The organism is Actinomadura atramentaria DSM 43919, assembly GCF_000381885.1.
Lineage (GTDB): Bacteria > Actinomycetota > Actinomycetes > Streptosporangiales > Streptosporangiaceae > Spirillospora > Spirillospora atramentaria.
The window spans coordinates 6840-120862 of record NZ_KB907218.1 but is presented as its reverse complement, the minus strand read 5'-3'; the positions used below and the strand labels follow the sequence as shown (position 1 = coordinate 120862).

Below are 114023 nucleotides of genomic sequence, written 5' to 3'. Positions count from 1 at the left end.
AGCGCAGCGTCCGGACGGGGACGCCCGCGGCCGCGGACAGCTCGTCGAGGCGGTACTCGGGGCCGTCCGGGGCGTCGGGCTCGGGCGCGTCGTCGCTCACGCACGTCAGCATAGTTCCGGGCTCGTCCCGATCCGCCCGGTGCTCGCCGGGATACAGTCGGGCGGTTCCCCCTGATCCGCGCCCCCGGAGGCCACCGATGCGGAAACCCGTCCTCGCCCTGCTCATCCCCGCCGTCCTCGTGACGGGTCTCGGCCTCACCGGGTGCTCCAGCCGCAGTCGCTGGTGCGAGTACGACGCGACGGACAAGCGCGTCAGCGACAAATTTTGCAAAAACCATGTGCCGGGCTCGAGTGGGAGTACAGCAGCAGCCACTCGCACAGCCACGTGAAGAAGCACTCGACGGTCAAGCACTACAAGACCAAGACGAAGACGCGAAAGTCCCGGCACTGACGGCCGCGCGTCGGGCCCGTGCTCGTCAGGCCCGTGGTTGTCAGGCCCGCGCGCGGGCGGTCGCGCGCAGCGCCGCGCGGCACGCCCCGATCGCGGGATGGCCGCCGCCGCCCCGGCGCGACGCCGTGTAGAGGCGGCGGGTGCGGCGGCCCGCCGGGAGCCGCACGAGCGGGACCGGCCGCGTGCCCGTCGTCCACACCAGGTCGGGGATCAACGCGGCCGCGTGGCCCTCTTCGACGAGCCGCAGGTGGAGCAGCAGGTCGGAGGACTCGAACCGGACGTCCGGCTCGAAGCCCGCGCCGCGGCAGAGCGTGAGCGCCCACGCGCGCGCCGCCGTCCCGGACGGCTCCAGGACCCACGGCCCGTCCGCCGCGGCGCGCAGCCCGTCGCCGGGCTCGCGGCCGGGCGGCAGCGCGAGCCGGATCTCGTCGCGGCACAGCTCCTCGTACTCGATCGCGGACGGGCGCGGCGGCGGCGTCCCCGGATACGCCTCGGTGATCGCCAGATCGAAGTCGCGGGCGAGCAGCGCGGGCAGCGCCGCCTCCGGCTCGACCTGCCGGACCTGGACGCGCAGCGCGGGGTGCCGGCCGCGCAGCCGGGTCAGCGCGCCCGGCAGCAGCGCGAGCGCGGCCGTCTGGAACACGGCGATCCGCAGCACGCCGGTGATCTCGTCCAGGGACGCGGCCAGGTCCGCCTCGGCACGTTCCAAGCGCTCCAGAACGGCCTCGGCTCGGCCTGCGGCGTCAGCCGGACGCGCCGCCCGACCGGTTCGAGCAGGCGGACGCCCGCCTCCCGTTCCAGCACCGAGAGCTGCTGGGAGATGGACGACGGGCTGTACGCCAGCGCCTCGGCGACGGCCGCGAGCGTGCCCCGGTGCTTCAGCTCCCGGAGCAGCCGGAGCCGGTGAAGATCCAGCATGACCTGCGCGAACCTCGATTCATCGGCGGAGCCGACGATTATCGCTCAAAAACATTCGCTGGACCGATGATGACGCGCTGCGGCAGCCTGGAGGCATGCCCGCTCCCGTCACCGCAGTCTCCGCGCCGTACTTCCGCCCCGCCGCCCGCGCCTGGCGGTGCGCGCCGCCCGCCGACGTCGCCGCCTTCCACGCCACGCTGCCCGGCTACGCGCCGACGCCGCTGGTCGAACTCCCGCGTCTGGCCGCCGAGCTGGGCGTCGGGCGGCTGTTCGTGAAGGACGAGTCGGCGCGGCTCGGGCTCCCCGCGTTCAAGATGCTCGGCGCGTCGTGGGGCGTCGAGCGGGCGCTGCGCGACGAGAAGCGGCTCGTCGCGGCGACGGACGGGAACCACGGGCGGGCGGTCGCGGCGGTCGCGCGGCTGCGCGGGCTCGCCGCGACGATCTTCGTGCCGGCCGACATCCACCCCGCGTCGATCGCGGCGATCCGCGCGGAGGGCGCGGAGGTCGTCACGGTCGACGGCATCTACGACCTGGCGGTCGAGCGCGCCGCGAAGGAGGCCGCGGAGCCGGGGTCGCTGCTCGTCCAGGACACGGCGTGGCCGGGTTACGAGGAGATCCCGCGCTGGATCGTCGAGGGTTACGCGACGCTGTTCACCGAGGTCGACGCGCAGCTTGCGGCGGCCGGGGCCGCGCCCGCCGGGCTCGTCGGCGTCCCGGTCGGCGTCGGGTCGCTCGCGCAGGCGGCCGTCGCGCACTACCGGGGCCGCGCGGCCGGACCGGACGCGCCGTCGCTGCTGTCGGTCGAGCCGGAGTCGGCGGCGTGCGCGCTGGCCAGCCTGCACGCGGGCGAGCGCGTCACGCTGGAGCCGGGCCGGACGATCATGCACGGGCTGAACTGCGCGACGCTGTCCACGCTCGCCTGGCCGTACCTGCGCGACGGACTCGACGCGGCCGTCGCGATCGGCGACGCCGACACCGTCCGCGCCGCCCGCGACCTGGCCGCGCTCGGCGTCCCGGCCGGGCCGTGCGGCGCGGCGGCGCTCGCGGGGGCCCGCGCCGTGCTCGGCGGGGACGGCAACCGCGTCCTGCTGTCGCCGCGCCACGCCGGGACGGTCGTCCTGCTCAGCACCGAGAGCGCGACCGCGAACCCGTCGCTCGGCTGACGCTGGCTCACCAGCGGGCGGCGCGCGCCTCCACCAGCGTCTCCCGAACGAACGCGCGGCGCGTGACGCCGAACTCGCGCAGCGCCGGGCCGTGGTCGAGCGCGACGACCGCCGCCGTCACGGCGAGCGCCGCGAGCCACGCGCGGCGGACGGGCGCGGGCAGTCCGCGCAGCCGCGCGCAGTGGAAGGGGACGTGCCGCCGCTCGTCGTCCAGGATGCGGCGGGCGGTCGCGGCGACGAGCGGGTCGCGCGCGCCGTCGCGCATCGCCCGGTAGTACCGGAGCGCGACGACTTCGGCGAGCATCAGCGTGAGCAGTTCCGCGCGGAGCCCGAACGGCCGCCGGAGCCGGACGAACACCGTGTCCGTCCAGTGCCGCGCGAGCGGCCGGACCCCGGCGGCGTGCAGGACCTCGCCGAGCAGCCGCGCGTGCTCGGACTCTTCGGCGACGAACAGCCGGACGGCGGCGGCGTAGTCGGGATCGCCCGCGCGGACCGCCTTCGCGATGAGGCCCGCGCCGTCGCCGCTCTCCCCGAGCTGGAAGCGCCGCACGCTGCGGGCGACCGCCGGGGACAGCCGCGCGCCGCTCCGCCGGTCGGCGTCGGGGCCGCGCCGCGCGGCGGCGTCCTCGAACGCCGCGCGCCACGCCGCGAAGGTGGACGGGGTTTCTTCCAGGGAGGCGGCCATGCTCTGTGGGACGGTCCCCGGCCGCGTTCGGTTGCCCGGAATGTCCGGGACGGGTCAGGGCTTGCGGCCGACGCCGCCGAACTCGTCGATCGGGACCGGCTCCCCGATGTCGCTCGGCTCCGGCCGCCACAGCGGGCACGACACCAGCCCCGGCTCGACCATCTCCAGGCCGTCGAAGAACCGCGCGAGCTGGTCGGGGGAGCGCAGCACGTACGGCGGCTTGGCGTTGGCGTTCCAGATGCCGATGGCCTCGGCGACCTGCGGGGCCATGATGACGTTCGTCGCGTCGTACAGCGCGAGGAAGCTCCCGGACGGCAGCGCCGCGACGAGCCGCCGGACGATGTCCACGGCCTCGTCGTCGTCGGTCATGTGGCCGAGGATGCCCATCAGCATGAGCGCGATCGGCCGGTCGAAGTCGAGGGTGTCGGCCGCGCCGCGCAGGATGTCCTCGGGTTCGCGCAGGTCCGCGTGGAGGTACGCGGTCGCGCCCTCGGGGGAGCTGGTGAGCAGCGCCTGCGCGTGCAGGAGGACGAGCGGGTCGTTGTCGACGTAGACGATGCGGGAGTCCGGCGCGACGCTCTGCGCCACCTCGTGCGTGTTGTTGACCGTGGGCAGCCCGGTGCCGATGTCGAGGAACTGGCGGATGCCCTCCTCGGCCGCGAGGTGACTGACGGCCCGCACGAGGAACTGGCGGGTGGCGCGCGCCATGTCCGCCATGTTCGGGATGACCTTGAGGATGTCCTCGCCGACCTGGCGGTCGACCTCGGAGTTGTCCTTTCCGCCCAGCCAGTAGTTCCAGATCCGCGCGGTCTGCGGGACGGAGTAGTCGATTTCGGGCTTCGGAGCGGAATCGTTCGGCACGGCGAAGGCTCCTCATCTGGGTGTGGCCGGTCGGTCATCGAGCACCGGTCGCCATGCTCGCACAAAGATCGTCGGAGGGGAGGGTGATCCGCCGGAAACCGTGACGAGCCAGGGCTTGTAGGGATCAGGGGGCGTTAGCGGACTTTCGGCTGGGCGGGTCCAAACGGTATCGGCGCGCGGGTGGCGTCGCCGCGCGCCCTGCTCGCCGGCGACGGTCCCTGACCGCCGAAGACCACCTGCGTCTCCGGCGACCGTTTGCAACGCGTTCGGTGGACGACTGATCGGCCGGGTTTGTCTCTTTCCGTGGCACGATGCACGCTGTGGACGAACTTGAGGCGACGCAGCGTGCCTTTGACGAGCTGGCGTCGCCGATGGGCGTGAGGCCGCCCCGGTTCAAGAAAGGCCGCGTCCCCCGGCGCTGCGACGGAATGGGATTTCGAGTGTTCCGCGGAGTCGTGGTGGTCGACGCCAGGTTCGCCGCGCTCGCGCCCGAAGAGCAGTGGGTCACGGCCGCCTACACGCTCGCCGCCGCGGGCGTACGCCGGACCGTGTGGTGGATGCTGGTGGCCGCCCAGACCGTGGCGATCTTCGTGTTGGGATACGTCGTGGACGAAGTGTGCGTCGCGTCCGGGCTCGCGTACGGCGATCCGATGATCACTCTCATCCGCCTCCCGGTGTTCGCGGCTTTCATCTTCGGCGAGGTCGCCGCGATGATTCGCGTGACATCACGGTTCGCCGACCGCAGGGTCGTGGAAACCTTCGGGTTGCGTCCCTTCGAGGTCTCGGTGGAGATGGAACGGCGCAGGGAGCACCGTTCGTGGGTCCACCGGCTCACGCCCGGCCCGGAGCGCCGCCGGGAGTGGCTGCGGCTCAGCGTTCCGACCGCGTTCACCGACCCGGGCGCGCTTCCGTCCGGCGAGCACGACGTCCTCGACTTCCGCGAGGCGCATTGAAGGCGGATGGGTTATCCACAGCCTGTGGACGAGCGGCGTGCGAGGGCCAGTGCGGCGGTGACCGTCGCGGGCAGCGTCTCGCAGACCGGTGCGCCGTGGTGGCGGGCGACCCAGATCAGGTAGCGGTTGCGCTGCGGGTCCGGGCAGTCGGGCGGGCATCCGAGTACGGCGCGGCCGGTGCCGATGTCCAGGCCGAACTCGACGTTCGTCGTGAAGCCCGGCATCGTCCGCAGGTCGCGCGGAATCCAGAAGAGGATCGCGTCGGCGCGGGCGCGGGCGGCGGTCTCCCAGCCGATCTGGCCGTCGTAGGACTCGGCGCGGCGGCCGTCGGCCGACTCGGGGACGAGCGCGGCGAGCGGACCGGGGCCGTCCCACTGCGCGGCCAGCTCGCGCAGGGCGGCGGGACGCCAGGACGGCACGTCCGGCGAGCGCGGTGTCGGCCCGGCGAGGAAGACCGCGGGGCCGCTCGCCGGTAGCGGGTCGCCCGCCCAAACGGTGTGGATCACGTCGGTCACCGGTGGCCTCCCTCGGAACGGCAACGCCAGCAGAGCACCGCCCTTCCATCTTCGGCGAATAGCGGACATCAACTAGTAGAGATCGGACAGTTCACGTCAACTAAGGAGGAAGAGCGGCCCAGCGGCGTCCGCTCTGCTCGCCGACGACCGGCCGGGCCGCGACCTCGTCCGGCGCACCACCTCCGGCGACCTCGTCGTGCATGTCGGTGAACGAACCGCGCAGCCGCCGGGAGCGCCCGGCCAAACCCGCACTGACCAGGAAGGGGATCGTCGTGACCGCAGTGAAGGTCCTGCTGGCCGAGGGCGGCGTTCCGGCGGCCCGCGCCGGATGGGCCGTGGACGTCCTGCTCCTGCTGGCGACCGCGACCGCCGCCGAGCAGTCCGCCCGGGACCGCACGGACAAGGCGGACGAAGAGGCGCTCGTCGCCGCAGTCGCCGAGGCCCTGCACCCGCACCTGGCGTGGGTCGGCGACGAGCTGTTCTCGGGGACCGGCCCGCAGCGGCTCGGCTGGACCTTCCGCGCCCTGCTCAGTGGAACGCTCCACACACCTCGGCCCTGACCGGGGAAGGACACCACCGGGGGGAACGACATGACCAAGCACCAGCCGATCATCATCGCGGGCGCCGGCCTCGGCGGCCTCGTGCTCGCCCGCGTCCTGCACGTCCACGGCGTCGAGGCGGCGCTGTACGACCTCGACGCGTCGCGCGCCGCCCGCCCGCAGGGCGGCATGCTCGACCTGCACGAGGAGTCGGGGCAGGCCGCGCTGCGCGCCGCCGGGCTCCACGAGGGCTTCGAGGAGATCATCTTCCCGGGCGGCGACGCGATGCGCGTCCTCGGCAAGGACGCCGCCGTCCGGCTGGCCGACGACGGCGGCGGCGAGCGGCCCGAGGTCAAGCGCGGCGACCTGCGCGATCTGCTGCTGGACGCCCTGCCGGACGGCGCGGTCCGCTGGAACTCCAAGATCGTCGAGGCGCGCCCGCTGGACGGCGGCCGCCATGAGGTGACGCTCGCGGACGGCGAGACGCTGACCACGGACCTGCTCGTCGGCGCGGATGGCGCCTGGTCGCGCGTGCGCCGGCTCGTCTCGGACGCGGTGCCCGCCTACGCCGGAATCTCGTTCGTGGAGCTGAACCTGTACGACGCCGACGTCCGCCACCCGCGCGCGGCGGCCGTCATCGGGAGCGGCCTGATGTTCGCGCTCGCGGAGGAGAAGGGCTTCCTCGCGCACCGCGAGCCGGACGGGAACCTGCACGTCTACGCGGCGCTGCGCGCCCCCGCCGAGTGGACCGCCGCCGTGGACTTCGCCGACACCGCGTCCGCGAAGGCCGAGCTGCTGACCCGTTTCGCGGGCTGGCACGACGACCTTCGCGGCCTGATCGCCGACGCGGACGGCCCGCTGGTCCCGCGCCAGATCCACGCGCTCCCGGTCGGGCACCGCTGGGAACCGGCCCCCGGCGTGACGCTGCTCGGCGACGCCGCGCACCTGATGTCCCCGTTCGCCGGGGACGGCGCGAACCTCGCGATGCTGGACGGCGCTGAGCTGGCGGCGGCGATCGTGGCGCGTCCCGGCGGCACCGAGGCGGCCGTCGCCGCGTACGAGGCGGCGATGTTCGAGCGGTCCGAGGCGGCGGCGGCCGAGTCCGCCGCGAACCTGGAGGTCTGCTTCGCCCCGGACGCCCCTGACGGCCTGGTGGCGCTGATGGAGGGTTACACCGCTTGATCTTCAGCCAGGCTTATCAGTTATGTTTGGCATATGACGGATGAGTCGGATATTCCGCAGCTCACCGAGGCGCTGGTGGACGGCATCCGGTTGCTCGTGCGCCGGATGCGCCAGGTCCAGGTCGAAGGCGAGCTGAAACCCTCGGAGAGTTCGGCGCTCGCGCGTCTGGACCGCGTCGGCCCCACGACGTCGAGCGCGCTCGCCCGCATCGAGCGGATCAGCGCGCAGTCGATGGGCGCGACCCTCGCGGGACTCCAGGCGCGCGGCCTGATCGAGCGGCGGCCCGACCCCGAGGACGGCCGCCGCGTCGTCCTCACCCTCACCGACGCGGGGCGCGCGGTCCTGCGCACGCGCAAGAGCACGCAGACCGAGAAGCTGACCGCCGCGCTCGCCGACGAGTTCACGCCGGACGAGCGCGAGCGGCTGCGCGAGGCGGTCGGGCTCGTCGAACGGCTGGCGCGCCGCCTGTGAGCGGCCCGGCCGACGAGCGGTACCGCTGGGCCGCGCTCGCCAACACGACCGCCGCCGTGTTCATGTCCGCGCTCGACGGCTCGATCGTCCTCATCGCGCTGCCCGCGATCTTCCGCGGGATCGAGCTGAACCCGCTCGCACCGGGCAACGTCGGCTACCTGCTGTGGATGATCATGGGGTACCGGCTGGTCCAGGCGGTGCTCGTCGTGCCGCTCGGCCGCCTCGGGGACATGTTCGGCCGCGTCCGGATCTACAACGCCGGGTTCGCGGTGTTCACCGCCGCGTCGGTCCTGCTGTCGTTCGACCCGTTCCACGGCGGCGGGGGAGCGGTCTGGCTGATCGCCTGGCGGCTGCTCCAGGCGGTCGGCGGGTCGATGCTCACGGCCAACTCGGCGGCGATCCTCACCGACGCGTTCCCCGCGGACCAGCGCGGATTCGCGCTCGGCACCAACCAGGTCGCGGGGCTGGCGGGCCAGTTCGTCGGGCTCGTCGCGGGGGGCCTGCTCGTGCTGTGGGACTGGCGGGCCGTTTTCTGGGTCAATGTTCCTGTTGGGATATTCGGCACCGTCTGGGCGTATCGGAAGCTGCGGGAGGAGGACGAGCACGCGCCGCGCCGCGCCGTCCGCATCGACTGGTGGGGCAACCTGACGTTCACCGCCGGGCTCAGCCTGCTGCTCATCGGCATCACCGAGGGCATCCACCCCTACGGCGGCCACCCGATGGGCTGGACGAACCCGGCCGTCGTCGCGCTGCTCGCGGTCGGCGCCGTGCTGCTCGCCGTGTTCGCGGCGGTCGAGACGCGCGTCGCCGAGCCGATGTTCCGCCTCGGCCTGCTGCGCATCCGCGCGTTCACCGCCGGGAACCTGGCGGGCTTCGTCGCGCGCCTCGCGCAGGGCGGCCTCCAGTTCATGCTGATCATCTGGTTGCAGGGCATCTGGCTGCCGCTGCACGGCTACGACTACGAGTCCACGCCGGTCTGGGCGGGCATCTTCCTGCTCCCGCTGACGTTCGGGTTCCTCGTGACGGGCCCGATCGCGGGCCGGCTGTCGGACCGGTTCGGCTCGCGCGGCCTCGCGACGGGCGGGATGCTGCTGTTCGGCGCGAGCTTCGTCGGCCTGCTGCTGCTCCCGATCGACTTCCCCTACTGGGCGTTCGCGCTGCTCATCGGGTTGAACGGCGTCGGCATCGGAACGTTCAGCTCGCCGAACTCGTCGTCGATCATGGGCAGCGTGCCCGCCGACCAGCGCGGCGTCGCGTCCGGGATGCGCTCGACGTTCCAGAACTCCGGGACATCCCTGTCGATCGGCGTGTTCTTCTCGCTGATGATCGCCGGGCTGGCCGGGAGCCTCCCGCACACGCTGACGTCCGGGCTGGAGCAGCAGGGCGTCCGGCCGGACGTCGCCGCGCACGTCGGATCGCTGCCGCCGGTGTCGTCGCTGTTCGCGGCGATCCTCGGCGTCAACCCGATCGGGAGCCTGCTCGCCCCGACCGGCGCGCTGGAGTCGCTTCCCCCGCAGAACCGGGCGACGCTGACCGGGCGGGAGTTCTTCCCGCACCTCATCTCCGGGCCGTTCCACCACGGGCTGGTGATCGTGTTCGCGCTGTCGGCCGTCCTCGCGGTGCTCGCGGCGGTCGCGTCCGCGCTGCGCGGCGGGCGGGAGAAAGGGTGCGGCGCCCACCAGGCCGCAAGGGAAAGGTTCTGAGCACGATCCCGGCCGGGTGGACGCCGCACGTTCACGGGGACGCCGCCGCGCGCGACCCCCTACCCCGGCGCGCCCGCCGGTGAATCACGCGCGGCGCGGCCGTCAGGCGGCGACGGCCTTCCGGTAGCGGTCCGCCACGTCCGTCCAGTTGACGAGCGACCACAGCTTCTCGACGTAGTCCGGGCGCACGTTGCGGTACTGCAGGTAGTACGCGTGCTCCCAGGCGTCGAAGACCAGCAGCGGCGTCGTGTTCATCCCGACGTTGCCGTGGTGGTCGTAGACCTGCTCGACCACGAGGCGGCGGCCGAGCGGCTCCCACGCCAGGACGCCCCAGCCCGAGCCCTGCACCAGCGACGTCGCGGACGTGAGCTGCTTCTGGAACGCCTCGAACGACCCGAAGTGCTCGGTGATGGCGTCGCCCAGGTCCCCGTCGGGCCGGTCGCCGCCGTCCGGCGACAGGTTCTGCCAGAAGATCGAGTGCAGCACGTGCCCGGACAGGTTGAACGCGTACGTCTTCTCCAGCCCGACGATGCCGCCGAACTCCCGCTTGTCCCGCGCCTCGGCCAGCTTCTCCAACGTGTCGTTGGCGCCCTTGACGTAGGCGGCGTGGTGCTTGTCGTGGTGCAGTTCGAGGATCTCCCCGGTGATGGCGGGCTCCAGCGCCCCGTAGTCGTAGGGGAGGTCGGGCAGCGTGTAGGTCGACATGCGCCCACTATTGCAAATGAGTTGCAGGTGCGTCCAATAGGCAGACAGGTTCGCCTGGCGTGTCGTGGTGGTCCAATAGGTCCGGATTGCTACGAGAGGGGACGGACATGGGACGCGCACTGGTGCTGGGCGGCGGCGGAGTCGCCGGGATCGCGTGGGAGGCGGGCCTGGTCGAGGGCTTCCGCCGGGCCGGGGCCGACCTCGGCGCGGCCGACCTGTTCGTGGGGACGTCGGCGGGCTCGGTCGTCGGCGCGTTCCTCGCGCACGGCGCCGACCTGGCCGGGGCCATCGAGGAGATCGCCGAGGCGGATCGCGAGACCGCCGCGCCCGACCTGGACCCGGGTCTGCTGATGAAGGTGTTCGAGGTGCTGACCGACACGACCGTCAGCGGCGCGGAGCGGCGGCGGCGCGCGGGCGTGCTAGCGCTGGAGACCGACACCAGCGCGTCCGACGGCCGACTGGACGAGATCACCGAGCGGCTGCCGTCGCACGACTGGCCGGAGCGGCGGCTGCTGGCGACCGCCGTGGACGTCGAGTCCGGGGCGCTCACGGTCTGGCAGAAGGGCGGCGCGGCGACGCTCCCGCAGGCCGTCATCTCCTCGTGCTCGGTGCCGGGGATCTTCCCGCCCGTCGAGATCGCGGGCCGCCGCTACATGGACGGCGGCGTCTACTCCGCGACCAACGCCGACCTCGCGGTCGGAAACGACCGGGTGGTCGTACTGGAGCCGATGGCGCACCTGACGCCGCGCGCCGTGCTGGAGAAGGAACTGGCCGCGCTGCACCCGGCGGACGTCGCGGTCGTCGGGCCGGACGACGAGACGATCGAGCTGTTCGCCCTGGACCTCCTCGACCCGAAGCTCTGGACGGCCGCCTACGCGGCGGGCGTGCGGCAGGCCGCGTCGCAGGTCCCGGCGGTCGCCGGGACCTGGAACGGGTGATCAGCGGCGTTTGCCCTGGATCTTCCCGAGCAGGCGGCGCGCCTTCTCCTGGTTCTTCGGGTCGCGCGCCATCTCCCCGGCGCGGGCCTTCGCCTTCTGGGCCTGCGGGCTGTCCATCAGTTTCTTGACGCGGTCGCTGAGCGAGGCCACGGTTCCTCCTCGGCCGTCGCGGCGGCGCGGGTCACCGCCGTCTCGTCCCGTCCAACGAACGCGGCGGCCGAAGGGTTCGCGGAACGGGCTGACCGGAAGGCCAGATCTCCGTACTCCGTGTCACGCTCCGCGGCCCCGGGTAGGGGCGGCGCCGCGAACGGAATCGCAGGACGGGGCGCGGCCCGCGCGGCGGCGCACCGGAGGGGAGGCGCGGATGACGCGGGCGCTGGTCCTCGGCGGCGGCGCGGGCATCGCCGCCCCGTGGGAGGCCGGACTGATCGAGGGTTTCCGGCGGGCCGGGACCGACCTCGGGGAGGCCGACGTGATCGTCGGCTCGTCCTGGGGGTCGTTCGTCGGCGCGTGCCTCGCGCACGGCGCGGACCTCGACCGGTGCATCGAGCACGTCATCGAGACCGACCGCGAGCAGCGCGGGCCGGGCATCCACGCCGCGCTGCTGCAGCGGATGCTCCGGCTGCTGTCGGACACCTCGGTGCCCGGCCGGACGCGCCGCCGGCGAGTCGGTGAGATCTCGCGCCGCCCGGAGGTCGTCGAGCGGTCCGGACGGCTCGACCTCATCACCGAGTGCCTGCCCGCGACGGAGTGGCCGGACCGGCCGCTGATCATCCCCGCCGTGGACGCCGACACCGGCGAGCGCGCCGTGTGGCGGCGCGGCGACCCGGTGCCGCTCCCGAAGGCGGTGCGGGCGTCCGCGTCGTGGCCGACCGAGTTCCCGCCGACCGAGATCGACGGGAACTGCTACATGGACGCCGGGACGTACTCGTCCACCAACGCCGACCTCGCCGAGGGCTGCGACCGGGTGGTCGTGCTGATGCCGATGCGGCACCTCGTCCCGCCCGTGACGCTGCGGCGGGAACTCGACCGGCTCGGAGCCGCCGAGGTCGCCGTCGTCGGCCCCGACGACCTCGCCGTCGAGCTGTTCGCGCTGGAGCTGTTCGAGCCGAACATCCCCGACACCGCGTACGCGGCGGGGCTCCGGCAGGCCGCCGACGAGGTCCCGGCGGTCGCCGGGGCGTGGCACGGCTGAGCCCGGCGCGTCAGTGCGTCAGAACGCCTCGTCGAACGCGACGCTCCCCTCGACGCCGATCTGGTACGCCGACACGCGCCGCTCGAAGAAGTTCGACAGTTCCTGCACGTCCTGCAGCTCCATGAACCCGAACGGGTTCGCCGATCCGTACCGGACGGGCATGCCGAGCCGCGCGAGCCGCTGGTCGGCGACGTACTCCAGGTAGCCGCGCATCGCGTCCGCGCTCATGCCGGGCAGGCCGTCGCCGCACAGGTCGCGGGCGAACGCCAGCTCGGTCTCGACGGCCTCCTCCAGCATCCGCGTGACCTGGCCGGCCAGCTCGTCGTCGAACAGCTCGGGCTCTTCGGCGCGGACGGTGTCCACGACGGAGAACGCGAACTCCATGTGCATCGACTCGTCGCGGAACACCCAGTTCGTCCCGGACGCGAGCCCGTTCAGCAGCCCGCGCGACCGGAGCCAGTACACGTACGCGAACGCGCCGTAGAAGAACAGCCCCTCGATGCACGCGGCGAAGCAGATGAGGTTGAGCAGGAACGCGCGCCGGCCCGCCGCCGACTCCAGCCGGTCCAGCGAGTCGATCGAGCCGATCCAGCGGAAGCAGAACTCGGCCTTCTCCCGGATCGACGGGATGTGCTCGACGGCGGCGAACGCCCGCGCGCGCTCGTCGGCGTCCGGCAGATAGGTGTCCAGCAGAGTCAAGTAGAACTGGACGTGTACGGCCTCCTCGAAAAGCTGCCGCGACAGGTACAACCGCGCCTCGGGCGCGTTGACGTGCTTGTAGAGGTTCAGCACGAGGTTGTTCGCGACGATCGAGTCACCGGTGGCGAAGAACGCGACGAGCCGGTTCACCAGGTGCAGTTCCTCGGGCGTGAGGCGCGCCAGGTCCGCGAGGTCGGACGCCAGGTCCACCTCCTCGACCGTCCAGGTGTTGCGGATCGCGGCGCGGTACCGCTCGTAGAAGTCGGGGTAGCGCATGGGCCGCAGGGTGAGGTCCATGCCGGGGTCGAGCAGCATCGGCTTTCCTTCCCGCGAGGTCACTGGCACGCCTCGCAGGCTTCGGGGTTCTCCAGCGAGCAGGCGATGGCCTCGGCGTCGGGCACCGGCGACGCCGCCGGGGCGGCCGCCGCGACGGTCGTCTGCGCGATCCGCGTCGCGGGACGCGACCGCAGGTAGTAGGTCGTCTTCAGGCCCTGCTTCCACGCGTAGGCGTACATCGAGGACAGCTTCCCGATGGTCGGCGTCTCCATGAACAGGTTCAGCGAGTGGCCTTGGTCGATGTACGGGGTCCGCGCGGCGGCCATGTCGATCAGCGCGCGCTGCGGCAGCTCCCACGCGGTGCGGTACAGCTCGCGCAGCTCGGCGGGTAGGTCCGCGATGCCCTGGACGGAGCCGTTGGCGCGCTTGACGGCCTCGCGGACGGCGGGCGTCCACAGCCCGAGCCGCTTGAGGTCCGCGACGAGGTAGCCGTTGATCTGCAGGAACTCGCCGGACAGCGTCTCGCGCTTGAACAGGTTGGACACCTGCGGCTCGATGCACTCGTAGCAGCCCGCGATGGACGCGATCGTCGCGGTCGGCGCGATGGCGACGAGCAGCGAGTTGCGCAGCCCGACCGCCGCGACGCGCTCGCGCAGCGCTGTCCACTCGTCGCGCAGCACGGGCGTCGCGTCGGGGAAGTGGTCGACGTGGAGCTGCCCGCGCGCCGTGCGGGTCTGCCCGTACGCGGGCAGCGTCCCGTGCTCGGCGGCGAGGTCGGCGGACGCGCCGTAGGCGGCGAGTGCGATCTCCTCGGCGATCCGCGTGGACAGCGCGCGGGCCTCGGGCGAGTCGAACGGGAGCCGCAGTTTGAAGAACACGTCGGCCAAGCCCATCGCGCCGAGGCCGACCGGGCGCCACTTGGCGTTCGCGGCGGCGGCCTCGCTGGTGGGGTAGAAGCCGCGGTCGATGGTGCGGTCCAGGAAGCGGACGGCGGTGCGGACCGTGCGGCGCAGCTTCGCCCAGTCGATGCCGTCCGCCGCATCCCCCGGGCCGGGGCGCGCGGGGGGTCGTCCCCCATTGGGAAGTACGACGTGGGCGGCGAGGTTCACCGAGCCGAGGTTGCAGACGGCCGTCTCGCCGTCGCTCGTCACCTCCAGGATCTCGGTGCAGAGGTTCGACAGGTGGACGACGTTGCCGGGCTCGGCCGTCTGGTTGCAGGCGCGGTTCGCGGCGTCCTTGAACGTCATCCAGCCGTTGCCGGTCTCGGCGAGCGTCCGCATCATGCGCCCGTACAGCCGCCGCGCCGGGACCTGCCGGACGTAGCGGCCCTCGGCCTCGGCGGCGCGGTAGGCGGCGTCGAACTCGTCGCCCCACAGGTCCGCCAGCTCCGGGACCTCCTTCGGGTCGAACAGCGACCACGCGGCGTCGCTCTCGACGCGGCGCATGAACTCGTCCGGAATCCAGTTGGCCAGGTTCAGGTTGTGGGTGCGGCGCGCGTCCTCGCCGGTGTTGTCGCGCAGTTCCAGGAACTCCTCGACGTCCGCGTGCCACGGCTCCAGGTACACGCACGCCGCCCCCTTGCGGCGGCCGCCCTGGTTGACGGCCGCGACGGAGCTGTCCAGCGTCCGCAGCCACGGCACGATGCCGTTGGAGTGGCCGTTGGTGCCCCGGATCAGCGAGCCGCGCGACCGGATCTTCGTCCACGAGATGCCGATGCCGCCCGCGTACTTGCTGAGCCGCGCGACCTGCGCGTACCGGTCGTAGATCGACTCCAGCTCGTCGCGCGGCGAGTCCAGCAGGAAGCACGACGAGAGCTGCGGACGGCGCGCGCCCGAGTTGAACAGCGTCGGGGAACTGGGCAGGTACGACAGCGCGCCGAGCAGCGCGTACAGCTCCGCGACCTCCGCGACGGTCGACGACAGGCCCGCCGCGACGCGCAGCCAGAAGTGCTGCGGACGCTCCAGGACGCGGCGGGTGCTCGGGTGCCGCAGCAGGTACCGGTCGTAGAGGGTGCGCAGGCCGAAGTACTCGAACCGGTCGTCGTTGGCGTCGTCGGCCAGGGCGTTCAGCGCGGCGGCGTTCCCGGCGACGAACGCGGCCGTCTCCTCGTTCAGCAGGCCCTGCGCGTACGCGGCCGCGACGGACTCGGCGAACGTCGTCACGCCCTCGGCGGCGGCCTCGTCCGCGATGTGCGCGCCGAGCAGCCGCGCCGCGACGCGGGAGTAGCCGGGCTCGGCGGCGACCAGCGCGGCGGCCTCGATGACGGCCTGCTCGCGGGCCTGGACGCCGTCCGCCGCGCCGCGCACGGCGGCGAGCACCCGGGCCGGGTCCACGTCGGGCAGCCCGGCGCACGCCCGCCCGACCTGCGCGGCGAGATCCGCCGGCGGCGCGATGAGTTCCTGTGTCACGTGCCCTCTTCCCCTCGCGAGCGAAGGCTCCGGAGGGCACGCGGACGAGCGCGCGCGACCGCGCGCCATCGCCCCCGGCTCTCCCGCGAAGCCTGGACGTTCCGTCGTGCGGGCAGGTCTTCGGACTCGCGGGCGACCGCGTCCTGTTCCGGACGCGGACCTACTGGCCGTCGCTTCCCGGCCCCTCTCGGGTCCAGTGCTCATGACGGCGGTCGTTCCCGCTCACCGCTGCGGGGCAGTCCCGGACTTCCACCGGGTTCCCTCTTGCGACGCCCCCGCCGTTTCCGGCGGGGGCGAACCAGCACGGACCCTGACCCTACATCTAGTTGATCTGGTTCGCATCCGACCCACATGTAGGGCGTGTCACGCCGGTGCGAGGGTGGCGCGGGGGCGGTCATACGATGTGGGCGACATGAGCCCGCACGCCCCCGACCCGTCCACGCGCGCCGCCCGCGCGGTCGTCTTCGCGACCGTGTGCGTCGCGCTGGCCGCGTCCGGGCACGCCGCCGCGGGCGGGGACGCGCCGCCGCTGCGGGCGCTGACGACCGGGTTCGGCGGGGCGCTGCTGCTCGCGCTCGCCCTCGCCGGACGGGAGCGGTCGCTGCCCACCATCGCGGGCGTGCTCGTCGGCGGGCAGTACGCGCTGCACTGCGTGTTCAGCGGGGCCGCCGCGGGCGGGATGCTCGGGCACCATCCGGCCCCCGTCGCCGCGCCCGTCCCGATGGACCACGACACGCGGCCGTCGATGACGCTCGCGCACCTGGCGGCGGCGCTGGTCTCCGCGTGGTGGCTGCGGCGCGGGGAACGCGCCGTGTGGGGCCTCGCGCGGCGCGCCGCGGGCGCGGCCCGGCCCGCGCGGCTGCTGGGCGTGCTCGCGGCGGTGCTGGAGGCGATCTCGGCGCGGCTCGCGCCGCCGCCCTCTCCCTGGGCGGTTCTGGACGTCCTTCCGCCGCGGGCCGTTTCGGAACTGCGGCATGACGTGGTCCGGCGGGGGCCGCCGGCCGTTTCGGTGGCGCTCGGCTGAGCGCCGTACGTCACCGGTGCCGCGAGGGGCGGTACCGGGTTCCAGGCACGTCCGAAACGGAGCAACGCCCATGTCCGCACGTGTTCTCGTGCAGTCGTCCGTTCTTTCGCCCGCCGTGGGCTCGTCCCTGCGGCGCGCCGCCGTCGTCGCGGGGATCGCGGGGGCCGCCGTGCTCGGCCTCGGCGCCGCGGCGTCCGCGCACGTCACCGCCAACCCCGGCACCGCCCCGAAGGGCGGCTACGCCAAGATCACCTTCCGGGTGCCGAACGAGCGCGACGACGCGGCCACCACCAAGGTCGTCGTCCACCTCCCGCAGGACCACCCGATCCCCTCGGTGTCGGTCCGGCCCGTCCCCGGCTGGACGGCGAAGGTCGAGGAGGCGAAGCTGCCCAAGCCCGTCACCGTGAACGGCACCGAGCTGACCAAGGCGCCCGCCACCGTCACCTGGACGGGCGGCAAGATCGAACCCGGGCAGTTCCAGGAGTTCGACGTGTCCCTCGGGCCGATCCCGGGCGACACCGACCGGCTGCTGTTCCCCGCCGACCAGACGTACTCGGGCGGCGAAGTCGTCAAGTGGGACCAGACGCCCGCCGAGGGCGCGGCCGAACCCGAGCATCCGGCGCCCTCGGTGACGCTCACCGCCGCGACCGGCGAGCACGGCGCCGCGCCCGCCCCGTCCCCGACCGCGCACGCCGGCTCCGGTTCGGCTTCGTCCGACGACGGCACCGCCCGCCTTCTCGGCGGGCTCGGCCTGGCCGCCGGGGTCCTCGGCGTCGGCACGGGCGCGTTCGCGCTCACCCGCGCGCGGAGCCGGTCGTGACCCGGCCCGACGCGGCGCGGCTTGACGTGACGGAACCCGACGCGATGTGTTCGGGCGCGGCGCGGTCCGCGGGCCGGTCCGGGGCGGTGCGGTTCGGCGCGGCTCCGTCCGACGCGGTGCGGTCCGACGCGGTGCGGTCCGACGCGGTGCGGTCCGGGGCCGTGCGGTCCGCCGGGCGGCGTGGGGTGCGGCGGGTCGGGGCGGCGGTGCTCGCGACCGGCGCGGCGTTCGCGCTCGCCGTGCCCGCGACGGCACCGCCCGCGTCCGCGCACACCACGCTGCGGTCGTCGGACCCGGCGGCGGGCGCGACCGTCGGGGACCCCGGCCAGATCACGCTGACCTACGCGGACGCGGTGATGGTCCCGCAGGTCGTCGTGACGGGGCCGGGCGGGGCGCGCGTCGGCGTCGGCGCGGCGCACGCCGTCGACAACACCGTCACGCAGGCGGTGAAGACCGGGCTGCCCGGCGGCGTCTACACCGTCGGCTGGCGGGTCGTCGCCACCGACGGCCACCCGATCACCGGCTCGTACACGTTCACGGTGAGCGGCGCGGCCGGAGCGCCCGCCGCCGCGCCGTCGGCCTCGGCGGAGCCGGCGAAGGAGAAGACCAACTCGGCGGGCTGGCTGTGGGTCGGCCTGGCGGCCGTCGTGGTCGCGGCGATCGGCGGCGGCGTGGCCTGGCTGCGGCGCTCCCGCCGCGCCTGACGCCTGGGCGGGGGCGTCCGGCGCGGCCGGGCGCCCTCACCGGGGCTTCGGCCCCTTCCACACCGTGAGATCGAGCCGCACGTACTCGCTCGGCTCCTGGCCGGTGTCCGTCACCCGGACGAGCGCGATGACGCCGTCCTCGTTCGTCACGCAGATACTCCGGCCCTTGATCCGATCGATCGGGAGGACGGTCTCGTAGCGGGTGTCGTCCCGGCACGCCTGGTAGCCGCCCCGGTCACCGGGGTCGAGCAGGGCGAACTTTCCCTTCTCGTTGTTCGAGATCAGGCCGTAGTCGCTGTAGTTCAGGTCGCCGAGGCTTCCCTTCTCCGGATGTTTCGGGTCGTCCAGGAACGAGGTGATCTGGTAGTCCTTCGCGAGGTCGACGCCGGTGTACTCGCCGAGTTTCGTGCCGTCCTTGACGCCCGCGTACTTGTGGGTGGGCTTGCCGGTGGGCTTCGCGTTCGACCCTGAGCCCGATCCGGAATCCGAACCGGAGTTGGACGCGAGCGCGCCCACGACCAGTACGACGACGAGGACGGCGACCATCAGCAGGCAGCCGCCGCCCGCGATGACGGCGGGCACCGGCACCCCCGCGATCCCGGTCCTCGGAGCACCCGGCCGGAACGGCGGGCGGACCGGCGGCGGCATCCGGGGCGGCGGGTAGGGCGGCGTTCGCGGCGGCGGGCCGCCCATCGCGCCGGGCCGCGCGCCGCGCGTCCGCCCGCCACCGGCCTGCCCGCCGCCAGACGACCAGCCGCCGGCCGGTCCACCACCGGCCCGCCCACCACCGGCCCGCCCACCACCGGCTCGCCCACCACCGGCCCACCCCGCGCCGCCCCGCCGCGCGCCCGCGGGTCCCGCGCCGGGCGCGCCGCCGGCCGCCGCCGGACCGGCCGAGCCGTAGCCCGGCGCCCCGCCGTCCGCCCCGCCGTCCGCTGGGCCGTTCGCTGGGCCGTCGCCCGGCGCACCGCCGCGCGCGAGCGCCTCGACGTCGGCGGCCTGCCGCGCCCCGGCGAGCCGCAGCAGCCGCGCCATGACCGCGAGCGCCTCGGCGGTCGCGACGGGTGTGAAGCTCTCCGGGGAGAAGTCGTGCGCGTAGGAGTTCCCGATCTCGCGTATCTCCGACGCGAGCGACAGGCCGGGGCGCGGGAGCACGGGTTTGAAGGTCTCCCGGTTCTCGGTGATCACCCGCAGGAGCAGCCGGACGTCGTTCAGCGAGTGCTCGCGTCTGTGGCCGAAGCGCTCGGCGTCGCGGCGGCCGAACTCGGCGAGCCAGTCGCGCCCGTTGGTCTCCGTCATGCGCCGGTCCACCCAGGGGGCGAGGCCCCGCGCCAGCAGTTCGAGGCCCTGTCCGATCTTCTCCCGGTCGCTCGCCGCCATGCCGTCCTCTCCGCCCGCGCTTGATCGTCCTCCCGGCTAGGTGACCGTAGGGCCGCGAAAAGTTCACTCTGTGGCCATATCTGGCCATACAAGAATTACATAATTACATGGCACCTAGGGTCTTGATCATGATCGTCGAATACCTCCGGTACCGCGTCGCGGACGGTGCCGCCTTCGAGGCGGCCTACGCGCGCGCCGCCGCGTCCCTCGCCGCCGCGCTGGAGTGCGTGGACTACGAACTCGCCCGCTGCGCCGAAGAACCGGCCGTCTACATCCTGCGCATCACGTGGACGTCCGCCGAGGACCATCTCGCGGGCTTCCGGCGCGGCGAGCACTTCCCCGCCTTCTTCGCGGCGATCAGGCCGTTCGTCGGCGACATCGAGGAGATGCGGCACTACGAGATCACCGACGTGCGCGGCGCGGGCGGCGCGGCCCGCGCTGACGCGCCGCCGACGATGTACGAGTGGGCGGGCGGTACGGCCGCCTTCGACCGGCTGACCGAGGACTTCTACGCCCGCGTCCGCAAGGACGACGTCGTCGGCCCGCTCTTCGCGCACATGGACCCGTCGCACCCCCACTACGTGGCGCTGTGGCTCGCGGAGGTCTTCGGCGGCCCCACCGCCTACACCGACGAGCGCGGCGGCTACCCGCGCATGCTCGGCCAGCACCTCGGCAAGGGCATCACCGAGGCGCAGCGCCGCCGCTGGGCGTCACTGCTCATGGACGCCGCCGACGCGGTCGGCCTGCCCGCCGACCCCGAGTTTCGCGCCGCGTTCGCGGGCTACATCGAGTGGGGCACGCGCATCGCGCTGGCGAACTCGCAGCCGGGCGCGACCCCGCCGCAGGACGCCCCGACGCCGCGCTGGGGCTGGGGCGTCGCCCCACCGTACGAGAGCTGACCCGGGCGTCGACTCGGGCGCCGGCGGCGCGAGCGAGCGTCCCGCCGCCGGAGCCGAGGCTGATCAGCGTTGGGTCGAGCGTCCCGCCGTCGCGGGAGGGTCGACCCGGGCGTCAGATCGGAAATGCCGGCGCGGGCGGGCGTCCTCCCGCCGTGGCGGGAGCTGATCGGCGTTGGGAATCAATCCCTGCCGTGTCAGGTTTCTCGGGGGAAGTCCGTTCCGCGAAGAAGAGGTGCGTCGTGCGCGTGGAGATCTGGTCCGACCTGGTGTGCCCGTGGTGCTACATCGGCAAGCGCCGGTTCGAGAAGGCGCTCGCGGCGTTCCCGCACCGCGCGGACGTCGAGGTCGTCCACCGGTCGTTCCAGCTCGACCCGTCCGCGCCCGCCGGTGAGACGCGCGACCAGGCGGACATGCTCGCCGAGAAGTTCGGCCTGACGCGCGAGCGCGCCGAGGCGATGAACCGCGAGATGGAGGCCCGCGCCGCGCAGGACGGCCTGGAGTACAACCTGGCGGGCGGCCTCAGCGGCAACACCGCCGACGCGCACCGCCTCGTCCACCTGGCCCGCGAGTCCGGCCGCGCGGACGACGTCGTGGAGGCGCTCTACAAGGCGCACTTCACCGACCGCCGCTCGATCTTCGACACGGACTCGCTGGTCGAGGTCGCCGCCGAGGCGGGACTCGACGCCGACGCGGCGCGCGCGACGCTGGAGTCCGGCGCGCACGCCGACGCGGTCCGCGCGGACCACGCCGAGGCGCAGCGGCTCGGCGCGACGGGCGTCCCGTTCTTCGTCGTGGACGGCCGCTACGGCGTGTCCGGCGCGCAGCCCGTCGAGCTGTTCACCCAGGTGCTGGAGCGCGCGTGGGACGACGCGCGCCCGCAGCTCGTCACCGGCCCGGGCGAGGTCTGTGACGACGGCACCTGCGCGGTCCCCGAAGCCTGACGCACGGAAGCCCGAACCACGGAGCCCGAACCACGGAGCCCGACCCGCGAGACCCCCCGTTCGGGGGTGGCGCACGTCACAGTCCTGTCCAACGATCCTCCTGAGCAGTGCGCAAAGGAGGACCCATGCCCGCACCCGAGTTCCGGGCGGCGCGCGACACCCTGCTGGCCCATCGCGACGACCTCGCGGCGGCCCGGGACGCGTTCCGCTGGCCCGCCCTCACGGCCTTCAACTGGGCGCTCGACTGGTTCGACGAGATCGCCGAGGGCAACGACCGCCCCGCCCTGTGGATAACCGAGGAGGACGGCTCCGAGGCCCGCCACTCCTTCGCCGACCTCGCCCACCGCTCCGGGCAGGTCGCGGCGTGGCTGCGCGCGGCGGGCGTCCGGCGCGGCGACCGGGTGGTCGTCATGCTCGGCAACCAGGTCGAGCTGTGGGAGACGCTGCTGGCCGCGATGAAGCTCGGCGCGGTCGTCATCCCGTGCGCGCCGCAGCTCGGCGCGGCGGACCTGCGCGACCGGGTGGAGCGCGGCGCGGCCCGGCACGTCGTCGCGGCGAGGCCGGAGCCGTTCGCGGAGGTCCCGGGCGGCTACACGCGCGTGCTCGTCGGGGAACCGGCGGACGGCTGGCTGCACTACGCCGACGCCTATGACGTCCAGGAGAAGTTCGTCCCGGACGGCGAGACCCGCGCCGACGATCCGTTCCTGCTCTACTTCACCTCCGGTACGACCGCGAAGCCGAAACTCGTAGAGCACACGCACGCGTCGTATCCGGCGGGCCACCTGTCCACGATGTACTGGATCGGCCTGCGCCCCGGCGACGTCCACCTCAACATCTCGTCCCCCGGCTGGGCGAAGCACGCGTGGAGCAACGTATTCGCGCCGTGGAACGCCGAGGCGTGCGTGTTCATCTTCAACTACACGCGCTTCGACGCGGCGCGGCTGCTCGCGACGCTGGACCGCTGCGGCGTGACGAGCTTCTGCGCCCCGCCGACCGTCTGGCGGATGCTCATCCAGGCGGACCTCGCCGCGCTGCGCACCCCGCCGCGCGAGGTCGTCGCGGCGGGCGAGCCGCTGAACCCCGAGGTCATCGAGCGCGTCCGCGACGCGTGGGGCGTGACGATCCGCGACGGCTTCGGGCAGACCGAGACGACCGTCCAGATCGCGAACACCCCCGGCCAGCCGGTGCGCCCCGGCTCGATGGGCCGTCCCGTCCCCGGCTACGACGTCGTCCTGCTCGATCCGGCCACCGGTGCGCCCGCCGACGAGGGCGAGATTTGCCTGGACTTGTCCGCCCGTCCTCTGGGCCTGATGGCGGGCTATCACGGCGACCCCGAGCGCACCGCCGAGGCGATGGCGGACGGCTACTACCGGACCGGTGACATCGGCGAGCGCGACGGTGACGGCTACATCACCTATGTGGGCCGCGCCGACGACGTGTTCAAGGCGTCCGACTACAAGATCTCCCCGTTCGAGCTGGAGAGCGTCCTCATCGAGCACCCGGCCGTCGCGGAGGCGGCGGTCGTCCCGTCGCCCGACCCGGTGCGGCTCGCCGTCCCGAAGGCGTACGTCACGCTCGCCGCCGGCTGGAAACCGGACGCGGACACGGCCCGCGCCGTCTTCGAGCACTGCCGCGCGCAGCTCTCCCCGTACAAGCGCGTGCGGCGGCTGGAGTTCACCGCCGAGCTGCCCAAGACGATCTCCGGCAAGATCCGCCGCGTCGAGCTGCGCGCCGCCGAGACCGGCGACCGCCCCGGCGAGTTCCGCGAGGAGGACCACCGATGACCCTGTCCTACGCGTCCGGCCCGTCCGCGCTGCCGCTGCTGGGCGACACGATCGGCGCGAACCTCGCGCGGACCGCCGCCCGGCACCCCGACAACGACGCGGTCGTGGACGGCGGCCGCCGCTGGACGTACGCGCGCTTCGACGCGGAGGTGGACGCGGTCGCGACCGGCCTGCTGAACCTCGGCGTCGGCACCGGTGACCGCGTGGGGATCTGGGCGCCGAACTGCGCCGAGTGGATGATCCTGCAGTACGCGACGGCGCGGATCGGCGCGGTGCTCGTCAACGTCAACCCCGCCTACCGCGTCCACGAGCTGGAGTACGTGCTGAACCAGGCGGGCGTGCGGTTGCTCGTCGCCGCGCCGGGCTTCAAGACGTCCGACTACGCGGCGATGATCGACGAGGTGCGGCCGTCCTGCCCGGCGCTGCGCGAGGTCGTCCTGATCGGCCGCCCCGCGTGGGACGCGCTCGCCCGGACGGACGCCGACCTGGCGCGGCTCGCGGCGATCGGCGCGACGCTGTCCGCGGACGACCCGATCAACATCCAGTACACGAGCGGCACGACGGGCTTCCCGAAGGGCGCGACGCTCTCGCACCACAACATCCTCAACAACGGCTACTTCGTCGGCGAGATCTGCGGGTATGACGCCGAAGACCGCGTCTGCGTACCGGTGCCCTTCTACCACTGCTTCGGCATGGTCATGGGCAACCTCGCGGCGACGAGCCACGGCGCGTGCGTCGTGATCCCCGCGCCGGGCTTCGACCCCGTCAAGACGCTCGAAGCCGTCGAGGCCGAGCGCTGCACGTCGCTGTACGGCGTCCCGACGATGTTCATCGCCGAACTCGCGCTGCCGGACTTCGACCGGTACGACCTGTCCTCGCTGCGCACCGGCATCATGGCGGGCTCGCCCTGCCCGGTCGAGGTGATGAAGCAGGTCATCGACCGGATGGGCATGACCGAGGTGACGATCTGCTACGGCATGACCGAGACGTCCCCGGTCTCGACGCAGACGCGCGCGGGCGACTCCCTCGACCGGCGCGTCTCGACCGTCGGCACCGTCCACCCGCACCTCGAAGTGAAGATCGTCGATCCGGAGACCGGTGTGACGGTCCCGCGCGGCACGCCCGGCGAACTCTGCACGCGCGGCTATTCGGTGATGCTCGGCTACTGGAACGAGCCGGAGAAGACCAGGGAGGTCATCGACTCGGCGCGCTGGATGCACACCGGCGACCTCGCGGTGATGGACGAGGCCGGCTACGTGGACATCACCGGACGCATCAAGGACATGGTGATCCGGGGCGGCGAGAATGTGTATCCGCGCGAGGTCGAAGAATTCCTCTACACGCACCCCGACGTCCTGGATGCGCAGGTCATCGGCGTCCCCGACGAGAAGTACGGCGAAGAGCTGATGGCGTGGCTGCGCCTGCGCCCCGGCGCGGAGCCGCTGACGGCCGAGGCGCTGCGCGAGTTCTGCCGCGACCGCCTCGCCCACTACAAGATCCCCCGGTACGTCCACGTGGTGGACGAGTTCCCGATGACCGTCACCGGAAAGGTCCGCAAGGTCGAGATGCGGGAGCAGGCGCGCAACCTGATCTCCTTCCCCGGGACGAGGCCCCGCCCGGAAACCACCTGCTGACTGTCCTTTGCATGTGGGACGAGGATGCGACCGGCGACGAACTGCTGCACGGGTCGTGCTGTGGGAGACGCGGCCGGGCGCGTTGGACTCGCCCGCCGTCGCGAAGGCCGTCGCGGACCTGCGTCCGTTGACGACCGCGCGCGTCCCCGTCGCGCGCGTCCCGCTCTCCGAGTTCAATAACGGCCCAGCGGCGACCCGCTCGCTGGAACGTCTCCGCGCGACGCCCGCGCTCGCCGCCCTGCCCGGCGTCGACCACGCCGTCGCGGGGAAGACGGCGTTCGCGCGCGACTTCACCGACGCGGTCTCGGCGAAGGCCCCGCTCGTCGTCGGATTCGTGCTGGTGCTCGCCGTCGTCCTGCTGACCGCCGCGTTCCGCTCCCCACCCGTCGCGCTCGCGTCGATCGCGCTGAACCTGCTGTCACTCGGCGCCGCCTAGGGCGTCCTCTCCGCGATCGAGTACAAGATGATGGGCGTCGGCCTGTCCGCGGCGATCCTCATCGACGCGACCCTGGTCCGCGGAGTTCTGCTCCCGGCGGTCCTGTCCCTTCTGGGCGATCGCATCTGGCGCCCGACCACCAGCCCAACGGACGCGGTCGGACCGCTACCCGACTGAATCCGGGACACATTGGCCAGCCTCGCCACCCATACCCGGTCGGCCGCCCCCAAGGCGGCCGACCGGCCAGCGGCACGTCCAACCCGGCAACGCGTCGAGCAGCGATCATCCGTCCCACGGCCGGTCGACGCCGAGCATCGAGCCTGCGGCCGGCGGGCCACCGCGCCTCGGCGAACAGCCGGGCGGGCGATGCATTCGGCCTCCGAATCGGCCAGGTCACAGCACGTCACGCGCGCCCCCACTGAACGCGAACGCACATCGGACCGGATAGGCGACCTCATCCACCTATGACAGGATGCGCGCCGTGACTGATCTCCAGGCGGTCGAACACCTCGTCGCGGAACTCGCACCGCCGCTCAATGTCGCGCGCCCGCACGTCGCGGCCGGCCGCCTCTCCCCGAACTGCCACATCGGCATGGGCGTGCGCCTGAACCGCCGAACCATCGTCGTCGACGACCGTTTCACGGCGCTCACCCCCGACGAGCAGTACGCGGCGACCGCCTACGCCCTGGTCCTCTTCGGGAAACACAGGCACATCCGATGGGCGCGCCAAGTCGTCATTTGTTTGGTCGCCGTCGCCTTGGCAGCGCTCGGCATGGCCGCCCCCCACCTGGTCGACGGCATGAGCCATACGGCAGGAATCGCCTGCGCAATCCTGCTCTGCTACGCGTTCATCGCCCTCGAAACTCTCACGGTGGGCCGGGCCATCTGCCGAGCCAACGACCGCAGGGTCGCCGAAATCTTCGGAACGGCCCCCTTCGAACTGGTCGCGGGCGTCCTCACTCGATCCCCGCACGCTCGCGGCCTCGCCCGCCTGGTCCCGAGCGTCCCTCGCCGCCGAGCCTGGCTCCACGCCCGCTTTCCCAGCGCCAGTCCTCACCCGCCCAACGAACCCGACATCATCACCTCCGAGTAGGACGGGTTCTCCGTCCGACCAGGCCAACCCGAGATGTTCGTGACCTGAGCTGCGCCCGATCGCACGCCGTCTACCTCCAGGGACGTACACGCACTGCCGCCTCCAGGCGGACGCACCGCGAACCGTCCGCGCTCCACGATGGGTGCCCGATGAACGGCGCCCCGAGGAGACGAGGTCACGGTGCAGACGAACAGCGGAACCGCGCCCGAATCCCCACCGCGCGCCCGCCGCATCTGGCTGATGTTCGTCGTCGCCACCGTGGCCGGGGCCGTCCTGGTCAGCCCCTACGCGCTGCTCGACGCCGATTCGAGCCGCCTCGACACCGGCGACGGCACGCACTACGGACTACTCGTCGCACACATCTTCACCGCACTAGTGGCCCTGGTACTCGGCCCGCTGCAATTCATCCCGGCAATCCGCAGAAACCCTCGAGTCCACCGCACAATCGGCCGCGTCTATCTGGGCCTGGGCGTACTTCCGTCCGCAGTAACGGCGATTCCGGTGGCGATCCTCTCCGGCCGCCTCATCACCCAGGTCGGCCTGACGATCCCCGCCGTCCTCTGGCTGGCGACCGGCGCACTCGCCTACCGCGCCGCCCGCCGCCGAGACTTCGCCGAGCACCGAGCCTGGATGACCCGCAACTACGCGCTGACGTTCCTGGCCGTAACCTCGCGAATGGTCGTCCCGCTCCTGCTCCTGGGCCGATTCCTGACGGTCGGCATAGACGACCGCGCCGCCGCGGTCACCGCCGCAATCCCGTACGGCCAGGTCCTCGGCTGGGCCGTCAACCTGGCCGTAGCCGAGTACCTGCTCCGCCGCTCACCCCGCGCTAGTGCCGATTGACGCGCTTCCACGCCCCGCACGCGTAAAGCGTCTTCTTGTCCCCCCGAACAAGACACGCCCGCACCCGCACATAACTGACGTTCCGATCGACGAGATTCGGCCAGTCCTCCAACACCGACCCGTTCCCCCCGAGATTGACGAGGTACGGAGAACTACTCCCCGCCGCGAACTGCACGGCCGCCGGATGCCCGTCCGCCTTGTTGTCCTTGAGCTTCACGTGCGCATACACCTTCGACGCCGACCCGGTGGGCCCCCGCCAGAGCACCTGCCCCCAAGCATGCGACCCACCCGGCGACGAGTAAACGCCGAAATCCCCCGCCGCCGCCTCCGCCACCCCACCGGTGACGGCCGCCCCCGCGACCACCACCCCGACGACCGCGACACGCACCACGAGCCTTTTCATCGCTCTCTCCCCGTACCCCGTAAGACGGCCCACCCGCCTACACACCCAACAACGTAACTACGGAGACTTACAACGTGATTACGATCGGTGTAATCGCTCGATGTCCGCGTACCTGACACGCAGCCCGCCTGAGCACGCCGGATCTCTTTTAACAGAATCGGGCGGGGAAGGGGGGTGTTTTATCCTGGTTCCGATCGAATCCGCTCCGGGAAAGGCGGGCGCATGAGCGAACTGTTGTCGGCGGTCACCCGCACCGTCATCGCCGACCGCCACATGTTCGGGATCGCGGTCGAAGCGAGCTTCGACCCGTCCCGTGTCCCGCCGCCCGTCCCGCCGCCCATCCCCTTTCGCTTCAGCTGGTTCGGTGCCTCCGAATACGAGATCCTCATCGGCGTCGAGCAAGAGCTTGTCGATCCGCAAGTGCGGTTCGAACTCTGGGACGGCGACCCGCCGGTCCTGCAGGAGGAACCCGATGTCCAAGGCCAGTTCGTCCTGCACATCAGCGAGGGGAAACTGGCGTTCGACCAGATCACGGCCGGGGGTGAACCAGACGTGTTCAACGTCCCTCCAGGCCAGTACTACCTCCGCCTGTCGGGATACGGCAGGACGGAAACCGCCAGGCAGGCCGCAGAACTGTGGCGCCGCTACAGCGAGGACGACGAGTTCGAGGACGACCAAGACCCCGCCTACCTCGCCGCACTGCGACAACTGGAAGGCCGCGAGCACTACCTCGCCCAACTCTGGCCCGCACTGCGGTCGTAACCCCTGATTCGGCTGGACCGCGGAGCAGTCGGAGGTGCGGTTGCGGTGACATTCGCGGGCGGAACTCCGGGTACGGCGCGTGTTACCACGCGTGTGACGGCCGGTCGGCTTGCCGTCGTCCGGGCACGAGGAAGGCCCGGCACCGCCGTGGGCGGTGGCCGGGCCTTCTCGGAGCAGCGGGTCAGAGGTCCAGGGCGCCGGTCTTGATCTGACGGACCAGGGCGGCCAGGCCGGTCGGGGCGAGGGCCAGGTGCGGGCCGGGGTTCTTGGAGTCCTGGACCAGGGTGGTCGCGGTGACGTTGGTCGATACCTCGACGCACTCGCCCTGGCCGTTGCCCTGGCTGTGGCTGCTCTTACGCCATTGGATCATCCTGCATCTTCTCCATCGTCTCGCGGATCAGGTCGCGGGTGGCGCTCTTGGACAGCGCTTCAGCCCGGATCTCGTCAAACCGTATCGACAGGTCCGCGACCTCCGCCGGATCTTGGATCAGCCGCCCGCCGAACTGCGCCTCAACGTATCCGACCCTGCTGAGGTCTGGCATCGTCAGGGCGACGAGCGCGCCGTTAAACCCGTCGTGCCATCCGCCGGTGATGGGGACAGCCTGGATGTGGACGCGCGGCAGCTCGCCCATCGTCAGGAGATGCTGGAGCTGCTCCCGCATGACCCGAGGGTTCTTGAACGGCCGGACGAGCGCGCCCTCGTCGATGACCGCGAAGAGATGCGGCGGGTCCTCGCGCCTGAGGATGCCGCCGCGTTCTTCCGTCCTTCTGGTGATCAGGTCCTCGTCCACGGAACCTTTGGACCAGGTAAGGCGCATATAGCCAGCAGTCTGGAGCAGGCCGGGCACGTACAGCGGCTGGAAGGTTCGAATTTCGGTCGCTTTGCGCTCGTGCTTGGCGTACTTCTCGAACCACGCCTTGATGTGCTCGCGCTGGCACTGCGCCCAGCGCACCTGGAACAGCTCGTCCGTCCCGAAGTGCTCGTCGAGCTTGGCGCAGTACTCCAGGTCGGGGACGGACCGCTGCCCTTCCCAGGCCGTCACGAGTTCGCGGGACACGAAGAGCGCCCTGGCGAGATCCGCCTGGCTCTCCCCTTTGAGCTTGCGCATGACCTTGATCATGTACGCCAGCTCGGCGCGCAGGCTTTCTCGCGGATCTGAATCGGACTCTTCGGGGATATCGGGAGGAATTGATTCGAGGGGGCTGGACATGCGGACCGGACCTCCACGGGTAATCCGCCGATTGACTTCGCCAACGGTTCCCGAGCGTACTTCCGGCGGGTCAGCCTGGGGGTCGGAACAGCGGACCCCACATGAAAGCGAGCGCCCATGACCACCGACGCACAGCGAGGCGCACCGGCGACCAGCGGCCCGAGGCACAGGGACCCCTTCGCCGAGGAGCGCACCTTCCTCGACGCGCTCGCCAAGGCCCTGGAAGCGCTCGGCGGGCTGAACACCACGATCCGCCAGCCGTACGGCATGGGCGTCCCGTACCTCCACGCCGAGGGCGGCGGGACGATGGGCGAGGACATCCGGCTGCGCCGCGTCAGCCGGGACGGCTCCCTGCGCGCCGTCTGGCCGTGGGGCGAGGACCTGCCCACCGATCCCGCCGCGGCCGCCGAGGCGATCCGCCGCGTGGTCAAGCCGGAGATGTAGGCCGTGTCCGGACAGCACGCGGCCACAGCCGCGGGACGCCACCTTCCGCCGCCACCCCGGGCGCTGGCGATGGGCGAGGCCCCGCGCCCGTACATCCCGCAGTACCAGCGCCTCACGTACCTGATCCGCCTCCAGCAGTTGGTCGAGGTCATGGACGTCGCGGCCGCGCTCGACTGGACCGACGGATACGCCGTTCTCACCGTGACGCCGACCGCGTTCCCCGGTCGGCGGATGACGGTCGAGTGCGTCTACCAGAAAGGCGTCGGCACCTGGTGGTTCCGCGACGCCGACACGACGGCGACGGTCGGCACCGTGAACGACCTGGTCATGGTCGCCCACACGATCCGGAACCTCGTCCTCGAAGCAGCGGCGGTCGCCTGAGCGGCGATAGCCGAGACGTGCGTCGGCACGTCCGACAGAAGATCGGAGACAACACGTGAACCCCGGCCCGATGGGTTATCTGGTGACCCCCGCGAGCATGGCCACCCTGATCGCCTCGACCTACTACAGGAAGCTGATCGACTTCGGATACAGCGAGGTCCGCGCCGCACTGATCGTCGTGCTCGCCGAAGAGCGGACGGAACCCGAGGTCGAGGGGCTGGAAGCCTGCCCCGCCGACGCGGCGATGCACCTCGCCCAGGAGGTGGCGGACGAGGCGTTCGCCGACGCGATGCGCGTCCACGGCCTGCTACCCGAGATCACCCGTCACATCGAGCAGAAGGTCCGCGCGGAACTGCACAAGGCGGTGGCCGAACAGATCAACGTCCGCGCGGGACAAGCTCCCAGCTCCGTTAATCGGACGCGCGTAGGGACGCGTCCAGAACATTCATGAGTCGCGCGGTGCGGTTCTTGCCGGTCGGTGCGAACGGATAACGGGACAGCACGGCGATCACGGTCGGCGTGGCACGTCGCCGCGCTCGCTCGATGTGCAGGTCTCCGACGGAAGGGTCGTCGCCTGCGTTCAACTCGGAGATGCGCGCGGCGCTCGCGGCGGCACGCAGGATGTGTCCCACTTGAGTCGCCCGCGCAATCGGATGCAAATACGCGGTGGCCGCGGCGTCGCCCGCAGCGCGCGCGGCAAGACGCGCCGTCTCCGCCTCGGCTTCCTTCGCGGCCCGGTGCGCGTCCAAAGAAGTGACGCGCTGCAGCTTGGTCCTCTTCGCGCCGTTGACGAATTCCCAAGCGGCGTCGATGGCAGCGCGCGGACGGGGATCGCCGGGAACGGCCTCCTCGAACACCGGAAGGACTTCTTGAGCACTCTCCGCGACATAGCGCGCCACTTCTCGCAGCTCGCTCATGGTCAACTCGAAATCACCGGACACCGTCGCCATGACCGCGATTTTCCCACCGGCCGGGCGGACCATCGGCACGAACGACTCAGGCCCGCCCCTCGTCAAGAGGAACGGGCCTGTGATCTGCTTCAACCTGTCGGGGTGGCGGGATTTGAACCCACGACCTCTTCGTCCCGAACGAAGCGCGCTGCCAAGCTGCGCTACACCCCGGTTGGTGGCTGCCCGGAGGTCGTACGTGCCCCCGGCGCCTCCACTACTCTAGCGGATGCGCGGGGGTGGTGCGTCCCTGATTTTCCGGTCAGCGGGGGACCAGGGTGATGAGCGTCGCCTCGGGCGGGCAGCAGAAGCGCATCGGGGCCTTGGGGGAGGTGCCGAGGCCCGCGGAGACGTGCAGCCAGGCGCCGCGGTGCTTGTGGAGGCCCTTGACGCGGGGGCGGTCGAGGCCGCAGTTGGTGGCGAGGGCGCCGTAGAACGGCACGCAGACCTGGCCGCCGTGGGTGTGGCCCGCCAGGAGCAGGTCGTAGCCGTCGGCGACGAAGCGGTCCATCACCGAGGGCTCGGGGGAGTGCATGACGCCGAAGTGGACGTCCGCCTGGGGGTCGACGGGGCCGGCGATGCGGTCGTAGCGGCCCCGGCCGATGTGGGTGTCGTCCACGCCGCCGAACTCGACGTCCAGTTCGCCGACCTTGAGGCGGCCGATCCGGTTGTTCAGGTCCAGCCAGCCCGCGGCCTGCAGCGACGAGCCCAGTTCGCGGTAGGGCAGCGTCGGCTCGCGGTCGCGCTTGGCGTAGTCGGACTGGCTCGTCCGCCAGACGTAGCGCAGCGGGTTCTTGAAGACCGGCGCGTACAGGTCGTTGGACCCGTAGACGAAGACGCCCGGCCGGTCCAGGAGGGGGCCGAGGGCGTCGAGGAACGGTCCGATGGCGTCGCGGTGGGCGAGGGTGTCGCCGGTGTTGACGACGAGGTCGGGTTCGAGGGCGTCCAGCGAGCGCACCCAGTGGATCAGCCGGGTCCGCCCAGGGGTGAGGTGCGCGTCGGAGATGTGCAGCACCTTGATCGAGGGGCGGCCGGGCGGCAGGACGGGCACCCGCACCCGGCGCAGCCGGAACCAGTTCCGCTCGATCACCGAGGCGTACCCGAACGTGGCCGCGCCTGCGGCGGCGAGGCCGAGGGGCACGCTGTAGAGCTTTCGCACGGTTCTCCTTCCCGATGCCCCTATCGTTCCAGACCGGCGGGGCACGCGGTAATCATGGTGAGACCGACGCGCCGGGCGGGGCATGATGGTCACCATGAGCGACCTGAAGGAGAGGCTGGAGACCGACCTGTCCACCGCGATGAAGGCCCGCGACGGCCTGCGCACCCGCACGCTGCGGATGGCGCTGACAGCGGTGAAGAACGAGGAGGTCGCCGGTAAGCAGGCGCGCGAGCTGTCCGACGACGACGTCGTCCGGGTGCTCACGCGCGAGGCGAAGAAGCGCCGCGAGGCGGCGACGGCCTTCGCCGACGCGGGCCGCGCCGAGCAGGCGCAGGCCGAGCGCGACGAGGGCGCGGTGCTGGAGGAGTACCTGCCCGCGCAGCTCTCCGACGAGGAGCTGACGGCCCTGGTGGCGGACGCCATCGCCGAGACGGGCGCGGCGGGCCCGCGCGGCATCGGCCCGGTGATGAAGGCCGTGAACCCGAAGGTCGCCGGACGCGCCGAGGGCGGTCGTGTCTCCGCCGAGGTGAAACGCCAGCTCGGCGCCTGAACGAACGAGGACCCCCGGCCGCGGCCGGGGGTCCTCCCCTGTCAGTGGCCGGGCGGGCGGCCGTGGCGGGTGCCGGGCGGGATGTCGGGACCGTCCGGGTCGTCGGGCTCGTCGTCGTCCTTCTTGTGGCCGTCGCTGACGTAGAGGATCACGATGCTGCCGATGCTCGCCTCGCCGCCCGCGCCCGGGGAGGTCGACTCCACCTTGCCCTTGGGCAGGTCGGACTCGACCTGCTTGGCGGAGACGTTGACGTCGAAGCCGAGGGCGCGGAGCTTGGCGCTGGCCTCGCCGACCGACATCCCGTGGACGTCCGGGACGGACGCGGTGTCGCCGAAGTCGCCGGTGGGCCGGGAGAAGCCCGGCGCGGGGCGGCCGGACAGGGCGCCTTCCATGCTCTGCTGCCAGATGGACGCGGGCTGGTCGGCGCCGAAGACGCCGTAGACCTTGTACTTCATGGGCCCGCGCGGGTCCCAGTAGGCGCTGGCCGCCGCCAGGTTCGGGGTGAACCCGGCGAACACGGCGCACATGTGGTCTTCACAGGTGCCGGTCTTGCCGGCGGCCGGGCGGCCGATGCTCCGGCCCCGGGCGGTGCCCTTGGTCAGGACGCCCTGGAGAATCGAGTTGACCTGGTCGGCGAGGGACTGGTCGACGGCCTGGTTGCAGCTCGACTTGGGAACGTCCAGCTTCTTGCCGTTGGCGTCGGTGACCTCGGTGATGGAGATCGGCGTGCAGTACTTGCCGCGCGCGGCGAACCCGGCGTACGCGGCGGCGAGATGGACCATGTCGATCTCGTTGGTGCCGAGGACCTGGGAAGGGAAGTCCTCAAGCTGGCCGCCGTCCCCCCTCTTCATCCCGAATCGCTTGGCCATCTTCACGGCGTCGCACAGGCCGACGCGCTTCTCGAGCTGCGCGTAGAAGGTGTTGACCGAGTGCCATGTGCCGGTCTTGAGGTTGTACGACCCGGCTTCGGCGGGATCGGAGTTGTGGACGGGGAAAGGGCCGCCCGGGGAGCCGTCGCACCGCGTCATGCCGGTCACGGTCGTGAAGCTCCCCGAGTTGAACGAGGTCGTGACGGGCAGGCCCTCCTCCAGCGCCGTCGCGAGCGTGAAGACTTTGAACGTCGATCCGGCAGAGATGCCGATGCCGCCGCCGTGCGCCGCGTCCGCGCCGAGGTTGATCGTCGTCTTGCCCTTCCCAGGCCCGAACTCCTTGCTGAGCCCGAGCGCCATCAGCTTGCCGGTGCCCGGCTCGACCATCGCCTCCGCGCCGACCTTGTGGCTGGTCGGGGAGACGGTGTTGCGCAGCGCGCGGTCCGCGGCCTTCTGCGCCTTCCGGTCGAGCGTCGTGCGGATGACGTATCCGCCACGGTTGAGCTTGTCGACGACCGTCTGCTTCTGCTTGGACGTCATCGACGCGTACTTGCCCTTGGACAAGATGTTGAGCATGTCGTACTTCACGTACTCGCAGAAGTACGGTGCGTCGCTCGTCTGGCAACCCCCGACCGGATCGGTCCGGTTCAGCTCGATCGGCTTCGCCGCCGACTTCTGCGCCTGAGCCTGCGAGATGTGCCCGAGCTGCGCCATCCGGTACAGCACCGTGTCGCGCCGCTTGCGCGCCTCCTGCGGGTGCAGGATCGGGTCGTACGCCGTCGGGTTCTGCGTGATCCCGGCGAGGAGCGCCGCCTGGTCCAGCGTCAGCTTGGAGGCGGGCTTGCTGAAGTACCGCTTCGACGCGGCCTGCACGCCGTACGCCCCCGCGCCGAAGTAGGCGATGTTGAGGTAGCCCTGAAGGATCTCGTCCTTCTTCATCGTCTCCTCGAGGTGGAGCGCGTACCGCAGCTCGCGGATCTTGCGGCCGACCGTGGGGGCGGTGACCTCGGCGTACTCCTCCTTGGTCTTCGCGCTGTCGACCAGCATGTTCTTGACGTACTGCTGGGTCAGCGTCGAGCCGCCCTGCGTCTGCTCGGTCTCGACGTTGGAGGCGAGCGCGCGGATGGTGCCCTTGATGTCGAGCGCGCCGTGCTCGTAGAAGCGGGAGTCCTCGATGTCGACCATCGCGGTGCGCATGATGGGCGCGACCTGGTCGAGGCGGACGGACTCGCGGTAGCGGTCGAAGAACGTGGCGATCTGCTTGCCGCCCGCGTCGTACACGACGGTCTTCTCCGAGGGCGGCGACGTCTTCAGGTCGGCGTCCATGCTCTCGAAGTCCTCGGCGGCGTTGCGCGCGGTCAGTCCGGCGCCGCCGACGCCGGGCAGTGCGATGAACGCGACCAGGACGCCCGCGACGACCGCCGCCCCGAGGAGCCGGAACAGGGTCGAGACGGCCTTCGCGCGATCTTGGTTCGCCAGGTTCACGGGACCAAGGGTACGCGCGCCGACCAGTGCATACGGGCCGGGTCGCCTGTCCTGCGGTGATTTGCCGGTGTGTGTAGGTCTTATCCGGAAGATCGACGGTTCCGGGCGGCCCGTCCGGCGGGTGACTAGTCCGTTCGGGCGGCATGGTCCCGGTGGGCTATATCGAGAATGGGTCCTGCGGGGTCTGTTGAATCGCGCCCGGCTTCCGTAAGTTCTTCCCCACGACTTTCGTTTGGGCGGCCTGACGTCCGCGCCCGTCCGGCCCGCGGAGCGTAAATCGACGCAAAGACCCTAGGGGAGTGGGGCCGAGATGTGGATCACGGATTGGACCGTCCGCGCCGCCTGCCGTAACGCGGACCCGGACGCCCTGTTCGTGCAGGGTGCGGCGCAGAACCGGGCGAAGCTCGTGTGCCGCGGCTGCCCGGTGCGGACCGAGTGCCTCGCCGACGCGCTCGACAACCGGATCGAGTTCGGTGTCTGGGGCGGGATGACCGAGCGCGAACGGCGTGCGCTGCTGCGCCGCCGCCCGGACGTGCGGTCCTGGCGCGAGCTGCTGGAGACCGCCAAGGACGCCTACGAGCGCGCGGAGGCGAGGGAGCACGAGCAGCTCGTCGCGAGCTGATCCGCCGCACGCGCGTCCGGCCCCGGTGTCCGCCGGGGCCTGATCTGCGTGTTCGCGGACGTTCGGCCGTCGGCCGCCGGTACGGCGGGCGGCGGCCGAATGAGTTTCCGCTCCCGTAACGGGCGTGTTACCGCGTTCGCCCGCCGTTCACATGATCATTGCCGCGCCGAACGCGAATGGCTTTGTTACCGTCTGGTAATTGGCGCGGTGATCACGCGGCGGGCGACGGGCCCGCCAAGTCGGCGCCGACCCGGCGCAATCCGTCGAGGTCGTGGACGTCCTCGGCCTGCGCCGCGACCGCCGTCACCGGCACCGCCGGATGCGCCGACGAGAAGTGCTCGCGCAGCCGCTCCTCGCGCGCCGCGAGCTGCATCCGGCCCGTGTGCAGCCGCAGCAGCGCGGCCGTCGCCGCGTGCTCGGCGCGGTCCTCCAGGGTCTCGGCGGCGGCCTGCGCGCGCGCCGCCGACAGCACGTCCGCGACCTCGTGGACGCGGTTCACGACCACCCCGGCCAGCGGCATCCGCTCCTCGGCCAGCCGCTCCACGAAGTACGACGCCTCGCGCAGCGCGTCCGGCTCCGGCGCGGCGACCACCAGGAACGCGGTGCCGGGCGTCTGGAGCAGCTTGAACGTCTTCTCGGCGCGCTCGCGGAACCCGCCGAACATGGTGTCGAACGCGGCGACGAACGTCTGGACGTCCCGCAGGAGCTGGACCCCGAGCACCTTGTTGATGACGCCGGTGAACACGCCGAACCCGGCGCTGATCACCTTCACGCCGAACCGGCCGCCGGTCTTGGCGGGCGCGGCGAGGATCTTCATGAACCGGCCGTCGAGGAACCGGCCCATCCGCTCGGGGGCGTCGAGGAAGTCCAGCGCGTTCCGCGACGGCGGGGTGTCGACGATGATGAGGTCCCACGCGCCGGAGCGGTGGAGCTGGCCCAGCTTCTCCATCGCCATGTACTCCTGCGTCCCGGACAGGCTGGACGACAGCGACTGGTAGAAGGGGTTGGCGAGGATCTGCTTGGCCCGGTCCGGGTCGGCGTGCGCCTCGACGATCTCGTCGAACGTCCGCTTCATGTCGAGCATCATCGCGTGCAGTTCGCCGTCGCCCTCGACGTCGATGCGGCGCGGGCTGTTGTCCAGCTCCGACAGGCCCATCGACTGGGCGAGGCGGCGGGCCGGGTCGACGGTGAGGACGACGACGTCGCGGCCCCGCTCGGCGGCGCGGACGCCGAGCGCCGCGGCCGTGGTGGTCTTGCCGACGCCGCCGGACCCGCAGCACACGATGATCTTGGTGCGGGGGTCGTCGAGGAGGGCGTCGACGTCCAGCGCGGGAGTCGGGGCAGGGCTCATCGGAAGTCTCCCGTTCGCGGGCGGGTCACGCCGCGCCCTGGTCGCGCAGGGCGGCGGCCAGCTCGTACAGTCCGGCGAGGTCCATGCCGTCGCCGAGCAGGGGCAGCGTGTAGCGCGGCCGGTCCAGCGTCGCCAGCCGCTCCTTCTCGCGGGCCTGCAGCGCGGTGCGGCGGGCGTGCTCGGCGGCCTCGGCGGCCAGGACGGCCGCGACGCGCGCCGCGTCGTCCTCGATCCCGGCGGCCTTCACGCCGCGCTCGATCTCCCCGGCGTCCAGCCGGCCCGCGGCGGCGTCGGCCAGGACGTCGGGCGGCAGCACCGGCGGGTGCTCCATGTTGACGAAAACGCCGCCGACGGGCAGCCCGACCTCGGTCAGCTCCGCGATGCCGTCCATCGTCTCCTGGACGGGCATCTCCTCCAGCAGCGTGACGAAATGGACGGCCGTCTCGGGACTGCGGACGACCTTCATCACCGTGTCCGCGTGGTTGCGGATCGGGCCGACCTTCGCCAGCCCCGACACCTCGTCGTTGACGTTGAGGAACTTGGTGATGCGACCGGTGGGCGGCGCGTCCATCACGACCGCGTCGTACAGGAACGCTCCCGCCTTGGTGCGGCGGCGGACGGACTCGCTGGTCTTGCCGGTGAGGATGACGTCGCGCAGGCCCGGCGCGATCGTCGTCACGAAGTCGACGATGCCGAGCCGCGACATCGCCTTCCCGGCCCGCTTGAGGCTGTAGAACATCTCCAGGTACTCGAGCAGGGCCTCTTCGGTGTCGATGGCGAGCGCGTACACGTCCCCGCCGCCGGGCGCGACCGCGACGCGGCGCTCCTCGTAGGGCAGCGGCGGCGCGTCGAAGAGCTGCGCGATGCCCTGGCGGCCCTCGACCTCGACGAGCAGCACCTTCTTCCCGCCCGCGGCCAGGGCGAGGGCCAGCGCGGCGGCGACGGTGGTCTTGCCGGTGCCGCCCTTGCCCGTGACGACATGGAGGCGTACGCCGTCCCAGTCGGTGTCTCTCGCGCTCACCCGATCGACGATACCGCCCGATCGGCGGGACCTTCCGGGGTGGTCCTCGACCAAGCAAGTGATTCCTGACACGGGTTCGGGGCGTCCGGCCGCCGACATGGGTAGATACCTCGGCGACGGGCGTCGCCGGGGCGACCGGGAAGGCGGGGAACATGGGCGTGGCACTGGTCGTGCTCGTCGTCGTGGCGGTGGTCGCGCTGTTCGCGGCGGGCACGTCGATCCGCGTGGTGCAGCAGTACGAGCACGGGATCGTGTTCCGCTTCGGGCAGGTGCAGCGCGCGGACGGGCTCCGGCCCGGCGCGGTGCGGACGCCCGGCCTGACGGCGATCATCCCGATCGTCGAGCGGATGCAGAAGGTCAACCAGCAGACCGTCACGATGAACGTGCCCGGGCAGGAGGGCATCACCCAGGACAACGTCAGCGTCCGGGTCGACGCCGTCGTGTACTTCCGGGTGGTCGACGCCATCAAGGCCATCGTGAACGTGCAGGACTACGGGAACGCGGTGTCGCAGATCGGGCAGACGTCCCTGCGGTCGGTCATCGGGCAGACGGACATGCAGGAGCTGCTCGGCGAGCGGGAGAAGATCAACGCGCGGCTGCGCCGGATCATGGACGAGATCACCCGCGACCCGTGGGGCGTCCTGATCGAGCGCGTCGAGATCAAGGACGTGTCGCTGCCGGAGGGCATGAAGCGGTCGATGGCGCGGCAGGCCGAGGCGGAGCGGGAGCGGCGGGCGCGGATCATCGCGGCGGACGGGGAGTTCCAGGCGTCCAAGCGGCTCGCGGCGGCGGCCGAGATCATGTCGCAGGACCCGGCGTCGCTGCAGCTCCGGCTGCTGCAGACGGTCGTGGACGTCGCGGCGGAGAAGAACAGCACGCTGGTGATGCCGCTGCCGGTGGAGGTGCTGCGGTTCTTCGAGCGCGTCGCGCCGGACGCGGCCGCGCCCCGGAGCGGCGGCGGGGACCGGCCGGGGCTCGCCGAACGCCTCGCGCGCGCCGAGCAGGAGCTGGCCAAGTCCACCGAGGAGACGGCGGGGCTGGCGTCGCCGGAGGAGGTGCCGCCGGTGATCGGCCTGGACGAACCGAAACGCCGCCCGGACGAGCCTTCCGCCGACTCCGACGCCGGTTCCGACGCGGGCGAGGAGCCGGACGACGGGAGCACGCCGTCCCCCTGACCGCCGCGCGGGCGCGCCGGGCGCGGATCGCTAGGGTGGCCCGTATGAAGAAGTGGGAGTACGCGACCGTGCCGCTGCTGGTTCACGCGACGAAGCAGATCCTCGACAACTGGGGTCAGGACGGCTGGGAGCTGGTGACCGTCCTGCCGGGCCCGAACCCGGAGAACCTGGTCGCCTACTTCAAGCGCGAGCTGGAGCAGTGAGCACGCCCGAGGAGCGGCTGGCGGAGCTGGGGCTGGAACTCCCGGAGGTGGCGCGGCCGCTCGCGGCGTACGTCCCGGCGGTGCGGTCGGGGTCGCTGGTCTACACGTCCGGCCAGTTGCCGGTGGTGAAGGGCGAGCTGCCGGTCACCGGGAAGGTCGGCGCGGAGGTGTCGCCGGACGAGGCGTACGCGCAGGCGCGGGTGTGCGCGCTGAACGCGCTGGCGGCGCTGCGGGCCGAGGCCGGGGAGCTGTCGCGGCTGCGGATCGTGAAGGTCGTCGGCTTCGTGGCGAGCGCACCGGGGTTCGACGGGCAGCCGCAGGTCGTCAACGGCGCGAGCGAGCTGTTCGGCGAGGTCTTCGGGGAGCGGGGCGTCCACGCGCGGAGCGCGGTGGGCGTCGCGGTGCTGCCGAAGGACGCGCCGGTCGAGGTGGAGGTCGTCGCGGAGCTCGTCGCCGGGTCTTGACGGAACGCCATTCGGTATGCCCGAATTGTCCGCTAGACGGGACGGGGAAGGCGGGCGAGGCGTGAACGGGCTGAGACTACCGGCGGAGATGCGCGGCCAGGTCGAGGACATCCTGTCCGGCCGGGTGCCGCCCGCGCCGCCCCGGCACGCCGCGACGGTCGTCGTCCTGCGCGACCACGAGCGGCACGGGCTGCAGGCGTTCATGCTGCGGCGCGTCTCGTCGATGGCGTTCGCGCCCGGCGCGTACGTGTTCCCCGGCGGTTCGGTGGACGCGCGCGACCGCGAGACCGACCTCGGCTGGGCCGGGCCGCCGCCCGCCGCGTGGGGCGAGGCGTTCCGCGCGGACGCGTCGCTGGCGCGCGAGCTGGTGTGCGCGGCGGTCCGGGAGACGTTCGAGGAGACGCTGGTCCTGCTGGCGGGGCCGTCGCCGAAGTCGGTCGTGGACGATACGCGCGGCGACGAGTGGGAGGCCGACCGGCGGGCCCTGCTGGACCGGTCCCAGTCGTTCGCGGAGTTCCTGGCGCGGCGCGGGCTCGTCCTGCGCTCGGACCTCCTGCGCCCCTGGACGCACTGGATCACCCCGGCCGTCGAGCCCAAGCGCTACGACACGCGGTTCTTCGTCGCCGCGATCCCCGAGGGCCAGCGCGCGCGGGACGTCTCGACGGAGGCGGACCGGGTCGCCTGGGTGCGTCCCGCCGAGGCCGCCGAGCGCGCGACGGCGGGCGAGTGGCTGATGCTGCCGCCGACGCTGACGACGCTCGCGGAGCTGGCGGAGTACGCGACGGTGGCGGACGTGCTGGCCGCGCGGCGCGAGATCGTCGTCCACGAGCCGCGGGCGGAGATCGTGGACGGCGTGCCCTATCTCGTCCTGCCGGAGGACGCGGGCCACCGGTACCCGGCGACGTGACGCGGCGGCGTCCGCTCGCGCACGCGCTCGCGCTGCGGCTGGCGGGCACGTCGGCGCTGCGCGGGCTGGAGCGGCTGGGCTGGAACCCGCTCCGCGCGCCGGGCGTGGAATCGGGCAGGATGGGGCGAATGAGCGAGATCGACGGGATGGGGACGGCGCGGGCGACCTGCCTGCTGGCCCCCAACCCCTCCATGATGACGCTGACGGGCACCAACACCTGGCTCGTCGCGGAACCCGGCGCGGACGAGGTCGTCGTCGTGGACCCCGGCCCCAAGGACCGCGTCCACCTGCGGCGGATCATGGACGCCGTGCGGGAGCGCGGGCAGCGCGTCGGCGCCGTCCTGCTCACCCACCGGCACCCCGACCACTCCGAGGGCGCGGGGGAGTTCGCCGCGATGGCGGGCGTCGGCGTGCGCGCGGTCGACCCGGCGCACCGGCTCGGCGACGAGGGGCTGGCCGAGGGGGACGTCGTCGCGGTCGGCGGCCTGGAGCTGCGCGTCCTGGCGATCCCCGGCCACACCGACGACTCCGTCGCGTTCTGGCTGCCCGCCGACGGCGCGGTGCTGACCGGCGACACCGTCCTCGGGCAGGGCACCCCGGTGCTGGACGGCGGCCTCGGCGACTACCTGCGGACGCTCGACCGGCTCCGCGCGCTCGTCGCCGACGAGGGCGTCGGCACGCTGCTCCCCGGCCACGGGCCGCTGCTGGACGACCCGGCGGGCGTCCTCGACCAGTACATCGCGCACCGCCGCGAGCGGCTCGCGCAGGTGGAGGCGGCCGTCGCCGCCGGGGCGACGACGGCACGGGAGGTCGTCGAGATCGTGTACCGCGACGTGGACCGCAAGCTGTGGCCCGTCGCGGAGTGGTCCGTCCAGGCGCAGCTCGACTACCTGGCCGAACGCGGCTGAGTCGGGTCAGCGCGACCGCTTGCGCAGCCGCTCGATGTCCAGGATGACGACGGCGCGCGCCTCGATCCGCAGCCAGTTGCGCTGCGCGAAGTCGGCCAGCGCCTTGTTGACCGTCTCGCGGGACGCGCCGACGAGCTGCGCCAGCTCCTCCTGCGTGAGGTCGTGGTGGACGTGCAGGCCCGCCTCGGACGGCTGCCCGAAGCGCTCGGCCAGGTCCAGCAGGGCCTTGGCGACGCGGCCGGGCACGTCGGTGAACACCAGGTCGGCCATGACGTCGTTGGTCTTGCGGAGCCGCTGCGCGAGCGCGCGCAGGAGCTGCACCGCGACCTCCGGGTGGCCGGTCAGCCAGGGGCGCAGGTCGTCGTGGCCGAGGCCGGCCAGGCGGCACTCGGTGACGGCGATGGCGCTGGCGGTGCGCGGCCGGGGATCGAACAGCGACAGCTCGCCGAACATCTCGCTCGGGCCGAGGACGCTCAGCAGGTTCTCCCGGCCGTCGGGGGCGGTCCGGGTCAGCTTGATCTTGCCCTCCAGGACGACGTAGAGCCGGTCGCCCGTCTCGCCCTCGTTGAACAGCGTCTGGCCGCGGGCGAGCCGGACCTCGGTCACGTTGGCGCGCAGCGCCTTGGCGCCCTGCTCGTCCAGCGCCTCGAACAACGGGGCCCTGCTCAGAACGTCCACGTCGCGGTCGGTCACGCTTCTCCTCCTCCAACACCTGCATACATAGTGTGACGTACGTCCCACCGCGTACGTGAAAGACCAGGGTCGCGGCGCGCCGCGGCTCCGTGGCGGAAGGGGGACTCCCGCCCGTCGGGACAACGCCGTCCCTGGGCCGTCAGGCACCGTGACCCCAGGTCACCAGTGTACGGACCTGCGGGTGAATGCAGTCACATCAGGGCTGATCGCCTGTTCGGGTAGGTAGGGGGTGGGTCGCGGATCACACCCAGACTGCGGGACGTAACGGCTTACTTCTGGACTAATCCGACAGATTTCGATCGCTTCGGGGCGGTGGAGCGCTCCACTCCTGAGCGTTCCCGGTCGGTGGGCGTTGCCGCTCGGGCTCCTCCTCACAACGGTCGGTCGCGCGCGTTGGGCAGATGTAACAAGCCGACTGTCTCATAAGTCACATTCGCGTAACAGCGGGTTCCTAATCTCCGTACCGGTTCGCGCCACGGGCGCGTGGGCGGGGGGAGGAACCGTGTCGGACGCCGTGCCCGGACGGGCTGCGACGACCGTGAGGACCGTGTGCTCGTACTGCGGCGTCGGCTGCGGGATGGTGCTGCACGTCGAGGCCGACCCCGCGACCGGGCGGCGGCGCGTCGTCCGGGCGGCCGGGGACCGCGCGCACCCGGCCAACTTCGGGCGGCTCTGCACCAAGGGCGCGACCAGCGCGGACATGCTCGCCGCGCCGGGGCGGCTCGGGACGGCGCTCGTCCGCGCGGACCGGGGCGGCGAGCCCGCGGCGGTCCGCGCGGACGAGGCGATAGCGCTCACCGCCGCCCGGCTGCGCGCGGTCCTGGACGAGCACGGGCCGGACGCGCTCGCGTTCTACGTCTCCGGCCAGATGACGCTGGAGGCGCAGTACCTCGCGAACAAACTGGCCAAGGGGTTCGTCCGGACGCCGAACATCGAGTCGAACTCGCGGCTGTGCATGGCGAGCGCGGGCACCGGTTACAAGCTGTCGCTCGGCGCGGACGGCCCGCCCGGCTCGTACCAGGACCTCGACCGGGCCGACCTGTTCCTCGTGGCCGGGGCGAACATGGCCGACTGCCATCCGATCCTGTTCCTGCGGCTGATGGACCGGGTGCGGGCCGGCGCGAAGCTCATCGTCGTCGACCCCCGGCGCACGGCCACCGCCGAGAAGGCCGACCTGTTCCTCCAGCTCCGGCCCGGGACGGACGTCGCGCTGCTGAACGGGCTGCTGCACCTGCTCGCGGAGTCCGGCTCGATCGACGAGGCGTTCATCGCGGAGGCCACCGAGGGCTGGGACGAGTTGCCGGAGTTCCTGCGGGATTACACGCCGGACGCCGTCGCGTCGATCACCGGCGTTCCCGCGGACGACCTCCGGACAGCCGCACGCTGGATCGCCGAAAGTTCCGACTGGACGAGCCTGTGGACGATGGGCCTCAACCAGAGCACCCACGGCACCTGGAACACCAACGCGCTGTGCAACCTGCACCTCGCGACCGGGGCGATCTGCCGTCCGGGCAGCGGGCCGTTCTCGCTCACCGGCCAGCCGAACGCGATGGGCGGCCGCGAGATGGGGTACATGGGGCCGGGGCTGCCGGGGCAGCGCTCGGCGCTGGTCGACGCGGACCGCGCGTTCACCGAGGAGCGCTGGGGGCTCGCGCCCGGGACGCTGCGCGCGGAGGCGGGCGGCGGCACGATCGACATGTTCGCGCGGATGGCCGCCGGGGAGATCAAGGCGTGCTGGATCATCTGCACCAACCCGGTGGCATCGGTGGGGAACCGGCGGACGGTGATCGAGGGGCTGGAGGCCGCCGAGTTCGTCGTCGCCCAGGACGCGTTCGCCGACACCGAGACCAACGCCTACGCCGACGTCGTGCTGCCCGCCGCGCTGTGGTCCGAGGCGGACGGCGTGATGATCAACTCCGAGCGGAACCTGACGCTCGCCCGGCGGGCCGCCGACGCGCCGGGCGACGCGCTGCCGGACTGGCGGATCATCGCGCGCGTCGCCGCAGAGATGGGGTTCGCTGACGCGTTCTCGTATTCGTCCGCCGAGGAGGTCTTCGAGGAGATCAAGGCTTTCCACAACCCCGCGACCGGTTACGACCTGCGCGGAGTGACGTACGAGCGGCTGCGGTCCACGCCGGTGCAGTGGCCCAGCGCGTCTGTTGAGGGAGATGACCGGAACCCGATCCGGTACGTCCCGCCGGGCGGCGGCCGTCCCCGGTTCCCGACCGCGAGCGGGCGGGCGCGGTTCTTCGCGCGGCCGCACCTGCCGCCCGCCGAGATGCCCGACGACGACTATCCGTTCCTGCTCAACACCGGGCGCGTCCAGCACCAGTGGCACACGCTGACCAAGACGGGCCGGGTCGCGAAGCTCAACAAGCTCAACCCGGGGCCGTTCGTGGAACTCCACCCGGACGACGCCCGCGCGCTCGGCGTCGCGGACGGCGACTCCGTGGAGGTCGCGTCCCGGCGCGGCCGCGCGGTACTGCCCGCTTCTGTCACCGACCGGGTGCGGCCGGGGTCGTGTTTCGCGCCGTTCCACTGGAACGACCTGTTCGGGGAGTACCTCAGCGTGAACGCGGTGACGAGCGACGCGGTGGACCCGCTGTCGCTTCAGCCGGAGCTCAAGGTGTGCGCGGTGTCGCTGACGAAGGTCCACACCACGCCTGCGGCGGCTGCGCCCGCTGTGTCCATCCCCGCGGGACCTCCGCTTGCCGGGGCCGAATCCGGTGTGTCCGCGCCCACTTCGCCCGCGCCAACTGCGTCCGGTTCCACTGATGGCGCGCGCGGTGCGTCCGTGCCGGGTGCGTTCACGCCCGGCGGGGCCGCTTTTTCGCCTGCGTTGGCTGAGCCCGCCGCTCGGTCCAGCCTCACCGGGCCTGCGCCCGCCGGGTCCGCGTCCGGGAAGTCCGCGCCTGCTCCGCCCGGACCGGCTGGGCCCGTGTCCGCCGGACCTGTGTCTGATCAATCTGCGGCCGCCTCGTCCACGCATGCCGCGTCCGCTGATGACGCGCGCGGTGCGTCCGTGCTGGGGGCGTCCGCGCCCGGCGGGGATGCTTTCTCGGCTGCGTCCGCTGAGCCCGCCGCTGGGTCAGCGTCTGAGTTCGCTTCTGGCGGCGCTGCGTCTGCTGCGGCCGGGACTGCTGAGTCTGCGGGCGGTGCGTCTGCTGCGCCCGCGCGCGGCTCGTCCGAAACGACCGCGTCCGTGGCGGCGGCTCGCGCCGCGTCCGGTGCGGGGAGCGGGGCGGCCGGGTGGGAGGGCGCGGTTGCGGCGGTCGGTGACGCGCTCGGGGTTCGCGCGGCGGACGTTCCTGACCTGACGTCGGTCGAGTCGCGGTATTTGGCCGGGTTCCTGCGGGGACTCGAATCGGTGCCCGGGCCGGGGGCGGTGCCGGTGCTGCCTGCTCCCGCGCCGCTCGACGCGGATCGCGCGCTGTTCGTGAACGGCCTGCTCGCCGGGGCGTTCTCCCGCGTGCCGGGGGCCGGGACGTCCGGCGGCGCGGACGGTTCGCACGCTGGGAATGCGCCGTCCGGCGGCGCGGACGGGGGTGCGTCGTCCGGTGGCGCGGGTGCGCTGCCTGCGCGGGAGGTCGGGAAGAACGCGTTGCCGAGGCGCGATGCGCCGTCCGGTGATGCGGGCGCTGTGCCCAACGCGGACGCGTCCGGCGGCGCGGGCGTCGCGTCAACGGGTGCTGCGTTGTTCGGCGGGGCGGGCGTCGCGTCAACGGGTGCTGCGTTGTTCGGCGGCGCGGGGGCCGTGCCTGGGGCGGATCTCGGCGAGGGCACGGTGCCGACGCGTGATGCGTCGCGCGCCGGGCTCGGCGCCGCGGCTGATGGGGCCGCGGGTGGCGGGCCGGGTGGAAGGGCCGGCGCGGCCGGGCGGGAGGTCGTCGTGCTGTGGGCGTCGCAGACCGGGACCGCCGAGGAGGTCGCTGCGGACGCTGCGGCGCGGTTGGCGGGGGCCGGGTGGGTGCCGCGCGCGGTCGCGATGGACGACTGCGCGCCGGACGTCCTCGCCGGGGACGCGCCGGTCGTCGTCCTCACCAGCACGTTCGGCGACGGGGACGCACCCGACAACGGCGCCGCGCTCTGGGATGCGCTCGCGGACGCCGGCCACCCGCCGCTCCCCGGCCTGCGCTACGCCGTGCTGGCGTTCGGCGATTCCAGCTACGGCGACTTCTGCGGCCACGGCCGCCGCCTCGACGAACGCCTCGCCGAACTCGGCGGCACCCGCCTGCTCCCGCGCGCCGACTGCGAACCGGACTACGAGCAGGTCGCGGACATGTGGCTGGACCGTCTCGTCCACACCTTGGGCGATACCGCGCCGGACGGCCCGGACGTCAGCGCCGAGAGCGAGCACGCACCTCGCGCGAGGGCAGGCGCGAGCAAGCCGAATGCCAGCGCGACTGCACAGGATGCGCGCACGGACGAGCGTCCGGGTGAACCGGAGGTGAGCGCGAGTAAGCCGGATGCCCGCGCGGAGGTGCGTGCGCCCGAGCCGAACGCGAGCGCGCATGAGCCGGGCATGAGCGCGCGTGAACCGGATGCGCGCGCGAAGACGAGCGGGCGTGCGTCGGGTCTGAGCGCAAATAAGGCGGCTGCTCGCGCGGACGTGTGCGCGTCTGAGCCGGATGTACGCGCGAAGGTGAGCGGGCGTGAGCCAGATGTGAGCGCGGATGCGCCGGATGTCCGAGCGCGTGAGCCGGACGTGAGCGCGGAGGCGAACTCGAGTAAGCCGGATGCCCACGCGGAGGGACGCGGGTCGGATGTGAGCGCGCGTGGGTCGAGCGTAAGTGTGTGGGGGAGCGCGCGGGAACCGGGTGCGAGCGCCCACAGGGCTGCGCGTGGGTCGGGCGTGAGGGCGCGTGAGCTGGACGCCGCCGCGCAGGTGAGCGCGGGTGAGTCGGATGTAGGCGTGCGGCGGCGGGTTTTCACCAAGGCGCAGCCGTTCGCGACGCGGCTCGTGGCGAATCGTCTGCTCAGCTTCCCAGGGGCGGCCAAGGAGGTCCGCGAGTTCACGTTCTCCACCGGTGGCGGCGCGCTGGAGTACGAGGTCGGGGACGCGCTCGGCGTCTGGCCCGTCAACGCGCCCGAGCTCGTCGCGGAGTGGCTGGAGGTGACGGGCGTCGATCCGGCGGCGCCCGTGGTGCTGGCGGACGGCTCGGCGTCGTCGTTCCGCGAAACGCTCGAAACCCGCCTGGAGATCGCCCGCCTCACCCCGAAACTGCTGCGCTTCGCGCTCGACCGCACCGGTGACCGCGAGCTGAAACGCCTGCTGCGCCCCGACAACACCGACGAGCTGGCGAAGTGGACGTTCGGGCGGCAGGCCGTGGACGTCCCGCGCCTGTTCGACCTGGCCGCGTCCGCGCAGGACTGGGCGGGCCTGCTGCGGCCGCTCCAGCCCAGGCAGTACTCGATCTCGTCCAGCCCGCGCGCGGAGCCGGACGCCGTCCGGCTGACGGTGTCGGTGATCCGCTACGAGGGCGAGAACGGTCGGCCGCGCGGCGGCGTCTGCTCGACGTACCTCGCGGACCGGGCGGAGAAGGACGACGTCCGCGTGTACGTCCAGCGCGCCCCGCATTTCCGGCCGCCCGCGGACCCGGATACGCCGGCGATCATGATCGGCCCGGGGACGGGCGTCGCGCCGTTCCTCGGTTTCCTCGCCGAACGCCGCGCGGCGGGCGCGTCCGGCGGCAACTGGCTGTTCTTCGGCGAGCAGCGCCGCGCGACGGACCACTACTACCGCGACGAACTGGACGCCTTCCGCGCCGACGGCGTCCTCACCCGCCTCGACCTGGCGTTCTCCCGCGACCAGCGCGCGAAGGTGTACGTGCAGGACCGGATGCGCGAGCACGGCGCGCGGGTATGGGAGTGGCTGGACGGCGGCGCGCACGTCTACGTCTGCGGCGACGCGGCCCGGATGGCGAAGGACGTCGACGCGGCGCTCCGCGAGATCGTCGCGACGCACGGCGGCCTCGACGCGGACGCGGCCGCCGGATACGTCAAACGGCTGGCCGCCGAGAAACGCTACGTCCGCGACGTCTACTGACGTTCGGGCGGGAGCGCCGCGCTTCCTGCGGGTTCGGCGGGCGGCGGGCCGGGCGCGCGCGGTCAAGTCTGGGCAACGGGGCGTCCACGCTTGCGTTTTCGCGCTGAGACGGTCATGGCCCTGCTCCGAGTCTGTCCGGGTGGGCGGCGTGGGGCGCGCGGGACGGAGCGCGCCCGGCCGGGGCGCCGCCGGAACCCGTCCGCCTTCCCGAGGAGTCCGTGGAAATGGCACCCGTGCTCAGCGTCGTCGTCCCCATCTTCAAGGTCGAGGACTATCTGGAGGAGTGCCTGGCGTCGCTGGCGGCACAGACCCTGACCGACATCGAGGTCGTCATGGTCGACGACGGCTCGCCCGACGGCAGCGCGGTGATCGCGAAGGCGTTCGCCGACCGGGACGCGCGGTTCAAGTTCGTCCAGCAGGACAACCAGGGGATGGGCGCGGCCCGCAACACCGGGGTCAAGCACGCGACTGGAACGTTCCTGGCGTTCGCCGACAGCGACGACATCGTCCCCTTCTACGCCTATGAGCGAATGGTCGGGACGCTGCGCCGCACCGGTTCCGACATGGTGTGCGGCGGCATCGAGCAGTTCGACTCGCGCCGGTCGTTCCGCGCCCGGTTCCCGCTGGACGCGCTGCGCACGACCCGGCTGCGGACGCACGTCACCCGCGACGAGGCGCTGCTGCGCGACCGCACCGTGTGGAACAAGGTGATCCGCCGGTCCTTCTGGGAGAACAGCGGCATCGAGTTCCCCGCCGGGGCGTACGAGGACATCCCGGTCGCCGTGTCCGCGCACGTCCTCGCCGCGAGCGTGGACGTCCTCAGCGACATCCTGTACTGCTACCGCAAGCGCGAGGATGCCGAGCGGTCCGTCACGCAGCGCCGCACCGAGGCGTCCAACCTGGAGGACCGCCTCGCCGCCGCCCGGCGCATCGTCCGGTTCCTCGACGAGCACGCGCCCGCGCTGCGCGTCCCGTACGAGCTGAGCGTCCTGGACGACGACCTGCTGCTGTTCGTGGACGAGGCCGAGGACGGCGACGACGCCTACCGCGAACGGCTGTGCCGCCTCGTCGGCGACCACGTGCGCGGCGTCGACCCCGCGCTGCTGGACGAGCTGACGTCGCTGCAGCGGCTCAAGTACCACCTGGTCGCGGAGGGCCGGATCGCGGACCTCGTCACCGTCCTGGAGTACGAGCGCACCGGGCTGCCCGCCGCGCCCGCCGAGGTGCGCGGGCTCGTCCGCCGCCGCTGGTACGCGGGCCATCCGTTCCGGGACGACGAGTCGCGCGGTTATCCACAGCGCCTCTACGACATCACCGACGAGCTGCGGCTCGAAGCGCGCATCGACGAGATCGTGTGGGTCGGGGACCGGCTGCGCGTCGCGGGGCACGCCTACGTCCCGTACCTGGACATGGCGCTGGCGGACGGCATCGACGTGTGGCTGGAGCGGGCCGGGTCGTCGCGCCGCCGCACGTTGACGGTTTCGCGCGTGCCCGCACCGCACGTCACGGCCGAGTCCGGGCAGGCGGCGGCCTGCTACGACGGGTCGGGGTTCGTGGTGGAGATCGACCCGACCGAGTTCTTCGACGCGTCCGCCCGCAAGGTCGACTGGCGGCTGCACGCGGCCGTCCGCACCGGTGCCGGGCGGGACCGGATCACCGTCTCGGGACCGGTCGGCGGCTGCGGGCCGTCCGCGCACTGGCCGCGCTACCGGGACCTGTTCGACGGGGTGCGCGTCCAGCTCGTCCAGAGCGGCGACGGGGTGGCGCTGCGCCTCCGCCGCCCCGACGCGATGGTCACCGGGCAGGGGCCGGACGGCGACGGCGTCGAGATCGCCGGCTGGGTCGCGCGGCCCACCGGCGACGACGACGCGGTCGTGGTGTCCTGCCGGGAGCGCGGCACCGCCGGTCGGCTGCCGGTGCGCTACGGCGAGCCCGGCGCGGACGGCCGCACGCCGTTCCGGTTCCGCCTCACCGCCGCCGACCTCGGGACGGGGCCGGGGCTGCCGTCGTCCGGGCCCGCGTTCGCCGGGCGGCTCCACCACGACCTGTCGCTGCAGGTCGGCGACGCGCGGGTGCGGCTGCCCGCCGCCGACGGGTTCGCGGGGCTCGCGCACGCGGGCGTCGTCCTGGACCGGACGCGCTACGGGAACCTCACGGCGACGGCCGAGCCGGGGCTGTACCTGACGGGCGTGCGCTGGGACGGGGACGCGCTGGTCGTCTCGGCACTGCCCGTGGGCGACGGCCTGCGCCCGGACCGCCTCGAACTCCGCAACCGCCGCACGGGCACCCGGCACACGGTGCCGCTGGCGTTCCCGGCGGAGGAACTGGCGCAGATCATGGGCTCCGACGAGGGCGGCGCGCTGCCCTCCGCGCCCGGCGCGGCGTCCGCGGTTAGCGCTGCGGCAACGGACTCCGCGCCGGATGACGCGGACGCGGTGAAGAACGGCGGGGCCCTGGCCACGAGCCCCGAAACCGGCGCGGCGGGCGGATGCTGCGCGGACGCGGTGCGGAGCGGTGACGCGTTGAGCGCGGCCGGCAATGCGGATAGCGCGGGCAGCGGGTGCTGCGCGGGCGCGGTGAAGAGCGGCGACGCTCCGAACGCCGCAGACGCCGAGGAGGGCGCGGACGCTCTCGCGGCGGACGGCTGCTGCGGCGGCGATCCCGCGCGGACGGGGGCGAAGCGCGGCAGCGCGCCGACGGCGGCCAAGGGTGGTACTGCCGCGAGCCGCCAGGCCGGCGCGAAGCGCGGCGCGAAGGCTGGTGCGAACGGCAGCACGGCGGCTGGAGCGAAGACGAACGCGGGAACAGGCGCGAAGACCGACGCGAAGACCGACGCGAAGACCGACGCGAAGACCGACGCACAGGCTGACACGCAGGCTGGCGCGGCGGCTGGAGCGGCGGCCGACACGAAGGTTGGCGAGCAGGTCGACGCGAAGTTCGGCGTGAAGGGTGACGCGAAGCCCGGCGCGAAGGCCGGCGTGAAGGGTGACGCGAAGCCCGGTCTGAGAGGCGACGCGAAGGGTGACACGGAGTCCGGCGCGCAGGGCGATGCGAAGTCCGGCGCGCAGGGCAATGCGCTGTCCGGCGCGAAGTCCGGCGCGAAGTCCGGCGCGAAGTCCGGCGCGAAGTCCGGCGCGGAGGTCGAAGCGGAGTCCGGTGCGGAGGTCGAAGCGGCGGTCAGTGCGGCGGCCGATGCGGAGGCTGGCGGGCTGGTCGGAGAGTCGGGTGGCGCGCGGGGCGCGGCGTCGCGCAAGGGTAAGGCGGCGCGGGGCGGCGGGAAGAGCGTGCGGAGCGCCGCCGGGGGGTCCGGCGGAGTGCGCGCGGATGCCGGTGAGGAGCGCGTCGGGGCGGGCGAGGTCGCGACGGCCACGGCGAGTGCGGTGATCGTCAGTGCGCCGCGTACTGCTCCCGACAACACCGCCGAGTCTGTGAAGAGCGGGGTCGGCAGCGCGTCGGCTCGCGCGCGGGGAGCCGCTTCCGGCGGCGGGACGAACAGCTCAGGGAGCAACGCGAAGGGCAACGAGCCGGGTGGCTCGGCGAAGGACGGTGGCGAGGCCGCGACCGGCAAGGCGCGGGCGAACGCCAAGAAGGCGCCCGGCGGCGGGCCTGCCGAGCAGGGCGCCGAGGACCCGAAGGGCGCCGTGTCGGGGGCTCCCGCCCAGCGCCGCGCGTCCGACGAGACGCCCGCCAAGCAGAAGCCCGGCGCGCCGGGCAGCGTGCAGACCCGCAAGGCGGGCACCGCGTCGCCGGGCGACGTGCGCGTCGCCGCCGCGCGCAACGCCTCGGTGAGCACGCTCCCGAACGTCCCCGCCACCGGGATCACCGGCACCGAACCAAAGCACGTCGGCTCAGGCAGCACGTCCAGCCGCAGTAGTTCCGTTCGCGCCGAGTCCCCGAGCACCGGAATTCTCGACGCCGAGACGGAAGACCTCGGTTTGGGCCGTCTCAGGCCCGGCCGCGCCGACTCCGCACGGTCGGCGTCCGCGAGCACGGGAACCCCCGACGCGGAATCGGAGGACGTCGGCCTGGGCCGTATCCCATCCAGCCGCGCTGCTGCCACTCGCACCGAGTCCGGCAGTACCGCCGAGTCCGCGCGGACCGCGTCCGAGCGTGCCGCTGTCGCCGAGGGCGCGGTCGGGAGCGGTGACCTCGGCCGGGCCGACGCGGCGGCGGTCGCGCGGGTCGGAGAGGGGCTGCGGGAGGCCCGTTTCCGGCCGGACGCCGTCGTGCCCGGCGACGAGTCGCCGCTGTCGGCCGGAACGTGGGACATCGGCGCGGCCGCGGGAACCGACCGGTGCGCCGTCTTCGCGACGCGCGACTGCCTCACCACGCTGCCGCGTCCGCGCGAGGCCGCCGGGCAGCGGTTCGTCCTGCGGCCGACGCGCGGCGGCGCGGGCGTGCGGCTCGGCGTCCGGCCCGCCTGGCACGACGACGAGGACGGCCCGTACGCCAAGCGCGTCCTCCGCGAGCGGCACTACCCGGCGTTCCTGCGCCGGAGCGTCCGCGACCTGGTCGTCTTCGAGAGCTACTTCGGCGGCGCGTACGCGTGCAACCCGAAGGCGATCTACGAGGAGTTCGTGCGCCGCGACACCGGCATGGAGCTGGTGTGGGCGGTCGGCGACGGGCGCTTCACGGTCCCGGGCGGCCGCACCGTCCGGCGGCTGGGCCGCGAGTACTGGGAGCTGGTCGCGCAGGCCCGCTTCGTCGTCAACAACGCGTACCAGCCGGAGGGCTACCGCCCCCGGAAGGGCCAGCTCTACCTGCAGACCTGGCACGGGACGCCGATCAAGAACGTCGGGTACGAGACCCGCTGGGAGGCGTTGGACCGCCGCGACCAGCAGCGGCGCATGATGGCGGCGGACGCGGCGGCGTGGGGCCTGCTGCTGTCGCAGAACCCGTTCAGCACGGAGACGCTGGCGCGCGCATTCCGCTACGACGGCGAGATCCTGGAGACGGGCTACCCGCGCAACGACCTCGCGCACGGTCCGGACGCGCCGCGGATCAGGGAGCGGGTCCGCGAGCGCCTGGGCATCCCGGCGGGCCGCCGCGTGGTGCTGTACGCGCCGACGTGGCGGGACCAGCTCCGCAGCGCGCGGCACGGCTCGGCGCGGCACCGCCTCGGGCTGGACTTCGAGCGCGCGGCCGGGGCGCTGGCCGAGGACACCGTCGTCCTGCTGCGTCCGCACCGGCTCCTCGACGTGCCCGCGCCGCGCAACCTCGGAAACTTCGTCGTCGACGTCGCCGGATACCCGGACGTGACGGAGCTGTTCCTCGCCGCGGACGCGCTCGTCACCGACTACTCGTCGCTGATGTGCGACTTCGCGGGTCTCCGCAAGCCGATCCTGCTGTTCGCACCGGACCTGGAGGAATACCGCGACCAGGTCCGCGGCTTCGCGCACGACCTCACCGAGCGCGCGCCGGGCCCGCTGCTGCGCACGTCGGACGAGCTGATCGAGGCGCTGGAGGGCTTCGACGACGTCGCGGCCGAGTCGGCGGCGGCGCTCACCGACTTCGCCGAGGCGTTCTGCCCGCACGACGACGGCAAGGTCGCCGAGCGCGTCGTGGACCACCTCATCAACCGGTAGGCGGCGGGTCAGCGGCGGCGGATCACCGGGTCCAGCCCGTTGACGACGCCGCTGACCGGCTCGCCCCGCACGGCCGCGGCGACGTTGTCGATGACCTTCCCGATGATCGAGGACTGGGCCTCGGCGGTGGCGCCCGCGACGTGCGGGGACAGCAGGACGTTGTCGTGGCGGCGCAGCGGCGAGTCGGCGGGCGCGGGCTCGGCGGCGAACACGTCGAGCGCCGCGCCGCCGAGCGCGCCGGAGTCGAGGGCGGCGGCGAGCGCGTCCTCGTCCACGAGCCCGCCGCGCGCGACGTTGACCAGCAGCGCGCGCGGCTTCATCCGGGCGATGCGGGCCGCGTCGAACAGCCCGGCGGTGTCGGCCGTCAGCGGGACGGCGAGCACGATCACGTCGGACGCCGCGACGAGTTCGTCGAGCGGGAGGTACGCGGCGACGGCCTGTTCGCGGGGCGTCCGCGTCCAGTAGGCGACGTCCGCGCCGAGCGCGGTGAACAGCTCCGCGGCGCGGACGCCGATCGCGCCGTACCCGACGATGCCGATCCGCAGCGCGTGGATCTCGCGGGTGCCGCGCGCGAGGACCTCGTTCTGCGGCCAGTCGCCCGCGCGGACGCGCCGGTCCGCCCACGCGAGCTGGCGGCACAGCGCGAACGTCGCGCCGACCGCCCATTCGGCGACGGCGCGGGCGTTGGCCCCGGCGGTGTTCGCGACGGGGACGCCCGCCTCGGTGAGCGCCTTGAGGTCCACGCCGTCCACGCCGACCTGCGGCATCTGCACGAACGCCAGCTTCGGCGCGGCCGCGACGGCCGCCTCGTCCAGCGCGAGCGCGCCGGTGAAGTCGCCGATCACCACGTCCGCGTCGGCGAGCGCGGCGTGCAGCCCGGCGGCGTCGCGCGTCTCGGGCACGGTCAGCTCGGCCGCGCCGCCGAGCGGGTCGACGAGCGCCCGCAGCAGCGCGATGTCCAGCGGTGGCAGCGCGAGGACGCGCCAGGTCCCGGAAGTCATGCCCGGATACTACGCACGCGGATCGGTGACCTCGACGGCCGTGCGGAGCGGGAGGTCCGCGACGCTTGTCCCGATATGGAACTCGTAGATTCCGGGTTCGGTCCACCAGCCGTCCCGCCAGACCGCGAGGCCGCGCGGCCGGACGTCCACGGTGACGCGCCGCCGCTCGCCCGCGTCCAGCCGGACGGCCGCGAAGCCGACCAGCCAGCGGACGGGCCGGTCCACCGCGCTCGCCGCGCGGGACGCGTAGACCTGCACCACCTGCTTGCCGGAGCGTTTCCCGGTGTTCTCGACGGTCAGCGCCACCGGGACCGGGTCGCCCGCCGGGACGCTCGCGGGCGCGGCCGCGTCCCGCAGGTCCCACGTCGTGTACCCGAGGCCGTGCCCGAACGGGTACGCGGGGACGGCCCCCGCGCGCAGCCAGCCCCGGTGCCCGACGTGGACGCCCTCCGCGTAGACGAGCTCGCCGTTCTCCGGGACGGACGACGCCACCGGCACCGACGCCTCGTCCGCGGGCCACGTCGTGGGCAGGCGGCCGCCGGGCTCGCGGTCGCCCGCGAGGACGTCCGCGACCGCGTCGCCCATCTCCTGGCCGCCGAACCAGGAGACCAGCACGGCCGCGACGTCGTCCCGCCACGGCGTCAGCACCGGGCTGCCCGCGTTCACGACGACGACCGTGCGCGGGTTCGCGGCGGCGACGGCCGCGACGAGGTCGTCCTGGCGGCCGGGGAGCGCGAGCGTCGTCCGGTCGGCGCCCTCGCTCTCGGCCGCCTCGCTCGTCCCGACGACCACGACGGCGGCCTCGGCTCCGCGCGCTGTTTCCACTGCTTCCGCGAGCAGCGCGTCGGGGTCGGCGGTGTGCGGGGCGGTGCCGAGCGTCAGCGCGAACGTGCCGGGGATGAACGTCCGCCGGACGGTGCAGACGACCTTGATTTCGCATGTTTCTGCGGGGGCGGGCGCGGTGGCGGCGGGCGGGTCGAGCAGCGCCGACGCGATGTCGCCGCCCTCCGGGGCGAGTTCGGCGTCGATGACGCGGGTTCCGTCGACGTCCACCGTCACCGCGCCGACGCACGCGACGGCCAGCGGGTCCGCGCCGCCTGGCGCGAGACGGGTGCGCAGCTCCAGCGTCGCCGCGCCGTTGGGCAGGTCGCCGAGCCACACGAGCGCGGTCGCGCGGCGGACCTCGTCGCGCAGCACCGCGCCGTCCGCGTCGCGGATCGTCACGCGGACGCCCCGGCCGCCCTCGACGGGGTCGGTCAGCCGGTCGAGCGGCAGCGGCAGGACGCCGTGCGGGGACGGGACGCCGTTGCGGTGGACGAACTCGGCGCCGGGGAACCGCGCCCGCAGGCCCCCGACCGGGGACACGACGCGCTCGGGCAGCACGGTGGCGCTTCCGCCGCCCTGCGTGCGGGGGACCAGCGCGTTCGGGCCCAGCACGGCGATCGACCGGGGCGGGGTCGTCCACGGCAGCTCGCCGCGGTTGACGAGCAGGACCATGCCTTCGGCGGCGAGTTTCCGCACAGCGGCGATCGGATCGCCGTCCGCCGGACCGGGCCTACCGCCCGCGCCGGTCGGCTCGGCCACAGCCGACCCGCCGGGCGCACCGCCCGGGGCCGGACGGGACGCGTGCGAATCATCAACCGCCGGGTGGAAGGTGCTCGAGCCGTCGAGTGCGCCGACGCGGGAGGCGAGGCGCAGGAGGCGGGCGACCTTCTCGTCGACCGCCGTCTCGGGGACTCGCCCCGCGCGGACCGCCTCGACCAGCGCGTCGCCCCAGGGCCCGCGCGGGCCGGGCATCACCAGGTCCTGCGCGGCGCGGGCGGCCGCGTCCGTCGTGCGGACGGCCGTCCAGTCGGAGACGACGACGCCGTCGAACCCCCAGTCGGTCTTCAGCGGGTCGCGCAGCAGCGGGCTCTCGCTCATCGTCGTCCCGTTGACCGCGTTGTACGCCGACATCACCGCCCACGCGCGCGCTTCGACCACGGCGTCCTCGAACGCGGCCAAATAGACCTCGCGCAGCGTCCGGTCGTCGATCCGGGAGCTGGCGGTGTAGCGCTCGGTCTCGTACTCGTTGCCGACGTAGTGCTTCGGGCACGCCGCGACGCCGTGCGCCTGGACGCCTTCGACGTACGCCGCCGCGAGCCGCGCCGTCAGCAGCGGGTCCTCCGACAGCGCCTCGAAGTGCCGCCCGCCGTACGGCGACCGGTGCAGGTTGATCGTCGGCCCGAGCACGACGGCGACGCCCTTGCGCCGAGCCTCCGCCCCGACCAACTCCCCGTAGACCCGGGCGAGCGCCACGTCCCATGTCGCGCCGAGCGCGCTCCCGGACGGCAGATTCAGCGACGGCTCCCGCTCGTCCCACCGAGCCCCGCGCACGCCCGCCGGCCCGTCGGACATCCGAACCGGCCGCAACCCGACCGAATCGTCCCCCGGCAGCGACCAGAAGTCCGCCCCGGTCAGCAATCGGACCTTGGCCGTCAACCCGAGCCGCCCCACCAGGTCCTCTGGCCTGGACGCCATCCGCACTCCTCCCGGAACCGAGATCGTCCCTCCGACCCTAAGTACGCCCGCTCCCCGCCACCAGAACTTGACCCGGACGGAAACGTTCGCTCCACCGCCGCGGATAGTCATCCCGTGGAGCCCGCCGCACCAGGCCGGTCTGAAGACGCGGTCGGTGGCGTGGAGCCGGCGCCCCCAGTTCGTCCACCGGAACCGACGGCTCCCGTCCGCCCGGGTTCTACGCTGGAGGCATGGCGACCAAGGGAAGTTCCCAGCCGCGGGCGCGGAAGTTCGCGGACGAGACGCGGACGGGGCTGGTGCGGCGGGCGCGGAAGATGGACCGGATTCTGCAGGAGACGTACCCGGACGCGCACTGCGAGCTGGACTTCCAGAACCCGTTCCAGTTGCTCGTCGCGACGGTGCTGTCGGCGCAGACGACGGACGTCCGCGTCAACCTCACGACGCCCGGCCTGTTCGCCAAGTACCCGACGCCGGAGGACATGGCGGCGGCCAACCCCGAGGACCTGGAGCAGATCCTGCGGCCCACGGGGTTCTTCCGGGCGAAGACCAAGTCGGTGCTCGGCCTGTCGTCGGCGCTGGTCGACAGGTTCGGCGGGGAGGTGCCGCGCAAGCTCGACGATCTCGTCAAACTGCCGGGCGTCGGCCGCAAGACCGCCAACGTCGTCCTCGGCAACGCGTTCGGCGTGCCCGGGATCACCGTCGACACGCATTTCGGGCGGCTCGTCCGCCGGTTCGGGTGGACGGACGAGACCGAGCCCGAGAAGGTCGAGACCGTCGTCGCCGGCCTGTTCCCCCGCAAGGACTGGACGATGCTGTCGCACCGGCTGATCTGGCACGGGCGGCGGATCTGCCACGCGCGGCGGCCCGCGTGCGGTGCGTGCCCGCTGGCGAAGCTGTGCCCGTCGTACGGCACCGGCCCGGTGGACCACGACGAGGCGGCGAAGCTCGTCAAGACCGGCCCGCCGCCGAAGACCACCTGACGTCCGCCGGGAAGTTCCCCACCACCTCGGAGGTTGTTCTTCACGTGTCCGACGTTCCGGCTTGGCTCGACAGATTCCGTCGCGAGGCCCCGCGGCTGCGGGTGCCGCCCGTCCTGCGGCCCCCGGCGGGCGGCGGCCGTCCCGCGGCCGTCCTGATCCTGTTCGGCGAGGGGCCCGCCGGGCCGGACGTCCTGCTCACCGAGCGCGCCGCGACGCTCACCAAGCACGCCGGGCAGCCCGCGTTCCCCGGCGGGCGCATCGACCCCGGCGACGCCGGGCCCGTCGAGGCGGCGCTCCGCGAGGCGCAGGAGGAGGCGGGCGTCGTCCCGGACGGCGTCGACGTCATCGCGACGCTGCCCGAGCTGTACCTGGCGCACAGCGAGCACCGCGTCACGCCCGTCGCGGGCTGGTGGCGCGAGCCCTCGGACGTCGCGCCCGGCCATCCCGGCGAGGTCGCGACCGTCGCGCGGGTGCCCATCGCCGACCTGACCGACCCCGCGAACCGGACGATGGCGCGGCACCCGTCCGGCGTCTCCCTCGGCCCGGCGTTCAAGGTCGGCGGGATGTTCGTGTGGGGCTTCACCGCCGGGGTCCTCACCCAGGTCCTCGACGCGGGCGGCTGGAACCGGCCGTGGGACACCCGTCACATCGAGGACCTGCCCGCCGACAAACTGGACCTCGCTCGCCGCGCCTAGGGCGTGTCTCAAAGTGCCTTAGCCACAGCGCGAGTGCGTTGACTGGGTGGTGAAGCGAGCCGCCGGCCAGATCGCGCAGCGATGTCGCGCTCGCCAAGGCCCGGTTAGGTCCGAGCCGCCAGGCGAGGGCCGTAGGCCGGGACTTTGAAACACTGCCTAGTTCCGTGCGGCTACCGGCGCGGACGCGATGTGGTCCGCTGAGGCGACGTTCCGGACGGCAGGAGCCCTATACGGTGAAGCGGTGTTCGGCGACCACCTTCTCGACCTGATCCTGATCGGGCTCCTCGTGCTGTTCGCGGTCTCGGGGTACCGGCAGGGCTTCATCGTGAGCCTGCTGAGCTTCGCGGGCTTCATCGGCGGCGGCGTGGTCGGCGTGCTCGTCGCCCCGCCCATCGCGGAGGCGACCGTGGACGGGAGCGCGCAGCAGGCGCTCCTCGCGATCGTCGTCGCGTTCCTCGCCGCGACGCTCGGGCAGCTCGTCGCGTCGTCCCTCGGCGCGGTGCTGCGCAACCGGGTGACCGGGGTGAACGCCCGCGCCGTGGACGCGGCGGGCGGCGCGGTCGTCAGCTCGCTGTCGCTGCTGATCGTGGCGTGGTTCTTCGGGACGCTGATGTACGACTCGGAGTTCACGCCCGTCCGCAAGCAGGTGAAGGCGTCGTCGGTGTTCAAGGGCATCAACACGGTGATGCCGCCGTCCGCGCAGACGTGGTTCGGGTCGTTCAAGGCGTTCGTCCGCGACAGCGAGTTCCCGCAGGTCTTCAACGGGCTCGGCGGCGAGTCGGTCGCGGAGGTGCCGCCGCCCGACGACGCGATCCTCAACACCGACGCGCTGCGCGCCGCCAAGCGCAGCATCGTCAAGGTCGTCAGCACCGCGCCCGAGTGCCAGCGGCGCATCGAGGGCACGGGGTTCGTGTTCGCGCCGGGCCGCGTCATGACGAACGCGCACGTCGTCGCGGGCGCGCGCGGCGCCTCGACCATCGCGACGCTGGACGGGTCGCGGGTGCGGGGCCGCGTCGTCCTGTACGACCCGAAGCGGGACATCGCCATCCTCAGCGTGCCCGGCCTGAAGGCGCCCGTCCTGAAGTTCGCGGGCACGGCCCGCATCCGCGACGACGCGATCATCGCGGGCTTCCCGAAGAACCACCCGTTCACCGCCGGGGCCGCCCGCATCCGCGCCCGCCAGATCGCGACGGGGCCGGACATCTACCACGCGGGCCAGGTGAAGCGCGAGATCTACGCGATCCGCGGGACGGTCGAGCCGGGCAATTCCGGCGGTCCGCTGCTCTCCACGGACGGACGCGTGTACGGCGTCATCTTCGCGGCGGCGCTCGACACCCCCTCGACGGGGTACGCGCTGACCGCGAAGGAGGTCGAACCGGACGCCGAGGCGGGCGTGAAGTCCACGGAAACCGTCGCGACGGGCGAATGCTCGGACTGACGTGCCGGGTGCCCGCGGCGCGGGATCGCCCGGCCGTGGTGTGACGGTCCGGTGTGACGGTCGCGGTGGGGAGGCCGCTCGGCTGATGGCGCCCTGGTGGACCGGTCTCGGTGGAGGAGCTGCTCGGGTCGACAGCATGCGGGCGTGACGGTCCCGGTGGGAGGGCGGCGGTCGGCGGACCGGGGTCAGGGTGAGTTGGCAGGTCCGGGGCGAATTCGGTGCCGGGACGGGAGCGCGCGGGTTGCCGCGATCATGTCGGTGCCCAGGGCGGGGACTGCTCCGGCTGACGGCCTGCCCGCTTGATGGTCGTGGGGGGATTACTTGGGCTGGTGGCGGTCAGCGGGTGAAGTTCAGGACGATCGGCAGGTCCGGGGTGAGTTCGGTGTCGGGACGGGTGAGGAGGGCGCGGGTCGCCGCGATCACTCCGGCCGCGTCCACGCCGTGCGGGGCGCGGGCCGTCCACGGTTCGAGTGCGGCGGTGGCTCGGTCCAGCAGGGCGCGCGCGCCGCGCGGGTTGCCGCGCCGCAGGTGCGTGATGCCGACCGCGACCTGGGCCAGGGAACGCCACAGCTCGCGCTCGTCCGGCGGCGCGCCCTTCCAGACGGCCTCCAGGACCTCGTGCGCGTGAAACGGCCGGTCCGCGTCGAGGAGGCGCTGCGCCTCGGCCAGGCCGCGCACCGGATCGGGGTCGAGGTCGTCCGGCATGGTCGGGACGCCGGTCGCGCCGTGCGGCAGCGGGCGGCCGTAGGCGTCGCGGGGCCGCGCGTTGCGTGCGCGGCCTGCGGGGTCGCGGTCGCGGGTGACGGCGTCCCCGGCCGGTCGGGTGCGGCCGGCAGCGCGTTCGTCGGCTTCCTCGTCCGGCTCGGCGGCGTTCTCCGCGCGCGGCTCGGCCGGGGTGCGTTCGCTGGTTTCCGCGTCCGGTTTGGTGCCGCCGGGAGTGTGTTCCTCGCTCGGGTCGTCGTCGGGCATTTCAGCGTTCCGGTTCGGGGTCAGCGAGCCAGCCGAGCAGGTGGCGGTCGAATGTTTCCGGGCGTTCCTGGTGGGGGAAATGGCCGACGCCGTCGATCAGCTTCCAGCGGTAGGGCGCGGTGACGTAGCGGCCCGAGCCCTGCGCGGTCGCGGGCAGCGTGCAGCGGTCCAGCGAGCCGTGGAGCTGGAGGGTCGGCACCTGGATCTGCGCGCGCATCCGGTGCGCGTAGCGGATGCCGTCCGGGCGGGGCAGCGAGCGGACGAGCCACCGGTGGTACTCCAGCGCGCAGTGCGCGACGCCGGGGATCTGGATCGCGCGCCGCGCCAGGTCCTCGGTCTCGGCGTCCGGGAAACCGGGGCCCGACCACGTGCGCAGAAGGCGCCCGACGAGCGCGGCGTCGTCGCGGAGCAGCCGCCGTTCGGGCAACATCGGCAACTGGAACCCGAACGTGTGCCGCGCCGCCCACGCCTGCCCGCGCAGGTCCGCGAGGACGGCCCGCCGCAGCCGCAGCGGATGCGGCGCGGCGACCACCGCGAGCCGGTTCACGATCTTCGGGTGCTGGACGGCCATCGTCCAGCCGAGGAGCCCGCCCCAGTCGTGCCCGACGACGCAGGCGTTCGCCTCGCCGAGCGCGCGGACGAGCCCGGCGGCGTCGGACGCCAGCGTCACCAGGTCGTAGCCGCGCTGCGGCTTGTCGCTGCCGCCGTAGCCGCGCAGGTCGACGGCCGCCACCCGGTACCCGGCCGCCGAGAGCGACACGAGCTGGTGGTGCCACGACCACCAGAACTGCGGGAAACCGTGCAACAGCAGGACGAGCGGCCCCTCACCGGCCAGGGCGACGTGGAACCGGGTGCCCCCGGCGCTGACCATGCGGTGCGTCCACGGTCCGTCGATCTCGACGATCGACGCGTCGTGCCCGGCCACCGGGTCACTCCGTCAGCGCGGGCGTGTCCGGGTCGCCCCGGTGGCGCAGCGCGGTGAAGTCGTCCTTGAGCGTCTTGCGGGTGCGCTTGGCGCCGTCGATCTTCCTGATGCGGCGGTACCCGAGGAAGATGAGCCCCCCGGCGAGCAGCAGGTAGATCCCGGACACGATGAGGAACGCGGCCCAGTGCCAGATCCCGCACGCGACCAGCCCGTAGGCGAGCGCGATCGACAGCAGGATGACGATGAGTCCGCCGATCAGTCCCGCGATGGCGAACATCACGCCGCCGAGCGCGGCCTTCTTCGCGTCGTTCTTCAGTTCGAGCTTCGCCAGCTCCATCTCGGCCCGGACCAGGCCGGAGATGTTGCTGGACGCGAGCGCGACCAGGTCGCCGAGGGACTTGTCCTCGATGCGCTCGCCCGGCAGTGCCTCGGACATATCGCTCTCTCCTTCCGGGCCCCGCGCGCGGGGCCGCTCCCAGCCTGGCAGCCGGGCGGGTGGTCCGGCCACCGGCGCGCGCGGCGCGAGCCGTCCGCGGCGCGCGCCGTGGCCGTCACCGCGGGCGGCCGCCGCGTGCGCCCGGTACCGCCGCGCCCGCCTTGGACCGCCGTCCGCGCGGGCGGCGGTTCCCACGGGACCGCCCCGGTGCAGTTCTTCCCCGTGGGTCGCGGAACCCGCTCCGTGTCACCCGAGGACGCCCACGAACTTACCGATCACCGGCGCATCGAACACCATTAGGGCCGTTCCGGCACCGTCGGGTCGCGCCCGGGCACGGACGGGACGCGCCCGGAATTCCCGTGAACGCAGGAACACCCGATCCGTCGCTGGCTCACTATGGCGTGAGCAGCGCGGGCGCGAGGCCAGCGACGGCCGGGACGATCGTCCGGGCTGTGGCCGGGTTACCACGGTGTGAGCATGGTGGATGCGAGGCCCGCGATGGCCGGGACGATCCCGAGCAGGACGAATGCCGGGAGAAAGCAGATTCCGAGCGGTGCGAGCACGTGGACGCCCGCCGCGCGTGCCCGGCGGGTGGCGTCTGAGCGGGCGTGCGCGCGGCGGTCGCGGGCGAGTCGGGCCAGCGTCGGTGCGAGTGCCGACCCGCTGCGGGCCGCGCGGCTCGCCGTCCGCGCGAGCGGTGCCAGCGCGGGATCGGCCGCGAGGGCGGACCAGGCGTCGGCCGGGTCGGCGCCAAGTCTGATCCGCGCCGCGACGGCGTGCAGTTCGTCGCCGAGCGGCCCGGCGACGGCGGTGGCGACGGCCGTCACCGCATCGTCCCACGGGGTTCCGCCGCGCAGGCACGCGGCCAGCAGGTCGACGGCGAGGGGCAGGTCCGCGACGATCCGCGCGCGGCGCTTCCGCTCGTCGGCCGTGTCGAGGCGGCCGAGTCCCCGGTCCGCCGCGACGGCGACGACGAGCCCGCCGACGACCCCGGCCACGCCCCCGACGACCAGCGCGACGGCGAACCCGGCCGCGACCGCGGCACCCCGCCGCAGTTGTTGCTCGCGCGACGCTGGCGATGACTGCGCAACGGCCGCGCCCTGCCGTAACTTCCGCTCCCGCGCCGCCGTTGTCGCCCGCCCGACGACGCCCGTCTTCTCCGTGGGTGCCCGAGCCGCCGCCCGCACCCGCTGCTCGGCCCGGGACGCGGGCCGGGGCAACAGCAACCCGCACGCGGCGAAACACGCGACGGCGATCCACAGGGCGGTCATTGGGACACCTCACTTTTTGGCTGGTGGGCTGGATTCGGTGATGCCGACCCGCCGAACCGCACTGCCGCGCTCGACGATGCGACGACGAACTCGGCCTCCTGGCCGCGAGCAGGGCGGCCGCCCGTGGGAACGAGGGGCTGCGTTCGGGAACGTCGACTGAGCGGAAGACGGGAACGGCGCGTCGTATGGACGGCGACGAAACGGTAGAGCCGGGAACGGTGGGGTCATCGGGGCGTTTCTGCTGCTTTGGCGAGGTGGTGGGTCCACCAGAGGCCGGTCGCGTTCAGCGACGTGCCGAGTAGGAGGCATGCCAGGCCAGGGAGAGTCGTGAAGAGGAAGGCCACGGGGTGGGCACCTATCGCGGCTGCCATCGCCAGGCCGAGTAGGGGAAGGGCGGCGAGTAGGCGGGCCGTTGCGCGGGGGGCCGCTAGTTGCGCGGCTACCTCGCGGCGTAGTTCTTCCTCGTCGCGGAGTGCCGTTGCCAGGCCGTCCAGGACGTCGCCAAGGGCCCCGCCGCGTTCAGCGCCGATACGCCAGCATGCTGCGAGTGGGCGTAGACCCGCCGCGCCTGGTTCGGCTGCCAGGGCTTCCAGGTGGTCTGTTGGTGGGTCTGCGCCGGAGGGCGGCAGCCGCCGGGTTACGCGGGGATCGAGTGTGGCGGCGGCGAGGGTGTATGCCTCGGCGGGCGCGCGTCCGGCCGTCAGCTCGGCGGCCATGCCGTCGCAGAGCTCGATGACCGCGGTGCGCCAGCGGTCGGGGTCGCGGCGGCGGTCCCGCAGCGCGGTGACGCGTTCCTTCGTGGTCGTGAGGGCAGTATGGACGTCCGGGCGCGCGGGGCGCAGCGCTTGGACGAGCCGGCGGGCCGCAGGCGGCGGTCCCGTTGCCAGCCAGACTGCCGCGACAGCGCAGAGCACGGCCAGCGGGATCATGAGCGCGGCTCCCACGGCCGGGCGGTGGCGGTCATGGTTGCTCCTATCTGCCGTCGTGCGGACGCTGGTGCGGCGAGCGCGTGTTCGTGCTGCGCTCTGAAGGCGGGCGAGGCCGCGGTCATGCGGCGGCTCCCGGCGTCCAGCGGTTTCCGAGGCGTGCCGCCAGGGCGGCGGCCCCCGGTTCGAGGACCGGCCCGCCGGTCGGCGGGAAGGAGATGGCGGGTATCGCCTCGACCAGGCCGTTCGCGGCGCGGTGCAGCAGGCAGACCTCCGCTACGCGGCGTCGGCCGCCGGACGGGTCGCGGACGAGATGCACGATCACGTCCAGAGCCGCCGCGAGCTGGCTGTGGACGGCCTCGCGCGTCAGGCCCGCCGCGCAGGCCAGCGCCTCCAAGCGCGCCGGGACGTCGGCGGCGGCGTTGGCGTGCAGCGTCCCGCAGCCGCCGTCGTGGCCCGTGTTCAAGGCGTTCAGGAAGTCCACGACCTCCGCGTTGCGCGTCTCCCCGACGACGAGCCGGTCCGGCCGCATCCGCAGCGCCTGCCGGACGAGGTCCCGCAGCGTCACCCCGCCCGCGCCCTCGATGTTCGGCGGCCGCGCCTCCAACCGGACCACATGCGGATGATCCGGCCGCAGCTCGGCGGAATCCTCGACCAGCACGATCCGCTCCCCGTGCCCGACCCGCCCGAGTAAGCAGCTCAACAGGGTCGTCTTCCCCGTCCCCGTCCCGCCGGTGATCAGGAACGCGACCCGCGCGTCCACCAGCGCCGCCAGCAGCCGTGCCCCCTCGGGCGGGACGGTCCCGGCGGCGGTCAGCTCGTCGAGCGTGAACGCGCGCCGGGGCGGAAGCCGCAGCGACAGGCACGTGCCGCCCGGCGCGACGGGCGGAAGGACGGCGTGCAGCCGCACCCCGCCCGCCAGCCGCGCGTCCGCGCACGGCGAGGCGTCGTCCAGCCGCCGCCCCGCCGCGGCCGTCAGCCGCTGCGCGAGCCTGCGGACGCTCGCCTCGTCGTCGAAGCGCACGGCGGTGCGCGTCAGGCCGTCGCCCGCGTCGACCCACACCTCGTGCGGGCCGTTGACGAGCACGTCCGTCACGCCGGGCGCGCGCAGCAGCGGGTCGAGCGGCCCGGCCCCGGCGAACTCGGCGCGCAGCTCGTCCGCGAGCGCGAGCACCTCGCTGTCGCCGAGCAGCCCTTCCTCGGCCCGCAGCGCCGCCGCGACGTGCCCGGCGGTCGGCTCGGCGCCGGTTTCGGCGAGCCGACCGCGGACCGCCTCCGACAGTCGTCGCACGGTCCCCTCCTTCCTGATCAGGCCGCTGCCAGCGGTGCCGGACGGTCCGTGAGCGGCAGTTCGGCGAGCAGGTACTCGCACAGCGCCGACAGCGACCCGCGCCGCAGCGCCTGCGGAAGGTCGGAGTCCTCGACCGCCGCCGCGAACCGCTCGTCGCGCTCCAGCACGCCCGCCGCGGGCAGCGCCAGGCACTCCGCGACGACGTCGGGCGTCAGCCCGCCCGGCGACGGCAGCCCGACGACGAGCCGCAGGTCCGCCGTCAGTTCGGCCAGCCGCGGCGCGATCCGGGCGGCGGCCATCGTCGCGCGGACCTCGGCGGGCACGAGCAGGAACGTCACGGCGGCGGCCTGCAGCGCGGCGGTGCCGAGCGCGTCCGGGTGGCGCGGCGCGTCCACGACGGTCAGGTCGAATCCGCGCGCCGCCGCGCCGAGGACGGCGGCCGCGGCCTCCCCGGGGACGGGCCCGTCCGGCTCCCCGGACAGCACCGACAGGTTCCCGGCGCGCGGCAGCGCGTCCCGCAGGGAGGACGGGCCGAGCCGCCCGCGCCGGGGCGCGAGGTCCCGCCAGCGCGCGCCGGACCGCTCCTCGACGCCGAGCAGCAGGTCGAGCCCGCCGCCGCACGGATCGGCGTCGACCAGCAGCGCGGACGTCCCGTCGCGCGCGGCCGTCCACGCGAGCGCCGCCGCCAGGACGCTCGCACCCGAACCGCCGCGCGCCCCGCACACCGCGACGGTCAGGCCCGCGTCGCCCCGCCCCGGATCGGCGGCGGCGCGGAAGGCGTCGACGAGCCACGGCTCGTCGTCGGGCAGGACGGCGATGTCGCGCGCGCCGATCGCGACCGCCCGGCGGTACACGTCGGGATCGCCGTGCCGGGCCGCGACGACGACCCCGCCGCGGTGCGGCACGCCCGCCAGCGCGTCCGCGAGGTCGGCGCCGACGACGACGAGCCCGGCCCGCCGCCAGCCGGCGCGGGCGCGCGCGGGGTCGGCGGCGGTCTCGGCGGTCGTGCCGGCCGCGGCGGCGAGGCGGAGCAGGTCGTCGCGGAGCGGCGCGTCGCCGCTGGCGATGAGTGCGGTGCCGGTCATGGGGTTCCTCCCGGTCGGTTCGGAGGACCCCAGCGTGCGGCGGTGCGGCGGCCCGGCGGAAATCCGCGCGGAGCCTGTGGATAACTCGGGGTGGGCGGCCCGTGGCCGGGCCGCCCACCCCGGGCATGAGGCGACCCCCGCCGGGGGGGAGAGCGGGGGTCGCCGTGCGGTCCGACTCCGGGGGGGGTAGAGCCGGACCGTTTCTCAGGAAAGCATCGAGAGCGTAGATCACCGCGGGCGTGCGCCAGCGGCGTCTACAGGAGACGCAAAGTCACCGCCTACAGTCTAGGCAGATACAACATATGCTGCCCGACTGTTACGACTTCCGTCGAGCCACAATGTCACCCCTCTGGTGACTTTTCTTCTCGTTCGGCTACATCGGTGTGCTCGCAGGTCGGGAGGTGCCGGGCAGGTCGGGCATATCGGCCGGGTGGCCTATTGATCGTTACCGTGCGTTTCGGAAAAAACAAACGATCACGGTCTGTGATCACTTACCGGGCGGTGGACTCGGTACAAAATAGGACGAACTAGACTTTTCACCGGTTCATTCCTGTGAATTCCGCGCAACCGATCACTCAGCCGAACAACACCGGCATCCCGGTCGTCCACGCACGGACGCGCCGGGGAAAGGACTGGTCCGCGTCCCGCCAAGCCGCTGGACGCCGTCGCCTCGCCCCCTCTCGAACACGCCGTCTAGGAACGGACCTCCAGGCCGAGCGCCGTCACCAGCGCCACCGCCTGCGCCGGATCGACGACCGCGCCCCGCAGCTCCACCGTCGCGGGATCGAGCGGCGGCAGCACCGATCCGCGCAGGTCGCAGCCCGAAAGGTCGGCCTTGTGCAGCCACGCCCCCGACAGGTCGCAGCGCCGCACCGGCGCCCCCGCCAGCCGCGCGCCCGTCAGATCGGCCTCGCGCAGCCGGACGTCGGCGAAGTCGGCGCGCCGCAGATCCGCGCCGGGCAGCCCGGTGAACGACCAGTCGCCGCCGCCGACCTTCATCAGGTCGTGCGAGCAGTCGTCGAACCGGGAGCCGACGAGCTTGCAGCCGGTGAACGTCGCGTCGAAGAAGGAGCACCGCACGAACGTGCAGTTCAGGAACGCCGAGTCGGCGTGGGACGACACGTTGAACCGGACGCCCCGGAACACGCACTCGGTGAAGACGGCGGCGGCGCTCGTCGCCTCCGTCATGTCCACCTCGGTGAACAGGACGCGGGTGTGCTCCTCGTCACCCAGGTCCCGCGAATCCCAGTCGGCGGAGCGCACCGTCGTCTCGGTTGCCGGGGCGGCCGCCCCGGGACGTCGTTCGACCACGCGCCGAACGTACCCGCCGGGTCGGACAGAACCGTCAGCCGCGCATCAGGGCTTCGCAGATCGCCTGCGAGTCGCGCGCGGCGGCGGCGGTCGCGTCCGCGCAGTGCGCGACCCAGGCCGCGACGCCGTCCGCGCCGCCCGCCGCGTAGCCGCGCAGCGCCTCGCCGTACGCGCCGGACAGCTCCGCGTGGCCCGTCTCGGGCGCGGTCAGCGACTTCGGGTCGAAGCCGCGCGCGACGAGCGTCAGCCGCTGCGCGGCGCGCGCCACGATCCCGTCGCCCCAGCCGAACGGCCGCAGCACCGCCAGCTCGCCGTGGACGATCGCCGCGACGACCAGCGCCGGGGCCTTCGTCGGCTCGGTCAGCAGCGCGCTGAGCTGGTCGAGGCGGGCCGCGACGGCGTCCGGCGGCGGGGCGTCGCCGAGCCCGAGCGGATCGGTGGACGGCTTGCCCTCCGCGCGCGGACGGCCGAGCGCCTCGGCGTCCACCGCGTCGGCGGCGACGAGCACGTGCAGCCGGGCCAGGACCTGCCGGGGCGCCTGCCGCCACGTCTCGGCGAGCGCGCCGATCTCGGCGGACACGCGCAGCGAGCCCTGCACGACCGGGTCGGACGGGTGCTCGGTGGTGCGCAGCTCGTCCAGCGTCACCGACGCGCCCTCCAGCACGGCGGACGCGCGGGCGCCGCGCAGCGCGGACTCGGTCGACACCTCGGCGCTGCGCCGCCGCAGGATGCGGTGGCCGAGGAGGCGGTCGACGGCCTTGCGCGCGTCGGCGACGGCTTCGGCGACGCCGGGGAGGTCGGCAACGGAGGCGAGTGCATCGGTCACGGAGCCGACCCTATGCGGTCGTCCGGGCAGCTTCCGCCCCGGGTGGTTCCGCCGCCGCGCCGCGAGGGAAGGACCTCCGGCGATCGGTTGTGGCGGGCATCACATAGCATCCCGTCCGGAGTAGGGAGCGTCCGGCGCCCCCGGCCCGCCCGGAGCAGGGGCGTCTTGATACGGGACGCTGACTCCTGCTGGAGTGGGCCTGGCCGGAAGCTCCACTTTCATCAGCGAGGAGTACGTGTGAGCGAGAGCCAAGAGACACTGTCGAACCTCCTACAGGAGACGCGACGTTTTCCCCCGCCGGCTGAGCTCGCCGAGTCCGCCAACGTCACCGCGGCGGCGTACGAGGAGGCCGCGGCCGACCGGCTGGGCTTCTGGGCCGCGCAGGCCGAACGCCTGTCGTGGAGCAGGCCGTGGGACGAGGTTCTGGACTGGAGCAATCCGCCGTTCGCGAAGTGGTTCGTGGGCGGCGAGCTGAACGTGGCGTACAACTGCGTCGACCGGCACGTCGAGGCGGGACTGGGCGCGAAGGTCGCCTACCACTGGGAGGGCGAGCCCGGCGACAGCCGCACGCTCACCTACGCGGATCTCAAGCGCGAGGTGAGCAAGGCCGCGAACGCGCTGCTGGAGCTGGGCGTCCGCAAGGGCGACCGGGTGGCGATCTACCTGCCGATGATCCCCGAGCTGCCGATCTCGATGCTGGCGTGCGCGCGGATCGGCGCGACGCACTCGGTGGTGTTCGGCGGGTTCTCCGCCGACGCGCTGCGCACCCGCATCGACGACGCGCAGGCCCGCGTGGTGATCACGGCGGACGGCGGGTTCCGGCGCGGCAAGCCGTCGTCGCTGAAGCCCACGGTGGACCAGGCCGTCGCCGACGCGCCTTCGGTGGAGCATGTGCTCGTCGTGCGGCGCACCGGTGAGGACGTCGCGGAGACGGAGCGCGACGTGTGGTGGGAGGACCTGGTCGAGCGCCAGTCGGACCAGCACACCCCGGAGCCGGTGGACGCGGAGCACCCGCTCTACATCCTCTACACGTCCGGGACGACGGGGAAGCCGAAGGGCATTCTGCACACGTCCGGCGGGTACCTGACCCAGACGGCGTACACGCACTGGGCGGTGTTCGACCTCAAGCCGGAACGCGACGTCTACTGGTGCTCCGCCGACATCGGCTGGGTCACCGGGCACTCCTACATCGTCTACGGCCCGCTTGCGAACGGCGCGACCAGCGTGATCTACGAGGGCACGCCGGACACGCCGAACCGCGGCCGTTGGTGGGACGTGATCCAGAAGTACAAGGTCACCATCTTCTACACGGCCCCCACCGCGATCCGGACGTGCATGAAGTGGGGCGCGGACATTCCGGCGCGCTACGACCTCTCGTCGCTGCGGATACTCGGCTCGGTGGGCGAGCCGATCAACCCCGAGGCGTACGTCTGGTACCGGGAGACGATCGGCGCGAGCCGCACGCCCGTCGTGGACACCTGGTGGCAGACCGAGACCGGCTCCATCATGATCTCGCCGCTGCCCGGGGTGACGGCGGGCAAGCCGGGTGCGGCGATGCGCCCGCTGCCGGGCATCGTCGCGGACGTCGTGGACGACCAGGGGCGGTCCGTGCCGAACGGCGGCGGCGGGTTCCTGGTGGTCAAGGAGCCGTGGCCGTCGATGCTGCGGACCATCTGGGGCGACGACGAGCGCTACGTGAAGACGTACTGGTCGCGGTTCGACGGGATGTACTTCGCGGGGGACGGCGCCAAGAAGGACGACGACGGGGACCTGTGGCTGCTGGGCCGCGTGGACGACGTCATGCTCGTCTCCGGGCACAACATCTCGACGACCGAGGTCGAGTCCGCGCTGGTGTCGCACCCGAAGGTCGCGGAGGCGGCCGTCGTCGGCGCGACGGACCCGGTGACGGGGCAGGCGATCGTCGCGTTCGTGATCCCGCGCGGGGAGGCGGGCGAGGAGGTCGAGGGCGAGGCGTTCCTGAAGGAGCTGCGCGACCACGTCGCCCGGACGCTCGGGCCGATCGCCAAGCCGCGGCAGATCCTCATCGTGGCCGAGCTGCCGAAGACGCGGTCGGGGAAGATCATGCGGCGGCTCCTGCGGGACGTGGCGGAGAACCGGAGCATCGGTGACGTGTCCACGCTCGCCGACAGCACGGTCATGGACCTGATCTCGGCGAAGCTGCCGGAGGCCAAGTCGGACGACTGACCTGCGGGGACGTCGGAGCGGGGGCGGGGCCGGTGCGGCTCCGCCCCCGCTTGTCGTTCCCGGGGTTATCCACAGAACGTCGTTCGGTTCTCCTGGGTCTTGCGCCCGGCCGCACTCTCGTCCCGCAGGGCGCGAACAGGTCGCGCCCTCTCGGGAAGGGAAGCCGGATGAATCGGTGGCAGCGGTGCCGGAGCGGCGCGCGGGACCTCGGGATGTCGACGGCGGAGTACGCGATCGGGACGGTCGCGGCGGCGGCGTTCGCGGGGGTGCTCTACAAGGTCGTCACGGCGTCGGAGGTGAAGTCGGCGCTGATGGGGATCGTGCGGAAGGCGCTGCAGCTTGCGTCATGAACGGTGGTCGCGGGCATTGGGCGCGCGCGGCCCGGGACGCGCGGACTGGCTGCGGCACGCGGCTCGCGGCCCTGGGCGTGCGGAGTGGCCGCGGGCTTCCGCTCGGGGATCAGGACGTGCGGGCTGGCCGCGGGCTCTGGGGGTGCGCGGTTCGGCACGCGCAGGTCGGCCGCAGGTTCTGGAGGTGCGCGGTTCGGCACGTGGCGCGGGCCGGGCGGGACGGCGGGATGGTCACGGCCGAGGTCGCGCTGGCGCTGCCCAGTCTCGTGCTCGTCACCGCCGTCGCGCTGTGGGGCGTCGCGGCGGCGTCGGCGCGGCTCGCCTGCGCGGACGCGGCGCGCGCCGGGGCGCGGGCCGCCGCGCGCGGCGAACCCCTCGCGGCCGTGCGGTCGTTCGTCGCGCGGGCGGCCCCGCGCGGCGCGGTGGTCACGGTGCGCCGGGACGCGGCGGAGACGAGCGTCGACGTGTCCGCGCGGATCGCCCCACCGGGCGCGTCCGGGCTCCCGGCCCTGACGGTCACGGGCCGCGCGACGTCCGCGACGGAACCGGGCGTCCTCCCCGACGCGGAATCAACGACGCCTGACCCGGCGAAAGGAGATCACTGATCCGAAAGCCGGACGTTGCGGCCGGAAGCCGGCAGAAGCCGGTCGGCGCAGCACCGCTGCGCGCCGGGTGTAGGGGCGCGCTGCGGCGGCTGGTGGGGATGGCCGACCAGGAAGGAGATCACGGATGGGGAGAAGCGGGCGGCAGAGAAGGGGCGGTCGGCGCGGAAGGCGGCTGAGGTGGCGCGACGACCGCGGATCGGGAACCGTCTGGGTCGTGGCTCTCCTGGGCGTCGTCTGGGCGACGGGCGCGGCGGCGATGGCCGTGGGCGGGGTGCGCGGCGTGCGGACGCGCGTGCAGGCCGCCGCCGACCTCGCCGCGCTCGCCGCCGCCGGAACGGTCGGCGGGGAGGCGGCCCGGTGCGGGCGGGCTCGGCACGTCGCGGCCGAGTCGGGCGGGCGGCTGGCCTCCTGCGCGGTCCGGTCGGGGATCGCGGACGTCGCCGTGACGGCGCGCCTGCGCGTCCCCCTCGGGCTCGGGGACCACGTGATCATCGTGCGGGCGAGGGCTGGTCCCAGCGGGAGCGAGGGCGTACCCTGAACGGCGTCCCGTTGCACTTACTGTCAATAGGTGCGAGAGCGAGGGGTGCGACCTGCCTCTTTGTCATCGTTCCGTGACGTAGTTCGCGCAGTGGTACGTTACGCTTCCGGTAACCCACCGGTATCGACTGGCGCGCCGACCCCGGCCGCCACTCGCCCCCACCCCGACCCCCGGCCCCGCCAGCGCGGACGACCCCCGGGGCTCCTTCGGCAGATCATCCGACGAAGGGATTGAGGCCGTGACCATGATTCGCAGGATCGGTGCCGCCGTGCTCGCCGCACCCCTTGCGATCGGTTTCCCGGTCTTCTTCGCGGCGCCCGCCAGCGCCGCGTCCACCGGCATCACGTCCCCGGCGAGCGGCGCGGTCATCAAGTCCGGCACGCAGGTCGAGGTGAAGGCTAAGTCCGGACTGGCTCACTACCAGCTTCGCGTGACGGCTCCCGGTACCGGGGAGAAGACGCTCGACGACAAGTTGTTCGGCGGCGACCTGTCGGGCACTGTTGCGATCCCGAGGAACGGCAAGTACTCCGTCGCTGTCGTCCGGGTGCGCATCCTCGGCGGCCCGGTCACGGAGGGGACCAGCACGTTCACCGTCCGGGTTCCCCCGGCGCAGCCCGCCGGGCTCACGGCGACCGCCTCGGGCGGGAAGCTCAAGGTGAGCTGGACGCGCGGCGGCGAGGTCGACCTCAGCGGCTACACCGTCGGGGTGTCCGGCAAGGGTTCGCAGACCGGCGCGGTGAGTAAATTCTGCTCCGGCGCGGCGTGCTCGGCGACGTTCGCGGCCCCCGCGAGCGGGACCGTCAAGGTCAACGTCTACGCGAAGCGGTCGAACGGGCTCGGCGGCACGGTCTCGTCGGGCATCGCCTCGACGAACCTCACGATCAACGGCGGCCAGGGCGGCAGCGGCGGCGGTGGGACGACGCTCCCGCCGCCGACCGGCACCGCGCCGTCGCTGCCCGGCACCGGCGCGGCCCCGACGACGTCCACGCCGCTGACGGCGTTCAACAACCAGTCGCCGGTCACGCTGCCGTCCGTCCAGCCGGACGGCGCGACGCCCGGCTACACCTACCCGGCCCCGCAGGTCGCCGGGCAGCAGGGCACCCCGACCGCGGCGGACATCCCCGTCCCGGCGCCGCTGCAGTGGGGCCGGAGCGTCGGCATCGCGCTGGTCCTGCTCGTCATCGCCGCGCACCTCGGCACGTGGACGCGGCGGCTCCGCGTCGCGCAGGCCGGGCTGAGCAGCAAGGGCATGGCGGCGCGGGCGGCGCGCGGCGGGACGGGCCGCAAGCGCGTGAGCCGCGCCAAAGAAAGCATCACGGAGGCCGAGGCGCTGGCGCGCACCGCCGTCCTCTCGCTGGGCACGAAGAAGCGGCCGACGACCGCCGCCCCCGTCGCCGAGGTCGCGGCCGCGCCGACGAGCAAGCTGTTCCGCGAACCCGGCAGCGCCGCCGACGCGCCCTTCCTCGACCCCGCGAAGCCCCCGGCGGACGACGACACCGCGCCGCCCGTCCCCGCCTGGGCCAAGGTCCCGACGAACGAGGACGCTTCCCCCGTCCCCACCTGGGCGACGTCCCCGAAGACCGACAACCCCCCGCCGAGCGCCCGCCCCACCAGGCGCCGCCCCGCCAAACTCGGCAAGCCGACCACCCGCAAACGCCACCCCGAAAAGCACTGACGGCCAACCACCCGAAGCCCACCCGCACGTACCACTGGCCTTTCGATCGCGCCATCTGCGCTGCGCCCACAATGCGTGGCCGCGACGTGGACGGACTACGCCGCGCGAGAGGCGTGTAAGGCACTGCCGCGCCCATGCGCCTTGCGCGACGCGCGGCGCGGAGTTGGGCGGGCGGTGCGGTGCGGGTGGCACGGGGTGGTGCGGGGTGGCCGGTTGGTGTTGGGGAGTTGTGGTTCTGGGGGCTTGTTCTTTCGGGTGTGGGGTGGACGTCAAGGGAAGATGGCGCGGGGATGCCGGTGGGTTGGTGAGGGATTGTGCAGGTCAGTGGGGGGTGGGTGGACGAAATCGTTGTTGGGGGGCATTTTTGATCATCGAGTGATGGCGTTCGGAGGGCGTTGGCACTAGGCTCCGGAGCCGGCAGAGAGTTCTCCCGGATCGTCCGGAAACGGAGAGGAGACGCTCCGCATGATCTTCTTGGGTCTGGTGCTCATCGTCGCCGCGCTGGTGGTGGGAGCCGCGATCGTCCTGGGCAACGACGGCGCCGCGTCGCTGTCGGCCTTCGGCCACACCGTCCCCGGCGTCGAGAACGAGTGGCAGGTCTTCCTGGCCGGTGCGCTCGTCTCCCTGGTCTTCGTGCTGGGCATCGCGGTGGCGGCGGGCGGCGCGCGGCGCTCCATCGACCTGCGGCGCGAGCTGCGCGACCTGCGCGACGAGCACGAGGAGTCGGTCACCACACTGGAGATGGAGAAGCGCCAGCTCCAGCGCGAGCTGGCGCGCGCACGCCAGAACGCGGGCCAGGGCGGCCCCGGCACGGTGCCCAACGCCGTGCCCGCCCAGCGGGTGGCCCCGCCCGCGAGCTGACCGGCTACGGGTCGCGCCTCGGCGTGCTGCGTTCCGCGAGGACGTGCTGACCGGGCGTCCGCCGACGTGGGCGTGGTCTATTGACCGGCCATTGACCGGTGAGCGGTTCGCCGAGGGGAGCGCGTTGCGCGGCTGGCTGCGGAGCGGGGTGGCCGGGGTCGGGTCAGGTGGCTCGGCGTAGTAGTTCGGCCAGGAGGTCGAGGGCGCCTAGTTTGTCGAGGGGTTCGTTGGCGTTGCCGCATTTGGGGGACTGGATGCAGGACGGGCAGCCCGTCAGGCACTCGCAGGCGGCGATGGCATCGCGGGTGGCGTGGAGCCAGGCGGCGGCGTCGTCGTAGCCGCGTTCGGCGAAGCCCGCGCCGCCCTCGTGGCCGTCGTAGACGAAGACGGTGAGCAGGCCCGTGTCCGGGTGGACGGCCGTGGAGACGCCGCCGATGTCCCACCGGTCGCACGTCGCGAAGAGGGGCAGCAGGCCGATCGACGCGTGTTCGGCGGCGTGCGCCGCGCCCGCGAGGTCCATGTCGCCGAGCGATTCGACCTGTTCAGGGGAGAGCGTCCACCAGACGGCGCGGGTGCGGAGCGTGCGCGGCGGGAGGTCGAGGGGTTTCTCGCCGAGCATCTCGCCGGTCTGCGGCCGCCGCATCTGGTAGGCGACGACCTGGCGCGTCACCTCGACCGTGCCGAAGCAGAGCGTCGCCGCGCCCCAGCCCGTCGTGCGGAGCCGTTCGACGATGCGGATGTCGGTGACGTCGCGCGCGGTGGTCGTGTAGTCGGGCTCGGTGTGGTCCACGAGCGCGACGGAGTCGTCGAGGTCGAGCGCCCGCACGACGAACGACTCGCCCTGGTGCAGGTAGACGGCCCCCTCGTGGACGGTCGTGTGCGCGGACGCCTCGTCCACGGTGCCGAGCAGCCGCCCCGTCCCGGCCTCGACGACCTGGACGGGCGCGCCGCCCGCGCCCCGGATGTCCGCGAGGTCGGTGGCGCGCTCGCGGCGCGTCCAGAACCAGCCGGTCGGCCGGTGCCGCAGCAGCCCGCGCCGCACCAGGTCGGGCAGCAGCGCGGTCGTGGCGGGCCCGAACAGCTCGGCGTCGGCCTCGGTGAGCGGCAGCTCGGCGGCGGCCGCGCACAGGTGCGGCCCGAGGACGTACGGGTTGTCGGGGTCGAGCACGGTCGCCTCGACGGGCGTCCCGAAGATCGCCTCGGGATGGTGGACGAGGAAGGTGTCCAGCGGATCGTCGCGCGCCACGAGCACGGCCAGCGCGGGCTGCCCGGCCCGCCCGGCGCGGCCCGCCTGCTGCCACAGCGACGCGCGCGTGCCCGGCCAGCCGCATACGACGACGGCGTCGAGCCCGGACACGTCCACCCCGAGTTCGAGCGCGTTCGTGCTGGCCAGGCCGGTGATCGCGCGGGACCGCAGGTCCGCCTCCAGCGCGCGGCGGTCCTCGGCCAGGTAGCCCGCCCGGTACGCGGCGACCCGGGCGGCCAGCTCGGGCGCGACCTCTTCGAGCGCCCGCTTCGCGCTGAGCGCGACGGATTCCGCGCCGCGCCGCGACCGGACGAACGCGAGCGTCTGCACGTCCGCCGCGACGAGGTCCGCGAGCAGCGCGGCGGCCTCGGCCGTCGCCGTCCGCCGGATCGGCGCGCCGCGCTCCCCGCGCAGCTCGGTGAGCGGCGGCTCCCACAGCGCGAACGTCGCCTCGCCGCGCGGCGACGCGTCGTCGGCGACGGCGACGACGGGCAGCCCGGTCAGCCGGGTCGCGGCCGCGGCGGGCTCGGCCGTCGTCGCGGACGCCAGGACGAACGTCGGCTCGGCGCCGTAGCGCGCGCAGACGCGCCGGAGCCGCCGCAGGATCTGCGCGACGTGCGACCCGAAGACCCCTCGGTATCCGTGCGCCTCATCGACGACCACGTACCGGAGCCGCCGCAGGAAACCGCCCCACCGCGCATGCCCCGGCAGCAGCGACCGGTGCAGCATGTCGGGATTGGTGAGGACGTAGTTCGCGTGCTGCCGAACCCACGTCCGCTCGTCGCGCGGGGTGTCGCCGTCGTAGGTCGCGGCGCGCAGCCGCGTCAGCCGCAGGGCGCGCAGCGCGCGGAGCTGGTCGGCGGCGAGCGCCTTCGTCGGGGACAGGTACAGGACCGTCCCCTCGGCGCGCGCCGACTCGTCGTGGATCGCGGCGAGCGCGGGCAGCAGGTAGCCGAGCGACTTGCCCGAGGCGGTACCGGTGGCGAGGATCACAGAACGCCCCGCGCGGGCGTGCTCGGCGGCGGCGACCTGGTGCTCCCAGGGCGTTTCGACGCCCGCCGCGGCGAGTCGGCCGACGACGATTTCGGGAACCCACGCCGGCCAGTCCGCGTGCCGCCCCGGACGCGCGGGAACCCGTTCCACATGGGTGATGCGGCCGCGCCGGCCCGGGTCGGCCAGGAGCCGTTCGAGGGGTGAAGAAGATCTTTGGACGCCCATCAGGTTTTCAGTCTGCCAGCATGGGCAAAACCAGGGGAACGCCCCGGTGCCGGTGGCCCCATCCCCCTGCCAAGCCCGGCAGATCGCCAGGTCAGACGGGATGGCGCGAAGTTTCGTCTGAGTGGGCGATAACGTGCCTCTGCGACGCCGGAGCGTGGTTGAATCTCGGGCGAAGTTCCGTTCCCCCGGGCCGCCGCCGCGGACCGCGGAGCGAGCGGAATCGAATGTGCTGTACGGCGCTGGAGGATCTGTGGACCTGAAGGTGAACGACTACACCACCGACGATGGCCTGACCGTCATCACGGTGGAGGGCGAGATCGACGTCTACACGGCGCCGAAGCTTCGCGAGAAGCTGATCGACCTGGTGAACAAGGGCAAGTTCCACCTTCTCGTGGACATGGAGAAGGTCGAGTTCCTCGACTCCACCGGTCTCGGCGTGCTCGTCGGCGGGCTCAAGCGCGTCCGGGCGCACGACGGCTCCCTGGAGCTGGTCTGCACGCAGGAGCGCATTCTCAAGATCTTCCGCATCACGGGGCTCACCAAGGTCTTCGGCATCCACACCTCGATCGCCGAAGCCGAGGAGAAGCGCAAGGACGCCAAGTAGGCGGCCCCCGCTGAGATGGCGATCGTTGAGCTTGCATTCAGTGCGCTGCCCGTCCACGTCCGCACGGCCCGTCTGATCGTCACCGCGGTGGCCCGCCGCAGTGGCGTCGAGGAGGCCCTGCTGGACGAGGTGAGGCTGGCGGTCGGCGAGGCGTGCTCCCGTGCCGTGGAGGCGCACCGCCGCAACTGCCCGGACGAGCCGGTCCACCTGGAGTTGAAGGGCGAGGGTGGCCGGTTCGAGGTGACCGTGACGGACGCCGTGCCCGGCGAGGACATCGCCGGGCCGGGCAGCCGGACGGGCGACCGGGCCGAGGGGTCGTCGGGCGACCTCACGGCGGTGGGCACGCCGGAGGACCTGGCGTTCGCCCTCGCGAACGGGACGGTGGACCTCGGTCTCGCCGTCATCGAGGGGCTGGCCGACGATGTGGAGATCAGCGCCTCCCCCAAGGGCGTGCAGATCCGCATGAGCTGGCCCGCGACCGAGGCCGCCGCGGCGACCTGACCCCCGCGCCCCCGCCGACATCCTGCCGAAGGCCCCGCATGCCGGGGCCTTCGCCGCGCCCCCCGCCCCCCGGACGTTGACGTTCCCGCGACGGTTCGGCGTGCCGAGCCGTCCGGGCGCGTGGCGTCGGGGACAGGTGGAAGTGGCCCCGCCGACACATCGCCGGGAATCGGCGTACGGCGGCTTTTGGATGGACCGGCTTGATCTAGTGCGCGGGCGCGGGGACGTCGATTAGCGCGGCCCTCGCGAGTCGCGCTTTGTCACGCCGGGAGCATTTCGACGCGCACCGGCCGGGCGCCCAGCGGCGCAAATTGGCGACAGCGCCGAATCCTGCGCATTGGCGGCCGCTTCGGTGCTCACGATGTGATGAGTCGATCTGCCGCGCGGCATTCGCGCGGTTCTCTGGCCGGTGGAGCGGCGACAACATGCCGTCTGACCTGCGGTTACCCCATGAAATTGCAGTTCACGAGCGGGTGCGTCGCGCGTGCGTGACTGCGTCCGCGCCGCGAAAGTTGCAGGCGGCCGACATTTCTCGCAGAAAATACGAATGGCCCTCTGGATCGAGCGCGATGATCGGAGTAGCGTCGAAGGCGCTTCCCTTTTGCGGGTGTCAGAGTGCTGAAGGGGCCGGCAGCAGTTCATCGGGTGAAAGCCTGGCCGGCCCCTGCCCGCGCGTCCTCAGGCGGAAGTCCTGTCCCGTTCGGCGGACAGCAGCGGATGGTCGCTGCCTTCGAGGAGCACTTTCGCCACGAGTTCCGGGTCGTCGCCCATCGGGACGTGCCCGCAGTTGCGCAGCCAGACGAACCGCGCGTCCGGCAGGCGCTGCTGCGCCCGCACGGCCTGCCCGGCGCGCAGGACGCGGTCGCGGGTGCCCCAGGCGATCGTGACCGGGACGTCCGCGCACTCGCCGACGAACCGCACCTTGCCGCCCGCGCGCAGCGTGGGCTCGAAGCCGACCGCGTCGCGCAGGGCGCGGGCGTCGGCGGCGAGGACGTCCGCGGCGATGAGGTCCGGGCGGCCGTAGATCATGCCGAACATGGCGCGGCGGCGGCGCGGGGAGCGCGCCAGCCCGTCCAGCACGAGGTCGGGGACGCGGGCGGCGAGCCGCGACAGCCGCAGCGCCGACATCGCGTACCGCAGTTCGGCGGCGTTGTAGAAGCCCGCCGGGGACAGCGCCGTCACGGAGCTGACGAGCCCGCGGTCGGCGGCTTCGAGGGCGAACAGCCCGCCGAGCGAGTTGCCCGCGATGTGCGGGCGTTCGACGCCGAGCGACGCGAACGTCGCGGCGAGGACGTCCAGCGCGGCGTCGAGCGTGTAGGGGGTGCCGTCAGGAAGGGGCGGGGACGCGCCGAAGCCCGGCAGGTCGACGGCGATGACGTCCCGGTGTCCGGCGAGCCGGTCCAGGACCGGCTCCCACCCCTGCCAGCGGTGTCCGATGCCGTGCAGCAGCACGAGCGGGGGGCCGGAGCCGCGGCGTTCGAAGACGAGGTCCACGCCCCGAGGGTAGGCCAGCGGCTACCGAGCGGTCACTTGTGAGTCCGGTCACCCGGCGGCGACGGCGGACTCCCGTGCGGCGGGCGCCGCGCCCCCCGGCGCGGCCCCGGCCGGGCGCCGGTGCTCCAGCGCCTCGCGGAGCTGGGCGCGGCCCCGGTGGATGCGGGACCGGACGGTCCCCATCTTCACGCCCAGCGTCGCCCCGATCTCCTCGTAGGAGAGGCCCTCGATGTCGCACAGGACGACCGCGGCCCGGTATTCGGGGGCGAGGGAGTCCAGCGCGCGCTCGATGTCGGCGTCGAGGTGGTTCTCGTCGTAGACCTGCGCGGGCGACGGCTCGCGGCCGCGCAGCCGGTCGTCGGCGTCGTCGGCGAGCGCGTCGAAGCGGATGCGCTGGCGGCGGCGCGCGCGGTCGAGGAAGAGGTTGGTGGTGATCCGGTGCAGCCAGCCCTCGAACGTGCCGGGGGTGTAGGACGACAGGGAGCGGAAGACGCGGATGAAGACGTCCTGCGTGAGGTCCTCCGCGTCGTGCCGGTCGCCGGTCAGCCGGTACGCCAGCCGGAACACCCGTGCCGAGTGCTCGCTGACGATCTCCTCCCATGTGGGAGGCGTCCACGCCATCGCGCCTGCGCTCACCGCTACCCCCCGCCTGATGCCGAATCGTTACCCCACAGCATGCTCCCCTCTGGATAAGAGGGGTGTAAGCCTGGCCGGATCACGCGGTGTTCCCGGTCACTCCGGGTAGAAACGTGTGACCCATCTCATGGACGCCGAATCAGACGAGCAATTGAATACTTACTGACCGGTGTGGATGAATCGGGAGACTCGGACTCCACCCCCACCCTGCGAGGACGTGGCATGGCGCGCAGTTACAACCTGGCCGACCTTCTCGAGATCCTGGCCGACGCGGGGCCGGAGCGGCCCGCGCTCGTCGCGGGCGGCGAACGCCGGACCTACCGCGAGCTGAACGAGCGGGCGAGCCGGGTCGGCCACCACCTCGCCGCCGCGGGCGTCGCGGCGGGCGAGCACGTCGCGATTCTGTCCTACAACCGCGCGGAGTGGCTGGAGTCGATGCTCGGCGCGTTCAAGATCCGCGCCGTGCCGATCCCGGTGAACTACCGGTACGTCGCGGCGGAACTGCACCACGTGCTGTCCGACTCGGACTCGGTCGCGATCGTCGGGGAGCGCTCGCTGCTGGCGCGCGTCGAGGAGGTCCGGAAAGACCTGCCGAAGCTGCGGCACGTCATCGTGCTCGAGGACGGCGCGGACGACGAGATCCCCGGCGCGGTGGAGTACGAGGCGGCGCTGGCCGGCGCGGACCCGTCCGACGACTTCCCGGAGCGGTCCAGCGACGACCGCTACATCATGTATACCGGCGGAACCACCGGTTACCCCAAGGGCGTCGAGTGGCGCTGCGAGGACATCTTCTTCGGCGCGCTCGGCGGCGGGAACGTCCTCGGCGACCCGATCGGCAGCCCGGACGCGCTCGCCGCGAACGCCGAGCAGCCCGCGATGGCCGTCCTCGACTGCGCGCCCGTGATGCACGGCGCGGGGCAGTGGGTCGCGTTCATGGGCCTGTTCAGCGGCGCGAAGGTCGTCCTCTACACCGAGCACGGCTTCGACCCGGCGACGGCGCTGAAGCTGCTCGCCGCCGAGCAGGCGAACGTGATGATGGTCGTCGGGGACGTGATGGCGCGGCCCATCGCCAAGGAGCTGGCGCGCGGCGGGTACGACACGTCGTCGCTGTTCGCCGTCGCGTCCGGCGGCGCGCCGCTCACCGACGCCGCCAAGGACGAGCTGCGCGTCCACCTGCCGAACGTGATGTTCCTCGACAACTACGGCGCGTCCGAGACCGGCGCGACGGGGCCGTCCGTGGGCGGCAAGGAGGGCACGGCCCGGTTCCAGATGAAGCCGGACACGACCGTCCTGGACGACGAGCTGAACGTCGTCAAGCCCGGCGAGATCGGCAAGCTCGCCCGCAGCGGCCACATCCCCGTCGGCTACTACAACGACCCGGTCAAGACGGCGTCGACGTTCTTCACCGACAAGAACGGCACGCGCTGGTCGGTGCCGGGCGACTTCGCGACGCTCGAAGAGGACGGCACGATCACGCTCCTCGGCCGCGGCTCGCTGATGATCAACACCGGCGGCGAGAAGGTGTACCCCGAGGAGGTCGAGGTCGCGCTGAAGGACCACCCGGACGTCTACGACGTCGTGGTCGTCGGCCTGGCCGACGAGCGGTTCGGGCAGCGCGTCGCGGCCGTCGTCGCGCCCCGGCCGGGCACGAGCCCGACGCTGGAGGAGCTGACCGAGCACTGCCGGTCGCGGCTCGCGGGCTACAAGCTGCCGCGCCAGATCAAGCTGGTGGACGAGGTGCAGCGCACGGCAGTCGGCAAGTCCGACTACAAGTGGGCGCGCGCGGTGTTCGCGGACAACGCGTAGGTCCACGCGGGAACGGGGCGGCCGCGGCCGCCCCGTTCGGCGTTTCCGGCCCCGCGTCAAGAAATGATTGCGCCGGTCAGGACATCGCGTGGGGCCGAAGTCGTGCATATAAGGCTCATGGGTCTTGAAGGGTTGATACCGCTCGCCCGGCGGTATCGCCTGCTCGCCGCGGTGGGCCGCGGCGGGATGGGCACGGTCTGGCGCGCGCACGACGAGCTGCTGGACCGCGAGGTCGCCGTGAAGGAGGTGCGGCTGCCGGGCCGGCTGAGCGAGGGCGAGCGCCGCATCCTGTGCCGGCGGCTGCTCGGCGAGGCGCGGGCGACGGCCGCGCTGCGCCATCCGGGCGTGGTCGCCGTCCACGACGTGGTCGTCGAGGACGGGCGGCCGTGGATCGTCATGGAATTCGTGCGGGCCCGGTCGCTGCAGGAGGTCGTCGCGGAAGACGGCCCGATCAGCCCCGTCCGCGCCGCCGAGATCGGACGCGCCGTGCTGTCGGTGCTGCGCGCCGCGCACGGCAGGGGCATCCTGCACCGCGACGTCAAACCCAGCAACATCCTCATCGCCAACGACGGGCGGGTGCTGCTCACCGACTTCGGCCTCGCCACGCACATGGAGCGCGGCCAGCAGATCGCCGAGACGCTCGTCGCCGGGATCGAGGGATCGCCCGCCTACCTCGCGCCGGAACGGGTGCTCGGGGAGGACGCGGGCGAGGCGTCCGACCTGTGGTCGCTCGGCGTCACCCTCTACACGGCGGTGGAGGGCGTCTCACCGTTCGCGCGGGCGCACGCGCTCGCGTCGATGGTCGCGGTGCTGCTCGGGGACTACCCGCCGCCGCGCCGGGCGGGCGCGCTCACCCCGGTGATCGGCGCGCTGCTGCGCCGCGAGCCGCTGGAACGGCTCACCGCGCGCGACACCGCGCGGCTGCTCGCGGACGTCGCGAACCCGCCGCTGCCGGACCCGCGCGTGTCGTGGCCGCAGCGCGTCGGCGTCGGGCTCGCGGCCTGGCGGCCGCGCGTCGGCGCGGTCACGAGCGTGGCGATGTTCGCGGTGCTCGCCGTCGTCCTCGGCGCGTGGACGGCCCGGTGGAACGCCGTCGGGCAGGGCGACGCGGCGCTGAAGGCCGTCCCGGACGGGGCGGCGCGCGCGGCGACGTACCGGGAGCCGGCCGGGTACTCGGTGGACGTCCCGGCGGGCTGGACGCGGCGCGCGACCCGCGACGGCGTCGAGTGGACCGACGCGGCGGGCGGCCGGACGCTGCGGATCGTCCCGGCGCGCGGCGACGCCCTCGGCGGCCTGCGCGGCGACGAGCGCGCGGCGCTGGAGTCGGGCGTGCTCCCCGGCTACCGCAGGCTCCGCCTGGAGGCGATGCCGGGACTCGGGCACGCCGCGGCCGAGTGGGAGTTCACCTGGCGCGGCGGCGGCGACGAGCCGGCGCGGCACGGCCTGCGCAGCAGGATGCCGGGCTTCGAGTTCGCGTTCACCGCCCCCGACGACCGGTGGACGCCGGCCCAGCGGGTCTACGACCAGATCCTGCGGACGTTCCGCGCGCGGAGCTGACGCCGCTCAGGTCGTCTGCTGCACCCGCAGCAGGAACTCGGCGTTGGACTTGGTGCCCTTCATCTTGTCGAGGAGCTGCTCGACGGCCTGCTGCGCGCTGAGGCCGGACAGCGCCCGGCGCAGCCGCCAGTTCAGCGCCAGCTCCTCGGGCGTCATCAGCAGTTCCTCGCGGCGGGTGCCGGACGCGTCCAGGTCCACGGCGGGGAACACGCGGCGGTCGGCGAGGCCGCGGTCGAGCTTCAGCTCCATGTTGCCGGTGCCCTTGAACTCCTCGAAGAAGACCTCGTCCATGCGGGAACCGGTCTCGACCAGCGCGGTCGCGAGGATCGTCAGGGAGCCGCCGTTCTCGATGTTGCGGGCCGCGCCGAAGAACTTCTTCGGCGGGTACAGCGCCGTGGTCGCGACGCCGCCCGCGAGGATGCGGCTGTTGGACGGCGCGGCGAGGTTGTACGCGCGGCCGAGCCGGGTGATGGAGTCGAGCAGCATGACGACGTCGTGGCCCTGCTCGACGAGCCGCTTGGCGCGTTCTACCGACAGTTCGGCGAGCGCGGTGTGCTCCTCGGCGGGCCGGTCGAACGTCGAGTGGATCACCTCGCCGCGGATGGAGCGGCGCATGTCGGTGACCTCCTCGGGGCGCTCGTCGATCAGCACGACCATGAGGTGGACGTCCGGCTCGGAGACGGTGATCGCGTTGGCGAGCGCCTGGAGGATCATCGTCTTGCCGACCTTGGGCGGCGACACGATGAGGCCGCGCTGGCCCTTGCCGATCGGGGCCATCAGGTCGATGACGCGGGTGGCGAGCGGGCCGGTGTCGAGGCGGAGCCGCTCGTTCGGGAACAGCGGCGTCAGCTTGCCGAACTCGGGCCGGTCGGCGGCCTCGCGGGCGGGCAGCCCGTTGACGGACTCGACGTGGACGAGCGCGTTGAACTTCTCGCGGCTCGACTTGGGCGGCCGGGCCGTTCCGGCGACCGCGTCGCCGGGCCGCAGGTGCGCGGACCTGACCTGGGTGAGGGAGACGTACACGTCGTCGGGGCCGGGCAGGTAGCCGGACGTCCGGACGAACGCGTGCTTGTCGTGGACCGACAGGATGCCGGTGAACGGGATCGTCGCCTCGGCGGCGGTGGCGTCGGCCGGGGCGGCGGGCGCGGCGGCCCGCGCCGTCTGCCGCGGGACCCGGGCGGGGAGCCCCGGTCCGGGGGGCGCGGCGCGTTCGGGGGAGATGGTGCTGGGCAATGGATGTCCCTTCTCGGGTGGGTACGGCGATTCACGTCCCACCTGGTTTCCTTCCCGCGGGCGGCGGCGTGACCCGTGCGCTTCGCGGCAGGACGAGAGTGAATGCGGCTCGTGGATCGGCGTCGGCCCTGGATCGGCGCGGGTCGCGGAGACCCGGGCGGATCGGCAGAGCCGGTTTCGGCCCCCTTGGTGCGATGGCCGGGGACGCGGATCGCGCGTCTCCGGCGCGGACGATCGGGGAACTCGGTTCACCGGGCGCTCAGATGGCTCGGATGACAGGGGGACGCCGGGTCCGCTCATTCCGCGGAAGAACGAGGCGTCTTTCCCGACAGTACAGCACGGAACGGGGGCTGCGCATTCCCCGGCGGACCGGGTTCCGTCACCTTCGGCGGCGCGACCCGGAACCGGAGGAATGCCTGATCGTGGGCTTGCGCGTGACGGGTTTGCGGTAGGTCGGGCGGGGGTAGGGCGTGTATTTCGGTCGGCGGGTGGAACGGTAGGTGGGACGGCCGGTTTCGGGGTCGTCATAGGTCGGATAGGGCCGGTATCCGGCGGACGGGATCGGCGGCCAGGACGATCCGGCGGGGCACGCGGAGTCCTTCACGGTCTTTCCCTTGAGGTGCGCCGCCGCCGAGGCGGTGACGGTCGCGGACTCGTCCAGGTCGAGCCCGGCCAGCTTCGTGGGGAGCGTGACCAGGACGGCGTCGCCGCTGGTCGAGACGGTGCCCGCCACGGGTTTGCCCGACGCGGTGACGCGCCAGCGGCCGCCGCGCAGCGTCGCGTCCACGGGGACGCGCGTGCCGCCCCTGCTGAACGTCGTCGTGTAGATGGCGTCCGCCTCGACCGAGGGCGGCGCGGAGACCGTGAACATCGCGACGACCTGGCCGTAGGCGCGTTTCCAGGTGACGTCGCGCAGGTCCGCCCAGCGCGCCCGCCCGGCGGGGCGCTCGTCTCCGGCGGGATCGACGCAGTGCGCGCCGCTCACGGCCGCGACCGGCGCGGTCCTGGTCGGCAGCGGGTCCACGCGGCCCGTGCTGCGACTCGTGCCGCAGCCCGTCACCGCGACGGCGCCCGCCGCGGCGAGCAGGACGGCCTTTCCGGCCCCGCCCGCGTTCGTCCTGCGCTGGTTCATCGTGCTCTCCCGGGACGGCGTGGTCGTGTTCCGTTTCGATCGTGCGGCCCGGCCCCGGGTTCCGCCGCTGACCGTAAGCGGACGCGGTGAAGATCAACACGGCGGGGCCGGACGCCGGCGCGGCGGGCGCGGGGCCTAGGGTCTGTCTCAACGCGGCCACGGCGGCCGGGTGCGCCGATCCGCCGGGTCGACGCGCCGCCGGCCGCCCGGCCGGCCGACACGACCGCGGTGAGCGGGAGGGACGATATGACCGGTGGGCCCGCACTGCGCTGCGCCGTCGCGGACGGCGTCGCGACGATCACCATCGACCGGCCGGCGAAGCGCAACGCGATGACGGCCGCGATGTGGCGCGAACTGCCCGGCGTCCTCGCGGTGCTCGCCGAGGACCCCGACGTGCGGGTGCTCGTCCTCACCGGCGCGGGCGGCGACTTCTGCGCCGGGGCCGACATCTCCGAGCTGCCCGACATCAACCGGGGCGACGACGCGCACCTGTCCACGCGCGCCGAGGAGGCCCTGGCGGCGTTCCCCAAGCCGACGATCGCGGCGATCGACGGGTTCTGCGTCGGCGGCGGCTGCCAGCTCGCGGCGGCCTGCGACCTGCGGTTCGGCACCGAGTCCGCGCGGTTCGGGATCACGCCCGCCAAGCTAGGGATCGTCTACCCGGGGCCGGCGACGGCGCGGATCGTCCGGCTGATCGGGCCGTCCGCCGCCAAGTACCTGCTGTTCTCCGCCGACCTCGTGGACGCCGCGCACGCGCTGCGGATCGGGCTGCTGGACGAGATCGTCCCCGCCGAGGGGCTGGCCGCGCGGATCGCGGCGTTCACCGCGACGCTCGCGTCCCGCTCCCTGCTGACGCAGCGCGCCACCAAGGAGATCGTGGACGCCCTCGCCGCCGGGGAGCCGCACGCCGAGCGCGTCGCGTACTGGCGCGACGAGGCCGAGGCGGGCGCCGACGCGGCGGAGGGCGTCCGCGCGTTCCTCGACCGCCGTGCCCCGGCCTTCACCTGGACGTCCCCGCGTCCCTGACCCGGGACCGCGCCGCCCGTCCGCGCGGTCGGGCGATTCGCCCGCCCGCGCGCCCGTAGCTGACGGCGACGAACAGCGCCGTCCCCGCAGGGCGATTCGCGCGCCCGCGCGCTCGTAGTTGACGGCGGCGAACAGCGCCGTCTCCGCGGGGCGACTCGCGCGCTCGGGTGCCGAGGACGTCGGCGGCGGTCGCCGCGACGCCGAGGCCGCGCACCCGCGCGCGCTCGGGTGCCGAGCGGCGCGGGCGCCGACCGCACGCGCCGCGCGGTTGCGCCGACCGCACGCGCCGCGCGGTCCTGCCGCGTATCTCACGCGGCGCGCTCCCCAGCGGTCTCGCGTCGCGGGCGGTCAGGCGTCGACCGTGCCCGGGTCGAGCGGGTGGGCGTCGATGTCGTGGTCCGCGGCGGGGCGGGTCGCGGGGACCTCCGCGCGGTCCTCGGAGTCGGGCGGGGACGTGGGGAGGTCGCGGTAGCGGGCCGGGGCCAGGCGGTGCAGGCGGGCCGCCGCGTCCTTGGGGTCGGCGACGGGGTCGCCGCCGCCGTCGCGGGTGAGCTCCGCCAGCGGCAGCACGCCCGCGACGAAGTCCTCCGCGGTGCGCGCCACGACGAACGGCCCGAGCTGCGCCCCGCCCGGCCCGGCGTCGCGCAGCGCGGCGAGCAGGTCGCGGACGGCGTCGTCCGGGTCGCCGTTCAGCGCGCCCAGCAGCTCGATGAACTCGGCCTCCAGCGCGCGCGGGCTGCGGCCCGTCAGGTACGACCGGACGTGCCACATGCCGTCCCCGCCGGGTTCCGTCGCGGGCAGCACCAGTTCGGCGGCCAGCCCGTGGCGCAGCGCGAAGCGGTCGAACGCGCGGGTCAGCGCGGCGCGGGCGGCGGGGTCGGCGGCGGCGAACGCGCCCGCGACCGTGTCGGGCGGCGGCGCGCCGAGCGACGCGGCGACGGCGACGTCCAGCCGCCGCCCCAGATGCACGCGCAGGTCCAGCACCTCGTCCGCGAGCGCGTCGAGCCGCCGTTCGGCGAAGCCGAGCCGCTGCTCGGCCTGGTCGGCGGCCGCGGCGGCCGCCGCGCGGTCGGCCGCGTCGGCGTCGCGGTCGCGGCGCAGCTCGGCGAGCCCCTCGGTCGCCAGCGTCAGCCGCCGCTCCAGCTCCGCCAGCGCGGGCCCGGACACGGCCGCGTTCTTGCGGTCGAACGCCAGGTACAGCTCCCTGCCCGCGATGGCGAGGCAGAGCAGCGCCAGGATCACCGTCATGATCGCCCTCCCCTGGGCCGTCTCGCCGGGCACGGCCCGTTCCCATCGTGCGCTCCGACCGGCGGAAAACGGCGCCGAACCGGGGTGTTGATGTCCTTCGCCCGGCGTCCCGCGCCCGTCGATCGTTGACCGGTCAGCGGTTGAGGTAGGCGAGGACCGCGAGCACACGGCGGTTGTCGTCGTCCGACACCGCGAGACCCAGCTTGCCGAAGATGTTCGCCGTGTGCTTGGTGACAGCCCGTTCGGTGACGACGAGCTGCTGCGCGATGGCCGCGTTCGACCTGCCCTGCGCCATCAGCTCCAGCACTTCCAGCTCGCGCGGGGTGAGCCGCGAGACGGGCGTGTCGCGGCCGCCGCGCGCGACGAGCCGGGCGATGACCTCCGGGTCCATCGCGGTGCCGCCCGCCGCGACGCGCCGCACGGCGTCCACGAACTGCGCGGCGTCGAACACGCGGTCCTTGAGCAGGTAGCCGACGCCGCCCGCGCCGTCGGCGAGGAGTTCGCGGGCGTACAACTGCTCGACGTACTGCGACAGCACCAGGACGGGCAGGCCGGGGACGCGCCGCCGCGCCTCCAGCGCCGCCTGCAGCCCCTCGTCGGTGAACGACGGCGGCAGCCGGACGTCGACGACGGCGACGTCCGGTTCCCGCTCGTTCAACGCCTTGAGCAGCGACGGGCCGTTGTCGACGGCGGCGACGATCTCGAAGCCGTGGCTCTCCAGCAGACTGACCAGGCCCTCCCGCAGGAGGGCCAGGTCCTCGGCGAGGACGACGCGCATCAGCGGTCCGTCAGATCGTCGCGGCGGTCAGGTCGCACGGCAGCTCCAGCGTCACGGTGGTCGGGCCGCCCGGCGGGGAGTTCAGGGCGAGGACACCGTCGAAGGTACCGATGCGGCGCTCGACGCCGCGCAGTCCGGTGCCGCCGTCGAGTGTCGCGCCGCCGCGGCCGTCGTCGGTGACGGAGATCCGCAGCGTCCCGTCGGCGTGGCGCAGGTCGATCCAGACGCGGTCCGCACCGGAGTGCTTCGCGGCGTTCGTCAGCATCTCGGCGACGGCGAAGTAGCCGGCGGACTCGACCGGCGCGTCGGGCCGCCCGGGCAGGTCGGCGGTGACCTCGACGTCGAGCGGGTGGTCCAGGGCGAGCGCGCGGACGGCGTCGGCGAGGCCCCGGTCCGCGAGGACGGGCGGGTGGATGCCGCGCACGAGGTCGCGCAGCTCCGACAGCGCCTTGGCCGACGACTCGCGGGTGCGGGCCAGCAGCAGCCGCGCCTTCTCGGGGTCCTTGTCGAGCAGGTGCTCGATCGCGCCGAGGCTCATGCCCATCGCGACGAGCCGCGCCTGCGCGCCGTCGTGCAGGTCGCGTTCGATGCGGCGCAGCTCGGCGGCGGACGCGTCCACCGCGTCCGAGCGGGTCTCGGTGAGGTGCCGGACGCGCAGCTTGAGCCGGGACGCCTCGGTCGGGCCGAGCAGCGCCCTGCCCCAGCGGCCGTACGCGCCGAGCAGCTTCGGGCCGAACGCGAAGCCGAGCGCGACGAGCACCGCGCCGACCGCGACGGTGGTGAGCCGCCGCGCGGGATCGTCGCCGTAGGACCCCTCCACGTGGACGAACAGGTAGTAGTCGTTGCCGCCCGCCTCGCCGATGGCCCGCCCGGCGAACGCCGCGATGATCCAGCCCCACACGCCGTACAGGACGAGGAGGGCGGGCAGCGCGCCGGTGACCAGCACCGCGTACGGCTCGACGGACATCCACAGCAGGTCCCGCCAGGTCGCGGGGTCGGAGACGATCCGGACGAACCGCTTGTGGACGGGCTCGCCGGGCACGTCCGGCAGGTACGGGCGGTCGATCCGCTCGCCCGTCGCCGCCGCGATCTGCCGCCGGTACACGTCGGCGAGGCCCCGGAGGACGACGGTCAGCGCGGGCGTCAGCACGATCCCCAGCCCGATCCCGACCGCGGTCAGCGACGTCAGGTACACCGCGCCGAGCAGCGCCGCCGGGAGCGCGAGCAGCAGGAAGCACAGGCTCCGGGCGGGGGCGCGCAGGTGTTCCTGCAGCCGGGTCGTGGGTTCCACCGGGTCCTCCTGGACTGTCCGTTTCGACTATAGGACCAGTCTTCGGGAGGGCGGCGGCGCGCGCAGTGTGCCCGCGCCCCGGACCGGGGGTGTACCTGGCTACACCCCTCAGAGCGAGGTGAACACCAGGCCGCGCTTCTTCAGCTTCGGGATGACCTTCTTCAGCGCCGACAGCGTCTGCGACCGGTCGCCGCCGCCGTCGTGGCAGAGCAGGATGTTGCCGGCCTTCGCCGTCAGCAGCGTCCTGCGGATGTGCCCGACGCCGGGCCGCGACCAGTCGCGCGGGTCCACCGACCAGTCGATCGGGATCATGTCGTACTCGGCGATCATGTCGTAGACGCGTTTGGACCAGTCGCCGCCGGGCGCGCGGAAGAACTGCGGGACGATCCCGGCCGTCTGCGCGATCTTGTCGTGCGCGTGGACGATCTCCCGGCGCAGCCGCTTCTCCGGCAGGCCGCTCAGCATCGGGTGCGTCCACGTGTGGTTGCAGATCTGGTGCCCGGCGGCCGCGACGCGCTGGACGAGCTTCGGCCACTCCGCGACCTGCTCGCCGATCATGAAGAACGTCGCGTGGATCTGGTGCTCTTCGAGCAGGTCGAGGACGCGCGGCGTCCACGTCGGGTGCGGGCCGTCGTCGATGGAGAGCGCGATCGTGTTCGGCGGCGGCGCGGGGGACAGCTCGTCCAGGTACCGGACGGGGTGCTTGGCGGTGGTGAGCTTGGCGGGGGTCCACGACGCGGGCCGGGGCGTCGGCGTCGGTTTCGGCGTGGGCGTCGGGGACGGGTGCAGGACCGCGCGCGGCCGCGGTTCGGGCACCGGCGGCCGCGCGGCCGCGACGCGAGAGGTGTTCACATGCGCCGCGTCGGCGCCGCCGAACGCCGCGACACCGGCCGCTCCGCCCAGGAGCAGCAGTGCCCTGCGACGGGTCGGCCCGTTCTGCTCACTTTCCGCCACGGCCCCAACGGTAGTGGCGTTCGAGGGGGTTGTGCGGCCCAAAACCCACCCCAATCGGCGTGTCCGCAGGTCGGAAGACGTAGATCGGTACGAATCGGCCAGTGTCCAGGTGGCGGGGAGGGCGTCGGGGACCGCGTCGAGGGCCTCGGGGGTGCGGGCGCGGAGCCAGAGCCAGTCGCCGTCGTGGCGCAGCAGGACGTCCGGTCCGGCGTACCAGCGGATGCCGTCCGGGTCGGGGTACGCCGGGAACGGAAGGCGCTGGTAGGCGGTGTCGAGGCATGCGTCGAGGCCGTCCACCGGCTCGGCGTCGCCGGCGAGGTCCTCGTCGCCGAACAGCGACTCCGACAGGACGACCTCGACCAGGGCCAGGGACAGGCGGTCGAGCCACGGTTCCCAGCGTTCCTGGGTCTTGTCGAGAAGGTCCGTCCACATGGCGGTGGGCGGGTCCGGCTCGGCGGCGGACGCGAGCGGGAAGCCCCAGTCGACGACGGACTGGTTCTCCGTGCGGTACACCAGCGCGCCCTCGAAGACCTCCCACTGGTGCGGCGCGAGCAGGCGGTCCTGGTTGCTCGTCAGGTCGGGGCGGCGGCCGAACAGGCCGTACGCCTCGCGGAGCGCGGCGGGGAGCGGGCTGCCGAGGCGGCGTTCGGCCTCGTCCAGCTCGGCATCCGTGCAGCCGTCGTCCTCGGTCAGCGGGGTCGTCCAAGCGGCGGCGAAGCGGCGGACGAAATCCCACAAGGCGGGGCGGTCCGTCAGATCGGTCGGGGACTCGGCGGCGGCGTCGAAAGCGGTCACGCGGGGGACGCTAGCCGCGTTTGACCTTGAGCGCGCTCCAGGTCGTAGCTTCGCCGGTCATGAGCGAAGCACCCGTAACCCTGATCACCGGCGGCTCGGCGGGCATCGGCGCGGCGACCGCGCGCCGCCTGCTCGACCGCGGCCACCGCGTCGCCGTCACCGGCCGCGACGCCGACCGCCTCGACCGGCTCGCCGCCGACCTCGGCGCGCCGGACGGCCTGCTGCTCCTGCCCGGCGACGCCGCCGTCCACGAGGCCGTCGCCGCCGCCGTCGCGGCCGTCGTCGGGCGGTACGGGCGGCTCGACAACGCCGTCGCCAACGCGGGCTTCTCCGTCCCGGGCGACCTGGAGACCGGCGACCCCGCGACGTGGCGGGCGATGGTCCTCACCAACGTCCTCGGACCGATGCTGCTCGCCAACGCGGCGCTGCCCGCGCTCAAGGAGACGCGCGGCCGGATCGTCATGATCGGCAGCGTCGCCGGGTACATCAACCGGCCGGGCAACGTCTACGGCGCGACCAAGTGGGCGATCACCGGGCTCGCCGAGAACACGCGGCGGCTCGTCACGCAGTACGGCGTCGGCGTCACGCACATCGCGCCGGGCCGCGTCGACACCGATTTCTGGGCGCCCTACGGCGGCGTCCCGGACGGCGTCGGGCTGACCGCCGAGCAGATCGCGGACGCCGTCGCGTGGGCGATCGAGCAGCCCGCGAACGTGGACGTCAACACGGTGACGATCCGCCCGATCGGCCAGGACGCCTGACCGGCCGCGCGGGCCCGGCGGCGCGCAGCAGGCTGCCGACATGGTCGACGATCGACGGGCGCAGCGCCGGGAGCGCCGCGTGCTCGCCGGTCGCGACCTTGCCGCTGACCAGGCCCGCGATGCCGCCGACCAGCATCCGGCACGCGAACGCCGGGTCGGGCAGGCGGCGCCAGCGGTCGTCGGCCAGGAGCAGGTCCGAGATCAGCTCGACGAAACCGCGCTGCACCGCGTACCGGTGCGCGGCGGCGTCCGGGCCCACCGCGTGGACCTCCAGCAGGAAGACGCGGGCGCGCGGGCCGTCGCCCGCCAGCTCCTCCAGGTAGACGCGCAGGGCCCGGTCGAAGCGGTCCAGCGGCGGGCCGTCGCCCGCGAGGGCGGCGGCCACCGCGGCCAGGATGCGGTCGGCGGCGCGCTGGTACGCGCCGAGGAAGCACGACTGCTTGTCGGCGAACAGCTCGTAGAAGGTCTCGCGGGAGACGCGGGCCCGCTTGAGGACGTCCGCGACGGAGCAGCGGGCGTAGCCGCGCTCGGCGACCAGCTCGGTCATGCTCTGGAAGAGGCGGTCCCGCTGGGACGCGGCGACCTGCTCGCGGCTCAGCCGGTGACGTCCGCGCGGCAGGGTGCCGTAGTCCACGGCGCACAAGGTACCAACCGCGCGTGGCTTCGCCCACATTGCGAACAACGCTGTACGCAAAGGTGTTACGGTCGTGACCCGCGAAGCGGGGCCACCGGCTTCGCGGACAGGCCCGGCGCGGCGGCGGGCGATCCGCCGGTACGCCACGGGGGCCGAGCCGGCCGGACGCGCCCGCCCGCCGACCCCGCCGCCGGGGCCCGTCCCGCAGCCCTATCGACGCCCGCTCCACGCCCGTTACTCCGCCCTCGCCGCCGGACGGCGGTGTCGGACGGCGGTGTCGGACGGCGGTGTCGGCCGTGGAACGTCGGTCCGGGGACGGCGCTGCGGTGCCCGCCGTTCGGCGTTCGCGCCGTCTGGAGAACGTCGGCGCCGTGGATGCGCGGAAGGCGGTGTCGGCCGTGCGGTGTTCGCGCCGCTCGGCGAGCGTCCGCGCGGCGTTCACTGGCGGCGTTCACGGGCGGTGCGACGGTCACGGGCGGCGTTCACGGGCGGTGCGACGGTCACGGGCGGTGGTCACGGGCGGTGCGACGGTCATGGGCGGCGCGACGGTGTCAGTGGTTCGGTGTTCGCGTCGCCTGGCGGACGTCGGCGCGGTCGAGGCTCGGAGTTGCCGCGGTCAGGGGAGCAGGGCGGCGCGGCGGGCGGCGGAGACCGCTTCCAGGCGGGTGTGGCAGTGGAGTTTGCGCATCGCCGAGCGGAGATAGCCCTTGACGGTCTCGGGCAGGACACCGAGGCGTTCGGCGGCCTCCGCGTTCGTGCAGCCGACCGCGACGTGCGCGAGGACGTCCAGTTCGCGCGGCGTCAGCACCGGCGCGGGCGCGGTCGTCTCGCCCCGTCCTGCGGCGGCGAGGCGGCCGGACGCGGCGAGCAGCCGGTCCCGGACGGCGGCGTCCCCGACGCGCTCGGCGAGGTGCCGCAGCTCGGCGTGGACGGCGCGGACCTCCTCCCACGCCGCCGAGCCCGGCGAGCCCGGCGACGCGTCCGGCAGCGCGTCCGGCGGGCGGGCGAGCGCGCGGTCGGCCTCGTCGCGCACGGCCAGGCCCTGCTCGAGATCGCGCGCGGCCTGCACCGCCGCGCCGATCACCCGGTCGGCCAGCGACAGCGGCTCGCGCAGCGCCCCGTACAGGACGCCGCGCACGCGCCGCCGCACGACGACCGGCACCGCGACGATCGACAGCAGGCCCTCGCGCGTCACCGGGCCGTCGTAGTCGTGGCTGATCGCGGACGAGCGCGGGTAGTCGCTCACCCAGAACGGCCGGCCGACCGCCATCGCCTTGCCGCCGAGCCCGTTGCCGTGCCGGACGACCAGGCCGTTGAGCGCGCCCGTCGTGCCGCCGACCAGCTCGGTGATGCGCAGCCGGTCGCGTCCGGTGAGCGCGCCGCCGAACACCATCGGCAGCCCGGTGGACCGCTGCAGGCCGAGCACCGCGCCCCGGAACGCACCGACGTCGTCGCCCATACCGCCAGCATGCCCCGAAACCCCGGCCCGCGTCACCGGTCCGCAGGTCAACGCCCGCCCGCCGGCCACAGGCTGTGGACGGCGGGTCAGGCGCAGGGCGTCTCGTTGATCGCCGTCATCCGCTCCCCGGCCCAACGCGACTGGGCGTCCTCCGGGCCGCGCAGGACGCGCGCGACGCGGGCGAGGTCCGCGCCGGGCGGGCCGCCGCGGACGTCGGGGAGCCGCGCGGCGTCGGCGCGGGCCCGCAGCCAGGTCTCCAGCTCGAACGTCGCGGCGGCGCGGCGGTCCCCGGCGGCGCGGTCGGCGGCCGGGCAGTACCCGGCGAGCGTGTTGCGGACGACGGCCCGCGCCAGGCCGGGCGACGCCGACCGCGCGCCGCCCCCGGCGATGCGGAAGTCGCCGAACGCGCCGCCGGGGGCGTCGCGCAGGCCGTCCTCCAGGAACACCGGCGGGACGCGCACGACGTCCGGCGGGAGCGCGGCGAGGCGGCGGGCCATCGCGCTGATCTCGGGCAGGTACGCGCGGTCCTCCGGCCAGACGCACACCTGCGGCCCGCCCGCCGAGCAGGCGGGACGCGCCGGGACGGCCCGCGCGGTGCGCAGCGGCCCGCCCGCGGCGACCGCCGCGACCGCGCCCGCCAGCACCGCCGCGAACCCCGCCGCGCCCACGCGCGACCCCGGGAAACCCCGCCGCGGGGCGGCCAGCGCCGGCCCGACGAGCGCCGCGCCGAGCGCCAGCCGCGTCGCCAGCGCCGTCCCCGACACGCGGAACCGCGCGTCGCCGGACAGGACGAACAGCTCCAGCGGCGGACCCAGCACGCCGAGGACGACGAACAGCCCCACCGCGCAGCACACCGGCGCGAGCAGCGCCGACCGCGACCGGCGGCCGACCGCGTGCCCGATCCCCGCGCAGCCGACGACGGTCGCCGCGCCGAGCAGCACGTAGCCCGGCCACAGGAACCCCGGCCCCGCGTCCGGAAGGCTCGCGGCCGCCGCCGCGACCGCGCCCGTGCCGTACGCGGCCAGCCCGAGCGCGACCGTCGCGGCGAGCTGCGCCAGCTCGGGCCGCCACGCGGGCAGCGCGGCCGTCCGCAGCCGCTCCTCGAACCCGCCGCGCCGCGCCCGGCCCGCCGCGAACGCCGCGGCGGCCGCCACGATCGGCGCGAAGAACGGCGCGGGGAGCTGCGCCGCCGCGCTCGCCTGCGGCCAGCTCTCGAACCACCCGCTCCCGAACCACCCGCTCCCGAACCACAGGGCGTCCCGGCCGAAGACCGCCGCGAGGTCGACGGCGATCAGCGCGGGCAGCGCGCGGCGCAGCGGGGAGCGGCGCAGCTCCGTCCAGAACGCGTGGATCACCGGGCGGTCCCGAGGACCGCCCGGTAGCCGCGCTCCAGGTCGCCGCCGGCCGCGGCGGCGAGGTCGGCGGGCGGGCCGCGGAACAGCGGGCGGCCGCCGGCCAGGACGATCACCTCGTCGCAGACGGCGGCGACGTCCTCGACGCGGCGGGTGCTGACGACGACCGCCGCGTCCGCGAACGACCTGATCAGCGCCCGGACGTCCCGGCGGTGCTCCGGGTCGAGCCCGGCGGTCGGCTCGTCGAGCAGCAGCAGGCGCGGCGACCCGGCGACGGCGGCGGCGATCCCGGCGCGGCGCAGCGTCCCGGGCGGCAGCGACCGCAGCGCGTCGCGCAGGTGCGCGGTGAGGCCGACCGACTCGATGGCGCGCAGCGTCGCCGCGTGCGCCCGGCCGCGCGGCACGCCGCGCAGCCACACGCAGTAGCGGACGTAGTCGTAGACCGAGAAGGACGGCGGGTAGCCGAGGTCCTGGGGGAGGTGGCCGATGTCGCGGCGGGCGGCGCGGGCCGACCGCTCGGAGCGGACGCGGGTGCCGCAGACCGTCACCGTGCCCGCGCGCGGCGGGACGGCGGTCGCGAGCGTGCGCAGCAGGGTCGTCTTTCCCGCGCCGGCCGGGCCGAGCAGGCCGAGGACGCCGGGACGGACGTCCAGGTCGAGGTCGGTGACGACCGTCCGCCGCCCGTATCCCTGGGTCAGGCCGGACAGTTGTGCGATGGGACTCAATGCTTTCTCCTGCGGAGGAATCCGGGCGTTCCGTTCGATCCGGAAGCCCGGCGTGCCGCCGACCGGCGCGCGGCGGGGCGTGCCGTGCGCGCGGTCGGCGCGGGGCTGCGCCGCGTTAGCGAGCGGCGCGTCGATCGGTGCATTGAGCGGGGCGTCGACCGGTGGGTTCACCGGCACGGGCACCGGCGCGGGTACCGGCACGGGCGCGGCGGGCCGGGGCGTCGGCTAACGCCGGTCCGAGGGCCGTCCCCCTCGCGGGAATCCCGGTGCGAACCATGAGGAACCTCCACTGACGGTCCGCGGGCGGTCCGGGCACGGCGCGGCCCGGTCGGCGGACGTCCGACGGGACAAGCGGGGTTGACTCAAGGAAAACATGAAGTCAAGGCGGAGGCAAAGTTAGCACCAAACAGGGATGATCGGAACATTCGCCGCTCGCCGTGTTGATCAGTGGAATTGATTCTCCGGCAGATCCGTGGCGGCGTGCCGCGTGGACGGGACCTGCCGCGTCCGGCGCGGCGCCAAACGCCCGACTCGCGTGCCAAGGGGCGGTAAAACGGTGGCCGCGACGACAGGGTCCGCCGGTCACGCGCTCGCATACCGTCTGTGGTCGAACGGCTACTTTGAGCCGAACCTGCCTGTGCGAGAGGTGTGCCGATGAATCGAACGATGCTCGCGGCGGCCGCGGCCTGCGCGACGGTCGCGGCGCTGGGGCCCGCGGACCCCGCGGACGCGGCGGCGCGCGTCCGCTGCGGCGGCGGCCAGGTCTGCATCTACCCGCAGCCGAACTTCCGGGGGACGCCCTATGTGCGCCGCGCGACGGACGGCGGGGTCAGCCTGATCGGGACGCCGATCAACGACCGGACGTTCTCCGTCGTCAACAACGGGCGGTCGCCGCGCACCGCGCGCATCTACCGCTCGGGGCACTTCAGCGGCTCGTACACCTGCATCCAGGCGGGGACGAGCATCGCGGACCTGCGCGGATTCGCGGTCGGGCAGTGGGGGTCGTCGCTGAAACTGAACAACGACCGCTGCGGTTGAACGCCCGTCCGTCCACAGGCTGTGGATAATTCTGTGGGCAACCGGATGATCACGGCGCGCACCGGCGGAATGGCGGCAGCGCCTTCGGCCGCCGCGCGGAAACGGCGCCGGGGAAGCCCGCTCCGGCGGGGTGGGACCGGAGCGGGCGGGCTCGTCAGGACTGCTTCGCGCCGCCGGTCAGCAGCGGCAGGAACGTCTCGGCGAGGACCTGGTGGCCGGTCGGGTTGGCGTGGATGTCGTGGTACTGAGTACACATCCACGTCCACTGGCAGATCTGCGCCACGTTGTGCGGCACCTTGCCGATGTTCGGCAGTTCCACCTCGTTGCCGAAATCGTTGTTCGCGAACGCCGTGGCGACGTCGGCGGTCGCGAATCCCGCGCTGTCGTCGGCCGACGTCAGCACGAAGCTCAGAATGTTGTTGGCGATGGCGGACGCGCCGCCGACCCACTGGCTCGTCCCGCCCTGGAGCCAGTAGGCGAGCATCGGGTCGTAGTACGTCATGCCGACGTAGCGGGGGGTGTCGCCGCCCGCGTCGCGCAACTGCTTGTTGATCGAGGTGACGTCCGACGAGATCGCGAAGATGCCGTTGATCAGGCAGCCGATGTCGAGCGTGCCGTTCGGCAGGCACTTGTCGACGTTGTTCGCGCCGATGTCCTCGGTGACGTACTTGACCTGGCCGGGGTGGGCGCGCAGGAAGTTCACCGCGGCCTGGAGCTGCGACTTGGCCCCGTCGTACGAGCAGATCCCGCCATTGATCATGCTCTGGGTCGTCTCGCCGCTGCAACCGAGCCGGATGTGCTGGAGATTCGGGTCCGACTGCTTCAGCGTCCGGTAGACGACGTCGGTGTAGGAGACATCGGTGTCCTTTTTCGCGTCGGGCTGGTAACCCGCCGCGAGCGAATCGCCGAGCGACACGTAATAGGTCGGCGCGGATTCGGCGGCGGCCGTGGCCGCGCCGGCGGTGACGAGCGCGCACGCCGCGACCGCGGACCCCGCCGCCCGGGCCAGCCGACGCCGGAGAGCGGAATGCTCGGCGGTTCTGGGGTGGGAACGCTTGAACAGCGGCACGCGCGTACCTTTCGGCCCGAAGTGGTGGTGCAGCATGTTCTTGTACTCTTCCGGCCGGTCGAGGACAAGACCGTTTCCGTCACCGGTGCGGGCCGGAAGGTGACCGCCCGGTCCCGCGCGCCCGGCGCCGCCTGAGGTTCGGCGGTTTCCGGGCGGCGGGAATTCCGGTCCGGTCTCTTTTTCAGGTGAGCTGCCGCCAGGGGGCCGCGGGATCGGTCGGAACGGGGTCGTCGGCCGTGACGATCGCGTACGTCGGCCGTTCCGTTCCGCCGATCGGGCCGATGTAGGAATGGCCGGTCAGATGGCACCAGGCGGGGAGGTCGATGGTCGCCGTCGGGTCGGTGGCGATCACGTGGACGAGCGTGCCGCCGGGCAGGCCGGCGAGGCGCGTGCGCAGTTCCAGCAGGAGGCGGGTGCAGCCGCGGTCCTGGCCGTCGACGACGACCGGTTCCTCGCCCGGCCGGGGTTCGGGGGCGCTCATGCCGCGGTGGGGAGTCCGGCGGCGCGCCACTCGGCCAGCCCGCCGTCCAGGACGCGGGCGGCGCGGCCGTGGCGGTGCAGCAGGCGGACGGCGCGCGCCGACATCCGGCAGTAGCGGCCCCGGCAGTAGGCCACGACCTCCAGGTCGTCGGGCAGCTCGGCGAGCCGGTCGGGGAGTTCGTCGAGCGGGATGCCGAGCGCGCCGTCGATGTGGGCGGCGGCGTACTCGACGCCGGGCCGCACGTCCACGACCGCGACGTCGCCCGCGGCGAGCCGGGCGGCCAGGTCCGCGCGCGACACCGGCTCCAGGTCGGCGGCGTCCCCGAGCAGCGCGCGGGCGGCCTCGCGCGCGGCGGGCAGCAGGTCGCACGCCAGCAGTTTGAGCTGCTCGACCAGCGGCGCGATGCGCGGATCGGCCAGCCGGTAGTAGACGTGCGCGCCGGACCGGCGGCGCGCCACGACGCCGGCCGAGGCGAGGATCTGGAGCTGCGCGGACGCGTTGGACAGCCGCAGCCCCGTCGCGCGCGCCAGGTCCTCGACGCCGCGCTCGCCCTGCGCGAGCAGGTCGACCAGCTCCAGCCGGGACGGCGCGGCGAGCGCCTTGGCCAGCCGGGAGAACTCCGCCAGCAGCGCTTCCTTCGGAGCGTTGTCCTCGGGTTCCAAGGTTCCTCCAATGGTCTTTGGAGGATTGTAGATCATGCCGACCGGTTCAGTAGGAGACGGGCATCGCGCTGGACGCGAGCGCCGTCAGCAGGCCGCCGCGCGGTCCCGTCAGCGCCCGGTCGAGCAGCGCGCCGCCGCCCGCAACGCGCGCCATGACGCCGCGACCGGATGAGCCGCGGGGCCGTGACCGTAAGGTGACGCCATGACCGGCGAATATCCGTATTGGGAGACCGTCCCCACCCGGTGGAAGGACAACGACGTGTACGGGCACGTCAACAACGTCGTCCACTACTCGCTGATGGACACCGTCATCAACGCGTGGATGATCCGGACGGCGGGGTTCGATCCGCTGACGAGCGAGACGATCGCGCTCTGCGTCGAATCGCACTGCGAGTACAAGGCCGAGGTCTCGTTCCCCGACGAGATCCGGGTCGGACTGCGGGTCGGCAAACTGGGCCGGTCGAGCGTCCGCTGGGAGGTCGGCATGCTGCGGTCGGACGGGACGCTCGTCGCGCAGGGTCATTTCGTCCATGTGTTCGTCGGTCGGGAGAGCCGCCGCCCGGCGGCGATCGTCGATCCCGTCCGCGCCGAGATGCAGAGGCTGGTGGTGGCATGACCGCGACGCACGCGGCCGTCCTGGTGGAGTCCGGCCGGGAGGCCCCCTACGCGGAGTCCCGGCCGCTGGAGGTCAGGGAGCTGACGCTGGACCCGCCGGGGCCGGGCGAGCTGCTGGTGCGGGTCGGCGCGGCGGGGCTGTGCCATTCGGACCTGTCGGTGATCAACGGGTCGCGGGTGCGGCCCCTGCCGATGGCGCTCGGCCACGAGGCGGCCGGTGAGGTCGTCGAGGCCGGCGAGGGGACGGACTTCGCGGTCGGCGACCACGTGGTGCTGGCGTTCGTCCCGGCGTGCGGGTCGTGCGAGCGGTGCGTGGGCGGCCGTCCGGCGCTGTGCGGGCCGGGCGCGCAGGCGAACGGCGCGGGGACGCTGCTGGGCGGCGGCCGCCGGTTCGTCGCGGCGGACGGCTCCCGCCCGCACCACCACCTGGGCGTCTCGGCGTTCTCGGAGTACACGGTCGTGTCGGCGAAGTCGGCCGTGAAGGTGGACGCTGACCTGCCGCACGAGATCGCCGCGCTGTTCGGCTGCGCGGTGCTGACGGGCGCGGGCGCGGCGTTCTACAGCGCGAAGGTCGAGCCGGGCGACACGGTCGCGGTCCTCGGCCTCGGCGGCGTCGGCCTGGCGGCGCTGCTGGCCGCGAAGGCCGCGGGCGCGGCGGAGGTCATCGCGGTGGACGTCGTGGAGCACAAGCGGCGGCTCGCGGAGCGGCTGGGCGCGACCGCGTCCGTCGCGGGCGGCCCGGACGCGGTCCCGGCGATCCGGGACCTGACGGGCGGCGGCGCGGAGAAGGTCATCGACACGACGGGCGTCGTCGCGGTGCTGGAGCAGGCGTACGCGGCGACGCGTCCGGGCGGCACGACGGTGACGGTCGGCCTGCCCGCCCCCGGCGTCCCGCTGACGCTGCCCGCGCTGAGCCTGGTCGCGGAGGAGCGCGCGCTGCGCGGCAGCTACCTCGGCTCGTGCGTGCCCGCGCGGGACGTGCCGCGTTTCATCGGCCTGTACCGGTCGGGTCTCCTACCGGTGGACGGGCTGCTGTCGCACCGCCTCCCGCTGACGGACATCAACGCCGGGTTCGACCGGCTCCACACGGGCGAGGCCGTCCGGCAGGTCGTCACGTTCTGAACTCGTGGTCGCCGCCGCCGGTCCGCCCCAGCGCGGAGTGGCGGCGGCTGTAGCCGAAGTAGACGACGCAGCCGACGAGGAACCAGATCGCGAACCGCAGCCACGTCTGCCACTGCAGGAACGTGATCAGCCACACCGAGAAGATCACGCCGATCGCCGGGACGAACGGCATGCCGGGCGTCTTGAACTCGCGGTGCAGGTCGGGCCGCCGGTAGCGGAGCACGATCACGGCGATGCTGACGACGATGAAGGCGAGCAGGATGCCGATGTTCGTCAGCTCCGCGGCCTCCGCGATCGGCAGGAACCCGGCGATCCCGGCGGACGCGACGCCGAGTATCCAGGTGATGCGCGTCGGCGCGTGCCGCGTCGGATGGGTCTTGGCGAACCAGCCGGGGAGCAGGCCGTCGCGGCTCATCGAGAACCAAACGCGGCCCGCGCCCATCATGAACGTGAACAGCACGGTGAGCACGCCGAGGATCGCGCCGACGGCGATGATGATCCCGACGGTGTCGAGGCCGATGTCGGCGAAGGCCGACGAGAACGCGGCGTTCGGGTTGATGTGCTTGTAGTCCACCATGCCGGTCAGGACCAGGCAGGCCAGGACGTACAGGACCATCGAGATCGCCAGCGAGTACATGATCGCCTTGGGCATGTGCCGCGTGGCGTCGTGGGATTCCTCGGCCGCGGTGGACATCGCGTCGTAGCCGAATACGGCGAAGAACACCGTTGCGGCGCCGGTGAACGCCCCCGACCATCCGAACGGGAAGAACGGCGTGTAGTTCCCCGCCTTGATGTGGAAGAACCCGACGATGATGACCAGCAGGACGATCGCGACCTTCAGGTACACCAGTGCGGACTCGAAGCGGGCCGCGTCCTTCATGCCGAGGTTCAGCACGTACGCGATGAGCAGGCACAGCAGCATCGCGAACAGGTTCACCTTGTAGCTTCCGGAGGCGACGCCGTCCGGTTCGGTGCCGGGCGCGCCCATCATCCACATCGGGAGCTGGACGTCCATGAACCCCAGGAGGTCGTCGAAGTAGCCGGAGATGCCGATCGCGACGACCGCGACGATCGCCGTGTACTCCAGCAGCAGGTCCCAGCCGATCGCCCAGCCGGGGAACTCGCCGAGGACCGCGTAGCCGTAGGTGTAGGCGGACCCGGCGCGCGGGATGAGGCCCGCGAACTCGGCGTAGGAGAACGCGGCCGCGGCGCTCGCGATGCCCGCGATGAGGAACGAGACGAGCACGGCCGGCCCGGCCTTCTCGTTCGCGACGGCGCCCGCGAGGGAGAAGATGCCCGCGCCGATGATGCCGCCGACGCCGATCGCCGTGAGCTGCCAGAGGCCCAGCGTCCTCTTCAGCCCGTGCCCGCCGCCGTCGTCGGGGCTGATCTGGTCGATCGGCTTGCGGCGGGTGATGTCCCGCAGCAGACGGCCCATAGGAAAACCTCCGAGATGGTCTCCTATGCGGCTCTTCCCGGAGATGAGTCGTTATACCGACACCTGTTGATCACTTTTGGGTCAGGGCCGGGTGACGCGGGGTGAGGCCCGCGTCACCCGGCCGCCAGAGTTACCGCTGTGACCTGCGGGATCAGCGCGGGTCGGTGTTCGTCCACTCCGTGGTGATCGCCGCCGACGAGGCGATGACCGCGCCCGCGGGCAGTGCGTCGTTCGCGCCGCCCGGCTTGAGCAGGACGGTCTCGGTGGCGAGCGCGTCACCCGTCTCCGGGTCGATGATCAGGCGGTTCTCGACCGTCCCGGCCTTCGCGTCGCCCGGCTCGGGCAGCGCGATCCCGACGCCGCGGCGGCCCTGCGGGTCGGTGACCTCGCCCAGCGACCGGACGGTCGTCAGCTTCGACAGCATCCTGTAGGCGGCGGCGCGGACCTTCGGCATCACCGGCATCGTCCCGTCCACCAGCGCGGACGCGACGCGGAACAGCCACTGGTCGGACGACTGCCGCACGCTCGCGGACTCGGTGTCGTGGCCGTCGTACCAGGCGAGCAGGGACTTGCGGAGCGCCGCCGGGTCGCCGGGCAGCGCCTGGAGCTGCTTGACGGTGACGTTCCGGCCGAGCCAGAAGACCTTGTCGCCGTCGACCTGCCCGGTGGCCGAGCGCTCGGGGGCGCCCTGCGCGGTGGTGAGGACGGCGGGCTTGAACCGGGTGCCGCTCGTCGTCGTCCGCGCCTTGATGCGGGTCGGCGCGCCCGCCGCGCGCCACGCCCGCTCGTCCGCCGGGGACGCGGGGCGCGCGCCGAGCTCCTGCTGGACGGCGATGATCTCCTGGCCGGGCGTGCGGGGCGTCCAGGTGTCCTGGCGCGTCCGCGTGACGACGGTGTAGCCGCCGTCCGCCCGCCAGGACGCGCGGGAGATCACCGACGTGTGCCAGTACCTGCCCGCCGTGCTCGGCCTGGCGAGCGAGTGCTCGGCGGCGGAGAGCAGGACGGTGCGGGCGTCCAGCGCGACCGGCGCGGCCGTCGCGGGCGCGCGGTGCGGGCCGGAGCCGCCGGGCAGCGCGACGACCGCGCCCGCCGCGACGGCCGCGGCGGCGCCGAGCCCGGCGAGCGCGAGGCCCCAGCGGGGGACGCCCCGGCGCGCGGGCGCGGTGACCGAGGCGGGTGCGCCGAGCATGGCGCGCGACAGCTCGGCCTGGCGGCGGTCGGGGTCCACGGGCGCGTCCGGGTGCAGCTCGTCCGGCCGGGCCTCGGCGAGCACGCGCAGCGGGTCGTTCCTCATGACAGCTCCTTCAGGGGCATCGCGGTCGGGTGCGCGGCGCGGCGCGCGGGGGGTTCGGCCTCGGCGGCGCGCAGCAGCCGCCGGCGCGCCCGGTGCAGCCGCACCCGGAACGCGGCCTGCGAGATCCCGACGACGCGGGCGGCGTCGCGGGGCGCCATGCCCTGCCAGGCGACGAGCAGGAGGATCTCCCGGTCGTCCTCGGACAGGGACGCCAGCGCGCGGACGACCGCGAGCCGCTCGGCGACCTCCGCGCCGACGTCCCCGGTCGCCGGCCGCGCCCAGCGCCGCAGCTCGGCCGCCGACGCGTCGCGGCGGGCGCGGGCGCGGTGGTCGGCCAGCAGCACGTTGCGCGCGACGCCGAGCAGCCAGGGCAGCGCCGGGTCGGGCACGTCGTCCAGCCGCCGCCAGGCCACGGCGAAGGTCTCGCTCACCACCTCGTCGGCGGTCTCGCGTCCGGCGCGGGCCGCGGCGTAGGCCCACACCCGCTGCCGGCAGGCGTCGTACATCGCGGTGAACCGCCGTTCGCGCGGGTCGTCTTCCGCCACACCGTTCCTCCGTTCGTGTGTTCCTTCAGTGGGAAGTGCGTCGGGAAGGGCGGTCGTTACCGGGCACTTCGGACGCGGGGCGTAACCTCGGAGACGCCAGAAACCGAACCTCGATCGGTATTCGCAGGGTGAAGGAGCATGTCGTGACGAGTCCCGCCGTGGAACGCCCCGGTCCCGCCTCCCGCCGGACGACGCCGCCGCCCGGCGCGACCGTCCCCGAGCCGGTGGAACGGTCCGTCCCCGAGCCGATGGAGCAGTACGGCGGATGCTTCGGCTGCGGCCCCGAACCGGCGGACGGGCTCCGCATCAGCCACAAGGGCGAGTCCGGGCTGGTCGTGGAGTCGGAGTTCGCCGTCCGCGAGGTCCACCAGGGCGCGCCCGGCCTCGCCCACGGCGGGCTGCTGGCGACGGCGATGGACGAGGTCCTCGGCGAAGCGGCCTGGCGTACCGGTAAGCCGCATGTCACCGGACGGCTGGAGACCGACTACCTCACGCCGGTCCCGGTCGGCGGCACACTTTACCTGCGCTCCTGGGTGACGGGCGTCGACGGTCGTAAGACGTACGTCGAGGGTGAAGCACGGATCGGCGGCCGGGAGGGCGCGGTGGCCGTCCGTGCGGCGGGGCTGTTCATCGCCGTCGGTACGGAACATTTCACGAAAGACCGAACGAACGGCTAGACCAAATCATGACCAACGCTTGACCGAATGACATTCGGCTCTTAGGTTCTCAGCGTGCGGTGTCCGCCGAAGCCGAGGAGCCGACCGTGAGCCTCACCGTGGACGAGGCGGGCCGCGCGCTCGCCGATCCCGCCGCGTACGCGGACGACCGCCGCCTCCACGAGGCGCTGGCGCTGCTGCGCCGCGAAGACCCCGTCCACCGCGTCGAGGCCCCCGGATACAACCCGTTCTGGGCCGTCACCCGGCACGCGGACGTCATGGAGGTCGAGCGCGACCACGCCCGGTTCGTCAACGCGCCCCGGCCCCTGCTGGCGACCGCGGAGCTCGACGCCGCCAACCGCGCCCGGCAGGAGCAGGGCCTCGCGCTGCGGACGCTGATCCACATGGACGACCCGGACCACCGGGTCGTCCGCGCGATCGGCGCGGACTGGTTCCGGCCGCGCGCGATGCGCGCGCTGGAGCCGCGCGTCCGGGAACTCGCGTGCCGCTACGTCGACCGGATGGCCGAACTCGGCGGCGAATGCGATTTCGCGCAGCAGATCGCGGTGAAGTTCCCGCTTTATGTGATCCTTTCGCTGCTCGGCCTTCCCGAGTCCGACTTCGACCGGATGCTGAAACTCACCCAGGAACTGTTCGGCGGGGACGACGACGAACTCAAGCGCGGCGAGAGCAACGAGGACCTGCTCCAGGTCCTCCTGGACTTCTTCGCCTACTTCCAGGAGCTGACGGCCGCGCGCCGCGCCCGTCCCACCGACGACCTCGCGTCCGCCATCGCCAACGCGCGCGTGGACGGGGAACCGCTCAGCGACCTCGACACCGCGTCCTACTACGTGATCATCGCGACGGCGGGCCACGACACCACCAGCTCCACGATCTCCGGCGGCCTCCAGGCGCTCATGGAGAACCCCGCCGAACTCGACCGGCTGCGCGCCGACCCCGGCCTCATGCCGCTGGCCGTCGAGGAGATGATCCGCTGGACGACGCCCGTCAAGGAGTTCATGCGGACCGCCACCGAGGACTGCGAGCTGCGCGGCGTCCGGATCGGCAAGGGCGACTCGCTGCTGCTGTCGTACCCGTCGGCCAACCGCGACGAGGACGTGTTCGCCGACCCGTTCCGCTTCGACGTCGGCCGCGACCCGAACAAGCACCTGGCGTTCGGCTTCGGCGTCCACTACTGCCTCGGCGCGGCGCTCGCCCGCATCGAGGTCCGCGCGTTCTTCGAGGAACTGCTGCCGCGCCTTTCGGAGATCGGCCCCGCGGGCGAGCCGCAGGGGATCGCCACCACCTTCGTCGGCGGGCTCAAACGGCTCCCCATCCGCTACACGCTGCGAGGCTGACCCATGCGCATCGACGCCGCCGTCCTGCGGGCCGCGGACGCCCCCTACAGCATCGAACCGGTCGAACTGGCCGATCCCGGACCGGGCGAGCTGATCGTGAAGATCGCGGGCACCGGGATGTGCCACACCGACCTGCTCGGCCGCGCGCCCGACATGCTGCCCAAACCCGTCATCCTCGGGCATGAGGGGGCGGGCGTGGTCGAGGCAGTCGGGCCGGGCGTCCCGCTCGCGCCCGGCACGCCCGTCGTGCTGTCCTTCGACTCCTGCGGCGACTGCGCCAACTGCCGCGCCGCGCGGCCCGGCAACTGCGCGTCGATGGCGCCGCTCAACATGTTCTCCGCGCCGCTGGACGGGCGTCCGCGCGCCACCGGTGCGGACGGCGGCGCGCTCAACAACCGGTGGTTCGGGCAGTCGTCGTTCGCGACGCACGCGCTCGCGACCGTCCGCAACGCCGTCCCGGTCGACGGCGTCGTCGGGCCGGACACGCCGCTGGAACTCCTCGGGCCGCTCGGCTGCGGCATGCAGACGGGCGCGGGCTCGGTGCTCGTCGCGCTCGGCGTCCGGCCGGGCGACTCCATCGCCGTGTTCGGGACGGGCGCGGTCGGGCTCGCCGCCGTCATGGCCGCCCGCATCGCGGGGGCCACCCGGATCATCGGGGTGGACACCAACCCGGCGCGGCTCGACCTCGCGCGCGAACTCGGCGCGACGCACGTCCTGCACGGCGACGACGAGGACATTCCCGGGCAGATCCGCGCCATCGTCGGGTCGGAGGGCGTCCAGTACGCGCTCGACACCACGGCCGTGCCCGAGGTCGTCGCGTCCGCCGTCGCGGCGCTGCGCACCACCGGCGTCTGCGGGCTCGTCGGCGTCGGCGGCGCCGAGTACCGGCTCGACCCGGGGCTGCTGCTGATGGGCCGGACCGTGCGCGGCATCATCGAGGGGGACGTCGTCCCGCAGACGTTCATCCCCCGGCTCGTCGAACTGTGGAAGCAAGGGCGGTTCCCGTTCGACTCGCTCATCGGCACCTATCCGCTGTCCGACGTCGGCCGGGCGGAGGCGGACGCGGTGTCCGGCAAGGTCGTCAAGCCCGTCCTGCTCCCGGAGTCGCCATGACCGCGCTCGACCTGATCAACGCCGCCGAGCCCGACCCTGCGGACGTCGCCGCCGCGTTCGACGCCGCCCCGCCCGTCGCCACGTCCGCGCTGCTCGGCACGTGGAAGGGCGGCCTGTTCACCGTCACGGGCGGGCTCGCCGCGCGGTTGACGAGACTGAACTGGTACGGCAAGCGGTTCAACGACGTCGAGGACGTCGACCCGCTGCTGTGCCTCACCTCCGACGGCGGCGTCTACTCCTACGACGGGATGGGGCACGCGCGGCTCCGCGAGATCACGTTCCGGGGCGTCGCGTCGGCCGCGATGGTCTACGACACGCAGCCGATCATCGACCATTTCCGGCGCGTCACCGACGACGTGGTCCTCGGCGCGATGGACGCCAAGGGGCAGCCGCGCATCCTCTACTTCCACCTGACGCGCGTGGGGTAGCGCGGCGGACGCCACTATCTTGGGCGGTTCCGTTCCCTGGAGGTGGTGCGCGTGACCGGATGGCTCCCCGAACGACCGATCGTGCAGGCTCCGATGGCGGGCGGCGGCGCGACGCCGGAACTCGTCGCCGCCGTCGGCGAGGCGGGCGGCCTCGGGTTCCTCGGCGCGGGGTACCTCACCGCCGCGCGGATGCTCGCGGACGTCGAGGCGGTGCGGGCGCTGTCGGCGCGGCCGTTCGGCGTGAACCTGTTCCTGCCCGCGACCGATCCCGTCGATCCCGCCGAGGTCGACGCGTACCGGACGCGGCTGCTGCCGGACGCGGCACGGCTCGGCGCGGAGCCGGGCGTCCCGCGGGCCCGCGACGACGACTTCGACGCCAAGGTCGAGACGCTGCTCGCCGGGCCGCCGCCCGCCGTCGTCAGCTTCACGTTCGGGCGGCCGGGGGCGGACGTCGTGCGGGCGTTCCGCGCGGCCGGGTCCGCCGTCGTCATGACCGTGACGTCCGTCGAGGAGGCGTCGGCCTGCCCGGACGCGGACGCTCTCTGCGTCCAGGGCGTCGAGGCGGGCGGGCACCAGGGGACGTTCGCCAACGTCGCGCCGCCGGGGCTCGGCGTGCGGGAGCTGCTGGCGGCCGTCCGCGCGGTCACCGCGCAGCCGCTGCTGGCGGCGGGCGGGCTCGGGACGCGCGCGCACGTCGCGGACGTCCTCGCGCTCGGCGCGGTCGCCGCGCAGGCGGGCACGGCCTTCCTGCGCAGTCCCGAGTCGGGTGCGAGCGCCGTCCACAAGGCTGCGCTCGGCGACCCGCGCTACACCTCGACGACGCTGACGCGCGCGTTCAGCGGGCGGTACGGGCGGGGGCTGACGAACCGGTTCGCGCTGCGGCACTCGGCGGCCGCGCCCGCCGCCTATCCGGACGTCCACTACCTGACGAGCCCGCTGCGCCGCGCCGCCGCCGCCCGCGGCGACGCCGATGGCGTGAACCTGTGGGCGGGCACCTCGTGGCGGACCGCCGCCCCGATCCCGGCCGCCGACGTCGTGCGCGCGTTGACACCCTGAACCACGCCGCTCACTTGGCGCGGTCGCGCCGGTTCCGGCGCGTTGACCGAGCCCACCGCGCGCGCGGCCCGCGCGCGGTTGTTCTGGCCGCCTCCACAGAACCCACCGGCCACACCGCCCGCGCTGACCGCGGCGTTGGCGCGGTCGCGGGCGGGTTCGAGCTGTTGACCGCGCGTTGGCAGCATCGCCGGGTGCGCCGCCGTGCGCAGTAGTTCTGGCCGCGTCGGCGGCTGACGTGCCTGGCGCGGTTGTGCTGGTTCTGGCGTGTTGACCGAGTCGATCGGGCGCGTCGGAGGTAAACGCTGCTTCCCCGTGTGGACGCGGCGCGCGTTCGCGCTGGTGCTAGCGCGCTGGCAGCGTTGCCCGTGCGCGGTCGTCCGGGTCGCGTTGGACTCCGGTGGGTGTGCCGTGTCCGCGCGGTGGCGGGTTTCGGGGTGGTTCGCGTTGATATGCGGCGCGGTGCGCAGTCCTTCGACGGAGATCGCTAAGTTGGTCGGGCGTCGATCGGGGGAGTGCGGATGCGGAAAGTCGGAGCCGTCGCGGCGGCCGTCGCGGGGCTCGCGCTCGTCGCGGGATGCGGGTCGCATGTGTCGCCGACCGAGCGCGCCGGGATTCCGCGCGACGCCGGGCCGGGCGCGTCGCCCGCGGGCGCGCCGACTCCGAACGCCGCCGACGTCGCCGCGCAGTGGGCCAAGTGGGGGCTCAAGCCGCTGCCGCCCGCGCCGCCCGCACCGGCGCGGCCCGCCATCGCGTTGAAGGCCAAAGGGCCGGTGCCGGTGTTCTCGTCCGTCCCGACCAAGGACCGGGTCGTGTTCGTCACGCTCGACGACGGCAACGAGAAGGACCCCGAGTTCCTCCAGATGCTCGCGGACCTGCGGGTTCCCGTCTCGATGTTCCTCACGGACGCGGCGATCCGCGACAACTACGGATACTTCCGGACGTTGCAGTCGTCGGGCGCGACCGTCCAGAACCACACCGTCGACCACCCGCAGCTCCCGCTGCTCGGCTATGAGGGCCAGCGCCGCGAACTCTGCGACGACCAGAAGACCCTCGAACGCGAGTACGGGACGCGGCCCACGCTGCTCCGCCCGCCCTACGGCGAGTGGAACTCGCTCACGCAGCAGGCCGCCGCCGCGTGCGGCATCCGCGGCATCGTTCTGTGGCGCGCGTCGTTCCAGATCCACGACTTCCAGTACGACGACCCGGAGAAGAAGTTCCGCCCGGGCGACGTCCTACTCGCGCACTTCCGGGGGCCGAAGGAGCTCAAGGGCGAGACGCTGACGGAGATGTTCGCGCACCTGCTCAAGGTCGTCCGCCGCCAGGGGTTCGCGGTCGCGCGGCTGGAGGACTACGTCCGGACACCCTGAACGCGCTCCGCCGCCTCCGGGCGGACGGGGTTCGCGACGGGGCCGATCGGGTCCGGCTCGCGGCCGCGCACGCGCGCCAGCTCCGCGTCGAACTCCGCGCCGAGCAGGATCGCGACATTCGACACCCACAGCCAGACCAGGAAGATGACGATCGCGGCGAGCGTCCCGTAGGTGCGGTTGTACGAGCCGAAGTTCGCCGCGTACACCGCGAAACCCACGGACGCGACGATCCACGTGACGATCGCGACCACGCAGCCCGGGGTGATCCAGCGCCTCGGGTGCTCGTGGACGTCCGGTCCCGCGCGGTACAGCGTCGCGATGGCCACGACGACAATCGCCAGCAGGACCGGCCATTTCAGGACGTTCCATCCCGTCACGAACGCCTCGCCGAGGCCGAACAGGCGGCCGGCCTGCTCGGTGAGGCGACCGGTGAACGTCACCGCGAGCGCGCTCGCGCCGAACAGCAGGAGCATCGCGAGCGTCAGCGCGAGCCGCAGCGGCGCGAGTTTCCACAGCGGGCGCGCCTCATCGACGTCGTGGACGGCGTTCAGCGCCCTGATCAGCGCGCCCACGTACCTCGACGCCGACCACAGCGCGACCGCGAGCCCGATCGCCGCGACCGTGCCCGCCGTCGGCGCGGTGCCGTGCAGATCCTCCAGCAGGGCGATGGCCGTGTCCCGAGCGGGCCCGGGCGCGAACTCCCGGACGTTGTCGACGAGCGTCCGCTGCCCCGAGACCCCCGCGAGATCCACCATCGACACCACGACGATGAGCCCGGGAAACAACGACAACACGCCGTAGTAGGTGAGCGCCGCAGCCCAGTCCAGAACGCCGTCCGCCAGGAAGCTGGTCACCGTTCTCCGGGCCGCCCGCCACCAGCCGCCCGGCCCCACCCGCCGCCCACCCGGCCCGCCGTCGCCCGCCATCGCGCCTCCTCGTTCCGCCGACCCGATACCCGCTCCACCCCGCCCCATGCCGCCACCCCACCCACCCAGCCCAAACCCAAAAACCCGCCCC

106 protein-coding genes, 1 tRNA gene, 1 pseudogene and 1 riboswitch (1 of these 109 only partly in view) are annotated in these 114023 nt (G+C 73.4%); of the genes and pseudogenes, 55 read left to right on the top strand and 53 right to left on the bottom strand.

Going from position 1 to position 114023, the window contains the following annotated elements; genetic code table 11:
* From G339_RS0123900 to G339_RS40010, 3 genes are all read right to left on the bottom strand, one after another.
* On the bottom strand, window positions 1-100 hold the start of the coding sequence (locus G339_RS0123900; protein ID WP_240489881.1) for a MerR family transcriptional regulator. 656 nt of this gene lie to the left of the window's left edge; only the first 100 of its 756 coding nucleotides appear in the window; its start codon is at window positions 98-100; its stop codon lies off the left edge, out of view.
* Window positions 101-491: 391 nt separating this feature from the next.
* Window positions 492-1160: a LysR substrate-binding domain-containing protein gene (locus G339_RS36220; protein ID WP_019633589.1), complete on the bottom strand. Its 669-nt coding sequence runs from the start codon at window positions 1158-1160 to the stop codon at window positions 492-494.
* Entirely contained in the window at window positions 1052-1369 is a 318-nt protein-coding gene (locus G339_RS40010) for a helix-turn-helix domain-containing protein (RefSeq protein ID WP_205625621.1), read from the bottom strand. The genes G339_RS36220 and G339_RS40010 overlap by 109 nt, the downstream gene beginning before the upstream one ends.
* Before the next feature lie 95 nt (window positions 1370-1464).
* Here G339_RS40010 and G339_RS0123890 point away from each other — a divergent pair, with 95 nt between their 5' ends.
* Complete coding sequence (locus G339_RS0123890) at window positions 1465-2532, top strand: pyridoxal-phosphate dependent enzyme (protein WP_019633588.1); 1068 nt, start codon at window positions 1465-1467, stop codon at window positions 2530-2532.
* 7 nt (window positions 2533-2539) lie between these two features.
* On the opposite strand, the gene G339_RS0123885 is transcribed toward G339_RS0123890, so the two are convergent.
* Window positions 2540-3217 carry a ferritin-like domain-containing protein gene (locus tag G339_RS0123885; RefSeq protein ID WP_019633587.1) on the bottom strand — a complete coding sequence of 226 codons (678 nt, stop codon included), beginning with the start codon at window positions 3215-3217 and terminating at the stop codon, window positions 2540-2542.
* 54 nt (window positions 3218-3271) lie between these two features.
* Window positions 3272-4078: an SAM-dependent methyltransferase gene (locus G339_RS0123880; RefSeq protein WP_019633586.1), complete on the bottom strand. Its 807-nt coding sequence runs from the start codon at window positions 4076-4078 to the stop codon at window positions 3272-3274.
* A gap of 458 nt (window positions 4079-4536) precedes the next feature.
* Between G339_RS0123880 and G339_RS0123875 the strand changes: the two genes are divergently transcribed.
* The gene (locus tag G339_RS0123875) at window positions 4537-5031 is read left to right on the top strand and encodes a hypothetical protein (protein ID WP_157407978.1); all 495 of its coding nucleotides are present in this window, start codon (window positions 4537-4539) and stop codon (window positions 5029-5031) included.
* A gap of 11 nt (window positions 5032-5042) precedes the next feature.
* On the opposite strand, the gene G339_RS0123870 is transcribed toward G339_RS0123875, so the two are convergent.
* Both G339_RS0123870 and G339_RS39540 read right to left on the bottom strand, forming a co-directional pair.
* Window positions 5043-5546, bottom strand: coding sequence for a nucleoside 2-deoxyribosyltransferase domain-containing protein (locus G339_RS0123870; protein ID WP_019633584.1), 504 nt, complete (start codon window positions 5544-5546; stop codon window positions 5043-5045).
* A gap of 100 nt (window positions 5547-5646) precedes the next feature.
* A complete protein-coding gene (locus tag G339_RS39540; protein WP_169514775.1) occupies window positions 5647-5790 on the bottom strand; it encodes a hypothetical protein in 144 nt (47 codons plus the stop codon).
* 28 nt (window positions 5791-5818) lie between these two features.
* On the opposite strand from G339_RS39540, the gene G339_RS35090 reads away from it, so the two are divergent.
* From G339_RS35090 to G339_RS0123850, 4 genes are read left to right on the top strand one after another with little or no spacing between them, the layout of a single operon-like run.
* Window positions 5819-6106, top strand: a complete 288-nt coding sequence (locus G339_RS35090; RefSeq protein ID WP_240489880.1) for a hypothetical protein — start codon at window positions 5819-5821, stop codon at window positions 6104-6106.
* Window positions 6107-6136: 30 nt separating this feature from the next.
* Entirely contained in the window at window positions 6137-7267 is a 1131-nt protein-coding gene (locus G339_RS0123860; RefSeq protein ID WP_019633582.1) for an FAD-dependent oxidoreductase, read from the top strand.
* Window positions 7268-7300: 33 nt separating this feature from the next.
* Entirely contained in the window at window positions 7301-7738 is a 438-nt protein-coding gene (locus tag G339_RS0123855) for a MarR family winged helix-turn-helix transcriptional regulator (protein ID WP_026341730.1), read from the top strand.
* Window positions 7735-9441 carry an MFS transporter gene (locus G339_RS0123850; RefSeq protein WP_019633580.1) on the top strand — a complete coding sequence of 569 codons (1707 nt, stop codon included), beginning with the start codon at window positions 7735-7737 and terminating at the stop codon, window positions 9439-9441. The genes G339_RS0123855 and G339_RS0123850 overlap by 4 nt, the downstream gene beginning before the upstream one ends.
* Window positions 9442-9543: 102 nt before the next feature.
* Here the strand turns inward: G339_RS0123850 and G339_RS0123845 are convergent, their stop codons facing one another.
* Entirely contained in the window at window positions 9544-10146 is a 603-nt protein-coding gene (locus tag G339_RS0123845) for a superoxide dismutase (protein WP_019633579.1), read from the bottom strand.
* Window positions 10147-10253: 107 nt separating this feature from the next.
* Here G339_RS0123845 and G339_RS0123840 point away from each other — a divergent pair, with 107 nt between their 5' ends.
* Window positions 10254-11084 carry a patatin-like phospholipase family protein gene (locus G339_RS0123840; RefSeq protein ID WP_019633578.1) on the top strand — a complete coding sequence of 277 codons (831 nt, stop codon included), beginning with the start codon at window positions 10254-10256 and terminating at the stop codon, window positions 11082-11084.
* Here G339_RS0123840 and G339_RS39120 read toward each other — a convergent pair whose 3' ends face one another.
* Window positions 11085-11234, bottom strand: a complete 150-nt coding sequence (locus G339_RS39120; protein WP_019633577.1) for a hypothetical protein — start codon at window positions 11232-11234, stop codon at window positions 11085-11087.
* Between the two features lie 214 nt (window positions 11235-11448).
* On the opposite strand from G339_RS39120, the gene G339_RS0123830 reads away from it, so the two are divergent.
* Complete coding sequence (locus tag G339_RS0123830; RefSeq protein ID WP_019633576.1) at window positions 11449-12279, top strand: patatin-like phospholipase family protein; 831 nt, start codon at window positions 11449-11451, stop codon at window positions 12277-12279.
* 18 nt (window positions 12280-12297) lie between these two features.
* Here G339_RS0123830 and G339_RS0123825 read toward each other — a convergent pair whose 3' ends face one another.
* Complete coding sequence (locus tag G339_RS0123825; protein WP_019633575.1) at window positions 12298-13293, bottom strand: ribonucleotide-diphosphate reductase subunit beta; 996 nt, start codon at window positions 13291-13293, stop codon at window positions 12298-12300.
* A 20-nt stretch (window positions 13294-13313) separates the two neighbouring features.
* On the bottom strand, window positions 13314-15662 hold the full coding sequence (locus tag G339_RS0123820) for a ribonucleoside-diphosphate reductase subunit alpha (RefSeq protein WP_019633574.1): 2349 nt from the start codon (window positions 15660-15662) through the stop codon (window positions 13314-13316).
* Between the two features lie 95 nt (window positions 15663-15757).
* Window positions 15758-15980, bottom strand: a riboswitch (cobalamin riboswitch).
* 94 nt (window positions 15981-16074) lie between these two features.
* Between G339_RS0123820 and G339_RS35085 the strand changes: the two genes are divergently transcribed.
* The 3 genes from G339_RS35085 to G339_RS0123800 all read left to right on the top strand — a co-directional run bounded on the left by G339_RS35085 (window position 16075) and on the right by G339_RS0123800 (window position 18210).
* Window positions 16075-16686: a hypothetical protein gene (locus G339_RS35085; protein WP_033324199.1), complete on the top strand. Its 612-nt coding sequence runs from the start codon at window positions 16075-16077 to the stop codon at window positions 16684-16686.
* Window positions 16687-16756: 70 nt separating this feature from the next.
* Complete coding sequence (locus G339_RS0123810; RefSeq protein ID WP_051107943.1) at window positions 16757-17506, top strand: YcnI family copper-binding membrane protein; 750 nt, start codon at window positions 16757-16759, stop codon at window positions 17504-17506.
* Window positions 17503-18210: a copper resistance CopC family protein gene (locus G339_RS0123800; protein ID WP_240489879.1), complete on the top strand. Its 708-nt coding sequence runs from the start codon at window positions 17503-17505 to the stop codon at window positions 18208-18210. Before G339_RS0123810 ends, G339_RS0123800 begins: the two co-directional genes overlap by 4 nt.
* Before the next feature lie 36 nt (window positions 18211-18246).
* On the opposite strand, the gene G339_RS0123795 is transcribed toward G339_RS0123800, so the two are convergent.
* The gene (locus tag G339_RS0123795; RefSeq protein WP_026341727.1) at window positions 18247-19590 is read right to left on the bottom strand and encodes a Swt1 family HEPN domain-containing protein; all 1344 of its coding nucleotides are present in this window, start codon (window positions 19588-19590) and stop codon (window positions 18247-18249) included.
* A gap of 128 nt (window positions 19591-19718) precedes the next feature.
* On the opposite strand from G339_RS0123795, the gene G339_RS0123790 reads away from it, so the two are divergent.
* The 7 genes from G339_RS0123790 to G339_RS0123755 all read left to right on the top strand — a co-directional run bounded on the left by G339_RS0123790 (window position 19719) and on the right by G339_RS0123755 (window position 27220).
* The gene (locus G339_RS0123790; RefSeq protein WP_019633569.1) at window positions 19719-20489 is read left to right on the top strand and encodes a group II truncated hemoglobin; all 771 of its coding nucleotides are present in this window, start codon (window positions 19719-19721) and stop codon (window positions 20487-20489) included.
* A gap of 239 nt (window positions 20490-20728) precedes the next feature.
* Window positions 20729-21430 (top strand): DsbA family oxidoreductase, encoded by a 702-nt coding sequence (locus G339_RS0123785; protein WP_019633568.1) that lies wholly within the window; start codon window positions 20729-20731, stop codon window positions 21428-21430.
* A gap of 125 nt (window positions 21431-21555) precedes the next feature.
* Window positions 21556-23214 carry an AMP-binding protein gene (locus tag G339_RS0123780; protein WP_019633567.1) on the top strand — a complete coding sequence of 553 codons (1659 nt, stop codon included), beginning with the start codon at window positions 21556-21558 and terminating at the stop codon, window positions 23212-23214.
* Window positions 23211-24848 (top strand): AMP-binding protein, encoded by a 1638-nt coding sequence (locus G339_RS0123775; protein WP_019633566.1) that lies wholly within the window; start codon window positions 23211-23213, stop codon window positions 24846-24848. The genes G339_RS0123780 and G339_RS0123775 overlap by 4 nt, the downstream gene beginning before the upstream one ends.
* A 55-nt stretch (window positions 24849-24903) precedes the next feature.
* Window positions 24904-25284, top strand: a complete 381-nt coding sequence (locus tag G339_RS39535) for an MMPL family transporter (RefSeq protein ID WP_019633565.1) — start codon at window positions 24904-24906, stop codon at window positions 25282-25284.
* A gap of 481 nt (window positions 25285-25765) precedes the next feature.
* The gene (locus tag G339_RS0123760) at window positions 25766-26377 is read left to right on the top strand and encodes a hypothetical protein (protein ID WP_157407976.1); all 612 of its coding nucleotides are present in this window, start codon (window positions 25766-25768) and stop codon (window positions 26375-26377) included.
* A gap of 180 nt (window positions 26378-26557) precedes the next feature.
* On the top strand, window positions 26558-27220 hold the full coding sequence (locus G339_RS0123755) for a DUF2306 domain-containing protein (RefSeq protein ID WP_019633562.1): 663 nt from the start codon (window positions 26558-26560) through the stop codon (window positions 27218-27220).
* On the opposite strand, the gene G339_RS0123750 is transcribed toward G339_RS0123755, so the two are convergent.
* Window positions 27207-27623, bottom strand: coding sequence for a hypothetical protein (locus tag G339_RS0123750; protein ID WP_019633561.1), 417 nt, complete (start codon window positions 27621-27623; stop codon window positions 27207-27209). The two genes, G339_RS0123755 and G339_RS0123750, sit on opposite strands and share 14 nt — an antisense overlap.
* A gap of 222 nt (window positions 27624-27845) precedes the next feature.
* Here G339_RS0123750 and G339_RS0123745 point away from each other — a divergent pair, with 222 nt between their 5' ends.
* Entirely contained in the window at window positions 27846-28385 is a 540-nt protein-coding gene (locus G339_RS0123745; protein WP_019633560.1) for a hypothetical protein, read from the top strand.
* Between the two features lie 181 nt (window positions 28386-28566).
* Here G339_RS0123745 and G339_RS0123740 read toward each other — a convergent pair whose 3' ends face one another.
* Window positions 28567-28755 (bottom strand): DUF397 domain-containing protein, encoded by a 189-nt coding sequence (locus G339_RS0123740; RefSeq protein ID WP_019633559.1) that lies wholly within the window; start codon window positions 28753-28755, stop codon window positions 28567-28569.
* On the bottom strand, window positions 28739-29596 hold the full coding sequence (locus G339_RS0123735; protein ID WP_019633558.1) for a helix-turn-helix domain-containing protein: 858 nt from the start codon (window positions 29594-29596) through the stop codon (window positions 28739-28741). The genes G339_RS0123740 and G339_RS0123735 overlap by 17 nt, the downstream gene beginning before the upstream one ends.
* A gap of 117 nt (window positions 29597-29713) precedes the next feature.
* Between G339_RS0123735 and G339_RS0123730 the strand changes: the two genes are divergently transcribed.
* The 3 genes from G339_RS0123730 (at window position 29714) to G339_RS0123720 (ending at window position 30872) form a co-directional block, all read left to right on the top strand.
* On the top strand, window positions 29714-30040 hold the full coding sequence (locus G339_RS0123730) for a hypothetical protein (protein ID WP_019633557.1): 327 nt from the start codon (window positions 29714-29716) through the stop codon (window positions 30038-30040).
* 69 nt (window positions 30041-30109) lie between these two features.
* Window positions 30110-30421: a hypothetical protein gene (locus tag G339_RS0123725; protein ID WP_019633556.1), complete on the top strand. Its 312-nt coding sequence runs from the start codon at window positions 30110-30112 to the stop codon at window positions 30419-30421.
* 97 nt (window positions 30422-30518) lie between these two features.
* A complete protein-coding gene (locus G339_RS0123720) occupies window positions 30519-30872 on the top strand; it encodes a hypothetical protein (RefSeq protein ID WP_157407975.1) in 354 nt (117 codons plus the stop codon).
* Here G339_RS0123720 and G339_RS0123715 read toward each other — a convergent pair.
* From G339_RS0123715 to G339_RS0123705, 3 genes are all read right to left on the bottom strand, one after another.
* Window positions 30832-31371 carry a putative immunity protein gene (locus tag G339_RS0123715; RefSeq protein ID WP_026341725.1) on the bottom strand — a complete coding sequence of 180 codons (540 nt, stop codon included), beginning with the start codon at window positions 31369-31371 and terminating at the stop codon, window positions 30832-30834. The two genes, G339_RS0123720 and G339_RS0123715, sit on opposite strands and share 41 nt — an antisense overlap.
* A gap of 97 nt (window positions 31372-31468) precedes the next feature.
* Window positions 31469-31542: transfer RNA gene (locus tag G339_RS0123710), tRNA-Pro, on the bottom strand.
* Between the two features lie 88 nt (window positions 31543-31630).
* Window positions 31631-32527, bottom strand: coding sequence for a metallophosphoesterase (locus G339_RS0123705; protein WP_019633553.1), 897 nt, complete (start codon window positions 32525-32527; stop codon window positions 31631-31633).
* A 94-nt stretch (window positions 32528-32621) separates the two neighbouring features.
* On the opposite strand from G339_RS0123705, the gene G339_RS0123700 reads away from it, so the two are divergent.
* A complete protein-coding gene (locus G339_RS0123700) occupies window positions 32622-33077 on the top strand; it encodes a GatB/YqeY domain-containing protein (RefSeq protein WP_026341723.1) in 456 nt (151 codons plus the stop codon).
* A gap of 41 nt (window positions 33078-33118) precedes the next feature.
* Here G339_RS0123700 and G339_RS35080 read toward each other — a convergent pair whose 3' ends face one another.
* The gene (locus G339_RS35080) at window positions 33119-35431 is read right to left on the bottom strand and encodes a penicillin-binding protein (RefSeq protein ID WP_051107942.1); all 2313 of its coding nucleotides are present in this window, start codon (window positions 35429-35431) and stop codon (window positions 33119-33121) included.
* 310 nt (window positions 35432-35741) lie between these two features.
* Here G339_RS35080 and G339_RS0123690 point away from each other — a divergent pair, with 310 nt between their 5' ends.
* A complete protein-coding gene (locus G339_RS0123690; RefSeq protein ID WP_019633551.1) occupies window positions 35742-36053 on the top strand; it encodes a WhiB family transcriptional regulator in 312 nt (103 codons plus the stop codon).
* Window positions 36054-36264: 211 nt separating this feature from the next.
* Here the strand turns inward: G339_RS0123690 and bagB are convergent, their stop codons facing one another.
* On the bottom strand, window positions 36265-37404 hold the full coding sequence (gene bagB, locus G339_RS0123685; protein WP_019633550.1) for an ATPase BagB: 1140 nt from the start codon (window positions 37402-37404) through the stop codon (window positions 36265-36267).
* 25 nt (window positions 37405-37429) lie between these two features.
* Window positions 37430-38425, bottom strand: a complete 996-nt coding sequence (bagA, locus tag G339_RS0123680) for an ATPase BagA (RefSeq protein WP_019633549.1) — start codon at window positions 38423-38425, stop codon at window positions 37430-37432.
* Between the two features lie 152 nt (window positions 38426-38577).
* Between bagA and G339_RS0123675 the strand changes: the two genes are divergently transcribed.
* The 5 genes from G339_RS0123675 to G339_RS0123655 all read left to right on the top strand — a co-directional run bounded on the left by G339_RS0123675 (window position 38578) and on the right by G339_RS0123655 (window position 42082).
* Window positions 38578-39600: an SPFH domain-containing protein gene (locus G339_RS0123675; protein ID WP_019633548.1), complete on the top strand. Its 1023-nt coding sequence runs from the start codon at window positions 38578-38580 to the stop codon at window positions 39598-39600.
* A 44-nt stretch (window positions 39601-39644) separates the two neighbouring features.
* On the top strand, window positions 39645-39803 hold the full coding sequence (locus G339_RS39110; protein ID WP_019633547.1) for a Sp36 family protein: 159 nt from the start codon (window positions 39645-39647) through the stop codon (window positions 39801-39803).
* Window positions 39800-40267, top strand: a complete 468-nt coding sequence (locus G339_RS0123665; RefSeq protein WP_019633546.1) for a RidA family protein — start codon at window positions 39800-39802, stop codon at window positions 40265-40267. Before G339_RS39110 ends, G339_RS0123665 begins: the two co-directional genes overlap by 4 nt.
* Before the next feature lie 88 nt (window positions 40268-40355).
* Window positions 40356-41174 (top strand): NUDIX hydrolase, encoded by an 819-nt coding sequence (locus tag G339_RS0123660; protein ID WP_019633545.1) that lies wholly within the window; start codon window positions 40356-40358, stop codon window positions 41172-41174.
* Window positions 41171-42082, top strand: coding sequence for an MBL fold metallo-hydrolase (locus G339_RS0123655; protein ID WP_019633544.1), 912 nt, complete (start codon window positions 41171-41173; stop codon window positions 42080-42082). The genes G339_RS0123660 and G339_RS0123655 overlap by 4 nt, the downstream gene beginning before the upstream one ends.
* Before the next feature lie 6 nt (window positions 42083-42088).
* Here G339_RS0123655 and G339_RS0123650 read toward each other — a convergent pair whose 3' ends face one another.
* The gene (locus G339_RS0123650) at window positions 42089-42775 is read right to left on the bottom strand and encodes a Crp/Fnr family transcriptional regulator (RefSeq protein ID WP_019633543.1); all 687 of its coding nucleotides are present in this window, start codon (window positions 42773-42775) and stop codon (window positions 42089-42091) included.
* 502 nt (window positions 42776-43277) lie between these two features.
* Between G339_RS0123650 and G339_RS40590 the strand changes: the two genes are divergently transcribed.
* Together G339_RS40590 and G339_RS37065 are read left to right on the top strand one after the other, a co-directional pair.
* Window positions 43278-48821, top strand: a complete 5544-nt coding sequence (locus tag G339_RS40590; protein WP_019633542.1) for a molybdopterin-dependent oxidoreductase — start codon at window positions 43278-43280, stop codon at window positions 48819-48821.
* Between the two features lie 224 nt (window positions 48822-49045).
* On the top strand, window positions 49046-54406 hold the full coding sequence (locus G339_RS37065; protein ID WP_019633541.1) for a CDP-glycerol glycerophosphotransferase family protein: 5361 nt from the start codon (window positions 49046-49048) through the stop codon (window positions 54404-54406).
* An 8-nt stretch (window positions 54407-54414) separates the two neighbouring features.
* Here G339_RS37065 and G339_RS0123630 read toward each other — a convergent pair whose 3' ends face one another.
* Window positions 54415-55407 (bottom strand): 2-hydroxyacid dehydrogenase, encoded by a 993-nt coding sequence (locus G339_RS0123630; protein WP_019633540.1) that lies wholly within the window; start codon window positions 55405-55407, stop codon window positions 54415-54417.
* A gap of 9 nt (window positions 55408-55416) precedes the next feature.
* Complete coding sequence (locus G339_RS0123625) at window positions 55417-57927, bottom strand: beta-glucosidase family protein (protein ID WP_051107941.1); 2511 nt, start codon at window positions 57925-57927, stop codon at window positions 55417-55419.
* A 230-nt stretch (window positions 57928-58157) separates the two neighbouring features.
* Between G339_RS0123625 and nth the strand changes: the two genes are divergently transcribed.
* From nth to G339_RS0123610, 3 genes are all read left to right on the top strand, one after another.
* A complete protein-coding gene (gene nth, locus G339_RS0123620) occupies window positions 58158-58907 on the top strand; it encodes an endonuclease III (protein ID WP_084693386.1) in 750 nt (249 codons plus the stop codon).
* A gap of 44 nt (window positions 58908-58951) precedes the next feature.
* The gene (locus G339_RS0123615) at window positions 58952-59602 is read left to right on the top strand and encodes an NUDIX hydrolase (protein ID WP_033324122.1); all 651 of its coding nucleotides are present in this window, start codon (window positions 58952-58954) and stop codon (window positions 59600-59602) included.
* Window positions 59603-59843: 241 nt separating this feature from the next.
* Window positions 59844-61040, top strand: a complete 1197-nt coding sequence (locus tag G339_RS0123610; RefSeq protein WP_019633537.1) for a MarP family serine protease — start codon at window positions 59844-59846, stop codon at window positions 61038-61040.
* 336 nt (window positions 61041-61376) lie between these two features.
* Here G339_RS0123610 and G339_RS35055 read toward each other — a convergent pair whose 3' ends face one another.
* The 9 genes from G339_RS35055 to G339_RS0123570 all read right to left on the bottom strand — a co-directional run bounded on the left by G339_RS35055 (window position 61377) and on the right by G339_RS0123570 (window position 70080).
* Window positions 61377-62009, bottom strand: coding sequence for a DUF309 domain-containing protein (locus G339_RS35055; protein ID WP_019633536.1), 633 nt, complete (start codon window positions 62007-62009; stop codon window positions 61377-61379).
* A 1-nt stretch (window position 62010) separates the two neighbouring features.
* On the bottom strand, window positions 62011-62934 hold the full coding sequence (locus tag G339_RS0123600) for an alpha/beta fold hydrolase (protein ID WP_019633535.1): 924 nt from the start codon (window positions 62932-62934) through the stop codon (window positions 62011-62013).
* Between the two features lie 4 nt (window positions 62935-62938).
* Window positions 62939-63370, bottom strand: a complete 432-nt coding sequence (locus tag G339_RS0123595; protein ID WP_019633534.1) for a phage holin family protein — start codon at window positions 63368-63370, stop codon at window positions 62939-62941.
* Window positions 63371-63831: 461 nt separating this feature from the next.
* Window positions 63832-64641 (bottom strand): type II secretion system F family protein, encoded by an 810-nt coding sequence (locus tag G339_RS0123590; protein ID WP_019633533.1) that lies wholly within the window; start codon window positions 64639-64641, stop codon window positions 63832-63834.
* A 224-nt stretch (window positions 64642-64865) separates the two neighbouring features.
* Window positions 64866-65570 (bottom strand): type II secretion system F family protein, encoded by a 705-nt coding sequence (locus G339_RS38140; RefSeq protein WP_084693384.1) that lies wholly within the window; start codon window positions 65568-65570, stop codon window positions 64866-64868.
* 118 nt (window positions 65571-65688) lie between these two features.
* A complete protein-coding gene (locus G339_RS40000; protein ID WP_019633532.1) occupies window positions 65689-66858 on the bottom strand; it encodes a TadA family conjugal transfer-associated ATPase in 1170 nt (389 codons plus the stop codon).
* A 17-nt stretch (window positions 66859-66875) separates the two neighbouring features.
* Window positions 66876-67943: a septum site-determining protein Ssd gene (gene ssd, locus G339_RS39995; RefSeq protein WP_019633531.1), complete on the bottom strand. Its 1068-nt coding sequence runs from the start codon at window positions 67941-67943 to the stop codon at window positions 66876-66878.
* Between the two features lie 693 nt (window positions 67944-68636).
* Window positions 68637-69254 carry a pentapeptide repeat-containing protein gene (locus G339_RS0123575; protein WP_026341720.1) on the bottom strand — a complete coding sequence of 206 codons (618 nt, stop codon included), beginning with the start codon at window positions 69252-69254 and terminating at the stop codon, window positions 68637-68639.
* 34 nt (window positions 69255-69288) lie between these two features.
* Window positions 69289-70080 carry a Fic family protein gene (locus G339_RS0123570; protein WP_019633529.1) on the bottom strand — a complete coding sequence of 264 codons (792 nt, stop codon included), beginning with the start codon at window positions 70078-70080 and terminating at the stop codon, window positions 69289-69291.
* A gap of 237 nt (window positions 70081-70317) precedes the next feature.
* Between G339_RS0123570 and acs the strand changes: the two genes are divergently transcribed.
* The 6 genes from acs (at window position 70318) to G339_RS0123540 (ending at window position 76314) form a co-directional block, all read left to right on the top strand.
* Window positions 70318-72285 carry an acetate--CoA ligase gene (gene acs / locus G339_RS0123565; RefSeq protein WP_019633528.1) on the top strand — a complete coding sequence of 656 codons (1968 nt, stop codon included), beginning with the start codon at window positions 70318-70320 and terminating at the stop codon, window positions 72283-72285.
* A 167-nt stretch (window positions 72286-72452) separates the two neighbouring features.
* Complete coding sequence (locus tag G339_RS0123560) at window positions 72453-72635, top strand: DUF4244 domain-containing protein (RefSeq protein WP_019633527.1); 183 nt, start codon at window positions 72453-72455, stop codon at window positions 72633-72635.
* Between the two features lie 200 nt (window positions 72636-72835).
* Window positions 72836-73240 (top strand): TadE family type IV pilus minor pilin, encoded by a 405-nt coding sequence (locus tag G339_RS0123555; protein ID WP_019633526.1) that lies wholly within the window; start codon window positions 72836-72838, stop codon window positions 73238-73240.
* A 124-nt stretch (window positions 73241-73364) separates the two neighbouring features.
* Window positions 73365-73778 carry an Rv3654c family TadE-like protein gene (locus tag G339_RS35040; RefSeq protein ID WP_084693383.1) on the top strand — a complete coding sequence of 138 codons (414 nt, stop codon included), beginning with the start codon at window positions 73365-73367 and terminating at the stop codon, window positions 73776-73778.
* Window positions 73779-74016: 238 nt separating this feature from the next.
* Entirely contained in the window at window positions 74017-75453 is a 1437-nt protein-coding gene (locus G339_RS0123545; protein WP_020722881.1) for a hypothetical protein, read from the top strand.
* Window positions 75454-75918: 465 nt separating this feature from the next.
* Window positions 75919-76314 (top strand): hypothetical protein, encoded by a 396-nt coding sequence (locus G339_RS0123540; RefSeq protein ID WP_019633524.1) that lies wholly within the window; start codon window positions 75919-75921, stop codon window positions 76312-76314.
* A gap of 163 nt (window positions 76315-76477) precedes the next feature.
* On the opposite strand, the gene G339_RS0123535 is transcribed toward G339_RS0123540, so the two are convergent.
* Window positions 76478-78703: a DEAD/DEAH box helicase gene (locus tag G339_RS0123535; protein WP_019633523.1), complete on the bottom strand. Its 2226-nt coding sequence runs from the start codon at window positions 78701-78703 to the stop codon at window positions 76478-76480.
* Between the two features lie 325 nt (window positions 78704-79028).
* Between G339_RS0123535 and G339_RS0123530 the strand changes: the two genes are divergently transcribed.
* On the top strand, window positions 79029-79382 hold the full coding sequence (locus tag G339_RS0123530; protein ID WP_019633522.1) for an STAS domain-containing protein: 354 nt from the start codon (window positions 79029-79031) through the stop codon (window positions 79380-79382).
* Between the two features lie 15 nt (window positions 79383-79397).
* A complete protein-coding gene (locus tag G339_RS0123525; protein ID WP_019633521.1) occupies window positions 79398-79883 on the top strand; it encodes an ATP-binding protein in 486 nt (161 codons plus the stop codon).
* A 678-nt stretch (window positions 79884-80561) separates the two neighbouring features.
* On the opposite strand, the gene G339_RS0123520 is transcribed toward G339_RS0123525, so the two are convergent.
* Both G339_RS0123520 and sigE read right to left on the bottom strand, forming a co-directional pair.
* Entirely contained in the window at window positions 80562-81377 is an 816-nt protein-coding gene (locus tag G339_RS0123520; protein ID WP_019633520.1) for an alpha/beta fold hydrolase, read from the bottom strand.
* A gap of 48 nt (window positions 81378-81425) precedes the next feature.
* Complete coding sequence (sigE, locus tag G339_RS35035) at window positions 81426-81998, bottom strand: RNA polymerase sigma factor SigE (RefSeq protein WP_051107940.1); 573 nt, start codon at window positions 81996-81998, stop codon at window positions 81426-81428.
* A 237-nt stretch (window positions 81999-82235) separates the two neighbouring features.
* On the opposite strand from sigE, the gene G339_RS0123510 reads away from it, so the two are divergent.
* Both G339_RS0123510 and G339_RS39085 read left to right on the top strand, forming a co-directional pair.
* Entirely contained in the window at window positions 82236-83819 is a 1584-nt protein-coding gene (locus tag G339_RS0123510) for an acyl-CoA synthetase (RefSeq protein ID WP_019633518.1), read from the top strand.
* Window positions 83820-83936: 117 nt separating this feature from the next.
* Window positions 83937-85376 (top strand): serine/threonine-protein kinase, encoded by a 1440-nt coding sequence (locus G339_RS39085; RefSeq protein WP_026341718.1) that lies wholly within the window; start codon window positions 83937-83939, stop codon window positions 85374-85376.
* A gap of 6 nt (window positions 85377-85382) precedes the next feature.
* Here G339_RS39085 and rho read toward each other — a convergent pair.
* Window positions 85383-86480, bottom strand: a pseudogene (rho, locus tag G339_RS40585) (transcription termination factor Rho); the annotation flags it as partial.
* Between the two features lie 508 nt (window positions 86481-86988).
* Window positions 86989-87741, bottom strand: coding sequence for a hypothetical protein (locus G339_RS40580; protein ID WP_019633517.1), 753 nt, complete (start codon window positions 87739-87741; stop codon window positions 86989-86991).
* A gap of 246 nt (window positions 87742-87987) precedes the next feature.
* On the opposite strand from G339_RS40580, the gene G339_RS0123490 reads away from it, so the two are divergent.
* Window positions 87988-88767: an enoyl-CoA hydratase/isomerase family protein gene (locus G339_RS0123490; protein ID WP_019633516.1), complete on the top strand. Its 780-nt coding sequence runs from the start codon at window positions 87988-87990 to the stop codon at window positions 88765-88767.
* A 348-nt stretch (window positions 88768-89115) separates the two neighbouring features.
* Here G339_RS0123490 and G339_RS0123485 read toward each other — a convergent pair whose 3' ends face one another.
* The 4 genes from G339_RS0123485 to G339_RS38120 all read right to left on the bottom strand — a co-directional run bounded on the left by G339_RS0123485 (window position 89116) and on the right by G339_RS38120 (window position 93833).
* Complete coding sequence (locus G339_RS0123485; RefSeq protein WP_019633515.1) at window positions 89116-90015, bottom strand: hypothetical protein; 900 nt, start codon at window positions 90013-90015, stop codon at window positions 89116-89118.
* A 133-nt stretch (window positions 90016-90148) separates the two neighbouring features.
* Window positions 90149-90793: a response regulator gene (locus tag G339_RS0123480; protein WP_019633514.1), complete on the bottom strand. Its 645-nt coding sequence runs from the start codon at window positions 90791-90793 to the stop codon at window positions 90149-90151.
* Window positions 90794-90803: 10 nt separating this feature from the next.
* Window positions 90804-92084, bottom strand: coding sequence for a sensor histidine kinase (locus G339_RS0123475; RefSeq protein WP_019633513.1), 1281 nt, complete (start codon window positions 92082-92084; stop codon window positions 90804-90806).
* A 108-nt stretch (window positions 92085-92192) separates the two neighbouring features.
* Window positions 92193-93833, bottom strand: a complete 1641-nt coding sequence (locus G339_RS38120) for a polysaccharide deacetylase family protein (RefSeq protein WP_019633512.1) — start codon at window positions 93831-93833, stop codon at window positions 92193-92195.
* 59 nt (window positions 93834-93892) lie between these two features.
* Between G339_RS38120 and G339_RS0123460 the strand changes: the two genes are divergently transcribed.
* Window positions 93893-94594 carry an SDR family oxidoreductase gene (locus tag G339_RS0123460; RefSeq protein WP_019633511.1) on the top strand — a complete coding sequence of 234 codons (702 nt, stop codon included), beginning with the start codon at window positions 93893-93895 and terminating at the stop codon, window positions 94592-94594.
* Here the strand turns inward: G339_RS0123460 and G339_RS35020 are convergent.
* The 4 genes from G339_RS35020 to G339_RS0123440 form a co-directional block, all read right to left on the bottom strand.
* Window positions 94554-95228: a TetR/AcrR family transcriptional regulator gene (locus G339_RS35020; RefSeq protein ID WP_019633510.1), complete on the bottom strand. Its 675-nt coding sequence runs from the start codon at window positions 95226-95228 to the stop codon at window positions 94554-94556. The two genes, G339_RS0123460 and G339_RS35020, sit on opposite strands and share 41 nt — an antisense overlap.
* Before the next feature lie 616 nt (window positions 95229-95844).
* Window positions 95845-96687, bottom strand: coding sequence for a helix-turn-helix transcriptional regulator (locus G339_RS0123450; protein WP_019633509.1), 843 nt, complete (start codon window positions 96685-96687; stop codon window positions 95845-95847).
* 86 nt (window positions 96688-96773) lie between these two features.
* On the bottom strand, window positions 96774-98042 hold the full coding sequence (locus G339_RS35015) for a hypothetical protein (protein WP_019633508.1): 1269 nt from the start codon (window positions 98040-98042) through the stop codon (window positions 96774-96776).
* The gene (locus G339_RS0123440) at window positions 98039-98764 is read right to left on the bottom strand and encodes an ATP-binding cassette domain-containing protein (RefSeq protein WP_205625620.1); all 726 of its coding nucleotides are present in this window, start codon (window positions 98762-98764) and stop codon (window positions 98039-98041) included. The genes G339_RS35015 and G339_RS0123440 overlap by 4 nt, the downstream gene beginning before the upstream one ends.
* A 654-nt stretch (window positions 98765-99418) precedes the next feature.
* Here G339_RS0123440 and G339_RS35010 point away from each other — a divergent pair.
* Window positions 99419-99802 carry a peptidase inhibitor family I36 protein gene (locus tag G339_RS35010; protein WP_157407972.1) on the top strand — a complete coding sequence of 128 codons (384 nt, stop codon included), beginning with the start codon at window positions 99419-99421 and terminating at the stop codon, window positions 99800-99802.
* Window positions 99803-99956: 154 nt separating this feature from the next.
* On the opposite strand, the gene G339_RS36215 is transcribed toward G339_RS35010, so the two are convergent.
* The 3 genes from G339_RS36215 to G339_RS0123420 form a co-directional block, all read right to left on the bottom strand.
* Window positions 99957-100871 carry an SGNH/GDSL hydrolase family protein gene (locus G339_RS36215; RefSeq protein ID WP_169514776.1) on the bottom strand — a complete coding sequence of 305 codons (915 nt, stop codon included), beginning with the start codon at window positions 100869-100871 and terminating at the stop codon, window positions 99957-99959.
* 181 nt (window positions 100872-101052) lie between these two features.
* Window positions 101053-101352 (bottom strand): sulfurtransferase TusA family protein, encoded by a 300-nt coding sequence (locus G339_RS0123425; protein WP_033324157.1) that lies wholly within the window; start codon window positions 101350-101352, stop codon window positions 101053-101055.
* Window positions 101349-102014: an ArsR/SmtB family transcription factor gene (locus G339_RS0123420; RefSeq protein WP_019633503.1), complete on the bottom strand. Its 666-nt coding sequence runs from the start codon at window positions 102012-102014 to the stop codon at window positions 101349-101351. Before G339_RS0123420 ends, G339_RS0123425 begins: the two co-directional genes overlap by 4 nt.
* Before the next feature lie 202 nt (window positions 102015-102216).
* On the opposite strand from G339_RS0123420, the gene G339_RS0123410 reads away from it, so the two are divergent.
* Together G339_RS0123410 and G339_RS0123405 are read left to right on the top strand one after the other, a co-directional pair.
* Window positions 102217-102630, top strand: a complete 414-nt coding sequence (locus G339_RS0123410; RefSeq protein ID WP_019633501.1) for an acyl-CoA thioesterase — start codon at window positions 102217-102219, stop codon at window positions 102628-102630.
* Window positions 102627-103751: a zinc-binding dehydrogenase gene (locus G339_RS0123405; RefSeq protein ID WP_019633500.1), complete on the top strand. Its 1125-nt coding sequence runs from the start codon at window positions 102627-102629 to the stop codon at window positions 103749-103751. Before G339_RS0123410 ends, G339_RS0123405 begins: the two co-directional genes overlap by 4 nt.
* Here G339_RS0123405 and G339_RS0123400 read toward each other — a convergent pair.
* From G339_RS0123400 to G339_RS0123390, 3 genes are all read right to left on the bottom strand, one after another.
* Window positions 103741-105189: an amino acid permease gene (locus G339_RS0123400; RefSeq protein ID WP_019633499.1), complete on the bottom strand. Its 1449-nt coding sequence runs from the start codon at window positions 105187-105189 to the stop codon at window positions 103741-103743. The genes G339_RS0123405 and G339_RS0123400 overlap by 11 nt on opposite strands.
* 151 nt (window positions 105190-105340) lie before the next feature.
* The gene (locus G339_RS0123395; protein WP_019633498.1) at window positions 105341-106483 is read right to left on the bottom strand and encodes a CU044_5270 family protein; all 1143 of its coding nucleotides are present in this window, start codon (window positions 106481-106483) and stop codon (window positions 105341-105343) included.
* On the bottom strand, window positions 106480-107028 hold the full coding sequence (locus G339_RS0123390; protein ID WP_019633497.1) for an RNA polymerase sigma factor: 549 nt from the start codon (window positions 107026-107028) through the stop codon (window positions 106480-106482). The genes G339_RS0123395 and G339_RS0123390 overlap by 4 nt, the downstream gene beginning before the upstream one ends.
* A gap of 143 nt (window positions 107029-107171) precedes the next feature.
* On the opposite strand from G339_RS0123390, the gene G339_RS36210 reads away from it, so the two are divergent.
* The 6 genes from G339_RS36210 to G339_RS0123360 all read left to right on the top strand — a co-directional run bounded on the left by G339_RS36210 (window position 107172) and on the right by G339_RS0123360 (window position 113006).
* Window positions 107172-107705 (top strand): PaaI family thioesterase, encoded by a 534-nt coding sequence (locus G339_RS36210; RefSeq protein ID WP_019633496.1) that lies wholly within the window; start codon window positions 107172-107174, stop codon window positions 107703-107705.
* A gap of 86 nt (window positions 107706-107791) precedes the next feature.
* Entirely contained in the window at window positions 107792-109042 is a 1251-nt protein-coding gene (locus G339_RS0123380; RefSeq protein WP_157407971.1) for a cytochrome P450, read from the top strand.
* Between the two features lie 3 nt (window positions 109043-109045).
* Window positions 109046-110155 carry an NAD(P)-dependent alcohol dehydrogenase gene (locus G339_RS0123375; protein ID WP_019633494.1) on the top strand — a complete coding sequence of 370 codons (1110 nt, stop codon included), beginning with the start codon at window positions 109046-109048 and terminating at the stop codon, window positions 110153-110155.
* Window positions 110152-110583 carry a DUF4334 domain-containing protein gene (locus tag G339_RS0123370; RefSeq protein ID WP_019633493.1) on the top strand — a complete coding sequence of 144 codons (432 nt, stop codon included), beginning with the start codon at window positions 110152-110154 and terminating at the stop codon, window positions 110581-110583. The genes G339_RS0123375 and G339_RS0123370 overlap by 4 nt, the downstream gene beginning before the upstream one ends.
* Window positions 110584-110628: 45 nt before the next feature.
* Entirely contained in the window at window positions 110629-111639 is a 1011-nt protein-coding gene (locus tag G339_RS0123365) for a nitronate monooxygenase (protein ID WP_205625619.1), read from the top strand.
* Between the two features lie 518 nt (window positions 111640-112157).
* Window positions 112158-113006: a polysaccharide deacetylase family protein gene (locus G339_RS0123360; RefSeq protein WP_033324153.1), complete on the top strand. Its 849-nt coding sequence runs from the start codon at window positions 112158-112160 to the stop codon at window positions 113004-113006.
* Here G339_RS0123360 and G339_RS34995 read toward each other — a convergent pair.
* On the bottom strand, window positions 112988-113932 hold the full coding sequence (locus tag G339_RS34995; RefSeq protein ID WP_157407970.1) for a YihY/virulence factor BrkB family protein: 945 nt from the start codon (window positions 113930-113932) through the stop codon (window positions 112988-112990). The two genes, G339_RS0123360 and G339_RS34995, sit on opposite strands and share 19 nt — an antisense overlap.
* Window positions 113933-114023: the final 91 nt, after the last annotated feature.

Bases quoted from the DNA above. Each gene is read 5' to 3' on its own strand.
- G339_RS0123525 (WP_019633521.1), top strand. From the start codon at position 79,398: ATGGCGATCGTTGAGCTTGCATTCAGTGCGCTGCCCGTCCACGTCCGC.
- nth (WP_084693386.1), top strand. From the start codon at position 58,158: ATGGCGACCAAGGGAAGTTCCCAGCCGCGGGCGCGGAAGTTCGCGGAC.
- G339_RS34995 (WP_157407970.1), bottom strand. From the start codon at position 113,932: ATGGCGGGCGACGGCGGGCCGGGTGGGCGGCGGGTGGGGCCGGGCGGC.
- ssd (WP_019633531.1), bottom strand. From the start codon at position 67,943: ATGACCGGCACCGCACTCATCGCCAGCGGCGACGCGCCGCTCCGCGAC.
- G339_RS0123745 (WP_019633560.1), top strand. From the start codon at position 27,846: ATGAGCGAACTGTTGTCGGCGGTCACCCGCACCGTCATCGCCGACCGC.
- G339_RS0123885 (WP_019633587.1), bottom strand. From the start codon at position 3,217: ATGGCCGCCTCCCTGGAAGAAACCCCGTCCACCTTCGCGGCGTGGCGC.
- G339_RS0123485 (WP_019633515.1), bottom strand. From the start codon at position 90,015: ATGACGGTGATCCTGGCGCTGCTCTGCCTCGCCATCGCGGGCAGGGAG.
- G339_RS0123490 (WP_019633516.1), top strand. From the start codon at position 87,988: ATGACCGGTGGGCCCGCACTGCGCTGCGCCGTCGCGGACGGCGTCGCG.
- G339_RS0123375 (WP_019633494.1), top strand. From the start codon at position 109,046: ATGCGCATCGACGCCGCCGTCCTGCGGGCCGCGGACGCCCCCTACAGC.
- G339_RS0123395 (WP_019633498.1), bottom strand. From the start codon at position 106,483: ATGAGGAACGACCCGCTGCGCGTGCTCGCCGAGGCCCGGCCGGACGAG.
- G339_RS39085 (WP_026341718.1), top strand. From the start codon at position 83,937: ATGGGTCTTGAAGGGTTGATACCGCTCGCCCGGCGGTATCGCCTGCTC.
- G339_RS35085 (WP_033324199.1), top strand. From the start codon at position 16,075: ATGAGCCCGCACGCCCCCGACCCGTCCACGCGCGCCGCCCGCGCGGTC.
- G339_RS0123825 (WP_019633575.1), bottom strand. From the start codon at position 13,293: ATGCTGCTCGACCCCGGCATGGACCTCACCCTGCGGCCCATGCGCTAC.
- G339_RS35040 (WP_084693383.1), top strand. From the start codon at position 73,365: ATGGGGAGAAGCGGGCGGCAGAGAAGGGGCGGTCGGCGCGGAAGGCGG.
- G339_RS0123860 (WP_019633582.1), top strand. From the start codon at position 6,137: ATGACCAAGCACCAGCCGATCATCATCGCGGGCGCCGGCCTCGGCGGC.
- G339_RS0123630 (WP_019633540.1), bottom strand. From the start codon at position 55,407: ATGACTTCCGGGACCTGGCGCGTCCTCGCGCTGCCACCGCTGGACATC.
- G339_RS0123480 (WP_019633514.1), bottom strand. From the start codon at position 90,793: ATGCGCGTCGTCCTCGCCGAGGACCTGGCCCTCCTGCGGGAGGGCCTG.
- G339_RS0123795 (WP_026341727.1), bottom strand. From the start codon at position 19,590: ATGGCGGCGAGCGACCGGGAGAAGATCGGACAGGGCCTCGAACTGCTG.
- G339_RS0123715 (WP_026341725.1), bottom strand. From the start codon at position 31,371: ATGGCGACGGTGTCCGGTGATTTCGAGTTGACCATGAGCGAGCTGCGA.
- G339_RS0123560 (WP_019633527.1), top strand. From the start codon at position 72,453: ATGAATCGGTGGCAGCGGTGCCGGAGCGGCGCGCGGGACCTCGGGATG.
- G339_RS0123730 (WP_019633557.1), top strand. From the start codon at position 29,714: ATGACCACCGACGCACAGCGAGGCGCACCGGCGACCAGCGGCCCGAGG.
- G339_RS0123720 (WP_157407975.1), top strand. From the start codon at position 30,519: ATGGCCACCCTGATCGCCTCGACCTACTACAGGAAGCTGATCGACTTC.
- G339_RS35010 (WP_157407972.1), top strand. From the start codon at position 99,419: ATGAATCGAACGATGCTCGCGGCGGCCGCGGCCTGCGCGACGGTCGCG.
- G339_RS0123590 (WP_019633533.1), bottom strand. From the start codon at position 64,641: ATGACCGCCCTGTGGATCGCCGTCGCGTGTTTCGCCGCGTGCGGGTTG.
- G339_RS0123890 (WP_019633588.1), top strand. From the start codon at position 1,465: ATGCCCGCTCCCGTCACCGCAGTCTCCGCGCCGTACTTCCGCCCCGCC.
- G339_RS0123360 (WP_033324153.1), top strand. From the start codon at position 112,158: ATGCGGAAAGTCGGAGCCGTCGCGGCGGCCGTCGCGGGGCTCGCGCTC.
- G339_RS0123675 (WP_019633548.1), top strand. From the start codon at position 38,578: ATGGGCGTGGCACTGGTCGTGCTCGTCGTCGTGGCGGTGGTCGCGCTG.
- G339_RS0123370 (WP_019633493.1), top strand. From the start codon at position 110,152: ATGACCGCGCTCGACCTGATCAACGCCGCCGAGCCCGACCCTGCGGAC.
- G339_RS0123540 (WP_019633524.1), top strand. From the start codon at position 75,919: ATGATCTTCTTGGGTCTGGTGCTCATCGTCGCCGCGCTGGTGGTGGGA.
- G339_RS0123845 (WP_019633579.1), bottom strand. From the start codon at position 10,146: ATGTCGACCTACACGCTGCCCGACCTCCCCTACGACTACGGGGCGCTG.
- G339_RS0123855 (WP_026341730.1), top strand. From the start codon at position 7,301: ATGACGGATGAGTCGGATATTCCGCAGCTCACCGAGGCGCTGGTGGAC.
- G339_RS0123425 (WP_033324157.1), bottom strand. From the start codon at position 101,352: ATGAGCGCCCCCGAACCCCGGCCGGGCGAGGAACCGGTCGTCGTCGAC.
- G339_RS0123750 (WP_019633561.1), bottom strand. From the start codon at position 27,623: ATGAAAAGGCTCGTGGTGCGTGTCGCGGTCGTCGGGGTGGTGGTCGCG.
- G339_RS0123780 (WP_019633567.1), top strand. From the start codon at position 21,556: ATGCCCGCACCCGAGTTCCGGGCGGCGCGCGACACCCTGCTGGCCCAT.
- G339_RS0123775 (WP_019633566.1), top strand. From the start codon at position 23,211: ATGACCCTGTCCTACGCGTCCGGCCCGTCCGCGCTGCCGCTGCTGGGC.
- G339_RS0123660 (WP_019633545.1), top strand. From the start codon at position 40,356: ATGCGCGGCCAGGTCGAGGACATCCTGTCCGGCCGGGTGCCGCCCGCG.
- G339_RS0123735 (WP_019633558.1), bottom strand. From the start codon at position 29,596: ATGTCCAGCCCCCTCGAATCAATTCCTCCCGATATCCCCGAAGAGTCC.
- G339_RS39110 (WP_019633547.1), top strand. From the start codon at position 39,645: ATGAAGAAGTGGGAGTACGCGACCGTGCCGCTGCTGGTTCACGCGACG.
- G339_RS38140 (WP_084693384.1), bottom strand. From the start codon at position 65,570: ATGATCCCGCTGGCCGTGCTCTGCGCTGTCGCGGCAGTCTGGCTGGCA.
- G339_RS35055 (WP_019633536.1), bottom strand. From the start codon at position 62,009: ATGCCCGACGACGACCCGAGCGAGGAACACACTCCCGGCGGCACCAAA.
- G339_RS0123400 (WP_019633499.1), bottom strand. From the start codon at position 105,189: ATGGGCCGTCTGCTGCGGGACATCACCCGCCGCAAGCCGATCGACCAG.
- G339_RS0123450 (WP_019633509.1), bottom strand. From the start codon at position 96,687: ATGGGCGACGACGTCGGTGCGTTCCGGGGCGCGGTGCTCGGCCTGCAG.
- G339_RS0123810 (WP_051107943.1), top strand. From the start codon at position 16,757: ATGTCCGCACGTGTTCTCGTGCAGTCGTCCGTTCTTTCGCCCGCCGTG.
- G339_RS0123790 (WP_019633569.1), top strand. From the start codon at position 19,719: ATGATCGTCGAATACCTCCGGTACCGCGTCGCGGACGGTGCCGCCTTC.
- G339_RS40010 (WP_205625621.1), bottom strand. From the start codon at position 1,369: ATGCTGGATCTTCACCGGCTCCGGCTGCTCCGGGAGCTGAAGCACCGG.
- G339_RS0123405 (WP_019633500.1), top strand. From the start codon at position 102,627: ATGACCGCGACGCACGCGGCCGTCCTGGTGGAGTCCGGCCGGGAGGCC.
- G339_RS0123410 (WP_019633501.1), top strand. From the start codon at position 102,217: ATGACCGGCGAATATCCGTATTGGGAGACCGTCCCCACCCGGTGGAAG.
- G339_RS0123595 (WP_019633534.1), bottom strand. From the start codon at position 63,370: ATGTCCGAGGCACTGCCGGGCGAGCGCATCGAGGACAAGTCCCTCGGC.
- G339_RS0123740 (WP_019633559.1), bottom strand. From the start codon at position 28,755: ATGATCCAATGGCGTAAGAGCAGCCACAGCCAGGGCAACGGCCAGGGC.
- G339_RS0123460 (WP_019633511.1), top strand. From the start codon at position 93,893: ATGAGCGAAGCACCCGTAACCCTGATCACCGGCGGCTCGGCGGGCATC.
- G339_RS0123830 (WP_019633576.1), top strand. From the start codon at position 11,449: ATGACGCGGGCGCTGGTCCTCGGCGGCGGCGCGGGCATCGCCGCCCCG.
- G339_RS40580 (WP_019633517.1), bottom strand. From the start codon at position 87,741: ATGAACCAGCGCAGGACGAACGCGGGCGGGGCCGGAAAGGCCGTCCTG.
- sigE (WP_051107940.1), bottom strand. From the start codon at position 81,998: ATGGCGTGGACGCCTCCCACATGGGAGGAGATCGTCAGCGAGCACTCG.
- G339_RS0123510 (WP_019633518.1), top strand. From the start codon at position 82,236: ATGGCGCGCAGTTACAACCTGGCCGACCTTCTCGAGATCCTGGCCGAC.
- G339_RS0123840 (WP_019633578.1), top strand. From the start codon at position 10,254: ATGGGACGCGCACTGGTGCTGGGCGGCGGCGGAGTCGCCGGGATCGCG.
- G339_RS37065 (WP_019633541.1), top strand. From the start codon at position 49,046: ATGGCACCCGTGCTCAGCGTCGTCGTCCCCATCTTCAAGGTCGAGGAC.
- bagB (WP_019633550.1), bottom strand. From the start codon at position 37,404: ATGAGCCCTGCCCCGACTCCCGCGCTGGACGTCGACGCCCTCCTCGAC.
- G339_RS0123700 (WP_026341723.1), top strand. From the start codon at position 32,622: ATGAGCGACCTGAAGGAGAGGCTGGAGACCGACCTGTCCACCGCGATG.
- G339_RS0123625 (WP_051107941.1), bottom strand. From the start codon at position 57,927: ATGGCGTCCAGGCCAGAGGACCTGGTGGGGCGGCTCGGGTTGACGGCC.
- G339_RS0123690 (WP_019633551.1), top strand. From the start codon at position 35,742: ATGTGGATCACGGATTGGACCGTCCGCGCCGCCTGCCGTAACGCGGAC.
- G339_RS0123725 (WP_019633556.1), top strand. From the start codon at position 30,110: ATGGGCGAGGCCCCGCGCCCGTACATCCCGCAGTACCAGCGCCTCACG.